Annotated in this window: 106 protein-coding genes and 6 pseudogenes (1 of these 112 cut by a window edge); 63 read left to right on the forward strand and 49 right to left on the reverse strand. The window is 49.1% G+C overall.

Features of this window, described 5'->3' with window-relative positions:
• The first annotated feature begins 193 nt into the window (after nucleotides 1-193).
• Nucleotides 194-586: a hypothetical protein gene (locus LC084_RS01905; RefSeq protein ID WP_226568871.1), complete on the forward strand. Its 393-nt coding sequence runs from the start codon at nucleotides 194-196 to the stop codon at nucleotides 584-586.
• A 106-nt stretch (nucleotides 587-692) separates the two neighbouring features.
• On the opposite strand, the gene LC084_RS01910 is transcribed toward LC084_RS01905, so the two are convergent.
• The 3 genes from LC084_RS01910 to LC084_RS01920 form a co-directional block, all read right to left on the reverse strand.
• Nucleotides 693-1,016 (reverse strand): hypothetical protein, encoded by a 324-nt coding sequence (locus LC084_RS01910; RefSeq protein ID WP_226568873.1) that lies wholly within the window; start codon nucleotides 1,014-1,016, stop codon nucleotides 693-695.
• A gap of 95 nt (nucleotides 1,017-1,111) precedes the next feature.
• On the reverse strand, nucleotides 1,112-2,386 hold the full coding sequence (gene arcA / locus LC084_RS01915; RefSeq protein WP_226568875.1) for an arginine deiminase: 1,275 nt from the start codon (nucleotides 2,384-2,386) through the stop codon (nucleotides 1,112-1,114).
• 14 nt (nucleotides 2,387-2,400) lie between these two features.
• Nucleotides 2,401-3,918, reverse strand: a complete 1,518-nt coding sequence (locus tag LC084_RS01920; protein ID WP_226568877.1) for an amino acid permease — start codon at nucleotides 3,916-3,918, stop codon at nucleotides 2,401-2,403.
• A gap of 983 nt (nucleotides 3,919-4,901) precedes the next feature.
• Here LC084_RS01920 and LC084_RS01925 point away from each other — a divergent pair.
• Entirely contained in the window at nucleotides 4,902-6,200 is a 1,299-nt protein-coding gene (locus tag LC084_RS01925; RefSeq protein WP_226568879.1) for an MFS transporter, read from the forward strand.
• Nucleotides 6,201-6,224: 24 nt separating this feature from the next.
• On the opposite strand, the gene LC084_RS01930 is transcribed toward LC084_RS01925, so the two are convergent.
• Nucleotides 6,225-7,502 (reverse strand): DUF2254 domain-containing protein, encoded by a 1,278-nt coding sequence (locus LC084_RS01930; protein WP_226571107.1) that lies wholly within the window; start codon nucleotides 7,500-7,502, stop codon nucleotides 6,225-6,227.
• A gap of 226 nt (nucleotides 7,503-7,728) precedes the next feature.
• Here LC084_RS01930 and LC084_RS01935 point away from each other — a divergent pair, with 226 nt between their 5' ends.
• The 4 genes from LC084_RS01935 (at nucleotide 7,729) to ybiX (ending at nucleotide 13,476) form a co-directional block, all read left to right on the forward strand.
• Nucleotides 7,729-9,171 carry an MFS transporter gene (locus LC084_RS01935; protein WP_226568881.1) on the forward strand — a complete coding sequence of 481 codons (1,443 nt, stop codon included), beginning with the start codon at nucleotides 7,729-7,731 and terminating at the stop codon, nucleotides 9,169-9,171.
• A 185-nt stretch (nucleotides 9,172-9,356) separates the two neighbouring features.
• Nucleotides 9,357-9,914 carry a sugar O-acetyltransferase gene (locus LC084_RS01940; protein ID WP_226568883.1) on the forward strand — a complete coding sequence of 186 codons (558 nt, stop codon included), beginning with the start codon at nucleotides 9,357-9,359 and terminating at the stop codon, nucleotides 9,912-9,914.
• Between the two features lie 552 nt (nucleotides 9,915-10,466).
• A complete protein-coding gene (locus LC084_RS01945; RefSeq protein ID WP_226568885.1) occupies nucleotides 10,467-12,752 on the forward strand; it encodes a catecholate siderophore receptor Fiu in 2,286 nt (761 codons plus the stop codon).
• Nucleotides 12,753-12,798: 46 nt separating this feature from the next.
• Complete coding sequence (gene ybiX, locus LC084_RS01950; protein ID WP_226568887.1) at nucleotides 12,799-13,476, forward strand: PKHD-type hydroxylase YbiX; 678 nt, start codon at nucleotides 12,799-12,801, stop codon at nucleotides 13,474-13,476.
• Between the two features lie 84 nt (nucleotides 13,477-13,560).
• On the opposite strand, the gene LC084_RS01955 is transcribed toward ybiX, so the two are convergent.
• Nucleotides 13,561-15,867 (reverse strand): FepA family TonB-dependent siderophore receptor, encoded by a 2,307-nt coding sequence (locus LC084_RS01955; protein WP_226568889.1) that lies wholly within the window; start codon nucleotides 15,865-15,867, stop codon nucleotides 13,561-13,563.
• A 345-nt stretch (nucleotides 15,868-16,212) separates the two neighbouring features.
• Between LC084_RS01955 and LC084_RS01960 the strand changes: the two genes are divergently transcribed.
• A complete protein-coding gene (locus LC084_RS01960; protein ID WP_226568890.1) occupies nucleotides 16,213-16,509 on the forward strand; it encodes a hypothetical protein in 297 nt (98 codons plus the stop codon).
• A 55-nt stretch (nucleotides 16,510-16,564) separates the two neighbouring features.
• On the opposite strand, the pseudogene LC084_RS01965 reads toward LC084_RS01960, so the two are convergent.
• Nucleotides 16,565-17,101 (reverse strand): annotated as a pseudogene (locus tag LC084_RS01965) (NAD-dependent dehydratase); the annotation flags it as partial.
• Between LC084_RS01965 and LC084_RS01970 the strand changes: the two are divergent.
• Together LC084_RS01970 and LC084_RS01975 are read left to right on the forward strand one after the other, a co-directional pair.
• Nucleotides 17,094-17,666, forward strand: a pseudogene (locus tag LC084_RS01970) (LysR substrate-binding domain-containing protein); the annotation flags it as partial. The pseudogenes LC084_RS01965 and LC084_RS01970 overlap by 8 nt on opposite strands.
• Nucleotides 17,667-17,681: 15 nt before the next feature.
• Complete coding sequence (locus LC084_RS01975; protein WP_226568893.1) at nucleotides 17,682-18,872, forward strand: sulfurtransferase; 1,191 nt, start codon at nucleotides 17,682-17,684, stop codon at nucleotides 18,870-18,872.
• Nucleotides 18,873-18,881: 9 nt separating this feature from the next.
• Here LC084_RS01975 and LC084_RS01980 read toward each other — a convergent pair whose 3' ends face one another.
• Nucleotides 18,882-19,325, reverse strand: a complete 444-nt coding sequence (locus LC084_RS01980) for a hypothetical protein (RefSeq protein ID WP_226568895.1) — start codon at nucleotides 19,323-19,325, stop codon at nucleotides 18,882-18,884.
• A 248-nt stretch (nucleotides 19,326-19,573) separates the two neighbouring features.
• Here LC084_RS01980 and LC084_RS01985 point away from each other — a divergent pair, with 248 nt between their 5' ends.
• From LC084_RS01985 to LC084_RS02045, 13 genes are all read left to right on the forward strand, one after another.
• A complete protein-coding gene (locus LC084_RS01985) occupies nucleotides 19,574-21,319 on the forward strand; it encodes an ATP-binding protein (protein WP_226568897.1) in 1,746 nt (581 codons plus the stop codon).
• The gene (locus LC084_RS01990) at nucleotides 21,309-22,691 is read left to right on the forward strand and encodes a sigma-54-dependent transcriptional regulator (RefSeq protein ID WP_226568899.1); all 1,383 of its coding nucleotides are present in this window, start codon (nucleotides 21,309-21,311) and stop codon (nucleotides 22,689-22,691) included. Before LC084_RS01985 ends, LC084_RS01990 begins: the two co-directional genes overlap by 11 nt.
• A 73-nt stretch (nucleotides 22,692-22,764) precedes the next feature.
• Entirely contained in the window at nucleotides 22,765-23,046 is a 282-nt protein-coding gene (locus LC084_RS01995) for a DUF134 domain-containing protein (RefSeq protein ID WP_226568901.1), read from the forward strand.
• Nucleotides 23,047-23,172: 126 nt separating this feature from the next.
• Entirely contained in the window at nucleotides 23,173-23,688 is a 516-nt protein-coding gene (locus LC084_RS02000; RefSeq protein ID WP_226568903.1) for a NifB/NifX family molybdenum-iron cluster-binding protein, read from the forward strand.
• 345 nt (nucleotides 23,689-24,033) lie between these two features.
• Nucleotides 24,034-24,861 carry a nitrogenase iron protein gene (gene nifH, locus LC084_RS02005; RefSeq protein WP_226568905.1) on the forward strand — a complete coding sequence of 276 codons (828 nt, stop codon included), beginning with the start codon at nucleotides 24,034-24,036 and terminating at the stop codon, nucleotides 24,859-24,861.
• 129 nt (nucleotides 24,862-24,990) lie between these two features.
• Entirely contained in the window at nucleotides 24,991-26,562 is a 1,572-nt protein-coding gene (anfD, locus tag LC084_RS02010; protein WP_226568907.1) for a nitrogenase iron-iron protein, alpha chain, read from the forward strand.
• Nucleotides 26,559-26,903, forward strand: a complete 345-nt coding sequence (gene anfG, locus LC084_RS02015; RefSeq protein ID WP_036109871.1) for a Fe-only nitrogenase subunit delta — start codon at nucleotides 26,559-26,561, stop codon at nucleotides 26,901-26,903. Before anfD ends, anfG begins: the two co-directional genes overlap by 4 nt.
• Before the next feature lie 14 nt (nucleotides 26,904-26,917).
• On the forward strand, nucleotides 26,918-28,306 hold the full coding sequence (gene anfK / locus LC084_RS02020; protein ID WP_226568910.1) for a Fe-only nitrogenase subunit beta: 1,389 nt from the start codon (nucleotides 26,918-26,920) through the stop codon (nucleotides 28,304-28,306).
• Between the two features lie 77 nt (nucleotides 28,307-28,383).
• Nucleotides 28,384-28,818 (forward strand): hypothetical protein, encoded by a 435-nt coding sequence (locus tag LC084_RS02025; protein ID WP_226568912.1) that lies wholly within the window; start codon nucleotides 28,384-28,386, stop codon nucleotides 28,816-28,818.
• Nucleotides 28,815-29,318 (forward strand): pyridoxamine 5'-phosphate oxidase family protein, encoded by a 504-nt coding sequence (locus tag LC084_RS02030; RefSeq protein ID WP_226568914.1) that lies wholly within the window; start codon nucleotides 28,815-28,817, stop codon nucleotides 29,316-29,318. Before LC084_RS02025 ends, LC084_RS02030 begins: the two co-directional genes overlap by 4 nt.
• A gap of 18 nt (nucleotides 29,319-29,336) precedes the next feature.
• The gene (locus tag LC084_RS02035; protein WP_226568916.1) at nucleotides 29,337-29,954 is read left to right on the forward strand and encodes a Fe-only nitrogenase accessory AnfO family protein; all 618 of its coding nucleotides are present in this window, start codon (nucleotides 29,337-29,339) and stop codon (nucleotides 29,952-29,954) included.
• 188 nt (nucleotides 29,955-30,142) lie between these two features.
• Nucleotides 30,143-31,792 (forward strand): sigma 54-interacting transcriptional regulator, encoded by a 1,650-nt coding sequence (locus LC084_RS02040; RefSeq protein WP_226568918.1) that lies wholly within the window; start codon nucleotides 30,143-30,145, stop codon nucleotides 31,790-31,792.
• Nucleotides 31,793-31,975: 183 nt separating this feature from the next.
• Nucleotides 31,976-32,515 (forward strand): DUF3828 domain-containing protein, encoded by a 540-nt coding sequence (locus tag LC084_RS02045; protein ID WP_226568920.1) that lies wholly within the window; start codon nucleotides 31,976-31,978, stop codon nucleotides 32,513-32,515.
• Between the two features lie 285 nt (nucleotides 32,516-32,800).
• Here LC084_RS02045 and LC084_RS02050 read toward each other — a convergent pair whose 3' ends face one another.
• A complete protein-coding gene (locus LC084_RS02050; RefSeq protein WP_226568921.1) occupies nucleotides 32,801-34,087 on the reverse strand; it encodes an MFS transporter in 1,287 nt (428 codons plus the stop codon).
• Between the two features lie 89 nt (nucleotides 34,088-34,176).
• Complete coding sequence (locus tag LC084_RS02055; RefSeq protein WP_226568922.1) at nucleotides 34,177-35,010, reverse strand: fumarylacetoacetate hydrolase family protein; 834 nt, start codon at nucleotides 35,008-35,010, stop codon at nucleotides 34,177-34,179.
• Nucleotides 35,011-35,603: 593 nt separating this feature from the next.
• Here LC084_RS02055 and LC084_RS02060 point away from each other — a divergent pair.
• Nucleotides 35,604-37,178: a methyl-accepting chemotaxis protein gene (locus tag LC084_RS02060; protein WP_226568924.1), complete on the forward strand. Its 1,575-nt coding sequence runs from the start codon at nucleotides 35,604-35,606 to the stop codon at nucleotides 37,176-37,178.
• Between the two features lie 42 nt (nucleotides 37,179-37,220).
• Here LC084_RS02060 and LC084_RS02065 read toward each other — a convergent pair.
• Nucleotides 37,221-37,367: pseudogene (locus LC084_RS02065) on the reverse strand (VOC family protein); the annotation flags it as partial.
• 138 nt (nucleotides 37,368-37,505) lie between these two features.
• Complete coding sequence (locus tag LC084_RS02070; RefSeq protein ID WP_226571108.1) at nucleotides 37,506-38,609, reverse strand: mechanosensitive ion channel family protein; 1,104 nt, start codon at nucleotides 38,607-38,609, stop codon at nucleotides 37,506-37,508.
• Between the two features lie 367 nt (nucleotides 38,610-38,976).
• On the opposite strand from LC084_RS02070, the gene LC084_RS02075 reads away from it, so the two are divergent.
• Nucleotides 38,977-39,480 carry a DUF1543 domain-containing protein gene (locus LC084_RS02075; RefSeq protein WP_226568926.1) on the forward strand — a complete coding sequence of 168 codons (504 nt, stop codon included), beginning with the start codon at nucleotides 38,977-38,979 and terminating at the stop codon, nucleotides 39,478-39,480.
• A 90-nt stretch (nucleotides 39,481-39,570) separates the two neighbouring features.
• Here LC084_RS02075 and LC084_RS02080 read toward each other — a convergent pair whose 3' ends face one another.
• Nucleotides 39,571-40,023 (reverse strand): acyltransferase, encoded by a 453-nt coding sequence (locus tag LC084_RS02080; protein WP_226568928.1) that lies wholly within the window; start codon nucleotides 40,021-40,023, stop codon nucleotides 39,571-39,573.
• 57 nt (nucleotides 40,024-40,080) lie between these two features.
• A complete protein-coding gene (locus tag LC084_RS02085; RefSeq protein WP_226568930.1) occupies nucleotides 40,081-40,335 on the reverse strand; it encodes a YrhK family protein in 255 nt (84 codons plus the stop codon).
• 689 nt (nucleotides 40,336-41,024) lie between these two features.
• Here LC084_RS02085 and LC084_RS23270 point away from each other — a divergent pair.
• Together LC084_RS23270 and LC084_RS02095 are read left to right on the forward strand one after the other, a co-directional pair.
• Nucleotides 41,025-41,174, forward strand: a pseudogene (locus LC084_RS23270) (DUF5431 family protein); the annotation flags it as partial.
• On the forward strand, nucleotides 41,122-41,241 hold the full coding sequence (locus tag LC084_RS02095; RefSeq protein WP_226571109.1) for a type I toxin-antitoxin system Hok family toxin: 120 nt from the start codon (nucleotides 41,122-41,124) through the stop codon (nucleotides 41,239-41,241). The pseudogene LC084_RS23270 and the gene LC084_RS02095, both read left to right, overlap by 53 nt.
• Before the next feature lie 322 nt (nucleotides 41,242-41,563).
• Here LC084_RS02095 and LC084_RS02100 read toward each other — a convergent pair whose 3' ends face one another.
• Complete coding sequence (locus LC084_RS02100; protein WP_226568932.1) at nucleotides 41,564-42,046, reverse strand: glutathione peroxidase; 483 nt, start codon at nucleotides 42,044-42,046, stop codon at nucleotides 41,564-41,566.
• 283 nt (nucleotides 42,047-42,329) lie between these two features.
• Here LC084_RS02100 and LC084_RS02105 point away from each other — a divergent pair, with 283 nt between their 5' ends.
• Nucleotides 42,330-42,659 (forward strand): YnfA family protein, encoded by a 330-nt coding sequence (locus LC084_RS02105; protein ID WP_226568934.1) that lies wholly within the window; start codon nucleotides 42,330-42,332, stop codon nucleotides 42,657-42,659.
• Between the two features lie 69 nt (nucleotides 42,660-42,728).
• Nucleotides 42,729-43,184, forward strand: a complete 456-nt coding sequence (locus LC084_RS02110) for a GNAT family N-acetyltransferase (protein WP_226568936.1) — start codon at nucleotides 42,729-42,731, stop codon at nucleotides 43,182-43,184.
• Nucleotides 43,185-43,316: 132 nt separating this feature from the next.
• Here the strand turns inward: LC084_RS02110 and LC084_RS02115 are convergent.
• Nucleotides 43,317-43,420: pseudogene (locus LC084_RS02115) on the reverse strand (RidA family protein); the annotation flags it as partial.
• A 227-nt stretch (nucleotides 43,421-43,647) separates the two neighbouring features.
• Here LC084_RS02115 and LC084_RS02120 point away from each other — a divergent pair.
• Complete coding sequence (locus LC084_RS02120; RefSeq protein WP_226568938.1) at nucleotides 43,648-43,920, forward strand: hypothetical protein; 273 nt, start codon at nucleotides 43,648-43,650, stop codon at nucleotides 43,918-43,920.
• A gap of 216 nt (nucleotides 43,921-44,136) precedes the next feature.
• Here LC084_RS02120 and LC084_RS02125 read toward each other — a convergent pair whose 3' ends face one another.
• Nucleotides 44,137-44,568, reverse strand: a complete 432-nt coding sequence (locus tag LC084_RS02125) for a bifunctional diaminohydroxyphosphoribosylaminopyrimidine deaminase/5-amino-6-(5-phosphoribosylamino)uracil reductase RibD (protein WP_226568939.1) — start codon at nucleotides 44,566-44,568, stop codon at nucleotides 44,137-44,139.
• A 229-nt stretch (nucleotides 44,569-44,797) separates the two neighbouring features.
• Between LC084_RS02125 and LC084_RS02130 the strand changes: the two genes are divergently transcribed.
• The gene (locus LC084_RS02130) at nucleotides 44,798-45,358 is read left to right on the forward strand and encodes a nucleotidyltransferase family protein (RefSeq protein WP_226568941.1); all 561 of its coding nucleotides are present in this window, start codon (nucleotides 44,798-44,800) and stop codon (nucleotides 45,356-45,358) included.
• A gap of 355 nt (nucleotides 45,359-45,713) precedes the next feature.
• Here LC084_RS02130 and LC084_RS02135 read toward each other — a convergent pair.
• Nucleotides 45,714-45,878: pseudogene (locus tag LC084_RS02135) on the reverse strand (cell envelope integrity TolA C-terminal domain-containing protein); the annotation flags it as partial.
• Between the two features lie 155 nt (nucleotides 45,879-46,033).
• Nucleotides 46,034-46,486, reverse strand: coding sequence for a hypothetical protein (locus LC084_RS02140; RefSeq protein WP_226568943.1), 453 nt, complete (start codon nucleotides 46,484-46,486; stop codon nucleotides 46,034-46,036).
• A gap of 601 nt (nucleotides 46,487-47,087) precedes the next feature.
• Here LC084_RS02140 and LC084_RS02145 point away from each other — a divergent pair.
• The 10 genes from LC084_RS02145 to yajD all read left to right on the forward strand — a co-directional run bounded on the left by LC084_RS02145 (nucleotide 47,088) and on the right by yajD (nucleotide 54,477).
• Complete coding sequence (locus LC084_RS02145) at nucleotides 47,088-47,756, forward strand: class I SAM-dependent methyltransferase (RefSeq protein ID WP_226568945.1); 669 nt, start codon at nucleotides 47,088-47,090, stop codon at nucleotides 47,754-47,756.
• 104 nt (nucleotides 47,757-47,860) lie between these two features.
• Nucleotides 47,861-48,463, forward strand: coding sequence for a cysteine hydrolase family protein (locus LC084_RS02150; RefSeq protein WP_226568947.1), 603 nt, complete (start codon nucleotides 47,861-47,863; stop codon nucleotides 48,461-48,463).
• 232 nt (nucleotides 48,464-48,695) lie between these two features.
• Nucleotides 48,696-49,547, forward strand: a complete 852-nt coding sequence (locus tag LC084_RS02155; RefSeq protein ID WP_226568949.1) for a MurR/RpiR family transcriptional regulator — start codon at nucleotides 48,696-48,698, stop codon at nucleotides 49,545-49,547.
• 251 nt (nucleotides 49,548-49,798) lie between these two features.
• Nucleotides 49,799-50,635 carry a transporter substrate-binding domain-containing protein gene (locus LC084_RS02160; protein ID WP_226568951.1) on the forward strand — a complete coding sequence of 279 codons (837 nt, stop codon included), beginning with the start codon at nucleotides 49,799-49,801 and terminating at the stop codon, nucleotides 50,633-50,635.
• Between the two features lie 2 nt (nucleotides 50,636-50,637).
• The gene (locus LC084_RS02165) at nucleotides 50,638-51,270 is read left to right on the forward strand and encodes a DUF1989 domain-containing protein (protein WP_226568953.1); all 633 of its coding nucleotides are present in this window, start codon (nucleotides 50,638-50,640) and stop codon (nucleotides 51,268-51,270) included.
• On the forward strand, nucleotides 51,254-51,904 hold the full coding sequence (locus LC084_RS02170; RefSeq protein ID WP_226568955.1) for an urea carboxylase-associated family protein: 651 nt from the start codon (nucleotides 51,254-51,256) through the stop codon (nucleotides 51,902-51,904). Before LC084_RS02165 ends, LC084_RS02170 begins: the two co-directional genes overlap by 17 nt.
• A 2-nt stretch (nucleotides 51,905-51,906) precedes the next feature.
• Nucleotides 51,907-52,557, forward strand: a complete 651-nt coding sequence (locus tag LC084_RS02175) for an amino acid ABC transporter permease (protein ID WP_226568957.1) — start codon at nucleotides 51,907-51,909, stop codon at nucleotides 52,555-52,557.
• Entirely contained in the window at nucleotides 52,557-53,222 is a 666-nt protein-coding gene (locus LC084_RS02180; protein WP_226571110.1) for an amino acid ABC transporter permease, read from the forward strand. Before LC084_RS02175 ends, LC084_RS02180 begins: the two co-directional genes overlap by 1 nt.
• 13 nt (nucleotides 53,223-53,235) lie before the next feature.
• Nucleotides 53,236-53,907 (forward strand): DUF1989 domain-containing protein, encoded by a 672-nt coding sequence (locus LC084_RS02185; protein ID WP_226568959.1) that lies wholly within the window; start codon nucleotides 53,236-53,238, stop codon nucleotides 53,905-53,907.
• Nucleotides 53,908-54,129: 222 nt separating this feature from the next.
• On the forward strand, nucleotides 54,130-54,477 hold the full coding sequence (gene yajD / locus LC084_RS02190; protein WP_226568961.1) for an HNH nuclease YajD: 348 nt from the start codon (nucleotides 54,130-54,132) through the stop codon (nucleotides 54,475-54,477).
• A 147-nt stretch (nucleotides 54,478-54,624) separates the two neighbouring features.
• Here yajD and LC084_RS02195 read toward each other — a convergent pair whose 3' ends face one another.
• Nucleotides 54,625-56,073, reverse strand: coding sequence for an aminotransferase-like domain-containing protein (locus LC084_RS02195; protein ID WP_226568963.1), 1,449 nt, complete (start codon nucleotides 56,071-56,073; stop codon nucleotides 54,625-54,627).
• 180 nt (nucleotides 56,074-56,253) lie between these two features.
• Between LC084_RS02195 and LC084_RS02200 the strand changes: the two genes are divergently transcribed.
• Complete coding sequence (locus tag LC084_RS02200) at nucleotides 56,254-56,445, forward strand: DUF1127 domain-containing protein (RefSeq protein ID WP_226568964.1); 192 nt, start codon at nucleotides 56,254-56,256, stop codon at nucleotides 56,443-56,445.
• 67 nt (nucleotides 56,446-56,512) lie between these two features.
• On the opposite strand, the gene LC084_RS02205 is transcribed toward LC084_RS02200, so the two are convergent.
• The 13 genes from LC084_RS02205 to LC084_RS02265 all read right to left on the reverse strand — a co-directional run bounded on the left by LC084_RS02205 (nucleotide 56,513) and on the right by LC084_RS02265 (nucleotide 68,899).
• The gene (locus LC084_RS02205; RefSeq protein WP_226568966.1) at nucleotides 56,513-57,838 is read right to left on the reverse strand and encodes a 6-phospho-alpha-glucosidase; all 1,326 of its coding nucleotides are present in this window, start codon (nucleotides 57,836-57,838) and stop codon (nucleotides 56,513-56,515) included.
• An 11-nt stretch (nucleotides 57,839-57,849) separates the two neighbouring features.
• Entirely contained in the window at nucleotides 57,850-59,457 is a 1,608-nt protein-coding gene (locus LC084_RS02210; protein WP_226568968.1) for a PTS transporter subunit EIIC, read from the reverse strand.
• 134 nt (nucleotides 59,458-59,591) lie between these two features.
• Nucleotides 59,592-60,326 (reverse strand): GntR family transcriptional regulator, encoded by a 735-nt coding sequence (locus tag LC084_RS02215; RefSeq protein WP_226568970.1) that lies wholly within the window; start codon nucleotides 60,324-60,326, stop codon nucleotides 59,592-59,594.
• A 292-nt stretch (nucleotides 60,327-60,618) separates the two neighbouring features.
• Complete coding sequence (locus LC084_RS02220) at nucleotides 60,619-60,807, reverse strand: hypothetical protein (protein WP_226568972.1); 189 nt, start codon at nucleotides 60,805-60,807, stop codon at nucleotides 60,619-60,621.
• A gap of 77 nt (nucleotides 60,808-60,884) precedes the next feature.
• The gene (locus LC084_RS02225; RefSeq protein WP_226568973.1) at nucleotides 60,885-61,094 is read right to left on the reverse strand and encodes a YdgH/BhsA/McbA-like domain containing protein; all 210 of its coding nucleotides are present in this window, start codon (nucleotides 61,092-61,094) and stop codon (nucleotides 60,885-60,887) included.
• A 187-nt stretch (nucleotides 61,095-61,281) separates the two neighbouring features.
• Nucleotides 61,282-62,073 (reverse strand): histidinol-phosphatase, encoded by a 792-nt coding sequence (gene hisN / locus LC084_RS02230; protein WP_226568975.1) that lies wholly within the window; start codon nucleotides 62,071-62,073, stop codon nucleotides 61,282-61,284.
• 102 nt (nucleotides 62,074-62,175) lie between these two features.
• A complete protein-coding gene (locus LC084_RS02235) occupies nucleotides 62,176-62,658 on the reverse strand; it encodes a hypothetical protein (RefSeq protein ID WP_226568977.1) in 483 nt (160 codons plus the stop codon).
• On the reverse strand, nucleotides 62,655-63,434 hold the full coding sequence (locus LC084_RS02240; protein WP_226568979.1) for a winged helix-turn-helix domain-containing protein: 780 nt from the start codon (nucleotides 63,432-63,434) through the stop codon (nucleotides 62,655-62,657). Before LC084_RS02240 ends, LC084_RS02235 begins: the two co-directional genes overlap by 4 nt.
• A gap of 31 nt (nucleotides 63,435-63,465) precedes the next feature.
• Nucleotides 63,466-64,437, reverse strand: coding sequence for a Csu type fimbrial protein (locus LC084_RS02245; protein WP_226568981.1), 972 nt, complete (start codon nucleotides 64,435-64,437; stop codon nucleotides 63,466-63,468).
• Nucleotides 64,428-66,728 (reverse strand): fimbria/pilus outer membrane usher protein, encoded by a 2,301-nt coding sequence (locus LC084_RS02250; RefSeq protein WP_226568983.1) that lies wholly within the window; start codon nucleotides 66,726-66,728, stop codon nucleotides 64,428-64,430. The genes LC084_RS02245 and LC084_RS02250 overlap by 10 nt, the downstream gene beginning before the upstream one ends.
• Nucleotides 66,661-67,428, reverse strand: a complete 768-nt coding sequence (locus LC084_RS02255) for a fimbrial biogenesis chaperone (RefSeq protein WP_226568985.1) — start codon at nucleotides 67,426-67,428, stop codon at nucleotides 66,661-66,663. The genes LC084_RS02250 and LC084_RS02255 overlap by 68 nt, the downstream gene beginning before the upstream one ends.
• Before the next feature lie 3 nt (nucleotides 67,429-67,431).
• The gene (locus tag LC084_RS02260) at nucleotides 67,432-67,917 is read right to left on the reverse strand and encodes a Csu type fimbrial protein (protein WP_226568987.1); all 486 of its coding nucleotides are present in this window, start codon (nucleotides 67,915-67,917) and stop codon (nucleotides 67,432-67,434) included.
• Nucleotides 67,918-68,242: 325 nt separating this feature from the next.
• Complete coding sequence (locus LC084_RS02265; RefSeq protein WP_226568988.1) at nucleotides 68,243-68,899, reverse strand: EAL domain-containing protein; 657 nt, start codon at nucleotides 68,897-68,899, stop codon at nucleotides 68,243-68,245.
• A 459-nt stretch (nucleotides 68,900-69,358) separates the two neighbouring features.
• On the opposite strand from LC084_RS02265, the gene LC084_RS02270 reads away from it, so the two are divergent.
• On the forward strand, nucleotides 69,359-70,651 hold the full coding sequence (locus LC084_RS02270; RefSeq protein ID WP_404808346.1) for a citrate synthase: 1,293 nt from the start codon (nucleotides 69,359-69,361) through the stop codon (nucleotides 70,649-70,651).
• Nucleotides 70,652-71,174: 523 nt separating this feature from the next.
• Nucleotides 71,175-72,773 (forward strand): APC family permease, encoded by a 1,599-nt coding sequence (locus LC084_RS02275; RefSeq protein ID WP_226568992.1) that lies wholly within the window; start codon nucleotides 71,175-71,177, stop codon nucleotides 72,771-72,773.
• Nucleotides 72,774-73,402: 629 nt separating this feature from the next.
• Here the strand turns inward: LC084_RS02275 and LC084_RS02280 are convergent.
• Nucleotides 73,403-74,689, reverse strand: a complete 1,287-nt coding sequence (locus LC084_RS02280; protein ID WP_226568994.1) for an MFS transporter — start codon at nucleotides 74,687-74,689, stop codon at nucleotides 73,403-73,405.
• Nucleotides 74,682-75,836, reverse strand: a complete 1,155-nt coding sequence (locus LC084_RS02285) for a mandelate racemase/muconate lactonizing enzyme family protein (protein WP_226568996.1) — start codon at nucleotides 75,834-75,836, stop codon at nucleotides 74,682-74,684. Before LC084_RS02285 ends, LC084_RS02280 begins: the two co-directional genes overlap by 8 nt.
• Before the next feature lie 505 nt (nucleotides 75,837-76,341).
• Between LC084_RS02285 and LC084_RS02290 the strand changes: the two genes are divergently transcribed.
• The 5 genes from LC084_RS02290 to LC084_RS02310 all read left to right on the forward strand — a co-directional run bounded on the left by LC084_RS02290 (nucleotide 76,342) and on the right by LC084_RS02310 (nucleotide 82,089).
• Nucleotides 76,342-78,396: a putative bifunctional diguanylate cyclase/phosphodiesterase gene (locus LC084_RS02290; protein WP_226568997.1), complete on the forward strand. Its 2,055-nt coding sequence runs from the start codon at nucleotides 76,342-76,344 to the stop codon at nucleotides 78,394-78,396.
• A 74-nt stretch (nucleotides 78,397-78,470) separates the two neighbouring features.
• Nucleotides 78,471-79,022: a GNAT family N-acetyltransferase gene (locus LC084_RS02295; RefSeq protein WP_226568999.1), complete on the forward strand. Its 552-nt coding sequence runs from the start codon at nucleotides 78,471-78,473 to the stop codon at nucleotides 79,020-79,022.
• 856 nt (nucleotides 79,023-79,878) lie between these two features.
• On the forward strand, nucleotides 79,879-80,580 hold the full coding sequence (locus LC084_RS02300; RefSeq protein WP_226569001.1) for a hypothetical protein: 702 nt from the start codon (nucleotides 79,879-79,881) through the stop codon (nucleotides 80,578-80,580).
• A gap of 238 nt (nucleotides 80,581-80,818) precedes the next feature.
• The gene (locus tag LC084_RS02305) at nucleotides 80,819-81,610 is read left to right on the forward strand and encodes a winged helix-turn-helix domain-containing protein (RefSeq protein ID WP_226569003.1); all 792 of its coding nucleotides are present in this window, start codon (nucleotides 80,819-80,821) and stop codon (nucleotides 81,608-81,610) included.
• Nucleotides 81,607-82,089, forward strand: a complete 483-nt coding sequence (locus LC084_RS02310) for a hypothetical protein (RefSeq protein WP_226569005.1) — start codon at nucleotides 81,607-81,609, stop codon at nucleotides 82,087-82,089. Before LC084_RS02305 ends, LC084_RS02310 begins: the two co-directional genes overlap by 4 nt.
• A 69-nt stretch (nucleotides 82,090-82,158) precedes the next feature.
• On the opposite strand, the gene flhA is transcribed toward LC084_RS02310, so the two are convergent.
• The 6 genes from flhA to hypA form a co-directional block, all read right to left on the reverse strand.
• Nucleotides 82,159-84,246, reverse strand: coding sequence for a formate hydrogenlyase transcriptional activator FlhA (gene flhA / locus LC084_RS02315; RefSeq protein ID WP_226569006.1), 2,088 nt, complete (start codon nucleotides 84,244-84,246; stop codon nucleotides 82,159-82,161).
• Between the two features lie 110 nt (nucleotides 84,247-84,356).
• The gene (hypE, locus tag LC084_RS02320; protein ID WP_226569008.1) at nucleotides 84,357-85,367 is read right to left on the reverse strand and encodes a hydrogenase expression/formation protein HypE; all 1,011 of its coding nucleotides are present in this window, start codon (nucleotides 85,365-85,367) and stop codon (nucleotides 84,357-84,359) included.
• On the reverse strand, nucleotides 85,364-86,485 hold the full coding sequence (hypD, locus tag LC084_RS02325) for a hydrogenase formation protein HypD (RefSeq protein ID WP_226569010.1): 1,122 nt from the start codon (nucleotides 86,483-86,485) through the stop codon (nucleotides 85,364-85,366). Before hypD ends, hypE begins: the two co-directional genes overlap by 4 nt.
• Before the next feature lies 1 nt (nucleotide 86,486).
• The gene (locus LC084_RS02330) at nucleotides 86,487-86,762 is read right to left on the reverse strand and encodes a HypC/HybG/HupF family hydrogenase formation chaperone (RefSeq protein ID WP_226569012.1); all 276 of its coding nucleotides are present in this window, start codon (nucleotides 86,760-86,762) and stop codon (nucleotides 86,487-86,489) included.
• The gene (gene hypB, locus LC084_RS02335) at nucleotides 86,753-87,637 is read right to left on the reverse strand and encodes a hydrogenase nickel incorporation protein HypB (RefSeq protein ID WP_226569014.1); all 885 of its coding nucleotides are present in this window, start codon (nucleotides 87,635-87,637) and stop codon (nucleotides 86,753-86,755) included. Before hypB ends, LC084_RS02330 begins: the two co-directional genes overlap by 10 nt.
• A gap of 9 nt (nucleotides 87,638-87,646) precedes the next feature.
• Complete coding sequence (gene hypA / locus LC084_RS02340; protein WP_226569016.1) at nucleotides 87,647-87,991, reverse strand: hydrogenase maturation nickel metallochaperone HypA; 345 nt, start codon at nucleotides 87,989-87,991, stop codon at nucleotides 87,647-87,649.
• A 225-nt stretch (nucleotides 87,992-88,216) separates the two neighbouring features.
• Here hypA and hycA point away from each other — a divergent pair, with 225 nt between their 5' ends.
• The 15 genes from hycA to LC084_RS02415 all read left to right on the forward strand — a co-directional run bounded on the left by hycA (nucleotide 88,217) and on the right by LC084_RS02415 (nucleotide 105,605).
• Nucleotides 88,217-88,684, forward strand: a complete 468-nt coding sequence (gene hycA / locus LC084_RS02345; RefSeq protein ID WP_226569018.1) for a formate hydrogenlyase regulator HycA — start codon at nucleotides 88,217-88,219, stop codon at nucleotides 88,682-88,684.
• 87 nt (nucleotides 88,685-88,771) lie between these two features.
• Complete coding sequence (locus tag LC084_RS02350) at nucleotides 88,772-89,380, forward strand: 4Fe-4S dicluster domain-containing protein (protein WP_226569020.1); 609 nt, start codon at nucleotides 88,772-88,774, stop codon at nucleotides 89,378-89,380.
• The gene (hycC, locus tag LC084_RS02355) at nucleotides 89,377-91,206 is read left to right on the forward strand and encodes a formate hydrogenlyase subunit 3 (RefSeq protein WP_226569021.1); all 1,830 of its coding nucleotides are present in this window, start codon (nucleotides 89,377-89,379) and stop codon (nucleotides 91,204-91,206) included. The genes LC084_RS02350 and hycC overlap by 4 nt, the downstream gene beginning before the upstream one ends.
• Before the next feature lie 2 nt (nucleotides 91,207-91,208).
• On the forward strand, nucleotides 91,209-92,135 hold the full coding sequence (locus tag LC084_RS02360) for a respiratory chain complex I subunit 1 family protein (protein WP_226569023.1): 927 nt from the start codon (nucleotides 91,209-91,211) through the stop codon (nucleotides 92,133-92,135).
• Nucleotides 92,136-92,152: 17 nt separating this feature from the next.
• Nucleotides 92,153-93,862, forward strand: coding sequence for a hydrogenase large subunit (locus LC084_RS02365; RefSeq protein WP_036109681.1), 1,710 nt, complete (start codon nucleotides 92,153-92,155; stop codon nucleotides 93,860-93,862).
• Between the two features lie 41 nt (nucleotides 93,863-93,903).
• Nucleotides 93,904-94,446, forward strand: coding sequence for a formate hydrogenlyase complex iron-sulfur subunit (locus LC084_RS02370; protein WP_226571111.1), 543 nt, complete (start codon nucleotides 93,904-93,906; stop codon nucleotides 94,444-94,446).
• Entirely contained in the window at nucleotides 94,446-95,210 is a 765-nt protein-coding gene (locus LC084_RS02375) for an NADH-quinone oxidoreductase subunit B family protein (RefSeq protein ID WP_226569025.1), read from the forward strand. The genes LC084_RS02370 and LC084_RS02375 overlap by 1 nt, the downstream gene beginning before the upstream one ends.
• The gene (locus LC084_RS02380) at nucleotides 95,210-95,620 is read left to right on the forward strand and encodes a formate hydrogenlyase maturation HycH family protein (protein ID WP_226569027.1); all 411 of its coding nucleotides are present in this window, start codon (nucleotides 95,210-95,212) and stop codon (nucleotides 95,618-95,620) included. The genes LC084_RS02375 and LC084_RS02380 overlap by 1 nt, the downstream gene beginning before the upstream one ends.
• Entirely contained in the window at nucleotides 95,613-96,080 is a 468-nt protein-coding gene (hycI, locus tag LC084_RS02385) for a hydrogenase maturation peptidase HycI (protein ID WP_226569029.1), read from the forward strand. Before LC084_RS02380 ends, hycI begins: the two co-directional genes overlap by 8 nt.
• Nucleotides 96,081-96,242: 162 nt before the next feature.
• A complete protein-coding gene (gene hydN, locus LC084_RS02390; protein ID WP_226569030.1) occupies nucleotides 96,243-96,788 on the forward strand; it encodes an electron transport protein HydN in 546 nt (181 codons plus the stop codon).
• 37 nt (nucleotides 96,789-96,825) lie between these two features.
• Nucleotides 96,826-98,973, forward strand: coding sequence for a formate dehydrogenase subunit alpha (gene fdhF, locus LC084_RS02395; protein ID WP_226569032.1), 2,148 nt, complete (start codon nucleotides 96,826-96,828; stop codon nucleotides 98,971-98,973).
• Nucleotides 98,974-99,019: 46 nt separating this feature from the next.
• The gene (gene hypF, locus LC084_RS02400; protein ID WP_226569034.1) at nucleotides 99,020-101,251 is read left to right on the forward strand and encodes a carbamoyltransferase HypF; all 2,232 of its coding nucleotides are present in this window, start codon (nucleotides 99,020-99,022) and stop codon (nucleotides 101,249-101,251) included.
• A gap of 13 nt (nucleotides 101,252-101,264) precedes the next feature.
• Nucleotides 101,265-102,290, forward strand: coding sequence for a HoxN/HupN/NixA family nickel/cobalt transporter (locus LC084_RS02405; RefSeq protein WP_226569035.1), 1,026 nt, complete (start codon nucleotides 101,265-101,267; stop codon nucleotides 102,288-102,290).
• 563 nt (nucleotides 102,291-102,853) lie between these two features.
• Complete coding sequence (locus tag LC084_RS02410) at nucleotides 102,854-103,771, forward strand: bestrophin family protein (RefSeq protein WP_226569037.1); 918 nt, start codon at nucleotides 102,854-102,856, stop codon at nucleotides 103,769-103,771.
• A gap of 151 nt (nucleotides 103,772-103,922) precedes the next feature.
• Nucleotides 103,923-105,605 (forward strand): methyl-accepting chemotaxis protein, encoded by a 1,683-nt coding sequence (locus LC084_RS02415; protein ID WP_226569039.1) that lies wholly within the window; start codon nucleotides 103,923-103,925, stop codon nucleotides 105,603-105,605.
• A 409-nt stretch (nucleotides 105,606-106,014) separates the two neighbouring features.
• Here the strand turns inward: LC084_RS02415 and LC084_RS02420 are convergent, their stop codons facing one another.
• The 9 genes from LC084_RS02420 to fepB form a co-directional block, all read right to left on the reverse strand.
• The gene (locus LC084_RS02420; protein WP_226569040.1) at nucleotides 106,015-107,142 is read right to left on the reverse strand and encodes a M20 family metallopeptidase; all 1,128 of its coding nucleotides are present in this window, start codon (nucleotides 107,140-107,142) and stop codon (nucleotides 106,015-106,017) included.
• A 17-nt stretch (nucleotides 107,143-107,159) separates the two neighbouring features.
• Entirely contained in the window at nucleotides 107,160-107,621 is a 462-nt protein-coding gene (locus LC084_RS02425; protein ID WP_226569042.1) for a YjiG family protein, read from the reverse strand.
• 1 nt (nucleotide 107,622) lies between these two features.
• Complete coding sequence (locus tag LC084_RS02430; protein ID WP_226569044.1) at nucleotides 107,623-108,345, reverse strand: nucleoside recognition domain-containing protein; 723 nt, start codon at nucleotides 108,343-108,345, stop codon at nucleotides 107,623-107,625.
• A 197-nt stretch (nucleotides 108,346-108,542) separates the two neighbouring features.
• Nucleotides 108,543-109,256 (reverse strand): exonuclease domain-containing protein, encoded by a 714-nt coding sequence (locus tag LC084_RS02435; RefSeq protein ID WP_226569047.1) that lies wholly within the window; start codon nucleotides 109,254-109,256, stop codon nucleotides 108,543-108,545.
• Nucleotides 109,253-111,121 carry a putative nucleotidyltransferase substrate binding domain-containing protein gene (locus LC084_RS02440; RefSeq protein WP_226569049.1) on the reverse strand — a complete coding sequence of 623 codons (1,869 nt, stop codon included), beginning with the start codon at nucleotides 111,119-111,121 and terminating at the stop codon, nucleotides 109,253-109,255. Before LC084_RS02440 ends, LC084_RS02435 begins: the two co-directional genes overlap by 4 nt.
• A gap of 135 nt (nucleotides 111,122-111,256) precedes the next feature.
• On the reverse strand, nucleotides 111,257-111,523 hold the full coding sequence (locus LC084_RS02445) for a hypothetical protein (RefSeq protein WP_226569051.1): 267 nt from the start codon (nucleotides 111,521-111,523) through the stop codon (nucleotides 111,257-111,259).
• Nucleotides 111,524-111,846: 323 nt separating this feature from the next.
• Nucleotides 111,847-112,014 (reverse strand): hypothetical protein, encoded by a 168-nt coding sequence (locus tag LC084_RS02450; protein WP_226569053.1) that lies wholly within the window; start codon nucleotides 112,012-112,014, stop codon nucleotides 111,847-111,849.
• A gap of 218 nt (nucleotides 112,015-112,232) precedes the next feature.
• On the reverse strand, nucleotides 112,233-114,446 hold the full coding sequence (locus tag LC084_RS02455) for a TonB-dependent siderophore receptor (RefSeq protein ID WP_226569055.1): 2,214 nt from the start codon (nucleotides 114,444-114,446) through the stop codon (nucleotides 112,233-112,235).
• Between the two features lie 335 nt (nucleotides 114,447-114,781).
• Nucleotides 114,782-115,343: the 3' portion of a Fe2+-enterobactin ABC transporter substrate-binding protein gene (gene fepB, locus LC084_RS02460; RefSeq protein WP_404808347.1), read on the reverse strand. The gene runs 356 nt beyond the window's last position; only the last 562 of its 918 coding nucleotides appear in the window; the start codon falls outside the window, past its right edge — the gene reads right to left on this strand; its stop codon occupies nucleotides 114,782-114,784.

The raw sequence follows: 115,343 nt of genomic DNA on the forward strand, positions 1-115,343 counted from the left end.
AGTCCTGGGCAATACTTTTCGCTCTTTTCAGTAATCTCTTTTCCGTTAATACCCTGATAACAAGGTCAATCGTCCATGCAGTTTTTTACATTAAGTACTATATTAATAGACGTGATTACTATCCTTTCGCCAGGGGAATGTAAGTTTTGAATGCGGAAAAATGTTAATATATTGAAATTTAAGGGCTTAATAAATGAAAAAATATATATACGTAATTTTTCTTGCTGTTTTATTTCTTGTGATATTTATATTTATGAAAATGTCTGAACCAACTTCACAGCAAGCTATCTCATTTGTGAAAAAACAGATCCTTAATGGTGCATCCGAACCTGATTCCATCAATTTTAGCCACGTTGGCTTTTTCCCCACCCCGGAACAAAAATACGGCTCCTTACGCGGGAGCGTATGCGGCATATTTAGCGAAAAACCTAATTCGAGTGCTGATTCTGTTGCAGTGAGAAAACGCTTTGTAGCTAACATTGAGGTTTCTGAACGGGGGCGTTCTGCAAAAATGTCTCAGCCGATTATCGAAACTGGGAATAATTCAAAAAAATTAGAAATACTCTGGTCTCAACAGTGTCGATAAAAGTTATGTTTTTCTTGTTGCGGAAGGCAATGTGTCTGAAGAAAAGAAAACTGCTACTGCGAAATTGGTGTTCCAGTGTTTAGGTATATAGAGTTCACTGGGACCATCACGTAAGAGCAAATTTACAGAAATGAGTCAGGTTATTTTCTACGCTCAGGAAAGAGAGTTTGATAGTGATATGAGCTTTTTGGTGCTCAAAATCGGTCTTAACCTGTGCCCTCAAAGCAGAGTTAGTGATTATGCCGTATCCAACATCCAATGAAACTTGTAACATTAATTTATTGATAGAATTAATACTGCCATTAAACTTCGTAATATCGATACGGCTGGCGGTTTGACTTGATCTGCACATAAACGGCACCACTGTGTCCCGGAAAACAAAGTAGCGCCATTGCAAGAGTCTTAGTGATAAATCTGCGACGTCAGCCATTAGGTACATAGTCACCATCACAGGTCGTAGACATATCACCCTCAAATACACATATTGCTCTCTAGTGGGATATTTTCAGATACTCCACCGAAGTGTTAATAATCGACAGGTTCGCGAATAATTGGGCAGGTCATACAATGCCCACCTCCTCTGCCACGGCCTAACTCACTGCCAACAATTTCAATAACTTCAACGCCCTCCTTACGCAGTTGGGTATTGGTCTTGGTATTACGGTCATATGCCATCACTATGCCCGGAGATAACGCCACCATATTATTGCCGCTGTCCCATTGTTGGCGTTCGGTGTCATAGTCATTGCCTTCCGTTTCCACCACACGAAGTTTTTTCAGGTTTAATGCACCGGCAACAGCATCAACAAAGTTGTCGCTGTCACGGCTCAATTTCATACCTGTAGGCCCAGCATCGGGGCGCAATGAAAACGTTTTAATTTGATTAACGATAGCCGGATACAAGGTTACGACATCGCGGTCGCAGAAAGTAAATACAGTATCCAGATGCATTGCTGCACGTAATTTAGGCATGGCTGCTATCATTACCCTTTCAACGCCTGAATGTGGATCGGCAAAAAGATTACTGGCCAACTGAGTAATAGCCTGGTGTGACGTCCTCTCACTCATACCGATCAGCACAGTTTTATTGCCTATTGGCATGACATCCCCTCCTTCAAGGGTTGCTGTTCCGTGGTGAACGGTCGGATCACCCCACCAGACCTTCACCTTGTCTTTGCCAAAATCAGGATGGAACCTGTAGATCGCAGTGGTCAGTAAGGTTTCTTCGTGGCGAGCAGGCCAATATAGAGGATTGAGTGTAACTCCACCGTAAATCCAGCATGTAGTGTCCCGCGTGTAGAGGGTATTAGGCAGTGGCGGCAGAAGATATTCGGTAATCCCAACCGCCTCACGAATTAACTTGAGTTCTTCATGGTCAGCGTATCCTTGCTGAGCTAATTCTATGGTAGAGAGGCCACCAATAAGAACCTCTGCCAACACTCTGGGCGCTAAACTGTCGAGAAAACTGCGTGTTTCATTTAATATGCCCAGAGAGACTTCATTGGGAACTATTTGCTGTTCCAGTATCCATTTTCTGGCATCTGGCTGAGTGAGTATTTCTGCAAGAAGATTATGCATCTCAACAACTTCAATGCCTCTTTCGCGCATTTTAGTTATAAAATCAAAATGATCTCTTTTCGCCCTTTCGACCCACAGAACATCATCAAACAGGAGTTCATCGCAATTACTTGGTGTGAGACGGTTATGCGCTTTACCTGGGGCACAAACCATGACTTTGTGCAATTTTCCCACTTCAGAATGCACACCCAGCGGACGACCTTTATTTACATTATCTGGCATCTCTGACTCCTCAATTAAATGGTAATAGCACCGGTTGCTAAGCTGTAAATCGCGACCACAGCTGCAATCATGACAACCACAAAAATTGCCAACTCAGTAGACGTAAAGGCTTTTGCTTTTTGCTCTCGTTTTGCCAGCAGATATAAAATCGTACCTGGACCGTAGATAATTGCTGACAAAAGTAAATATTTCATGCCTCCGGCATAGATCATCAATAAAGAATAGAAAGTCGCTACCGCGGCAATAATTAAATCTTTTTTCCTGTCCAACGAGGAGACTTCATAGCTCTCTTTTGTCCATGCGAGCTTTAGCCCGTATGCTGCGACAAGAAGATAAGGTATTAACGTTAGGGAACTGGTGAGTTCAAGTGCAAGCTGGAAGGCATATTGGCTCAGGAGTGTGAGCAGAAGGAATACCTGAATTGTGATATTTGTAAGCCAGACCGCGGAGTAAGGAACCTCATTGGCATTTTCTCTGGCAAATAAACTCGGCATGCTTTGGCTTTTTGCTGCACTGTATAACACCTCAGCTGCCAGCAGTGACCAGGAGAGGTATGCCCCAAGAACAGAGATAAGCAGTCCCAGACTGATAAAGATGGCTCCCCAGCGTCCTACCACAGCTTCAAGTACCCCGGCCATAGAAGGCTGGCGCAGTGCCGCTAAATCCGGGCGTAATAGCACACCGTACGAAAGCATGGTTATCATGACAAGAAGACAGAGTACGCCGATAAAGCCCAGAACCGTGGCTACGCCGACATGGCTGCGTTTTTGGGCATAACGAGAATAAATACTTGCGCCTTCTATACCCAAAAAGACAAACACCGTTACCAGCATCGTGCTGCGTACCTGGCTGAATAAGGATTCAGGTGATTCCACCAGTGGCAGGTGAGTTGCTGCATGACCGGCATAGCCAAACTCATCCAGATGGCTTAAATCCATGGCAGATACCGAAGGTAGTCCTTCAGGTGCTCCCGAGAAATTTTGCATAAAGGTTTCATTATTAAAAGCGAAGACTAAAACGACAATAAATAAAATGATGGGTAAAATTTTTGCAATTGTAGCAATGGTATTGATTGAAGCGGCACCTTTAACACCTCGTAAGACAAGGAAATGAAATCCCCACAATAGTGCAGAGGCGAACAACACGGCCAGTAGCGTATTACCATCACCAAATACAGGGAAGAATGCGCCCAGGGTTGATTTAATCAACACGAAATAGGATACATTCCCGATACAGGTTCCGGCCCAAAAACCAAGTGCAGATGTAAATCCAAGATAATTACCAAAACCAGCCTTTGCATAAATGAAAACGCCGGAGTCAAGATCCGGCTTGCGTTCGGCAAGTGTCTGAAAAACAAAAGCCAACATCAGCATGCCACCGCCAGCAATGCACCAGGCAATTATTGCACCTAACACACCAGTAGCTCTGCCAAATGTTGCAGGCAGTGAAAATATACCTGCACCTATCATAGATCCAACGACCAAGGCCGTTAGTGACCATTGTGATAACTTATTTTCAGTTGAGCCTTCCATATCGTTCCTTTTTCCACATGCGTTGGAGTAAATGATCGAATAAAAACTCATCAAAAGGGGTCGTTAAAAGCTTAGTCTCTGTGAATTTTTACGTAACTAATTCGCAAAAAAAAATATGTTTAAGAGAATCTCTGTCAATGGAAATTGATTGTTTTTTGTTACTAATTTATTGTTTGATATGAATAAAAATCTGAATTAACTCGGTTGAAATACAAGGAGGTATGAGTAATAACCCTATGGCTTAACCTCATAAAATTGGTTTTTAATAGCCTGTGCCATAGTTTTACTCTCTGAGTTTGTTATGTAAGTAAATTACATCGGGTGTTCAAGAATATATAAAAATCAGAGTGCTGTTTTTTAAGGTTTTACTGGAAAAGAAATCAATGTTAAATGATTTTTTATTTTTGATGGGGGAATTAAAATTTAATGGCGCATTTGTTTAATATTTAAGGTTGTTTCAGTGCTCAACGAGTGGATGTTTAACATTATTAACTCTCTCAACTATATGAGTTTTTTGAAAGGTGAGGCTTTTTCTCCAGCCTGGTCCACCCGAAGCGTAGTGCGTGAACATCGTGTATGTATGAGTATTCGCTCAGGTGTTAATTCTTAAACTTTGCTTTGTTACACCAGTCTTTCTGCCACCATACATTTGTTGGTATTCACTACGGTTACGTTTTCTGTGGCGACTCAATCCGGTTCATAAGCGTAAGCGTTTATCCAAATGGATCAATAAATTATCGGTAAAACAACACTGACATCCAATTACTTTCATGCGAAATACTAAGTAGCCTATTATTACAATATGAAACAATGTTTTTAACTGATTGTTGTATTTTTGTTGCTATAACAAATTAGTAACAATTCTGATTTCGTGATGTCACAGGGGCTGGCAGTACCAATCCGACAAGGCTTTTCCCTGCCTCCTTGCCTGGCTTTGCGCTTGCCAGCACAGCGCGGTGCGCAAATACAGAAAGGAAATACCCATGTCTTTTACACCTCTTACCTGGACGCCAGTGCAGCGTCATGTTGCTTTTGCCTGTTTTGGCGCATGGACTCTCGATGCGTTCGATTTTTTTATCCTGGTCTTTGTACTGAGTGATTTAGCCAGCTATTTCCACTCCAGTGTGGCTGAAGTCTCGCTGGCAATCATGTTAACCCTGGCTGTACGGCCAATTGGTGCGTTGCTGTTTGGTCGCCTGGCGGAGCGTTATGGGCGCAAACCGGTGCTGATGCTCAATGTCGCCATGTTCTCGCTGTTCGAATTACTCTCTGCCTGGTCTCCTACATTCGGTGCTTTTATGGCCTTCCGCCTGATTTACGGTATTGCGATGGGGGGGATTTGGGGCGTGGCATCGTCGCTGGCGATGGAAACGATTCCTGACCGTTCCCGTGGATTGATGTCTGGGATCTTTCAGGCCGGTTACCCCTGTGGCTACTTACTCTCTTCGATTATTTTTGGCCTTTTCTACAGCCTGGTTGGCTGGCGCGGTATGTTCCTGATTGGCACATTACCTGTGTTTATGCTGCCTTACATTTGGTTTAAAGTACCGGAATCCCCGGTGTGGCTGTCTGCCCGTGCACGTAAAGAAAGTACCGCACTGATACCAATATTACGCATGCACTGGAAACTTTGCCTTTATCTGGTGGTGGTGATGGCGTGCTTTAACTTCTTCAGCCACGGCACACAGGATCTTTACCCCACCTTTCTGAAAGTTCAGCATGGTTTTTCTCCCCATACTGTCAGCATTATTGCCATTTGCTATAACATTGCGGCAATGATGGGTGGGATCTTATTTGGCGCGCTTTCCGAACATATTGGCCGTAAAAAAGCCATCATTACCGCGGCATTTCTGGCGCTGCCAGTGTTACCGCTGTGGGCGTTTTCCAGTGGTTCTTTCACCATAGGCTTAGGGGCCTTTCTGATGCAGTTTATGGTTCAGGGTGCCTGGGGGGTGGTGCCAACCTGGCTGAACGAACTGGTCCCCGCCAATGCCCGTGCAGTCTTGCCCGGCTTTGTTTACCAACTGGGGAATCTGCTGGCGTCAGTTAACGCAACACTTCAGGCGCGTATTGCTGAAACGCACCAGGGCAATTACGGCTTTGCGATGGCCTGTGTTGCCGGAGTGGTCGCAGTATTGATTTGTGTGTTGGTGGCATTTGGGCGTGAAACCCAGGGGATGGTTATCACCGGTCGGGAAGAAAAAGATGGCAGGACAGGGCCAGGCTCCCGGCATTCAGCGGTTACGGATAACCAACACCCTGTGTCTTCGTCGCATCATTGATTAAATCTGGCTATCAGGTAAACGCTAACCAGGCATATGCCCGGCAAACAGTGCATCAAAAGTGCTGCGCAGTAACACCAGGTCTGGCTGTATATGCCCGGCTCGTGTGACATGGTTCATCACTTCTTCTGCATGTTTGCGGGCTACACTGGCGTAGCGTTCCGGCCAGGCATTTGCCAGCATTGCCAGTGATTTTAACAACCTCAATTGCACTTCCCGCATCGCAGCGCCATCGCGCGCTACAGGGGAAAAAATATCGTCAAACAGGTTAGCCGGGCTTAAAGGGGCAAGATGAATTTGCGGATAAAGAACCTGCGCGTGTTGGTCTGATTTTTCTGATTGTTCAGCCCACACCGACAATACCCGCACAGCACGGCCAATCACATCAATAGCGGTGCCGGGGTCATTTACCGCGGGTGACAGTGCCCGGCAGGCAATTTCAGCCATAACACACAAACAAAACCGCGGATCCTGATGAAAAGAACGGGCATCTGAAATACTTAAGGAGGATAACAGGCGCTGTTTAAACTCATCGCTACATGTTTCAGTGGTGAACATCACTGCCTGGGAAGAGTGCACAAAGCTACCGGGTTGCGCGGCCAGGTAAACATGGACCGGGCTATCAGAAAGTATTGCTGCGAGTTTCCCAATATCAATATGTTCAACATAGCCCACTTCAGATGAAAAAATGGCCTGTGTGCCTTTCGGCTGAGTGCCACTTTCTACCCATGGGAAACAGCCCAAACAAGGGGATTCCGCTCGTGCCTGAAATGCCTGCAACGCTGCTTTTTCCACCCGTGCTGTGGTTTCCCCTACTCGCCCCAGAGAAGTGAGATGCTGAATCCAGCGTAAAAGTGTCAGCACAATCAATGCAATGACAACTAACGTGACGACAAACAGAATCACTCGGCCCCGTTCGCCATAAGCCCCCATGTTCAGGGCAATAATTCCCACCAGGCTGAACAGAAAAGAGCCAATAAATGTAGCGAGGACATTTTGCGTTGTCGTGTCTTCCACCACCAGGCGGGTTGCACGAGGGGTAACATTGGTAGTGGCAGAACCATAGGCGGTAACCACAATGCTTAGGGAGAAAGTTGTGACCGCCAACATGCTGGACGCCAGAATATTCAGAATATTATCGACCGCTTTAGCGCCGACAATCCCTGAAAACGCTGGGGGGATAAATGACTTTACCGCAATGGAAATGAGCGCCGTGAGAATGGCTGCAATGGCGAATAGGGTAGCTCTGAACCAGAGCTTATGGAAAGTCTGCCTCAGAACAAACTGCCAGCGTGAAATCATCATCGTCCTCGTGCAAAGCGTGTAGGCGTATTGTGGCTACCTGAAGGGCAATCATAGTAATAATACAGTAAGTTTCCCCATGCCCGGCAGTCTTTCTGTGATAGTGAATATCTTTAAAACTGGGAATAAAAGGGGGTGACAGGGCGTTACTGGTAACCACATACTGGCAAGGAGGCTATCTTTATGTATTTGCTTATTGTCTAACGAAGTAGTGACAGGGAGCCCGATGAGAAAAGTTCTTAATGCGTTTTTACCCTTGTATGTGACGACCTTACTCATGCTGTTGGGTTCCGGGTTATTGACCACTTATGTTTCGTTGCGCCTTGCCCATGAGCAGGTGAGCGGCACACTGATTGGCGCCATTATCGCGGCTAACTATGTGGGGTTAGTGATAGGGGGAAAAGTCGGGCATAACCTGATTGCCAGAGTGGGGCATATTCGTGCTTATGTCGCCTGTGCGGGGATCATTACCGCCTCAGTGATAGGCCACGGGCTAACCAACTTCATTCCCATGTGGATTTTCCTGCGCCTGGTCATTGGTTTGTGCATGATGTGCCAGTATATGGTACTGGAGAGTTGGCTCAATGATCAGGCTGAATCTTCCCAGCGTGGTGTTATTTTTGGTTTGTACATGATTGCGACCTACCTGGGGCTCAGTGGTGGCCAGGTTATCCTTACTGTGCAAACGGGTTTTGGCATCAGCACATTGCTGATTGTGGCGTTGTGTTTTGCTCTGTGCCTGGTTCCTATTGCGCTCACTACCCGAACCAATGCAAAAGCGATGTCTCCAGCGCCTATGGAACTGGGGTATTTTGTCCGTACCATTCCCAAATTACTGGCGACTACGTTGGTGAGTGGCATGGCGATTGGCGCGTTTTACGGCCTGGCCCCGGTATTTGCCAGCGCTAAAGGTTTCACTACAGAGCAGACCGGTATGTTTATGAGCCTGACGATTTTCGCCGGCCTGGTCTCTCAATTCCCGTTAAGCTGGCTTTCAGACCGCTTTGACCGCCAGCGCCTGCTATTTATTATTGCACTGCTGTACGCCATTTTTGCTCTGGTGCCGGGTATTCTGCTATCGCTGCCTTATCAATTCTTACTGGGCATTGCCTTTGCTGTCAGTATGATGCAGTTTTCCCTTTATCCCCTTCAGGTTGCCCTGGCCAATGACCAGGTGATACCAGAGCGGCGGGTTTCACTGACCGCCTGCCTGTTAATGGCATTCGGTATTGGTGCCAGCATTGGGCCGTTGATAGTCGGTGCAGTAATGCAACCCCTTGGCAGCAATATGCTGTATATCTTTTTCGCCTGCTGTGCATTGGTCATTGCGCTGCTTAACCGCCCGGTAAAAGTGCATCCCGTACCTACAACCGAAGTGCCTTTACCTCACGTAGTTATGCCAGACAGCCTGGCAACTTCTCCAATTGGAGCCGCGCTGAACCCGGTTCTTGAAGAAGAAGATATCCAGGCTGCAATGGTCAATACGGACGAGGAAACAGAAACTTCTGAGGAAGCAGAAGAACAAGCGAGCACTTCGCCAGCCGCCGGGGAAGAAACGCAATCATGTGAAATGGAAAATCAGAATGACACCGCTCAAGCCGACAGCGCAGTTAAAACGGATGACGCAGTAAAAACTGATAAAGAGAAAAATACCGGTTCACCTGACTGAATCATGGATAAACACACTGAAAACATACAGGAAACCGCTAAACCGGTTTCCTGCTATGTTGCCCCTCTTGTTAAATCGTTCCGACCGCGCAATAAACAGTGAAAGACTCGCGCAACTGTGCCGCACGGTTTACATGACCAGGCATTGCGAGCCAGGCTGAACATATAGCAATGAGGGAAATAACGATGGGTGCTGCATTTGAGGCCATGGTGGAAGGCCGTGAATACTGGATTAACGATGCTGAGTTGGTGGAAATTCGTTATTGCACCCGCGACAGGGTGGACCAGTTTAACCAGTGTGGGGCCAGAGATGTTTCCCAAAAGAGCACGTTGATTCGGGAAATTTTCGGCAAAGTAGGGGACGATGTTCATATTGAGAAGCCGTTACGTGTCGATTATGGCTGTACAACAACGCTCGGCAATCATGTATTTATCAATTTCAATTTTACTTTACTGGATCCGGGTTACGTCACGATTGGCGACCATGTTTTTATTGGCCCGAATGTGTCGTTCTATACCGCGTTACACCCTATGGACACAAGCAAACGGGACGGCCATATTGGCACAACCTTACCCATAACCATTGGCAACCATGTATGGATAGCCGGGAACGTCACTGTATTGCCGGGCGTTACCATTGGTGATGGCGCTGTGATTGGCGCTGGGAGTGTGGTCACCAAAGATGTCCCGGCAGGTATGCTGGCTGTAGGGAACCCAGCCCGCGTTATTCGTAAAGCCGATTAAACCCCAAGTATTGGCAGTGTAATGCACCAGGACAAAGGCAGCCCTGGTGCATTACATCAATCAACCACGCCCAACGTAAGGCATCTGGTTTGCCATAATGGTCATTTCCTGTGCACCAGCGCTGCCGGGAACCTCTGCCATCATTTTTATAGTTTTTGCCACATTATCAACATTCATCAACTCTTCCGCTTTGTTGCTGCCATCTGCTTAACATTCAGATATTACCTTTGCTGGCAGATGTCCCCCCCTGGCAACTGCTCCAGGTAATCCAGGTAACGATTACGGTATTGGTTTTTTTACAGCACATTTCATTTAACCTGGCTGCATATTTTCTCCATATTTCATTCAAATGTGCTGATTATGTGAATTTACGTAATGAAATGTATTCACAAAATGGAGGAAATGTGTAAGCATGATAATCAAAATGATAATTATTATCTTTATCATTTGATGTTCGGGCTATGTAGTATGGAATGAGAACCAGGCGGCAGGTTGTTGCGCTGCCTGGTTGCCCGGTGATACCTGCATAACAATAAAAAACCTTTATTTAACATGGATAAAAATCGCAACCAGCCTTTTGGCAGCTTTAGTTCACTCACGTTGTTCACCGGGTTATGCCTTGGAGCATCAACACCTGTTGTCCATGCTGCCGATGACACGGCACAGAAAAAAGAAGATACCCTGCTGGTCCAGGCGCAAGCGCCTTCACTCTATTTACCGGGTGTATCTGCAGACCCTAAATTTACCCAACCATTGGTGGATACAACCCGAACTGTGACGGTTATCCCTGAACAGCTGATTAAAGACCAGGGGGTAACAAACCTGACCGATGCACTGAAAAATGTGCCTGGTGTAGGGGCATTTTACGCAGGGGAAAATGGCAGTTCTTCTACGGGAGATTCGGTGTATATGCGCGGTATGGATACTTCCGACAGCATTTATGTTGATGGTATTCGCGATATTGGCAGTGTGACCCGAGACACCTTTAACACTCAGCAGGTTGAAGTCATTAAAGGCCCAGCAGGCACTGATTATGGCCGTAGCGCACCTTCAGGCTCAATCAACATGATCAGTAAACAACCCCGGCTGGACTCGGGATTAGATGCATCTGTTAGTATCGGCAGCGCCTGGATGCGCCGTGGCACGCTGGATTACAACCAGGCATTCGGGGAAAACAGCGCCTTTCGCCTGAACCTGATGGGGGAGAAAACCCATGATGCAGGCCGGCACAATATAGAAAATGAGCGTTATGGTGTGGCGCCATCATTAGCCTTTGGCCTGGATACACCAACGCGCCTGTATATTAATTACCTTCATGTTCACCAGAACAATACACCCGATGGCGGAATTCCAACTGTTGGCCTGCCAGGGTATTCAGCACCTTCTTCAGCCACCAGTGCTCTGAATAGCTCTGGTAAAGTGAACACGAAAAACTACTACGGTACTGATTCTGATTTTGATAAGTCCACAACAGACAGCTTTACCCTGCGTTTCGAACATGATTTAACCGACAACACCACGATACGCAACACCACCCGCTGGTCGCGTGTGAAGCAGAAGTACCTGCTGACCGCTGTCATGGGCGGCGCGAGCAATATTACCCAGCCTGATAGTAATAATGTGGATACCTGGACCTGGTCGCGCCTGGCTAACACCAAAGATGTCAGCAACAGCATTCTCACTAACCAAACGAATTTAACATCGAAATTCCATACCGGCTTTGTTGGCCATGATGTCAGTACAGGGGTTGAGTTTACCCGTGAGAAACAGACCAACTACGGCGTGGATGCTATTTCGCCGCCAGCTGTGAATATCTACCACCCCATCAGCAGTATTTCTGTGGGTGGCCTGTCACGCAATGGCGCGAATGCGAATGGGCAGACAGACACGTTTGGTATTTACGCATTTGACACACTGGCGCTGACCGACAGCATTCAGGTTAATGGTGGCGTACGTCTTGATAACTATCACACGGACTACAACAGTGCTACAGCGTGTGGCGGAACAGGGCGGCGTGCTGTGGCCTGCCCGGCAGGTGCCTCAACTGGAACGCCGGTAACGACAGTTGATACTGCGAAATCCGGTAATTTGGTGAACTGGAAAGCAGGGGCACTTTACCGCCTGACTTCGCAGGGCAATATTTATGTCAACTATGCCATTTCCCAGCAACCGCCGGGTGGCAGCACCTTCGCTCTTGCTGCTGGTGGCAGTGGTAACAGCGCGAACCGGACAGATTTTAAACCCCAGAAAGCCAAATCCAGTGAAATCGGCACCAAGTGGGAAATCCTTGATAAGCGCCTGTTGCTGAACGCAGCACTGTTCCGCACCGACATCGAGAATGAAGTCGCCAGCAATGACGATGGCACTTATTCCCAGTTCGGTAAGAAACGGGTGGAAGGTTATGAGCTATCTGCCATTGGCAATATCACGCCTGACTGGCAGGTCAGTATGGGTTATACCCAGCAGCATGCCTCAGTGAAAGAAGGGGATACCGTGGCACAGGATGGTTCATCAGCCCTGGCTTATACACCCAAACACGCTTTCACCCTGTGGAGCCAGTACCAGGCAACGGACGCTATTTCTGTTGGGGCCGGCGCGCGTTATGTGGGGAGCTTGCGCCGGGGGAGTGATGGGGCGGTGGGAACACCGGATCACACGGAAGGTTACTGGGTGGCAGATGCCAAACTCGGGTACCGCGTAAACCGGAATCTCGACCTGCAACTCAACGTATATAACATCTTCGACAAAGATTATGTCGCTTCTATTAATAAGAGCGGCTACCGCTATCATCCGGGAGCACCTCGCACTTTCCTGCTGACAGCCAACGTGCATTTTTAACGAACTTGTGTGGGGCTGCGGCCCCACATGTTGAGAGAACACCATCATGATGTATCACATTCCTGATGTCCTGACGTCAGACGAACTGACTACCTTCAGCGCCCAGCTTTCCCAGGCTGAATGGGTCGATGGGCGGGCAACGGTTGGCAACCAGGGGGCACTGGTGAAGCAGAACCAGCAAATTAACACCCAGACTGCGTTGTATGATGCACTGCAAAATACAGTCAGGCAGGCCCTTAACCGCAACCCTCAATTCTTCTCTGCTGCATTGCCTCGAGCGTTATCATCCCCATTATTCAACCGCTACCAACAAGGTGAAACCTATGGTTTTCATGTGGATGGCGCAGTCAGGCAAAATGGTAATGCTGGCTGGATGCGTACAGATCTATCCGCCACCTTGTTTTTATGCGAGCCCGCGAGTTACGAAGGCGGGGAGCTGGTCATTAAAGATACCTACGGTGAACACCGGGTGAAATTACCCGCCGGGCACCTGGTGCTGTACCCTTCAAGTAGCCTGCATTGTGTTACCCCGGTGACATCAGGTGCCAGAGTGGCTTCATTTCTCTGGATCCAGTCAATGGTTCGGGATGAAAAGCAACGCGCCATGTTATATGAGCTGGATAATACGATTCAGAGCCTCAAAGCCCGCCATGGCGACAGCGAGGAACTTCTGTCGTTACTCAACATGTACCACAACTTATTACGTACCTGGACCGAGGTTTGAGACGAAACTGGGGATGGGAAGATAAAAAACGGCGCATACTCAGTTGTTGCGCCGTGTTGGTGGAAAATCGAGCTAATCAGGCCATCAGAATGAAGTAGTTACACCTGCATAATATGCGCGGCCTGGTTCGTTATAGGTTGAAGCCCCTTCATTTTCACGGTAGATGCGTTTATCCAGCAAGTTACTGATCCCGACATTGAACCGCAGGTTCTTGCTGTACTCGTAATTCACACCTACACCGAAAATGGCATACGCACCGACAATAGTGTCAGATAACCCACTGGCTTCTTTGCGTATTTCCGCAGTTGTACGTGGGTGCTGGCGGCCATACATTGTCCAGCTCAGTGTAGTGGACACATCTGGCGTGATTTGCCAGTCAAGCCAGGAATTCACTGTATATTTAGGGATCAGTGACAACGGGTTGCCAGTTGATTTGTACTTCGAAGTAAACATATAGGTCGCATTGGTGCGCCACTTCAGCGTGTCTTCCACTATTGGCAGAGTCAGGTTGGCTTCCAGCCCCTGAGTCAGGGCCTTGCCGCCATTTTGCCACTGGTAAATATCATAATTTGATGAATACCAGCTTCCGGCAACCGCCACTGTTCCCAGAGATGTATCTCCGGCCACAATTTTATTTTGGTAATCGTTACGGAAGTAAGTCAGCCCGGCACTGTAGTCTTTGTGTGTCCATTGCAAACCGACTTCTTTATTCACACTGATTTCAGGTTTCAGGTTGCTGTTACCCATTAAGTAACAACCATTACTTGTGCCAATATTGCAGCCATTACCGCTGCTTGCGAGCAGGTAACCTTCACTGGACTGGTAGAGGTTAGGGGCTTTAAATACACGGGCAATCCCGGCTTTCAGCATCACTTCATCGCCGAGTTCTTGCTGGAAGTTAAAGCTGGGGCTCCAGTTGCTGCCAAAGCGATCGCTGTAATCGAAACGCAGGCCAGGGATCAACGTGGTGCCATCAAACGCATCAATAGTGTCTTCCACGTACAGTCCACTTAATTCCTGGGCATTTTTGCTGCTGCGCTGGGATGGGTCACCTGATACACCATTGATGTCGATGCCGCTGGCATCCGTTGCTTCCATTGACGCCGGGTCATTAAGTTCTTCCCGGCTCCATTCACCACCCAACGTCAGTGTATGATCCACCCACAAACTAAATGGCACGGTATATTCGTTGTTGATACGCCAGGTTTTATAGCGGCTGGTGTTGAATGTATCGCTGTTGATCATCCCTTCAACTTTCCCGGTAGATCCTTCATCCAGACGGGTGTTATGGGTATCTTCATAACTCAGAATTAATTTTGATTGCCCCCAGTCCCAAATCCCGTTGTGTGTCAGGCTGTAGAGTTGGCGGTACATCCGGTTTGTTTCGTGCCCATACAAGGTTGGAACCAGAGTACTGATGTTGCTATTACTGTACTGGGTATCCCCGGCATAGATATTGCCCTGGCGGCTGTAGGAATAATTAAAATCGAGGAATTGTTGCGGGTTAATTTTCCACTGGAGCATGGTATTGATATCACGATTACGCACCCCTTCACGGCCAGCTGCGTAGGAACCATTCTCACTGGTGTTGATATCGTATGCATCAGCATCGGTTTTATTGATATTGCCGTATAAACGCATGGTTAATACATCGTCAATCAATGGCCCGCTCAGGCTGAAGTTCATGCGCTTTGTTGCGCCTTCTTTTTTGTTTTCGGGCTGATTGGTGAATAACGAAAGGGAACCATGCCAGTTATTGGTTGGGCGTTTGGTGACAATATTCACCACCCCCCCCATTGCCCCTGAGCCATAATGCGCCGCAGCCGGGCCGCGTAATACTTCAATATGATCCACCATTTCTGGTGGTACCCAGTTTGAGTCGCCACGCGTATCGCGCTCGCCAGTTCGGCTGTAACGCACAGAGCTGCGGGAGGAAACTGGCACGCCATCAATCAGAATCAGGGTATTTTCCGGGCCCATACCACGAATATCTATCTGGCGGTTATTCCCCCGGCTGCCTGTTGCACTGTTGCCAGTTAAGTTCACCCCAGGCATTTTACGGATGATTTCCGACAAATCATTGACTGGCGGTGATTTTTCTATGTCCTGTTGAGTAATTAACGAAGCGCCGGGTTGCTGTTTGAGTTTTTCTTCTGCTTTATTAACCACAATTGTATCTTCAGCAGCACTGCTTGCGTCTTTATCTGACGCACTTTTTGCCTGGGAACTCTGTTTATGAGGCAATTTTTGCGCGGGGGTATTCACCGGTGTGTTCTGCGAAGTATCGGTAACGGATGCGTTATCTGAATTTGCCTGAGACTGGCTGGTACAAACCAGTATGCCAATGGCGATTGCGAGACGTGTTTTCCTGCCACTAATAAGATGAGACATAGTGTTACACCATGTAGTTATTGAGATAAATAGAATTATTTTTTAATTGAGTGCGCATGATAATCATTATTATTTGTATTTGTAAAGAAGAAGATATATCTAAATTGCCAGAAACTGAGACTCAATAATGGGCAAGCTACTGGAGTAGAAAACAGGAACATGCTACCTGGGTGGTTATACGGGAAGCAAAATCAGAGGCGAGGCACCACTTAACCAAGGGGGAGTGAAATAATTTACTGGCACCGTAAAACTACGCTGTAGCACTGTGGCTAAAAAGTGATTTCAGTTGATTTCATGTGCAGATATGTAATTATTTTAAGAATATTCTTAAAAAAGAGCAGTGTGATGAACACTTTTGCAAGGGTATCTGCCGTATCTGGATTACTGGCGCTAGGCTTTCTTTGCCTGCCAGCTACCGCGAAAAGTAGCGTTTCCGATGACCAGGTGAAGCAGGCAATTATTGATGAATCCATTGCTGATTACCCAGGGGTCTGTGCGTGCCCGTACAACAGCGCGCGTAACGGAAGCTCGTGTGGCAGGCGTAGTGCCTGGAGTAAGCCTGGGGGGTATTCCCCCATTTGCTACAAAAAAGAAGTGACGCGTGACATGATTAAAGACTGGCGGGAAAGCCATAAGAGTTAACCCGCCAGATGTGTATAACCGGCACCGGAAAATGCAGCACGGTACCGGTTTCACGCTATTGCGGAATAATGTTGTGTTGCTTCAGGGTATCAAACAACTGAGTGAAAGAATCCAGAGTGCAACGGTAACCCGCGAAACCCGCTTTACGGCTTTTGCTCATATCCGTGAACACCTCCATTGGGCGGCCGAGGTCGGCATCAGTGTCCCACCAGGACGCCAGGCGGTGAATATCGTGCTCAGCTAAGTTGTGGCGTTGAGCTATTTCCTGCCAGGCTGTGGCTGCGTCTTGCATGCGCCCTTCAAGGGGCATCATCTGTGCCGGGTACGGAGCCGCTTCAATACCAAAATAACTGGCAATACGCGGCCACATCCAGCTCCAGCGGAAAACATCACCATTAACAGCATTGAAATCCTCATTGGCAGCCTCAGGGCTCTGAACTGCCCACTCCAACTGTTCAGCCAGTAAACTGGCATCAGTCATATCAGATATGCCATTCCACTGCGCTTGTGAGCCGGGGAAAATAAACGGCCATCCTTTCTCTTTACACAATATGGCGTAGACTGCCAGCGTCTGGCCCATATTCATGGCGTTTTCAGACCGTTTTGTAGACTTATTTGAAGAGGGTATTGATGTTGCGATACGCATCGGCCAAACCGGCGATTTACCTGCTTCTTTAGGAAGCCGCCTGTTGGGGCGGGAAAAAATGGTCTTTTGTGCCTCACCTGGCTACCTTGCACAAAACGGGCAACCCGAAAACCGTACTGAACTGCTGCAGCATAAAGCGATTTTGTATGAGCGGGTGGATGGCAGTGCCAAACCCTGGTTACTGACCACGGAAGACGGGCATGCATACTGGTGTGAAGCACCTTGCCGAATGGCACTGGGCGATGTCGATGCTCAGGTTCAGGCGGTCTGTGCTGGGCTGGGAATAGGCCAGATGCCCACCTGGTTGGTACGCCAACAGTTGATCTCCGGTGAACTACGCGTCATTTTTCCGGGTATTCAGCCCGATGGCCTGGCACTTAACCTTGTTTGGCCACGGCGTAAGCAATTGCTCCCTAAAGTGGATGCGTTGTTGGCGGAACTGAATAACCTGGATATTGGTGCATCGGTATTGGCTGAAATAGCGGGTCAAAGTGAATCTGGTAAAGAGTAAAAAAAGGGGATAACCGTGTATTGCCCATTTACCTCTGTCAGCGCCCATAGTGGGGTGATTATTGATACCCGGCACAGTGCTTTCTATAACGGCTGGCCGCAGGAAACCGGGGGAACACAAGGCCATGAACCGGGTGCGATTAACCTGGCTGCTTCCTGGCTTGCGGTCATGGGCAATAATTCACTGCGAAACTGGCTATGTAGCCAGAACATTAAGGCAGATAGCCCCGTCGCGCTTTATGGCACGCAGGCTGGCAATGAACAAGTGGCATTGCGCCTGAAACAGTGTGGCATTAACGCCCTGTATTACCTGAATGATGCATTTCAGGTTCCCGAACGGTTACACACCCAGGCGGGGTTTCACTCGCTGATTTACCCCCAGTGGCTGGTGGCCTTGCAGCATGGTAGCCCGGTTTTTGCTGCTCCTCAGGCAAACTGGGTGCTACTGGAAGCCGGTTTTGATACGGCGGGTGTGTATGCTGAAGGCCATATTCCTGGGGCTGGCTATCTTGATACCCGTGAAGTAGAAGGTGGCCCACTGTGGAATAAATTACCTGATGCACAACTCATGGAAATGCTACGCCAGCAAGGTATTGGGCCAGACACCACGGTTATTCTCTACAGCCGGGGTGATTGTGCCGCGGCACGGGTTGCCATTATTTTGCTGTATGCCGGAGTAAAAGATGTTCGCCTGCTTGATGGTGGCTGGCATAGCTGGCAACAGGCCGGGCTGCCTGTAGAAGCTGGCAGCGGGAACAAGCCAGCACCACTTCAAACTATGCCTGCCTTCACGCCAGATACTGCGCTGTTTGTTGACCAAAGCCAGGTGAGCACATGGCGGAGACAGTCGGCCGTCACCCTTGTCAGTGTGCGCAGCCTGGTGGAACACCGGGGGGAAACCAGTGGTTACACGTATATTGAAGCCGCAGGGGATATTCCGGGTGCACATTGGGGCCATGCCGGTGAAGATAATGGCTCGGTTCAGGATTTCCTTAACCCCGATGGCACTATGATACGGGCAGATGCACTGGCAGCCTTGTGGGCTGGTGAAGGTATTTTCCCGCACCAGCGAGTAGTGTTTTATTGCGGCACGGGCTGGCGGGCCAGCGCCGCATTATTTTATGCCAGGGCAATGGGGTGGGGTGATATTGCGCTGTATGATGGCGGCTGGTATGAATGGAGCCGCCAAGACTCGCAGAGCAGGTAACCCAACGGCTTACCAGCCGCGCATACCGTAACCGCCACAGCCGCCACCGTTACGCATACCATAACCCATTCCATAGCCCATGCCGTAACCTCGACCACCGTCATTATCGGCGCGTGGGCCACGGGTATAACCCGCATTCATCATTTGCGTATGCCATGCACTACGGCTGGCATACCACTGGGCATTTAACTGACCAAGCTGTTGGGTGAGCGAGGCAATTTTTGCCTGATCGGGTTTGGTCTGGTTGTACTCATCATCCAGCGCCTGTTGGGTATCAAAGACTTTCTGGCGCAGGGTGTTCATGGTCTGGAAATGCTGTTGTGCCTGAGCATCGGTAATTACGGCATTACCGGTCTGAGGCGTTTCGGTTGCCGCATTGGCCAGTGAAAAACCGCCAACCAGAGTGGCGATGACCATAGCTGCCTGCAGTTTGCGTAATGTTGTACGTTTCATGATTTATCTCCTGGTAGTCAACAGGCCTGGGCGCTCAACATGCAGCCTGGCAATATCTGTTCTGTTTCGGTTCTGATTTTCATATTGCATACCCTGTGCCAATATTTAATTTATTGTTTTTATTGAATAAAAAATAAATCATGATATTTGCATGTGAATTATTTACCCAGATCATAAAAAGAGTGGGTAAAAAAGTTACACTTGTTCGACCGGGTTAAACTCACCAGGCAGTGCCAGGGGGATACATCATGTGGAGTGACTCCAGACGAACATTTTTTGGCTTATCGCCCTGGCTGATGGTGGGGTTATCAGTCGTGCTGGGGCTTGCCGTGCTTGGGTTATCCTTGCGCAGTACGCAACAGGAGCGGGTGTACCTGCAACAAAACCTGAATAACCGGGCTGATGCCATTGTCTGGGCGCTGGAAACCGGTGCGCGAATGAGCATGAATGGCGGCCGGGATAACCGCCTGCAAACCCTGGTTGAGCAAACGGCTCACCAGCCAGGCGTTATCTTTCTGATGATGACCGATGATAACGGCACTATCCTGGCGCACAGCGATGCCAGCCGGGTAGGGCAGCAACTGCCAGAAAACCAGCGCCCCTTGCCCCAACAGCCCGATACCTGGCGCAGGCAGATAAAACTGAGTGATGGCAGGCAGGTTTTCCAGGTCTGGCAGCGGTTTAACCCCTTGCGTGGGCGCGGCATGATGGGCGGCGGCAACGGAATGATGCGCATGATGGGCGGCTACGATGACGGGGCAGGCAACGCCTTGCCACAATGGGTTGCGGTAGGTATCGACCCGGCCAGTTTTGAAACCACCTTTGCGCAAACCCGGCGTAACAATTACCTGCTGGCCCTACTAGTGATTTTGCTCGGTATGGCGGGGTTTATCTCCCTGTTTTGGGCCCACAATTACCGGCGTTCTCAGTCACTTTTGCGCGACACCAGGGCGATGGCCGACGAAGTGATTGCCAGCTTGCCTTTAGCGTTGCTCACCTGCGATACCCGGCAGCGCATCATTTCCGCTAATCGCCAGGCTATTGATTTACTGCGCTTACCGCAGCCCTGGGAAAAACACCCTTTAGCGCAGGTGGAAGGGCTGGACTGGGCTGCAATACGCACCGCCATGGCAGATAGTGGGCGCTTACTGGAGCGGGAGTATCAGCTCAACAGCGCCGGGGGGCATCAAATCCCGGTCAGTATCAGTGCTTCACCTGTGCGTGGCGATGGTGGGCAAGTTACCGGCACGGTATTTGTGCTGCGCGACCTGACAGAAGTAAAACAGCTTCAGGCGCAGGTTGAACGCCAGGCTCGCCTGAGCGCATTAGGTGAAATGGCGGCCGGTGTGGCTCATGAAATCCGCAACCCACTCAGTTCGATTAAAGGCCTGGCAACTTACCTGGGCGGTAAATTCTCTCAAGAAGCGCCAGAACATTTGGCTGCACGGACTTTATCTGAAGAGGTGGACAGGCTGAACCGGGTAGTTTCTGAACTGCTGGATTTTGCCAGGCCCGGTGAATTTTCCCTGCAACCGGGTGATATCACACCCGTTATCGAGCGGGCGCTTCGCCTGGTGCAAAGTGATGCCACGAATAAACATCTCTCACTGGTGTTTTTGCCCTGCGGGCCGCTGCCTGACGTGGAGCATAACGCCGACCGGCTGGCTCAGTGCCTGCTGAATCTGGTTATCAACGCCATCCAGGCGACCCCCGAAGGCGGCACGATTTCGGTGGCGGTACGGGTGGTGAATGCTGGCACCAAACTGGCCGTGTCAGTTGCAGACAATGGCAGTGGTATCGACAAACAACATTTAAGCGAAATTTTTACACCGTATTTCACAACCAAACCCAGCGGAACCGGGCTGGGCCTTGCCATTGTTCACCAAATTATTGAAAAACACCGGGGTGAAATCACCGTAGAAAGCGAGCCTGGCACAGGCAGTGTTTTCACCCTCTGGTTACCGATTTACCGGAGTGAAAACCATGAAAAATAACCCTGAAACCTTGCTGGTAGTGGATGACGACCCAGGGCATCGCATTATGCTGATTACCTTGCTTACCGAATGGGGCTACCAGGTTCAGGGCGCGGAAGATGGCGCAACCGCTATTCGTTTGTGCCATGAAACCCCTTTCGACCTGGTATTGATGGATATTCGCATGGCCGGGCTTAACGGCATTGAAGCCTTAACGCAAATTAAAGCCTGGAACCCGGCGATTATAGTGCTCATCATGACCGCCTGGGCTAATACTGAAACAGCCGTTTCGGCGATGAAAGCGGGCGCGTATGACTACCTCACCAAGCCGCTGGATTTTGATGAACTCAAAATGACCATTGAGCGGGCTCTGGATCATGTGGCGCTTAGTAGTGAAAACCAGCAACTGCGCGATGTACTGGCAACCCAGCTTCAGTTACAAGAAGGCATGGTGGCGCGCAGTGATGCCATGCGCCAGGTAATGAACCTGGTACAGGCAGTGGCTCCCAGTGAGGCAACGGTATTGATTGGCGGAGAATCGGGCACTGGCAAAGAGCGCATTGCCCGCCTGATTCACGACAACAGCCCCCGGCGTAATGGGCCGTTTATCGCCATTAATTGCGGTGCATTGAGTGAAAACCTGCTGGAATCTGAATTGTTCGGCCACGTTAAAGGCGCTTTTACCGGAGCAGAAAAAGCCCGTCCCGGCCGCTTTGCCGCGGCGAACAAAGGCACGTTATTTCTGGATGAAATTGGCGAAATGCCACTGCCCATGCAGGTCAAGTTACTGCGTGTTATCCAGGAACGTGAAGTGCAGCGCCTTGGCGAAGACCAGCCCCAGAAGATTGATGTGCGTCTGTTAGCGGCAACCAACCGCGATTTACAGGAAAGGGTGGCTAACGGAGAATTTCGCCAGGACCTGTGGTATCGCCTTAATGTGGTGTCGATTACCTTACCGCCATTGTGCGAACGCGTGGAAGATATCCCACTCCTGGCGGATACCTTTCTTACCCGGTTTGCCAAACGTAACGGCAAACAACTCAAAGGCTTTACCCCCCAGGCAATGGATCGCATGTTGAAATACCGCTGGCCGGGCAATATCCGTGAACTGGAAAATGCAGTAGAGCGGGCGGTGGTACTGGCGATAGGCGACTATGTGGGTTTGCAAGTGCTGCCACCCACACTCAATCCGGGTGATGACCAGGAACCCTCTCCACTGGTGTTTGATAATATGTCCCTTGAAGAGATAGAGCAGGCGGCTATTGCCCGTATGTTGGAAGTGACCGGGGGCAATAAAAGTGAGGCGGCCCGTCGCTTAGGGATTACCCGTAAAACCTTGCACCAGAAAATTTCCCGTGACACGGGGGAAAATGACCAGGGTTCTTCAGCATGAGCATGCTGTTTATCTGCTTACTCTGGCCCGGTATAGTAGCGGGCCATTACTAACCTGTTTCTGCGAGAGAACCATGGCCCGACCGAAAATACCCCGTAATATCTGCGGGCGCCCGGCAAACAGTTGTTTTAAGCCTAACGGTATCCCAATGAACAGCCTGGAACGGGTGACAATGGATGAAGACGAATTTGAGGCAATGCGCCTGGTAGACCTTAATGGCATGCAGCAACTGGAAGCGGCCGCACTTATGCAGGTGTCACGGCAAACTTTGGCAAACCTGGTGAAACGAGCGCGTGCCAAAGTGGCGGACTGCCTGGTGAACGGCAAGGCACTGGATCTTGCGGGCCGGGACTGATGTAGAACCAGAGGTCACTGTTTAACAAAACCCTCAGTAATTGGCATATGCCATTAATGGTGCTATATATGGCATATGCTATTAATGGCGTATGGCCAGCCTAGCGCTTTTACTGAGGACTCCACTATGACGATTGCTATTCCCCGCCTGAAAGGGCAGTTATCTCCCCACTTCACCAAAGCAGATTCATTCGCGCTGTACACAGACAAAGGCGAAATGCTGGATGAATTTGTTAACCCGGCTTTTGCTGAGTGCACCTGTGAAGCAAAACGCGCGCTGTTTACTACGTTGCAGAATAAACAAGTCACTTGCATTGTTGTTCGTAATATTGGCCAACATATGCTTGGCAAATTACTGGATGCTGGCATGCGCGTATTACAGGCTGCCACACGCGATATCACGGCAACACTGGCACTTTTGGCAACGGATAACGCACAGGTGTTGCAACTCACCGCCGCCGAACAGGGCCGCCCATCTCTGCACCATGGGGAACACCACGGCCAGTGTGAACATGCACAGGGTCAGCACGGCGAAGGCCATGCCTGTTGCCATGGCACACCTACACAAGCCACACATGCGCCAATAAATATCACGGGGATTGCTCCCACATGTTGTTGTGGTGGGCACCATCATCATGATTGAGGGTACGGCCTGAAGCCCTGGAAACCACCGTTTTTTATGTCCTACGGTTACTCTTATTAACCCCGTTTTACGGGGTTTTTTACTCAATAATGCAGAGTTACCTTTTGGAACTATTTCTGGCTATTCTGTACTTTCCCGAACGTTTTATTTCTCGGTTTCTTGCCTTTATTCGGGTATTTTCTGGGATTAATGTCACGTTAAAAAATAAAACTCAATAAAATCATTACCCTGAAATTTAGCTTAAGAAGCTGGCCTCGGTATTGCTATATCCATCAGGTAACGTTGTTTCAATCTGGCTCTGTAATAAACAAATTACAGAACACATTTTATTTGGAGGCGATACTGATGACACGCAAACTGGCTATTTATGGTAAAGGGGGGATTGGCAAATCCACCACCACACAAAATACAGCCGCTGCACTGGCGTATTTCCACGGTAAAAAAATATTTATTCATGGCTGCGATCCAAAAGCCGACTCTACTCGTTTAATTCTTGGGGGCAAACCACAGGAAACATTAATGGATGTACTGCGTGACCAGGGCGCAGAAAAAATCACCAATGAAATGGTGGTAAAAAAAGGCGTCTTTGATATTCGCTGCGTTGAATCCGGTGGCCCGGAACCGGGTGTAGGCTGCGCCGGGCGTGGTGTTATCACGGCAATCGACCTGATGGAAGATAACAAAGCCTATACCGACGACCTGGATTTTATCTTCTTTGATGTACTGGGCGACGTAGTTTGTGGCGGGTTCGCCATGCCAATTCGCGATGGTAAAGCACAAGAAGTTTATATTGTTGCCTCCGGTGAAATGATGGCGATTTACGCGGCAAATAATATTTGCAAAGGCCTGGTGAAATATGCCAAACAAAGTGGTGTTCGCCTGGGTGGTATTATTTGTAATAGCCGTAATGTAGATGGTGAAAAAGAATTTCTTGAAGAGTTCACTGCCGCCATTGGCACAAAAATGATTCACTTTGTTCCCCGTGACAATATTGTCCAGAAAGCGGAATTTAATAAAAAGACCGTTACCGAATTCGACCCGAATGCAAACCAGGCTCAGGAGTACCGTGAACTTGGCCGGAAAATTATCGAAAACGAAGACCTGGTTATTCCCCGGCCACTTTCCATGGACCAGTTAGAACAGATGGTCGTGAAATATGGTCTGAGCGATTAATTATCTTTTTATCTTAGCGCGTTGTTATTGGTGTTGCAGGGCAATTTCCTGTGAGGTTGCTGTGCCCTGCAACGGCTCTTTTTTGCCTCGCGCTTGCCTGATTCCACTATTTCATACAGGGGAATAACCATGCCGTACCATGAGTTTGATTGCAGCAAATGCATACCCGAACGTAAACAACATGCCGTGCAAAAAGGGGAAGGCGAGGATCTGACCTCGGCACTGCCACTGGGTTACCTGAATACCATTCCAGGTACGATTTCCGAACGTGGCTGCGCCTACTGCGGGGCGAAGCATGTTATCGGCACGCCCATGAAAGATGTGATTCACATTAGCCACGGGCCTGTTGGCTGTACTTACGATACCTGGCAAACCAAACGCTATATCAGCGATAACGATAACTTCCAGCTGAAATATACTTTTGCCACTGACATGAAAGAAAAAAATATTGTATTTGGTGCTGAAAAGGTACTGAAAAACAATATCAATGAAGCTTTTGATGCCCATCCCAATATTAAACGCATGACCATTTACCAAACCTGTGCCTCTGCACTGATTGGTGATGACATTGCTGCTATCGCTCAGGAAGTGATGGATGAACGGCCCGATGTCGATATCTTTGTCTGTAACTCCCCAGGTTTTGCCGGCCCGAGCCAGTCTGGCGGGCACCACAAAATTAATATCGCGTGGATCAACCAAAAAGTGGGCACGGTAGAGCCAACCATCACCAGTGATTACGTTCTCAACTATGTGGGTGAATACAATATTCAGGGTGACCAGGAAGTGATGACGGATTACTTCCACCGTATGGGCATTCAGGTACTGTCCACCTTTACCGGTAATGGTTCTTATGACGACCTGCGTGCCATGCACCGCGCACACTTGAACGTGTTGGAGTGTGCACGCTCTGCAGAATATATCTGTAACGAACTGCGTGTGCGTTACGGTATTCCACGCCTGGATATCGATGGTTTTGGCTTTGGCCCACTGTCGGATTCATTACGCAAAATTGGCCTGTTTTTTGGTATCGAAGACCGCGCTCAGGCCATTATTGACGCCGAAGTAGCACGCTGGAAACCTGAACTGGATTGGTACAGAGAACGCCTTAAAGGCAAAAAAGTGTGCCTGTGGCCTGGCGGCTCCAAACTGTGGCACTGGGCCCATGTTATCCATGAAGAAATGGGCGTTGAAGTGGTGTCGGTTTACACCAAATTCGGCCATCAGGGCGATATGGAAAAAGGCATTGCCCGTTGTGAAGTGGGTGCGCTGGCAATTGATGACCCCAACGAGCTTGAATCGCTGGAGGCCATGTACAAACTGAAACCCGATGTCATTTTCACCGGCAAACGCCCAGGCGAAGTGGCGAAAAAAATCCGGGTGCCTTACCTGAATGCCCATGCCTATCACAATGGCCCTTACAAAGGTTTTGAAGGTTGGGTGCGTTTTGCCCGCGACATTTACAACGCCATCTATTCACCGATCCACCAATTGGCCATGCGCGATATCAGCAAAGACGAAATCCCAACAGACCAGGGTTTTGCCACTGCCAGAATGCTGTCAGATGCCACGCTGGATGAAGCGGTGCGTAATGCCCCTGATACCCGTGAATACAGTGGCAACTTCGACAGTGTAACCCCGTTGCACGAACGAGAACTGCCTGATTTCTCCAACGACCAGGCTCCGCGCCAGGAGGCGGTATGAACCAGCAACAGCAAGTTGAACTTCTGGTGGATTACATCATGAAAAACTGCCTGTGGCAGTTCCATTCTCGCAGTTGGGACCGGGAAAAACAGAATGCGGGCATTCTGGAGAAAACGCGCCAGTTGCTGTGCGACGAACCCGTGGTGCTGGAAACACCGGCTGACCGCTGCTATTGGGTGGATGCCGTGGTACTGGCCGATGCTTACCGGTCACGTTTCGCCTGGCTGCGCGAAATGACCAAAACCGCCATCGCTGAGCTTATGACGGCACTGCACCAGCGTATGGATTATCTGACTATCACCGGTTCGCTTAACGCTGAACTGACTGACCAGCGTTACTAACGTAGGGGGTTGCAATGTCCTGTGAATTGAAAGCGAAAGACAGAACCGGGGTGATCAATCCCATCTTTACTTGCCAGCCAGCCGGTGCGCAGTATGTCAGCATCGGCGTAAAAGACTGCATTGGTATCGTCCATGGTGGTCAGGGCTGTGTCATGTTTGTGCGCTTACTTATCTCCCAACACCTGAAAGAGAGCTTTGAAATTGCCTCTTCCTCCGTGCATGAAGATGGTGCGGTTTTCGGTGCGCTGGACCGGGTTGAACAGGCGGTTGACGTGCTGCTGATGCGTTATCCCCATGTCAAAGTGATCCCAATTATCACCACGTGCTCGACCGAAGTCATTGGTGATGATGTTGACGGCGTGGTGCGCAAACTCAACGAAGGCTTACTGAAAGAAAAATATGCCGGGCGTGAAGTACACCTGATCCCGATTCATACCCCGAGCTTTGTGGGTAGCATGATTAGCGGCTACGACGTCACGGTACGTGACTTCGTGAAATATTTCGCTACCAAAAGCGAACCCAATGGCAAGCTGAACCTGATAACCGGCTGGGCAAACCCAGGCGATGTCACGGCACTGAAACACCTGTTGTCCGAAATGGAAGTCGATGCCACGGTATTGTTTGAAATTGAGGATTTTGACTCCCCCTTGATGCCTTATGGCAACACTGTGTCTCATGGCAACACAACTATCGAAGACCTGACCGGTACGGCAAATGCCTGCGGTACGCTGGCCCTTAACCGCTATGAAGGCGGTAAAGCGGCACGTTACCTGGAAGAAAAATTCGAAATACCCACCATTATTGGCCCGTCACCTATTGGCATCCGTAACACCGATACATTTTTGCAGAATGTCAAAAACCTGACAGGCAAAGCGATTCCAGAATCGCTGGTGCGTGAACGTGGTGTGGCGTTGGATGCATTGACCGACCTGGTGCACATGTTCCTTGCCGACAAAAAAGTGGCGATTTATGGCAGCCCGGATCTGGTTATCGGCCTGGCTGAATTCTGCCTGGATCTGGAAATGAAGCCCGTATTGCTGCTGTTAGGTGACGACAACGCCGGGTATGAAAAAGACCCGCGTATCGATGCCCTGCGCCAGAATGTGGTGCATGACATGGAAATCATCACCAACGCTGATTTGTGGGAGATGGAAAAACGCATCACCCAGGATGGATTAAAACTGGATTTGATCCTCGGGCATTCCAAAGGGCGCTTCACAGCCATTGATAACCAAATCCCCATGGTGCGGGTTGGCTTCCCAACCTATGACCGTGCCGGGTTGTGGCGCCACCCGGTGGTGGGTTATGCCGGTGCCATCTGGCTGGCTGAACAAATGGCGAACGCCCTGTTTACCGATATGGAATACAAGAAAAACAAAGAGTGGCTGCTTAATGTCTGGTAATAACGCGGGCTATTAACTGCGTTAATCCACCCGGCAACCAGGTTTCATCCTGGTTGCCATCACTACAGGATCCCGCAATGAAATCACTGTTGTTTGAAAGCGATGCACAGCGTTTTATGCGCAGCTATGAACATGCTCAGGGTTACCATTTCCGCGCCCGTTGCCTGGCAGAGCAAGGGCGTTCGGCCAGCCTGATATTCAATGTCGCCGCTGTTGCGGTTGAGTGCTACCTCATTGCACTGTGCGGGCTGCACGGCATTTTGCCCTTCAACCATAACTACCGCAGCCTGGTAATGAGTGCGGAAGAAAAAGTCGTACTGGGCGAAGAGCTTAAGCGCCGTATTCTGGCTCTTGATGACCTGTTTGGGCTGTGCTCCATAGATGATTATTACCACGGCGTTCCTGGCGATGATGACGCCCGGCGCATTGTGGCTGTCTGTGCCGCCCTTGACGGGCTCATTCTTGAAGAACAGCGCAGGCTGGTTAACCCACCCGGAGGGCAGCACGTATGAACATTGTGGCAAACCCGATGGCGGGCCATCCCCACGGCGAGATGCGCCGTGATGAACGAGAAATCACAGACCCACAACAGATAGACACGTTATTACGTAATGGCCGGGTGATGTATATCGCACTCAGCCAGCAGAACGTGCCTTTTATGGTGCCGGTTTTTTATGTCTGGAATGGTACTGCGCTTTATTTTCACTCGGCCCGTAGTGGTACCAAAATTCGCATTCTCAAAGAAAACAGCGCGGTCTGTTTTGCTGTTTCCCAGTATGAAGGCGTTATTGAAGATGACATTGCCTGCGATTTTGAGGCACGCCACCGTACCGTTATTGGCCTGGGTAATGCCTGTTTTGTCGATGACGACGCTGAAAAACTGGCCATGCTGCACCAACTGATGGGGCGTTTTACGGATAAAAAATTCACTTTTCCACAAGCAAACCTGAAAGCAACACAGGTTATACGCATTGATATCACCAGTATGAAAGGTAAACAGCACGGGTTTTAACCCGTAACGGGAGGCAAGATGAATATTGCCGTATTTCTCGACAAACAAGGGGTTACCTGTGGCATTTGGCAGGCGGCAACGCTCGGATTGTTTGCACCGCGTAATTCTGGCTGGCAGGCGATAGTGCAGGTGCCGTTATCGGTGAACCGGGAGATGTTGCCAGAAGATGTGCGCCACCAGGTAATGGCTGCCGCACGCGCATTACCTGGCTGCCGCCATATTGTCGCCAGTGAAATCACGGGAGCCGTGAAAGCCTGGCTCGATGGCTTGGGGTTTACCATGTGGCAATGTGCCGGACGCCCGGAAAGCTTCCTTGAACGGCTGAATAACCAGGTAATGCAACGTGCGCCAACGGTTGTCGCGCTACCAAAATCTTTTATTCAGCCAAGTGAAAAACAGGGGGAGTTTAAGGCAGATTTGATAGCCGCACTCTATGAAACTGAGGGGCATGCGTCACGGCGTATCCTGATTCCTTTTTTGTTTAAAGGGCAGTTTACCAGGCTGGAAATTACCTGTGACCACTTGCCCCGCTGGTTTTCCCGCACGCTGGCAAAGCTTGCTTATTCGTATGATGTCACCACGAAAAGTGATGGACTATTGCAGGTGGTTGTCAGCAAGTCAGGAAATCGTTCGTAAAATGTTCCTAAATGTACACATGATTGGCTGAAATGTACGAACAAGAACACTTTTTTAAATCACACCTATTCGGATTGCAAATAAATCATTATAAATCAGTTAATTAAATAATTTGGTGCGAAGGCGAATCTGGCGTTTATTTTGCACTGACCTCTGTAAGCCGAATACCAGCCAAAACAAGGAGAATTATGGCTATTGTGTTGCGGGGGGAAATGAAAATGATTAACGGAAATAAACGAGTCTTTACCCTGAACGAGAATGAGACACCTGGGCTTGCACCGTTATCATTCAGTTGCCGTTTAGGTGAATGCCGTTCTGAGTTGATGCCTTTACTCTCGGAAGTCAGCAAAGTAGTCAGTAGTGGCGGCACGTTGTCGCAAACACTCAAACTGGTTCTGGAACTATTACAGAAGCATTTGCAGGTGATTCGCGCAATGATCACGCTGTATGACGCCAGTTGTGATCAAATCTTTATCCATGAAAGTTTCGGTTTGTCGGCCGAAGAGGTGGAAAAAGGGGTGTATGCCCCCGGCGAGGGTATCACCGGGCGGGTAATTGAAACCCGCCAGCCGATTATTGTACCCAATATTGCCGATGACCCAATGTTCCTGAACCGAACAGGTAGCTGGAATAAAGCTCGCGACAGCCAGTTGTCGTTTATCTGTGTGCCGATTATTCGTGGTGTAAAAGTGATGGGTACGCTCGGTATTGAACGGGTGTACAACAATGAACAATTACGCTACCTGGACCTGGAAGTATTGCGAGTGATTGCCGCGATCATTGCTCAGGCTGTTGAACTGCACCTGCTGGAACGGGCACACCAGCGTATTCTGCGAACTCAACCTGCGCTACACCATTCGGGCAGTAACCTGTTTGATACCGGCGATATTATTGGGCGTTCCCGGCCAATGATGGCAGTTTACCGTTTGCTGGAGAAAGTCAGCCGTGCGCGCACTACGGTATTGATCCTGGGGGAAAGTGGAGTAGGGAAAGAGCGAATTGCCAGCGCTATTCACCATAACAGTTATTGTGCTAATGGGCCGTTTGTGAAGTTTAACTGCGCGTCTTTGCCGGAAAGCGTGATTGAGAGTGAGCTATTCGGCCATGAAAAAGGCGCTTTTACTGGTGCGATTTCCCGTCGTGCCGGGCGCTTTGAAGATGCCGATGGCGGCACTATTTTTCTTGATGAAGTCGGCGAGTTATCGCCTTCTGCACAGGCGAAATTATTGCGTGTTTTGCAGGAGCGCAGTTTTGAACGAGTGGGCAGTAACGAAACACTGAAAGTGAATGTACGCATCCTGGCCGCCACTCACCGCAACTTATCCGAAATGGTGGCGCAGGGTGCCTTTCGTGAAGATTTGTTTTACCGGCTTAATGTTTTCCCTATTGATATTCCGCCATTGCGTGAACGTGGCAGCGATATTCTGATCCTGGCCGATTATTTTACTAACCACTTTGCCGGGGAGCAGGGGGTGGATGTGCCGACCATTGCCACGCCAGCGCTGAATCTGTTACTCAACTATCAATGGCCCGGTAATGTGCGCGAACTGGAAAACGTGATGGAGCGCGCGGTGCTGCTGGCTGATGAAGGGATGATCCACAGTTACCATTTACCTATCAATTTGCAACCAATGAACACTATTGTGATTCAAAATGAAGGGCTGGAAGCCCGGCTTGCCAGGGTTGAATACGATTTGATTGTGGAAGCGCTGACCAAATACCAGGGGAATGTATCCCGCGCTGCAGACTTCCTCGGAATGACCAGGCGGGCGCTTGGGTTACGGTTGTCTCGCTACCAACTTAACTATAAAGATTACCGCGAGGTGGGGTTGCGGTAGATTTTGTTAACGCAGTAATTGGTGTTAACGGCAGCACGTAACAGGTGCTCGGGCGTTCCCTGAACATCCGCTGGTGGAGCCGGTGAACAGGATTATGGTAGATTGCTGTGCTGTAGTTTATTGATTAAGCTTAAATATCAAATGCCATTTTGGCATGGTACAAGTAAATGGCATGGAGATGCGATGCATAACAGAAAGTGGATGTTATCTGTATTACTGTTCTTTTTTTCTGCAGCTTCTTTAGCTACGGATGCTCCAGATTCTCCCCAAAAAATCATTTTTGATTTCTACCAGAAATATTTTTTATATCTGCACGATGAAAGTAAAAAACCACAGCCTGAGCTTACGTATTCGAAGTCTTTTAATGAATTACTGCGCCGCAATGAAAAATTATGTGAACCATATCGTGATGAGGTTTGTGGTTGGGGAACAGACGCTGACGTTTATCTTAATGCTCAGGACCATGATGATAATCTGACAATAGAAAACTCACATTTTACGCTTGCTGAAGCACCAAACAACGTGGTTACTGTATCGTTCAATCTTTTCCCATCTCAAAAAGCAGACCAAAATGGCCATAGTGTGATTTCTTTTAAAATGCTTTATGAACAATCCCATTGGGTGGTGGATGATATTATTTATGATGAATCCTCCGCACGTCAGCAGATGCAAAGCGAGAATGAATTGTTAACTGAAGAATTGAAGAATAAAGCCAGACCATGATGAGAAATCAATCATTCAGTTATCCGGGGAGTGTGCGGTTTCATTAATGTGTTCAGGTTGCTAACAATCTGGCTAAAAGTACCAAAGGCGTGAGTAAGGGGCGTTTTGCCCCTTCTTTTTAGTTAGCAGCCGAAAATCAATAAATTGATTTTCCTGGTTTTTTATTGTGTGACATCTTCTCGTTCTGTGCAGACATGAGGTTTGTCATCAGACTCAAGGGGCGTTTAGCCCCTTATTATTTGACATCTGAACTCTCTTTTATAACCGTAAGTTAGCGCCGGTTTACTAACATTGATGTTCCTGCTGGGTCTGCGTGGGAGCTTGCGCATGCTGGCTGACATGTTCCAAATCTGCTCCTGTCATATCTGGCAGAGTCAGAGAAGCAATAAATGCAATAGCATAGGATGTGATAGCCAGAATACCCATTGCTATACCCAAGTGAAGGAATGAGGCAAGGAAACCCACTGCAGCAGGCATGAGTGAACCAAACCCGCGCCCAAAACTGCCACAAAAACCGGCACCACCGCCACGCATACTGGTCGGATAGAGTTCAGAAAATGCAGGCATAGTTGACGAAGCCAGTCCTCCCTGTAACGCACCAAGAAAGTAGCCAAGTACCAGCGTAATACCCAGATTTACGGACATGAACATATAGACGCTGACAACACAGGCCTGTAAAACAAGAAACAACATAATTGTTTTCCAGCGGCCCAATTTGTCGCTTATGTACCCACAGATAAATGGTCCCATCAGCGAACCGAGAATATTCACCAACAGGTAACCTGACATCGAAGTAACAGGAAGCCCAAGGCTCATACGTAAATAAGTGGGCAACCAGGTAATCATGATGTAAGCACCACCAAAAATACCCGTCGATAAAATGGTTGCCGTAATGGTGATGCGTCGGTAGTCCCGCCCGAATATAATACTGATTGTTGAGTTTTTGGTTTTTACCCGCTCTTGTTTACCTTTAACAAATACAGCAGATTCCGGCGTTTTACGGCGAATCCACCACACTAAAATGGCGGGAATCGCCCCCAGAGTAAACATGACTCGCCAGGCTGACTCTTGGGGAATAAATGCTAAAACCAGTGGCATTACGGCCAAAGACAACGCGTTACCAACGGCATAACCACTTTGAATAGTGGATGCCACCCTGCCACGCAACGACGAGCGGATGACCTCACTTATAAGCACACCACTGACAATCATTTCTGCACCATAACCTAACCCTTGCAAAAAGCGCAGAGCAAAAAAGGCCCAGAAATCATGGCAAAATGCGGTCATAACGGTAAAAAATGTCAGCCACAGCACAGTGAGTTTCATGACTTTGATACGACCAAAGCGGTCTGCCAGCAGTCCGGCACTCCAGCCACCAATTGCACTGCCTATCAGGGATACAGAGCTTAATATTCCTGCTTCCGATTTTACCAAAAAACCAATCGACAACAATATTGGCATTGATAAAGAGAAAATAGTTGAATCAAATGCATCAAGGACATAGCCGCCCAGACTTGCCAGCCATGATCTTTTTTCCACTGAAGTTAATTCAGAATACCATCCAATTTTCATAGGGTACCTTATGCTATCGTTTTTAAATATATAAAGGTGAGTGGTTTTCTGGTGCTAAATAGTAATGTGACTTATTTATTTTCTGTGGCTTATACACCAACGCGGTTGCTTAATCTGCCAATACTCTCAATTTCCACCTCAACAAGATCACCATCTTGCAGGAAAAGTTGTGGCTGACGTTTTACCCCCACACCACCAGGTGAACCAGTAATAATGACATCGCCAGCTTTTAATGGAGTGAATGTACTAATGTACGAAATTATCTCAGGGATTTTATGTACCATATTTTTGGTATTGTCATTTTGAACGATATTTCCATTTAAAATAGTCTTTATTGCTAAGTTTTGTGGGTCAGGAATTTCATCACGGGTAACAAGAAATGGCCCAAATGATCCTGTCGCTGGCCAGTTTTTCCCAGCTGTATACCAAGTATGTTGCCAGTCACGGACTGAACCATCCATATAACAGCTATAACCGGCGATATACTCCAGAGCATCTTTTTCTGCTACGTGATAACATTCTTTACCAATAATAACGGCCAGTTCTCCCTCATAGTCAAATTCTGAGGATATCCGGGGTTTTTGAATCAGGCTGTTGTGGCCTGTTTGTGAGTCTGGGAAGCGCACAAATATTGTTGGTGCATTATTTTTTTCATTGAATTCTAATCGCTTGTCCTGGTAGTTCATACCTATGCATAATATTTTTTCAGGAGTGTCAATTACTGGCAGAAATGTGATTTCTCTTGGATGAATAGTTGCCTTGTGGTTTGAGAAATCATTTAATTCATGGAGGGCGTTTTTATCCAGAACATTTTGCAGTGAAGAATATTTTTCGCCAATTAATGGTATCAAATCGATAATGGCATTGTGGTGTACGATACCATAATGTTTTTTTTCATTATATATGAAATTAGCCAGTTTCATGCATTTCTCCAAACATGCTAACAATATAGATGAATGCTAGCATGAAGGTAATTTATTCTGGCATTAATTAAACGCTGTGGCCTATGAGTTTTTTTTATGTTGTTGTTATTTTATTTTTTAAGATATATCTAAAAATAATGTATATATTTTTGTTATGAGAAATTTAAAATCATGGTTAATATACTTTTTAAATTCTGAAATTATAAAAAAACTGTGATGTGAATTGCATTATTAGTTTTTAGTTAATATTGAAATGTTACTACAAATGTAATTGAGTAAAGTCTCTGCTGTTTTGGGCTACTGTGCAATTATTCACATATTCCCCTGCAGATAATGCGTTCTGCGCGGAAACATCTTGCTTTCCGAGAATGGAAAATCTTTCTTCACTACTTATCCCGCAGTTTCATTTCTGTGACAAGCCTCTAAAAAATTAAAGTAAAAATCTTAACATCCGATAACAACAGTGCTTGTTCATGCGGTGTCAGGTTTGCTCCGCCGAAGGAAGTGAATTTATAAAAAAACATCAACATAATTCATATCTCTGATCTGCGTTTTCATTTTTAAATCAAGTTGTTATATCACCGGGAGAACTTATGTTTAACTTTAAGAACCTGAAGGTTGGCGTTCGGCTTGGCATCTCTTTTGGCCTGGTTGTGGCGCTGTTAGGCGTGGTGGGAGTAACTTCCATCAGCAAGATCAACAATATCAAAAGCGGCATATCTTCAATTGTTGAAGACCGGTACGTCAAAGTACGGCTGGCTTTTGACGTGCGTGACGGTGTGAATGATCAAATCAAATACCTGCGCGGTATCGTTATTGATACTACCCGCCCACAAAACAATGTGAACCGCCTGAAGCAACTGGCAGAAGCCACTGAACGCACTAATGTTGCATTGAAGAAAATCGAAGCGATTCAGGTAACGGCTGTTGGTAAGAAGAAAATCGCAGGCCTGGTGGAAGCAAGCCGTAAGTTTGAACAGCAAAAAAATGAACTGCTGGACCTGGTTCGCGCCGGGAAACAGGATGATGCCAGCACCTATGTTCTGAAATTGATAACCGGAACGCAGAATACTTTTCTCGATGGCGCTATCGCTTTTGCCAATTCTCAATCTCAGCAGTTGCAACATGAAGGCGGTTCTATAATCGACGATGGTTCCACCGCGATCATGGTGACGCTGGTGTTCTCCGCTATCGCTATTATCGCTTCGGTGATCCTTGGCTTTTTACTCACGCGTTCAATAGTTCAGCCGTTGAATAAAGCCGTGACTATTGCAGGCAAAGTGGCCGCAGGCGATCTCAGCACCCATATTGAAGTGAAGAGCAAAGATGAAACTGGCGTGTTGATGCAGGCGTTGAAGAGCATGAACGATAACTTACTGACTATCGTTTCTGATGTGCGTGCTGGTTCTGACACCATAGCAGTGGCCTCCAACCAGATAACCAGTGGCAACATTGATCTCTCCTCTCGTACTGAACAGCAGGCCAGCTCGCTGGAAGAGACTGCCTCGGCTATGGAGCAAATGACATCAACAGTTAAGCAGAATGCCGAAAACGCCCACGAAGCAAACAAACTGGTTGCCAACTCGTCAGACGTGGCAAAAGAAGGTGGCGCAGTGATGGAGCAGGTGATTGATAAAATGGAGGCAATTGCGCTTTCATCGAAAAAAATCGTCGATATCATTAGCGTGATTGACTCAATTGCCTTCCAAACCAATATTCTGTCACTTAACGCAGCAGTGGAGGCTGCACGCGCTGGTGAACAGGGGCGCGGCTTTGCCGTTGTTGCCAGCGAGGTGCGTAACCTGGCTCAGCGCTCTGCCTCGGCAGCGAAAGAGATAAAAGTGCTGATTGAAGATTCTGTAGCGATAGTAGATGAAGGTAGCCGCCTGGTGTCCCACGCAGGCTCAACCATTACTGAAGTGGTCAACAGCGTGAACAGCGTGGCAAGCATAATGAGTGAAATCACGATTGCCAGCAGCGAGCAAAGTAGCGGCATCAGCGAAATCAACCAGGCGATTACGCAAATGGAAGCAGTGACCCAGCAGAATGCTGCGTTGGTGCAGGAAGCATCTACTGCCTCCCAGGCGTTGCAGGACCAGGCAGAACGTTTGAGACAATCAATGAGTGTGTTTAAAACTGGCCAATATTTGGAACTGAGCGCAATGTAGTGCTATGTGACGGTGGGGCATACACTCCACCGTCATTCATTTGGGTGTCATAACGACCCAGCGCTTCCCGGGTTGAGGTGTATCTTCAACCAGGGTAAACCCGAGCTTGTTTGTGTAGTACTCAATCGCCCGGTCATAATCGTCGACAACGATAGCCACATAGCCCATGCATCTTTTTTGCGTTCTCAAAAATCAACTCCTGTGTTGTGGAATCTGTTCATCCGAAGTCACCATACCGACGCCATGAATGAGTGTATCTGGCAAGAAGCAGTAATTTCCTGCTTTCTCGCTATCTTTTAAAACCTTGCCACACAGCCCCTGGGAAAGTCATTCAGTTGGGCCACTTACCATGGATTCCATGTGCTGTTTAGTAGAGGAATCGTTCAGTGTCGCTCTCACATGCGGGAGGCTTTGTGGGTAATTTTGCTGAATAAATTCAATCATTTTTTCCCGCACGTAACAGCGTAAATCCCAGGCTGTAGGGGAATTTTGTGCAGTCATCAATAACCTGATTGTCATGGTTTTGTCTGTGGTATCGGTTACCTGGAGTACCTGAGTCTGTTGGTCCCAGAGCTTTGTTTCACTGAGCACTTTTTCAAAATGCTTACGCAGGGGCTCTAATGGCATCGAGTAATCAACGTAAAGAAATACAGAACCTAATATTTGTGCGTTATTACGCGTCCAGTTCTGAAAGGCGTTCTCGGTAAAATAGGTAATTGGCAGCACCAGGCGGCGCAGATCCCAAATGCGCACTACAACATAAGTCAGGTTTATTTCTTCAATCCAACCCCATTCATTTTCAACCACCACCGCATCGTCAATTTTTATCGGCTGGGTGAAGGCTATTTGAATACCGGCAAACAGGTTGACCAGCGATTTTTGCAGGGCGAAGCCAATGATAATCCCTGCGACCCCGGCACCAGCAAGAATTGTCGTGCCGAATTTTCTAACGCCCGGGAAGCTGAGCAAAATCAGAGACAGGCAGAATAACACCAACAGTACGATAGCGACTTTCTTAACATATATGATTTGTGTGCGGATTTTTCTGGCACGAAGATTATTCGAAAGATTAATGTCATAGCGTATAAACAGCATATCCTGGACGACATTTGTCAGGCGAATTAAAACGGAACAAAACGATAATATAATAAATATATTGGCGGTTGAGGTTATCAAGTTAAGGGCATTTGTGGGAATGTTGATATAACGAACCCCAACATTGATTAACAGCAAAGGGAAGAACAGAAACATGGAGCCACGCAGGTGCTTCTCCAGTGATTTGAAGAGCTTTCTGTCGCGGTTTTGCCAGTAGCGGATGAAGCGCAGCAGTATAAACCGTGCCAGAAAACCTACCGCGAATGACAGCGTGACCAGCAATAAAGCCGGTACCCATGATGGAGTGTCAGATAACTCGCCAAATATCAATTGCATCATTTTCCCTTATATTCATTCAGCTAGCGGCAATCGTTGTAAGGCCTGCCGATAAAATCAGTAACCATTGCCTTCCCACTTTTCTGTGGATGGCATAATCATGTAGATAAGTTTATGAAAAATTTAATCAACTGGCTTACTACTCAGATAAATCACTTGTTCAGAAGCTGAATTTCATGGCGATAATTTCTTAAGTATTTGAATTTTAGTAAATTATTTTATTCATGGAGCATGATTCTTAAAACTGAATCGCCAACGTTCCACACCGCGGAACACATTACCAGATAGCAAATGCTCATCAGCAATTGCAGTATTAATCGCTATATAGTCAAATATATAGCGATGGTGATGTTAAACGAGGAACACAATGAATCTGTTTATGTTTTATGTTGGTGGTAACGCCGGTAAATCTAATATTGAAGTACATGACATTCAATTCGCCGTAGCTAATGACCCCAAAGATGCCTGGCCAGCACTGCGAAAGGCCTGGTTTGGCGACCGTAATAAAATTCATGTTGATGGCTATGCTCGTATTACCTGGGTTGACGGATATGCGGTTACTCTGAGTACTGAGCCACCTCAATCTGCGGAGAAGTTATTCTTCGTGAACGTCGGGGGTTACAGGGCGGATACTCTGGCAGAACTGCATGAGTTTGACTTATTTGTTGCCCTAAATGCCCAGGATGCAAGGAAGAAAGCGTTACAGGCATTGTTGTGCGGTGCTGAACAGCAACACAAAGATAACCTGAAGGATGTGGATGATTGCCTGTTACTTGAAAAGGTTGGCGAGCTATTTATTCACCTCACCCCTTGTACTTCCGGGCAACATTATCGGCCAGAATGGCAGGGATACCAGCCGATAGGTGCCTGATTTTGGGCAGGCACTCTGGCCTGATTGGGCCAGGCCTGCTTTTAGCCAATTTTTATTCCGTGCCGAGCCAACTGTTGGTGTAGGTAACACTTAAAGTAATCGTAATAGTTTTGCTGGGTTCCCGGCATAAATCCCTTTAACCAGTACAGGTTTAGTGACTACGCTACCAGCGCCAATAACCGCACCGCTGCAAATCTCTGTGGTCAGAATTGTTGCTCCGCTGCCCACCGTAACTGCATTGCCCAATACTATATTAATCCAGTTTTCAGCACAGGAATCAGGGCTACCCGTTTTGAACAGATCATTGGCGAAAGTAACACCATGGCCGATAAAGCAGTCATCACCCAGTGTGACATTTTCACAGATAAAGGTATGAGACTGAATTTTGCTCCTGTTGCCGATAACACAGCCTTTTTGGATCTCGACAAATGGCCCGACAAAAACATCGTCGCCGAGTGTACATTCATAAATATTGACAGGTGTTACAACCCTGATGTTTTCGCCCTGATTAACCGCACGAATACCACTTTCAACTATTTTCATACTTATCCCTGATGGTTAATAGAGGTTTAAGAATAGTGCATAATCTGTATGAGATATTTAGCTTCTTACATAAACCTTCTTCACATGAATAAGTTCAGCAAGGGTAATTACGGGCCTCAGCATTAATTGCATGCTGCCAACCACAAATAACCATGTTCCGTCAGTCATCAGCGCGTCATAGAAGAAGAAAATACTGCCAATCAGAAACCATAACGCTATCAGTAAATCGTTTAACGCCCCCAGTGCCCGGTAACGGCGTTTAATGATGATGTGGTCGGCACCGAAATCTATTTCTGCTTCTCGTTTGCGCATCCATCCCCCGTGGTTTATCGGTTTAACAGTTTCAATCAAATTACACTGGGATTGCGGCTATTTCTGGCTCTGGGTGTAACAGGATGTGTGATGTTCGGCGTTAACCTGACTTCGCCTCCGGTAAACAATCAATGGAACCCGCCGGTGCCGACATTTTTGTGGTACAGGGTTTGATGCTGGGGTACGTTGCCAGTAAAGGCATTAGGAACATTTTCCATGCGCCAGTTATCAATCACAAATAGCAGGGCATAGATATACCCTGCGCAGGCTGCGGCAGTTATGTGTGATTGCCTGACAACACCAGGGCATTCTGACAGGGAGTTAGTTAATTCAGTGAATTAGCGCGCATTCGAATGTAAAGTTTTGTTCAGGTTTGTGCGTTGGCTCACCTGACGAATAAGGAAGAGCAAATAAACCCGGACAATTTCAGGCAGGTGGCGTATTCCTGTTTCCGGTATTGCAAACAATATACGGCCCGTAGCCCGCACGCGTAATGCGTTGTAAAAGATAAAAAATGGAATGGGCGCTCAAAATTTGGGGTTGGTTTCTCAGCGGGAAATAAAAGGGCGCTATAAAGGCGGTGGCGCTTGAGGTTTTTGCCTTATGGCGTTTCTGCTGGTTTGTGCCGCGTTGTGAGGCAGAAAGAAGAAAGCCCCGAGTCATTTTTCAATTAACCCGAGGCCCACTGTATGCCTGAACAACATCAGTATGGCTTCTTACCGTGCATTATGCAAGGAGGCGTAACCCATGAAACTGCCGCGAAATACTCTTATCTGGTGCGTATTAATCGTGTGTATCACGTTGTTAATATTCACATGCCTGACCCGGGCTCGCTTATGTGAAATCCGGTTGAAGGACGGAAACAGAGAGGTCGCTGCCGTGCTGGCTTACGAACCTGGTAAGTAGCCACCTGTCAGGCGGGGGAAACCCCGCCTTTTCAGCGCGTGTTGCTCTGTGCTGCCACAAGCGCCTTATGAAGGGGTTGCCGGTTCGCTGGCAACCCCTTTTCCTTGATTGCTGTGTAGCCAGGCTCCTGAAGCTGCCGGAAAATTCTGTGTATTTATGTTCCCTGGCCGTGCATTTACCTGGTAGTTGCTAATTTGGTTGCAAATGAGTTGGCATCTACAACAAAACGGTGGGTTTTAGCGGCAAGTGAACATTCACCGCGCAAGGACTCCGTTGTTGTCTAAAGGGTTTTAAAAGAGAATGGCTCGAATTACCGGAACACTTAGATTTCAAGTGCTGCAAGAATTTCCGCTTCCATTTTCTCAGGGGTAGTGAACGGAGCAAAACGCTTAAGCGGTGTACCGTCCCGTCCTATCAGGAACTTAGTGAAATTCCACTTAATCCGCCCACCCAGAACGCCGGGCAATTCTGCTTTCAGATAACGAAACACTGGGTGTGTGGCAGCGCCGTTAACCTCAATTTTCTCGAACATCGGGAAGCTGACACCGTAATTAATGTGGCATGTCTGAGCGATTTCGTCAGCGCCACCCGGTTCCTGCTTGCCAAACTGGTTGCAGGGGAAACCAAGCACTACCAGCCCCCGGACGGCGTATTTCTTGTAGAGCGCTTCAAGGCCTGCGTATTGCGGCGTGAAACCACAATTGCTGGCGGTATTCACCACCAGAACGAGTTTACCTGTGTAATCGGCCATCGGGATGAGCTGGCCCTGCAGGCTGGTGGCCGTGAGTTGGTAAAAGGTGGTCATGTTGGAATCCTCTTAGCAGAATCAGTGCGACGACAACGGCCTGTTTTACCGCGATACTTACCACACGGCGGCGGAATTTCTTATACTGAACCACCAGAATTATGCAGTATGAACCTCCTTGACCATAAATAATAAACGCCAGGCTGACAACTTGCGCCAGTGTGTTCCGTCCCCAATGTTCACTACATTTCCCGTCTACGATACAGCGGGTTTTAAAATATTCAGGTAATCTGATTCATTGCAAATAAGCCGGGATCGACAGAATCGCCTTACAGGGGAAAAGATGCCAGAACTGAAGACGATGCTCATTTTCTTATTAACTGCTTTGGCAGAAATTGTTGGCTGCTATTTACCTTATTTATGGTTGCGGGAAGGGAAAAGCGCCTGGTTGTTACTGCCTGCTGCATTTAGCCTGGCGCTTTTTAGCTGGTTGCTGACGTTGCACCCGACAGCTGCAGGTAGGGTTTACGCAGCATATGGTGGTGTTTATATTTTTGTCGCCATTCTGTGGCTTTGGGTTGTAGACGGAATAAAGCCAACAAGTTGGGACTTTTTAGGCGCAGCTATCGCGTTATTGGGCATGAGTATTATTATGTTTGCCCCCAGAACCTAAGGGCCGTTCGTGCCAGGTAACCCCCTGGTGCATGTGTTGAAATCATTTTTAACTGGAGACTTGATTTAAATGCTTAGCCCCGAAATACGCCCAGCGCAGTCATCAGATGTTTCTGCTATCGAACATATTATTGACAGCGCATATTCACATTACATAGAACGTATTGGGCGCAAACCAGCACCAATGAACTGCAACTATCAGGAAATTGTTAATTCAGGTGACGTATGGGTTCTTACTAACCAGGGGGATGTTATTGGCCTTATCGTCCTGCATTGCGAATCAAATCATGTGTCTGTCGGAAGCCTGGCTATAGCTAAAATGTACCAAGGGAAGGGGCTGGGAAAGGCGTTGTTGGCCTATGCTGAATCACATGCCAGAAACGTGGGTGTGAGTGAGCTTCGGCTCTATACCAACGAAAAGATGTACGAAAACCTGCAGATCTATTCCCGGCTTGGTTGGCAAGAATATGGCAGAGCCGAACAAGATGGTTACAGGCGGGTTTTTATGAGGAAAATACTCAGTTGAGCCTTGGGTTTCACGCTCAGGCTCTATCTGGTGACCTGCTCCCCATCGATGAACAACCTTCCTGTCTCAGCCAGGTTTAGTTGACCACTACAAGGGCCGGAGAGTTGTCACTACCAAACTATAAGCAATGAATCAAAGGCTGAATACAGCCTCAATTTCTATTGAGAGATCAGGTGAGAAGAGACGGCTGACTTCTACGAGCGAGCTGGCAAGTGATCACCATAATTTCGTACAGTACACTTTACTTCACCTAACACACGGTCATTCCTTCTTACCAGATTGCCCATGCCGATGTCCTTTTTAAGGAAACAGGCCGCAATCTTACCATTCCTCTGTAAATGCTCAATGTTGATTGGCGTATTGAAGGTCCGCTTTGTGCGAGGTGTGGACTACCTAAAACAGTAGCTACAATAGATAACCTTACTAAGGTTACATTATGTTTTTTTAGGCAGAGAAAATGTAAATGAACAGCTATGTCATCTTCATTAAAGGCGATGAGTCGAAAGTAATAATAAAAACTCAAGTGACGCGTGAGATTTCTAAACAACTAAAAGCTAATGGCTTTACCAGATATCCTTATACAATAGATGCAGATAATGAAAGAGACGCCATCCAAACACTAAATAAAAAAGGTCAGGAACACTTGAATGCGCTTTCTGAATTCACGGGAAATATCTTTTTCTACTGTGCTTTTTTAGTCGTAAGTTTGGTTGTGGCATTCATTTTCTTTCGGTGAGCATTTTTATTAAATAAAAATAAAATAATAATAAATCCTTGAAGTTAGATAAATATTCCTGATTTGTAGGTCGGTATATATGACCTGTTCACCGTTGTTTAAAAGAATGTTAACTCTTGACACGGAGCGGATACCCTCCAGGATCTGAAGATCTGCTATGAGCGATAAGCTGACCAAAATTTTATAGCCAACACAGTTTTGATGTGTCCACACTGCTTAGGACCTTATCAGATAAGGTTTTAGAAAATCCTCTACTTCTCGTTTTCCAACTCCTAGCGTAAAGCTGACTCCTGCATTTCTTAAAATTCTGAGGCCTTCACCTCTGTTTCTAGGATGCGGGTCTTCCATGGCGACATAGACATGGCGTGGTTTCAATTCAGCAAGTGTCAAGGCACAAGAGGGAGTTCTTCCTTGATATGAGCAGGGTTCAAGTGTGACAAAGATTTCACATTCACTAATTGGAACCGTTAGTTTTGAGATGGCGTCTATCTCTGCATGATGATGGCCAGGATGTTGAGTGAAGCCTTCGGAAACTACCGCCCGTTTATGGACAATCACGCACCCTACAGGTGGATTTGGTCTGCAGCCGGGTAAGGCTTGACGTGATTTTTCAAGCGCTAACAACATGAATTCTAAATTTTCGCTCATCCGCATTTATGCCCGAATATGTAAATCATAGAGTTACGATTTTCAAACCATCCGGCATGAATATCCATTATTTAGATTAATTACTCAACAGCTATGACCAACCCGTCGTTAATTCATTCGCAGCCCGAGAATTACACTTTGAAGTGATTCAGTGTATGAGCATGCTGCTTAGCCATGTTACTGATAATATCTTTTTACTATGAGATAGCTCCTCAGTGTCAGGGTAGTTATGCGCTACGAAAAGTTATTACGAAGAATATTGTCAGCAGATCCTGTTCGAATGCAGGTTCTTTATGCTGTTCGCCGATTGAAGCTCAGTGATTGCTGGGTTGGGGCGGGTTTTGTGCGAGATGCAGTTTGGGATCATTTACATGGATATGGCCCAAAAAACATCCTGGGTGATGTGGATGTTGTCTGGTTTGACCCACAATACTGTAATCCAGATTATGAACTTCATCTGAAAGAACAGCTTAGTCAACAATTGCCCACGTTAGACTGGTCTGTAAAGAACCAGGCCAGAATGCATCTGCGTAATGGAGATAACCCTTATTCATCAACAGAGAATGCACTATTGTATTGGCCTGAAACAGCTACAGCTATAGGGGTTAGATTAGGAGATGAAGATTGTATTGAGGTCATAGCGCCCTTTGGGCTCAATGACCTGTTTGAACTTCGTCTAAGACCAACCCCCACTTTTGAGCGTGAAAAGCTCGACATCTTTAATCAACGTGTTAACACCAGGCGCTGGAAAGAACGTTATCCTCAGTTACAGCTTATCGTCCCCACATAAGCAGCATATTTTAAATATTCTGTTTCTCGAACCAACATCCTATTGCCAAAAGTATTGTGACATTCCATTTTTGAGTGAGGCGCAGAAGTTGGTTTGCGGAAGTTATCTAAAAGTGAATGGTCCGCTTACCCGGACGACGAAGAATTTGAATTAATTCCTGGCCCCTACGTTTCCCTGCATGTTGTGGAAACCATTTTACCGCTATAGCTTCATTTTAAGGGAAACCTGTCGGTTCCTTGGTTTCCGGTAATGCTCGGATAAATTTATAATGGCAACGTCCATTCCTGAAACCAGGCGGCCAAATAAAACCTGGCTAGCTCAAGAAAAAAGACAGCATCTCATCGCTATGTAGTGACTAATCGAGCATATCAAAGCCAGATTTTCGAAAATCCCAATATACTTCTGCGTTAGTAAAGGCCGGTAATTTGGCTTTCTGAGCTGCTGATTTTACCGCTGCACAGTATGCTTTATTGCCATTGCTGGTTGATATATTTGAAACCGTGCCATCCACAGCAAATTCTTTCTGGTCACGATGCAGTTATCTGGAAGCTTTAACCTGTTATTTATCGAATAAAATAAGTTCTTCTGACAACGACTCCCGGCATCAGTTTATCTGGCCACCCAACCGCCTGCCCAGTACACGGAAAGCGGTTGGGTGTTTAGGGTATTGCTTGTTTATTGTTCAATAAACTGCACGCCGTTTTCGGTGTTTCCCCAGCGTGGAGCCGTAAGTTGCCCGGAAAATAGCTGGACCAGGTCTGCGAGCAGGCCCCTGAGTGAGGGGAGCATCTCGGGCGTTAACGCCTGATGTGTGATGAGCTGTGAAAGCACCAGCGCGTAGTCACACAGTTGTTCACTGCCCGGCGCAAACTCCGGCTGTTGCTGTGGCGGTTGTTCCACTGTCAGCGCAGAAATCAGGTTATCGGGCACCGGGTCCAGCAGGGTGGGGCGAAGTATCTGCAAACAGGTTGTGAGCCGTTCACTTAATGCCTGTTGAAGCTGCGTGTGGTTACATTCCAGCAGAGTATCTGCCAGTTTTTCGCAGTGTGTGGCAAGTGTAATAAAATCAGTGTGATTATTAACCGTAACAGCTAATAACGGGTGAGTGTGGTTAAGGGTGGTTGCCATAGTGGCATCCTCAGTGAGAGACAAATTGTATCCACCACTGGAGAGGCTAATCTCGCTGGTGGTGGAACCGGACAGGGTTAGCCTTACCGGTCTCACTGACACCAGCGCATCTTACGATGCCCCCGTCCGGCCCACCATTGAAAAATGTGTAGCCGAACGCGCGATACAAAAAGCACGATTGTGCCATGTATCGTCAGTGAGGTGAGTCAGGAGGCTAATCCCGGCACTTGATTTTGCAAATGCCGGGCACAGATACCGTTTTGCCCGCGCACAGGCAAGAAAAGGGCTGCGGCATTGCTCGCAAATTCACAAGTAACACAATGAAAATAAAAGTAGCAGGTGTCTGTATAAAGCTGGTTGTTCAGCGCACCCACTTATTATTCGCCGTGCTTGAGATAAAACCTTAATTGTTCTTTTCCTGTTCAGAAGGTGTGCTGGCGGCTGGCAGAAGTAGCCAGCAAGAGTAAACTCGCTAATTGCGCACGGTTTTAAACGGGTTTGCTAACCAGCTGACCTCAGGCGAATACACCACCAGGCATTGTGGTATGTTGCTTATTAGCATTTATTCAGTTGAGTTAACAAAAACAGGAAACAGGCCTGCGTGAATCTCTTTGAAGAACAGTACCGTGCACTGAGAACTCAGGGGGCGAAAGCCTGGGCGGGAGAGGGTTATGTTCGTGCTAAAAAGCAGCAGGAACAAGTTTTTGCATGGCTGCAGTTAAACCATTATTTGCCACTTCCCGGAGCCAGTGCCCTGGAGCTGGGATGTGGCAATGGAGCCATGGCTGCACAATCACTTGCTGAGCGTGGTTACTCTGTTTGGGGTGTCGATTTTTCACAGACGGCAATCAAATGGGCCGAGGCGCTTTTTCAACAACAAAAATTAGCCGCTCAGTTTCTTGTGGGGGATGTGTGCCACCTTCCTCAGCTACCGAATTCCATGTTTGAGTTGATTATTGATGGCAGTTGCCTTCATTGCCTGGTTAATCAGGCCCGGCAACGCTGTTTTTCAGAAGTGCGAAGATTACTGAAACCAGCAGGCAGGTTTGTTATTAGCTCAATGTGCGGCAGCCCTCGCAACCCTGAAGATATCGCGCATTATGATCCTGAGCATTACCATTTACTCAGAAATGGGCAACCCTGGCGAACACTGAAGCCCTTTCAGGCGTTAATTGATGAAGTGCAGGGCGCAAAATTTACGGTGCTTGCCACTCAGGTAAACAAGAATCCCTGGTGGGATCACGCAACCATTGTCTGCCAGCCGGATTAAGCGTTTGTGCAGTGGTATAAACAGTATCGTTGCATATGGTGAGTTTACAGTGAGGCAAGCATGTTGTCTGAAAACCGCTATGCATGCATTGAGGTTAATGGGAGATGAAAATGAACCGGAATACCGCTTTGTTGTTGATTGATGTTCAGAATAATGTCCTGCGGGGTGTTGGTTCACCCAATAACATGGCAGAGACTGGCAAATTATTCGACGCCACAATACAACGGCTCGCCTTGGTAAAGCAGCAGGCACTTTCAGCAGGAATACCGGTTATTATCATTCAGCATGCAGGTACTAAAGGACACCGGCTTGAGACGGGCTCCGAAGGCTGGCAGATCCATCCACTTCTGGAACCAGGAAGAGGGGAGTTAGTTTTTAGTAAAGTGACCAGCGATTCATTTTATGAGACTAATTTGTTGGAGGAGTTAAATAGATTACAAATTACTAACCTGGTAGTTGGTGGGTTCCTGACTCAATATTGTGTTGACCTAACTGTTCGCCGGGCCGTTATGTTGGGCTTTGATGTGACACTTCTGTCTGACGGGCATTCAACCTGCGACGAGAACGGGTTGTCGTGCGAGCAAATTATTGCTCACCATAATAATATTCTGCCCGTTTTTACATTGAATGGGCATGGGGTTGCATTACAGTCGTCAGAGACTGTTATTGCGTCATTAGCATTGAACCAGCCGCAAGGCACAAACTAGCAGGGCCTTGCTATTAGCAAGTTTTAACTGGCCTCATTATTTTTTGACGGTGTGCCAATATAAATCACTTAATAAGTAACCCTTGTTCCTGCCAGCAGCAAAACCCTGGTGTGCTTTTTTACTTATGGCTGACTTCGGCACAATTTTTCATGTTTGCCACTGCCCCAAAATACCGGATGACAATCCGGCACGCTCTGTGCAGGATAGTTCTTTTTGTTTTCAGGGAATCACCATGAGTGCCAAAGCGGCAACATTAGAAAGCCGAATTCGCCAGTATTGGGATCAACTTTCCAGCCACGAACAACGTCTGGCAGATGTGTTGTTGGCTGCACCTGGCCAGTTAGCCATGAATACGGCGACAGAGCTGGCGCAAAGTGCCGGGGTTTCGAAAGCCACCACAACCCGCTTTTTTCACCATATTGGCTATGAAAGTTATGAAGCCGCCCGCCGCCAGGCGCGTGAAATGCAAAGTAGCGGTTCACCTTTGTATTTGCAGGCCGTGCCAAATGCATCTCCGCTTGGCAGCATCATGCAGCAGCATCTGGAAAAAGAAATTGCTAACCTGGTGAACAGTTATCGCACGTTGGATAACCAGCAACTCCATGAAGCGGTTTGCGCTATTGCGCATTCGCGCCGTGTTGTGGTGATGGGGTGGCGGCACAGCCAGACCATTGCGCAACTGATCTACCGTGATCTGGTTCATATCCACCCTGATGTTCGTTTACTGCCCCGTCCAGGTGATTCACTGGCAGAACATCTTGCTTCGCTGGGTGAACAGGATGTCGCTATTTGTGTTGGCCTGCGCCGCAGAATGCCGGTACTGGAAACGGCGATGGAAGTGCTGGCAGAGCGAAAAGTTCCTGTGCTGTACATTGCCGATGCGTTATCTGGCAAGCCCGCGCGCCATGCTTCCTGGGTTATACGCTGCCATACCGACAGTAGCCTGATGTTCGACAGCACTACCGCATTATCGGGCGTGGTTAACTTACTTTGTTCCCTGGTTGCCCGGCATCTGGGGAAAACCGCGAACGATTACCTTGCCCGCATAGAAGCCCTGCACCAGTCTCTTGATGAACTAGAGTAATGCCCCACGCTGGCGCATCCTGCGCCAGGATTTTCACTAAAATAGTGCAGCCTGTTCGGTATGAACAATTTCTATTCGCACGAATATGAAACGTGTGAAATTTATAACTTATGTAAAGAAACAAATGTTTCTCATTGTTTTTAATAATAAAAATAAAAACATTGGCTACTTATTATTCTGTTATTAAAAAACATGGCATAGAAAATGCTCCAGTGAAAAAGGTATTTCACCAACACCGGGGAGCTTCAACCATGAAAAAAACAATACTGCTTATGACCGCGCTTATCTGCACGAGTGTTCAGTTACAGGCCCATGCGGACACACTGTCAGATATCAAAAGCAGCGGCAAAATCACCGTCGGTATCGACCCGACTTTTCCACCATATGAATACACCAATGACCAGGGGCAGATTACGGGCTACAGCGTTGCCATCATGCAGTCTTTTGCTAAAAACCTGGGCGTGAAACTGGAGTTTCAGAAAACTGCCTTCAGCGGCATTCTCCCTGGCCTGATTTCCGGGGCATTTGATGCGGAAGGCTCTTCATTGAACATTACGGCAGAGCGGGCAAAAAAAGTGCTGTTCACGGTGCCTTACAGCAAAACAGTGAATGGTGTACTGGTTCGTAAAAGCGAAGCCGGAAAATTCAGTGGCAAAACCCTTAGCCCAGAAAGCCTGTCGGGCATGCGTGGTGCGGTTAAAACTGCCAGCGTCCCAGAGCAATTGTTGAAAAGTTTTAATAAAAAATTAGAAAAAGAGGGCAAGAAAACGATCACCATTATCAATGTTGATTCTCTTGACCAAACCGTCAGTACCTTGATGACAAAGCGTGCTGATTTCGTATTTGACGATATCTCTGTGTTAGCACCGGTAGTGAAAAAATACCCGGAAAAAGTGGCTCAGGTGGGTGAAGTCGGGCCATCTCAGTGGATGGGTTGGGCAACACGTAAAGATGACACCAGCCTGAACAAAGCCTTAAGCGAACATATTCTTGCTATGCAGAAAGACGGTGAACTTACCAAACTGCAGAAAACCTATTTAGGTACCACGTTCACTGTACCCGCCAGTAATTTTATTCCCCAGGAGTAATTATGTGTCAGACATGCCAGACCGTGCCCGCAGGGCACGGTAGAACTTTTGTTGTCCGTAAAGGGCAGTTTATTACCATCATTGACAGTGCCGGCCAGCAAGCTGCTGATTTTGTCGCCGTCAATGCAGACAACCTGAACGAGAAATTGTCGCCAGTTCATACCCGCCAGCATTTGCGTTCACTGTTTTTCAAGCCGGGTGATGCGCTGTGGTCAAGTGAAAACCGCCCCATGCTGCGTATTGTTGCCGACACTATTGGTGTACACGATGCAAACGTTCCGGCTTGTGATCGTACACGTTTTGATATCGATTTTGGTGTTGAAGGCCATCGCAACTGTGTCGATAACTTACTGGAAGGCATGAAAGCACACGGCGTGACTTATTTCACTCTGCCGGAGCCTTTTAACTTATTCCAGAATGGCCCGGTAACAGCAGATGGGCGGATGGAAGTGACTGACCCACACAGTAAGCCTGGGGATTACATTAAGTTTGAAGCGTTGTGCAACCTCGTCTGTGCGGTCTCTTCTTGCCCACAGGACATTATTCCAGGTAATGGCCTCGAAGTGACGCCTATTGATGTTGTTGTCAGTGATCACGCGAACGAACAGGAGGCTACCCATGCTGTTAATGCGTAATGAGTACCAGGAAGAAACTGCAGAGCGCAGCACTGCACAGTCGGTAAAGGTTGAGGCAGGCAGTGTGGGTTCAATTCGCGTGTTGCGTGGGCAGTTGCTGCGTATCACCGCGCTGGGGGATGGCGCTGTAGCATCGCTGTTTGGTTTTAGCCTCCAGGATCCTGCTGTTTGGCTTTCGGTGCACCACACCCGTGTATTCAGTAACAGCTATTTGCTGGGGTCGGGAATGCGCATGGTAACTAACCGCCGTCGCCCCATGATGGTTCTGGGAAAAGACAGCGTGAAACGCCACGATTTATTGTTACCGGCATCAACCCGTGCCTTTCTCGCAGAACGGGGGTATGAAGGGGAAGGTTGTATTGAAGCGGTGCAACATGAACTCGCCCGCCTGGGAAAAACCGTACCCAAATTACCCGACCCAATAAACTTGTTCCTGCATACCCGTTTAACGCGTGAAGGGGAAATTATCCCTGAAGAGAACCTGACTCGTGCTGGCGACAGCATTACCTGCCGGGTGGTGATGGATACACAATTTATTGTTGCTGCAACCAATACGGGGATTGAGGGTAATGATAAACCCGCACCGTTGTTGCTTTCAGTGGCTGAGAACTTACACAACTTTAGCGAGGAGTAAGTATGGGGCTGGATCAACAGGTAGTGGCCGCGCTGCCAGAACTCGGACACGGCCTGCTGATGACGCTGGTGCTGACGCTGCTGGCTTCCTTAGTCAGCGTGGTCATGGGGCAAGTTATTTGTTTTATGCGACTGCGCCATTTTTGGTTATGGCGTTTTATTGGGCGGCTTTATGTCAGCCTGATGCGTGGCACACCAGCAATTGTCCAGCTCTTTGTGGTGTTTTTTACCTTACCGCGGCTTGGTCTGGGCGGCCAACCACTGCTGGCCGCTGTGCTGGCGATTGGCTGCAACAGTGGCGCTTATGTTGCTGAAATCTTGCGAGTGAACCGCAGCCTGGTTACCCGCGGGCAACTGGAATCCGCCCGGACTTTAGGCCTGAGCCGCTTTATGACGTGGTGGTATGTGATAACCCCACAGGTGATGCGCGCAAGTTTACCGATGCTGGTGAATGAATTCACGATTTTGCTGAAAACAACCCCACTGGCGTCGGTGGTCGCTCTGACTGAACTGACTTATGCCGGGCAAATTGTGATAGCCCGAACCTACGATGCCACTCAGGTGCTGTTGCTCGTTTCCCTCGGGTACTTGCTGATTGCCATGCCGTTAATTACCGCGGCACGGCGCCTGGAAAGTAAACGGAGGGTTGCATGATGGACTGGCAGGCAATTATTACCTCGTTACCTTCGCTGGGTGAGGGGCTGGTCGTTACTCTGCAATTGTGCCTTGTTGCAGCGCTCTGTTCCTTGTTGTGGGGAACGACGATGGCGGTGCTGTTGCTCAGGGCTTCGCCGTTCTGGTTGCGTTTGCTGCACCTCTATAGCGGGTTAACGCTCGGCTTGCCGCTATTGGTGGTGATTTACCTGCTCTATTTTGTTTTACCAGAATATGACATCACGCTGTCTTCCCCGGCTGTGGGGATACTCGCGCTCACGCTTTATTACGCGCCTTATATTGCTCAGGTGGTTCGCGCAGCTATTGAGTCACTGCCAAAAGGCCAGTGGGAGGCTTGCCGGGTATTGGGGTTGAGCCGTTTTGAAACGTTGCGGGATGTGGTTTTACCACAAACCTTCCCACAGATGTTATCGCCACTGGTTGGGCTGATGATTGGCCTGATTAAAGATTCTGCGTTGCTGTCCATTATTTCCGTACAGGAATTTATGTATGCCGCAAAGCAGGCCATATCCGACACCTATGCCCCTCTGGAAATTTACCTGACCGTGGCACTTTGTTATTGGCTGCTCAATAGCATGATTGACCAACTGGCCATGAAGATTGAATTACGTCTGACCCGCTACAGACGCGGTATGACGAGTTAACCAGGAGAAAATTATGTCCGCTGAATTTCAGCATCGTAAAACCCTTACTATTCCGGCCCGTTATGGTAAGGCCGTGAGCCTCAAGAAGGGCGAAGCAGTACAGGTTATTAATACCTATGGCACACAAGTTGTGGATTGCTGGGCCTACAACGAACAGGATGTCAGTGAGTACATGTGTATGGAAGCCACCCGCGTATGGAACCAGCGCCTGAACCCGAAAGTGGGCGACAGCTTTATAACCAACCAGCGCCACCCGATATTAACCCTGGTGGCAGATACCTCGCCTGGTGTACACGATACCTTTATGGCTGCCTGTGATGCCCGCCGTTATGAACTGTTAGGCTGCACCGAGCCGCACCGCAACTGCCACGATAATCTCTTTGAAGGTATGCGCGAACTGGGTGTGGAATTGCCACACGGTAACCTGGCTTCATTTAATATCTTCATGAATATTCAGGTACAGCCAGATGGCATCACCCTGAAAACACTGCCAGTGGTAACCAAACCAGGGGACTACATTGTGTTGCGTGCCGAGATGGACTGCTATGTTGCGTTCTCCGCTTGCCCGCAAGATATTGTCAGCATTCAAGGGCAGGGCGATAACACGCCGCGCGATGCTGAATTACGCATTCTGACCGGCGGCTTCCCTCAGGTGTCTTTGCAGGGTTCCTGGGTTCCTGCATAAGTTTGTAAACAACGGGGATATTCCCATTCCGCGGCAAAAAATTAACTCGCGCACGGGGAAATCCCTGATAAATCGGCTTTCATATCCGTAGGCTATAAGATTTATTAAGTTAACGTGTTATTAAAAATAATAATAAAATCAGCAGAATAGTATCCATTATTCTGCTTTTTTCCGTTATGGGATATAGTGTGAAATTATTTCTACTCTACAGGTAATACGGCGATGGCTCTTATCCCTAAAAACTACGCACGGCTGGAAAGTGGTTACCGTGAAAAAGCACTGAAAATCTACCCGTGGGTGTGTGGGCGTTGTTCACGCGAGTTTGTGTATTCCAACCTGCGTGAATTAACGGTGCACCATATTGATCACGACCATACCAATAACCCGGAAGATGGCAGTAACTGGGAACTATTGTGCCTGTATTGCCATGATCACGAACACTCAAAGTACACGGAAGCCGAGCAGTACGGCACAAGCGTTGTGGCAGGGGAAGATGCGCAAGATGATGTTGGTGCTGCCACCTATAATCCGTTTGCCGATTTAAAATCGATGCTTAACAAGAAAAAGTAGTGCCAGCTGAGCCTGCCACTACTTACCTGGTTGGTGATTGCCAGGTTGGTGCCCACCACCCGTTGCGGAAAAATTTCCAGCAACCCATCTTTACCCCATGGGAAACGCCGGGCCGTTGCATACCCCCTTGAGTAAAGGCACGGCGCGTTAAGCTGGCGCTTTCGGTGGTGTGAGTGCGTTAGCTTCTTCCAGCGTTTCATACACCACGTTGCCAATCTGGCGCAGTGCTTCCCGGTTGGTTTCGGTTAACGGCTGGGCACAATTGATGCGCAGGCAGTTACGGTATTTACCCGATGCGGAGAACAGCGAGCCCGGGGCCACCTGAATTTTGAGTTTTGCCAGGCGGCGTGAAACACACACCATATCCACCTGTTCGGGGAGTTCAACCCATAACAGAAAGCCACCTGCCGGGCGGGTAACACAGATACCGTCCGGGAAATACTGGCGAACCCAGCAGGTCCAGGTTTCCATATTTTGCTGGTAAACCCGGCGCATACGTCGTATATGGCGGGTGTAATGCCCGTCACGAATAAACGCCGCAACGGCTAACTGTGTGGCCGGGACATTGGTGCCCATGGCGGCATATTTGGCGTGCAGCACCCGGTCAAGGTACCGGCCCGGCACAATCCAGCCCACCCGCAAACCCGGTGCCAGGGTTTTAGTAAATGAACTGCACAACAACACGCGCCCGTCTATATCAAACGATTTTATGGTACGTGGGCGTGGGTAGTCGCTTGCCAGTTCGCCATAAATATCGTCTTCGAAAATCACAATATCATGGCGTTGTGCCAGAGAAACAATGGCGCGTTTACGGTCATCCGGCATGATAAAGCCCAGAGGATTATTACAATTGGGTACCAGAATAATACCTTTGATGGGCCACTGCTCCAGTGCCAGCTCCAGAGCTTCAATACTGATTCCAAGGCTGGAATCCGTTGGAATTTCAATGGCTTTAATACCAAACCCACGTAACATTTGCATGGTGCCATAAAACGATGGTGACTCAACTGCCACAATATCACCGGGCTGGCACACCGCCAGCAGGGCGGCACTGAGCGCCCCCTGGCAACCGCTGGTAATGACGATATCATCGGCACTGGCCTGCGTACCGCTGTCTACCATCAGGCGGGTGATTTGCTCACGCAATTCAGCTTTGCCAGCCAGGTCGTCATAACTCAGCACCGCATCAATATTGTGTTGCACCTGGCGGCTTAATTCACGCCATAACGGTTTAAGTGTCGTCTGGCTCAGGTCGGGTGAGCCACTGCCTAGCGCCAAAAATGTTTTATCTTTCCGGCTTTCCAGCAGGGTCATTATTTCATCCCATTGTGTGACATCAACAGGCCGTTGCACCGGGTGGCTCATGGCGGGAACCGGTGGTTGTGCTTTACGTGGCGCAACAAAGTAGCCAGAACGTGGCTGGGGAATGATCAGTTGCAGGTTTTCCAGCACCAGGTAGGCCTGCTGAACTGTACTGATGCTGACACCATGCTCGGTACTTAACTGGCGCACCGACGGTAATTTTTCTCCACTTTTCCAGAGCCCTTGTTCAATGCGCTGAGCAAGCAGTGTTGCCAGATGTTGGTAACGAGTCATGCTGTATCCTTGGTTCATGCCATACAGAAGAGAAAATCAGTACAGATAGCGGCAAAAAACACCATGCAGATCCAGTATTGCCCTATCTGTATGGTAAAGAAAAGTAATTTTTGCATCTGTATTGCAATAGCCTTTCCCGGCGATGATAACGCTACGGCATCGAGATGGGGGAGGCAGAGCATGGAGTTTTATGAAAACCGTTCCAGGGCACCGTTTAAGGGCTTTGTACTGATTTGGCAGGCATGGAAACACTGGCGGGCACGCCGTAAAACACAACGTGTGTTATCGCATTTAAGTGATGAACAGTTAAAAGATATTGGTTTGTCGCGCAGCGACGTTGCCGACCCGTTAGACAAAACCTGGCCGCGTTAACGCAAGGAAAAGATCACACTGGCGCAAGGCTGTGTAAATGAGCCTGCGCCAGTGAGTTGTGCAGTATTTAACGTAGCTCTGGCCACCAGGCTTTGTTTTCAGCAATCAGTGCATCTAATAGGCGGCGGGCTTTTTTCGCATCCACGATGGTACGGTTTAATGTCAGCGCCTGTAGTGCTTTGGTGTAAGAGCCTTCAAACCAGGCCTCAACGGTTAAGCGTTCATAAGCGAACTGTTGTTCGATAAGGCCTTTATAAAAGACCGGAATTTTACCAACGCCATAAGGCCTTGGCCCGTGGCAACCAATTTCAGCGGTGACTTCTACCATCACATCGTCATCCAGGTTTTCCACCAGGCCCTGGTTAGGCACCATGACAATAAATTTCTTTTTCAGGTTAAAGGCAATCGCCTCTGCAAGTTCAACAATCATGTCGCCGTGAGCATCATTGTGCACAACATGAACATTACGAGTGGTGCCTTCGGCAACGGCCTGGCGGCACTCATCAAATACCCGTTTTTCACGCCCGTCCATCACTTCGTTAGCGCGGGTATAATTGGGGTCTGACTTACCGAGCTTATATTCAGGGTAGAGATAGTATTGCAGGTAGGTATTTGGCAGGTAATCCGGGAAATCACGTAACATATCTGCGACTGCGGCGTAGGTTTCCAGCCAGGATTTATCGCGCTGTTCGGCATCAACGGGTTTGAAACCGTTTTCAGCAATAAAGGATTTCAGCACCGGAACCAGATCCTGGCCTTGCTCATCATATAAGTGTGTAAACCAGCCAAAATGGTTCAGGCCAAAATAAACCGGCTCAAAGGTTGCCGGGTCTCTGCCCAGCAAGCGGCCATAGGAACGCAACAGATTGACAGGCTGGTCACAAATATTCAGCAGGCGTTTTTCGTCCGGGAAGCGCTTATTCAGTGCATCAGCAACAATAGCCGCTGGGTTAGTGTAGTTAAGGATCCAGGCGTCTGGTGAATACTGGCGTACCTGTTCAACCAGCTCAATCATGTCGCCAATGGACCGCATGCCATAAGCAAAACCTCCTGCTCCGCAGGTTTCCTGGCCAATAGCGCCCAGGCTGAGAGGGATTTTTTCATCTTTTTCCCGCATGGCATATCCACCGGTGCGCATTTGGCAGAATATAAAATCCATATCACTAAAGGCGGTTGCTTTATCGGTCGTGTAAGTAAAGTCTAATTCTGAGTAAGATTCACTGAATAATACTTTAGCGAACTCGCCTATTACTTTTTGGCGTTCTTCATTGATGTCAAACATCACCAGTTTTTTTAATGGTAAGCGAAATTTTAATTTACATAATGCTTTGAGCAGGCCGGGTGTCCAGGTGGAACCACCACCAACCAGTACAATATTAAATTCTTTTTTCATTGCGAATTCCCTTAATGAGTGGGTTGCATTAATAAATGTTGTTTTACGGCAGTGGCAACGCTTTCAACCTGTGGGCCGTAAATAACCTGAATGTCGTGTTCTGTTGCCCGAATAAAACCACTGGCACCTGTTTTTCTTAGCAGGCTTTCACTGACTTTATCTGCCAGATGCACTTTTACCCGTAGCCGGGTAAAGCAGCAGTCCACTTCGTGAATATTCTCTCTGCCACCTAACCCGGTAATAATTTGTTCACTTAATGTATCTTCTGCCGTAGTGTTGGTAGCCACCGTGGGTGTTGCATTTTCAGCTTCTCGCCCTGGCGTTTTAACATCACTGCGCAAAATAACCCATTTGAATGTGAAATAATAAACAGGAGCCCAAATGCAACCGAGCAACAGACTGAACCACCATTGTGTTGCTTTTCCACCCAGTACACCAAACACCATAAAATCAATAAATCCGCCCTGGATATTACCAATCATAATGTGGAGCAATTGCGAGCAGGCAAAAGACAACCCCGTCATAATGGCATGGAAAATAAATAATACCGGCGAAACAAAAATAAAACTAAACTCCAGTGGCTCGGTAATGCCGGTGGTAAACGATGCCAGCGCACCAGCCATCATCAGTGCCTTTACACGCTGTTTATGCTCTGGCCGGGCGCAGCGGTAGATAGCCAGCGCGGCGGCGGGTAAGCCAAACATCATCACGGGAATTTTACCCTGAGCCAGAAAGCGAGTGGCGTGGCGGGTAACGGTATCGGCGATTTCTCCCGGATGAGCCAGCGCGTAGTTAAAGATAGACAGTGCGCCGGTAATACTCTCACCATCGATGTGGAGCATACCGCCTACTGGCGTAAACCGAACCGTTTCATTAAGAATATGGTGTAGCCCGGTTGGAATCAGGATTCGTTCGGTAAAGGCATAAATAAAGGTACCAAACGGGCCTGATTCACCAATAAATTGGCCGAGGGCAATAATACCACTGGCAATAACCGGCCAAATTAGTGAGGTGATGACTCCGGCTAAGGGTAAAACAATAACAGTAATTATTGGCACAAAACGACGCCCGCCAAAGTAAGCTATGGCAGCCGGAAGTTTAATTGTATAAAAACGGTTGTGCAGCAGCACGGTTATCAGGCCACTGAGTACACCGCCTAATACACTCATCTGGTATGAGAATACCCCCAATACATGGGTGAACTCAGCGGAATACATTACTGCGGCAGACTGTGTCATTCCTTGTGTAATAAGTGCAGCGGCTGAAGTTGTTTCTGGTGTCAGCCCCTGTACTGTTAAACTATAATTAACGCCAACATGAAAAGTAATAAAGCCAATAACAGCAGCCAGAGCTGCGGTTGGTTTTTCATCTTTCGCTAAACCAATTGCAGTGGCAATACAAAATAAAAGCGGCAGGTTCGCAAATAGTGCACCGGATACTTTTCTAATAAAGCCAATGACTGTTTGCATAGCCTGAGCATGAATAATGTGCTCACCAACAATGGCCGGGTTTTGTAGGGCAGCGGCAAGACCAAGAAATATTCCGGCAGCCGCAATAACAGAAATAGGCATCATCAGCGCTTTGCCTAAATCCTGTAGAAAGGCACCTGTCCTGTTCATTCTTTTTTCCTGTAATTAATGTGCATGGCACGGGGCACTGCTCGGAAATAAGTATAAGTGGTTTATATGTATAGTTGTCTAGCCCAGTGAATAAAAAATAAGCTTAGGATCACAAACTGTTTGCTGTGAGTGGGTTAGTCGCGGGTGGCTGTCAGGGTAAAACGGTAGTGTTGCTGGTTGTAATAAATATCGGAAATTTCGAAGGGGCCAAACCCGCGCAACATGGCGACAGAGGTGGCGTGGAGAACGGGTTCTTCCCGGTTAATTCCCAACATATCGCGCACTTCTTGTGAAGGCAGTTCGGCACGGATCTCTTTCTCGGAACGTTCAACCGTAAAACCTTTACGGGCAATATAAGCATATTTGGAACGGTTGAGATCAGTTTCGCTCAGGTCCGTAAAGGGGTCAGCCAGCATCCAGGATTGTTCGAAAACAAAGGGGACATCACCCACCAGACGCAGGCGTTTCATAAACCAGATATGTGTACCTGTTGGTATCTGCAATTGGGCAGCAACAGCAGGAGGGGATTTTTGCTGCAACAGGCAAATCAGGCGATTGGTCACTACTTTGCCAGCCCCAAGGGTGGCTTCGCTGGATGAAAGGTGCCTGTCCAGGGGGAGAGAAATACGCAAGTCATTCTCTTGCTGAGCAACGAAGGTGCCTTGCCCACGGCGGCGCTCAACTTTTCCCTGGCGCACCAGGTAATCCACAGCTTTGCGTGCTGTCATGCGGGAAATAGAGAATTCAGCACACAGTGTGTTTTCCGACGGGAGCGCATCGCCAGGTTTTAACTTACCACTGGCTATCTCTTCGCTAAGATATTGCTCAAGCTGTAAATAAACCGGTGTACTGGAATATTTATCAATCATCGTTTGTGCTCCCCCGCATCATGCCGGAATGATAGCGGCATGCTGTGCATGTGACAATCGCTGTTCGTATCAGTGATAGTGCTGGCACGACAATCCCTTTCTGGCGGGGAGGGTGTTAGTGTTGAAATGCCACAAAAACAGGCAGGTATTCAATGCGTTCATTGGATAATTGGGGCAATAAAGTGCTTGTTGCTGGCGGGGGAAAATGCCGTGAATATCTGGCGATGGGGGCGTTGCAAAGGGTGTAGGCGGGGGCAGGTAGTGCCCTGCCCGAAGCCCGGTACTTACTGAATTACAGCATATTACCGGCAGTCAGGTTTTCGCTATCGAATGCGTGGCTGGCTTCAATATGGTTCTGGTGCACGGTGTTGTCGATATTTGACCCGGCTTCCGGGCGGGAGAACACGCTGTCTGCAGCCATAGCACCTGAAGAGAATGTGGCAACCAGCAGCAGGGCAGTAACAATACGTGTCTTTTTCATTTTTTATTCCTTCTGTTCGTTAACTTGCTATTGCCGCCAGCGGGGTAAGGCTGGCGGCCCGGCACAGGGCGCACGGCTTATTTGCTCAGGTCGGCAGTCATATGTACCTGGTTGCCAACGTGTGCTTCAGTGATGTTGTAAGATGCACCGGCTTGTTTTGCCTGTGCTGCGATTTGTGCTTCAGCACCATCCAGTGTGGAAGCTGTTGCGCTGACAGTCTGCGCGAAAGCACCAAAAGACATCATAGAAAGAGCGGTAACTGCAACGAAAGTTTTGATGGATTTCATGGTCGTATTCCTTAAGTTAGTTGGTCTGTATAAGGCGTTTTGCCTTGATGTGATAATAGTAATGCGACCACGGCGTGATTAAAATTAAAACAATTTGCGGATATCATTCAAAATAATTGATGCATTTAGAGCGATGAAGAAAACGCGCGAAGGAGAGGTTGCCAGCGTGGAGCTGGCAACGCAGGTGTTACCCGTTCAGGCAGCCGAGTACCTGTTGGTGCAGTTCAGGGCAGCCGGTGGCAACAATGTCACCCCCTTGTTCTGGCCTGCCGCCATCCAGCGTGGTAATAACACCGCCAGCCTGCTCAATCAGGGGAACCAGAGCGGCAATATCGTAGGGCTGAAGACCATATTCAACACAAATATCAATATGGCCTGCCGCAACCATGGCAATGGCGTAACACTCGCCGCCGTAACGGGTCATCAGAACGCGCTCTGCCAGCTCAGTAAAATGAATGCCCGGAAAACGGGGCACAGGTTCTGGTGAAGTTGTATGTAAAATTGCCTGAGACAGTGAAATACCTTTACGGGAAGTGAGTTGCCGTTCGCCATAAGGGCTGCGCCACCAGGCTGCATTACCATCGGCCCAGAACCGTTCTTGAGTGAAAGGCTGGCTCATCATTCCCATGCGCGCCCGGCCATGTTCATACAGACCAATCAGCGTTCCCCAAACAGGTAAACCGCACAAGAAAGGGCGGGTGCCGTCTACGGGGTCCAGCACCCATTGCAGCGGGCCACTTCCTGTTGCCCCAAACTCTTCACCCAGAATGCTATGTTCCGGGTAGTGTTCCGTAATAATCTGGCGAATTGCCCGTTCTGCTTCCCGGTCGGCATCGGTGACAGGATCAAACCGAAAACCCTCCTTGGGCTTGCTGCCAACGTGCAACTCCTGTGCAGAACGAAAACGCGGAACTGTCTGCTGTGCTGCGGCATCTGCCAGTTGGTGAAAAAACGCGATATCCGGTAACGCATTGGTCATGATTGCCTCCTGTAATCAAAATTCATTGTCAGTATATATCGGCAATATGAAGGCTGGCTGGTGCTGCCAGCGGAAAGTTTGACCTGGGTTGAGCCACCTGGCTTATTCAGTACAAACCAGAACAGGAGAATAAAAATTGCTGATATTCACGGCACCACCTGGCAAGCGGTTTATCCGCAATTGCTGGTGCTCACCCACTGTCGCGCCAATGACAGTGTGTTCAAATAGCCTGTCCTGGCGGTTTTCATGGTTGTAAGACGTCACACTGGTGACCCACACGTCGTAAAGGTTGTTGTGCAATGTTCGCCAGGAAATTAAAGCCTGGTGGGATACCGGCCACTGTTGATTTTGGTAAACGTAATTGCCGCTGATGCTCAGGCTGCCACTGCCTCCAGGCAGAAAGTTAGCGACAATTTCGCCGTCAAACCGTACCGGGGCACTATCTACGGTATCGTGGTAAATGAGGTTGCCGTGGCAGCTAAAATCCAGGGGGGCAGGGCGGGAATGCAACCAAATCAGGGAGCCAGACAGTATCACTGTTGTAGTGCATACGCTTATGTAAAACCAACATGGCAACCGTTTCATAATGACCACCCACGGAAGTAGTGAGTCAGGCAGGCTTTGGCACTTTGCTGTGCCAGAGAGCATTCAATAATGGCCAACTGCCCGCTATCTCCATAGACAATCGCGTCTTGTACATTCAGATAAAAAACAGTGCCTTGCTGGCAGGAAAGGTGCTCAATGGCCTGGACTGATTTGGTCAGTGCCAACATGGGTTTTTGCCAGGCATCCGGCAGTTTGGAAAAGGTATATACCGGGCAATAATTAATCCTGGTTAACAGGTATACAGGCCTGGTGGGAATGGCCGCAGGCGAGGGGGTTAACGCGACAAACAGTATAGCGAACGCAGCCACTACGAATGGAACCAGCCAGAGCACAGGCTTTGTAACCCCCCTTGTTGTGGGCGTCAGCGTTTTTTGAATCGGAAGTGCTGCTGTTTGCTGTGGAAGGGAAAATGGCTCAAGTTGCTCGCTAATAGCCAGCTCAGTGTTGAACATAAAACCCACTCTGGGCACGGTAATTATCGTGGGGAAATTCAGGCCAAAACTGCTCAGTGTTTTGCGCAAGATACTGATGTACTGGTTCAGTGAACTGCTGGAACCGCGCAGCCCTCGCTTATCCCAAATTTCATGCAGCAAAGTATCCCGTTCCACCACAATGCCCTGGTGGTGAATCAGTAACGACAATAATAAATTTGCTGTGGTAGTGAGGGTGATACTTTGTTCATCCGGGGTGCTGATATGTGTCAGTACCCCATCTTCAGGATTGTAAATTACGGTGGAATCAATCAACCAGGTCACTTTATTTCTCTGTCTGTTTTATTGGTAGCGTTTAATAACTCAGCGTAACGATGACATCATCACTGTAGGTATCTGCTGCAGGTGGCGACTGGGCGGGAACAACACCAAAAATGGTGTAATCCTGGACGTTTCCATTGCTATTAGTGGCTTCCAGGGTGTTTTCTCCCCGGCTGTTTCCCCAGGGCTGCGTGGCTGCGCTGTCCTGCCAGAGTGAATAGGCCAGACAGTCGCCACTGGCACTGCATAATTGCCGGGTGGAACCACTGGCATGAGTCCCGTTATCAAGGCCTATCGAAAACTGTGTTCCTGGTGGGCAGTGGGTACGTAATGTGGCAGTTGAATGTATGCCAGAACGGATGCTTTCAGCGCTGACCGTACCAAAATCGAGTGTGCTGACGCTTTCAATAAAGCAGCCCGTGGAGATGGTTGCGTTCGCATTACTGGAGTCATCAATGGCACTGCCGCTACTCATTCCCCCCTGGCAAGGCGTTAATGTGTTTTCCTGCGTGCTGGTATTCCAGGTTATTTTTATTCCCAGCGAATAATTAAAGTAACTGTATGCCGGAACACTATTCTGCCCTGTGGGCATCCGGGCCAGTAAATTAAAGGTACTGCTGGTTTGTTGGTTACTCCCGATGGCAAAGGTTTGTTGTATCAGGTTGCCGCTTGCGGTTGTCGCCAGCATTTGTGCGGTGTCGCTGGCATTGTAAAGGTTAAACTGTAATGAATAAGTACGGCCAAATTCATCGCCGTTGGAGGTCATGATGAATGGTGGCTCCTCCAGGCTGGACAAGCAGACTGCAAAATATTGCGTTGCGCCGTAATCTGCCTGGCAGGAATACCCCACACTGGCCTGGGTTTGGTTAATGCTGTCAGTGGCGATAGTCCCAAAAGCGATACTGGCACCATGGGTTATCCAGCAACTGGCGGCCATGGCTTTGGCTGGGAAAATCAGGCAGGCACAAAGTGCGGCTACTCTTAGTATGTGAGCCATTACTGACATTGAATATTCCCCAATTGCAGATAAGACTTCCCGGCAGGCCTGGCGGGAAGGTGGGCATGGCATTGTTGTTGGTTAGTGGTCACTTCCAGTTCTGCCGGAAGGGGTGGGCTTTCCAGCCAAATCATGCCATCACGGGCTACTGTGCTGGTGGTGTTACCCGCCTTGATGCGCAATGTGCTGCCCATTGGTAAAGGTTCGCCCTGGGGATTAACCAGGCGTGCGACAACGGAAACAGTCTCTTTCAGGCCAAAATCAACCAAAACGGCCTGGCCTGTTCCTGGTGAAACATAGCGCTCTGTGATGGGTGCCAGCACTGATGCTGGCAGGTTTAGTGGGTCGATAGCTATCTTGTTGGTGTGGTACCCAGGCAAATCAGTGAGTAATAACCAACCTTTTTCGTCCGTGTTGCCTACCAGGCGGTTTTCCTGGTACACCGGCACCGAAGGAATGCCATTGCTGGACACCAGTGCAACGCCTTGATGGCTTTGGCGCATGGCATAGAAATGACCCCTTAGCAATGTCAGGCTACCCTCACCAGTCAGCCAGGTATCGGTTTGTGTCTGTGAATGGTTAACACCCAGGTGCCATTCGCCGTAACGGTTAAGGTTGCCGATATCAGCATATTGGTATTTCTGGCTACCCAAAGACTGCCCGGCGTACCAGGACCAGCCACCCAGGTCATTATCCGCCTGGTGGCGATAGCGCCATTGCTGGCTACTACCTGTACTTTTGACAGTGAACTGGTCATGAAAGCCAAATGGGATGGACAGCGTGAGGTTGATTTGTGACGCTTTCCCGGCAATATCACGCGTCCAGGTTATATTGGTATTTACCCCACGCCCAAAGGTTTTGGACCATGAGGCATTCAGGTATTGTTCATCATTTTCGGACCAGTGCTGGCGTACCCAACCCATACCCAGTTGCCCCAGTTGCCCTAACTGGGTACTGGCCCAGACAGTGTCACTGCGTTGGGCTGCCACAACACCATTTGCACTGGCGATATCCGTAAAAGCACTGTCTCGCAGTGTGGTACTGGCAGAGAAAGCATACCCACGGCCATTCCATTGCCAACCAACACCCCATTGTTGCCCTGCTCCTTCACTGGCGTGGCTGGCGGAAAAATGTGCGCTTAATACACCAGACCAGGGGGAAGGCAACCAGTAAGCCCCCACGCCTGCATTATGTACAGATTGTTGTTGCTCAGTATGCAGGGCCAGTGTCAGTCTGTTGTTGACGCCATAGCTCCATCCCGCATCCAGCATTGGGGTTGGGGCATAATCATTGGATTTCAGGCTGTAATTTTTCCGCATCCAGCCTGCATCCAGTGTACCGCTACTCAAACCGGCTCCCAGCATCTGTGGGGCACCATATAAATCCAGTGAAACGACTTTGCGCTGGCCATTAATATCAGTAATCACAATCTCGGCCTGGCCATTACCTGTAAATGTGGGTTGTGTGGCGAGGGTGTACTGGCCAGGTGTAACTTGCTGGCTACTTTGCTTCAGCCCGTCTATGTATAAATCTACTGTCGATGGCAGTACCGCTGTGCTGCTGTACTCGGCTCGTGGAGCCGTATTCAGTTGTGGGTCCAGTTGAAAGTTACGGGCAAGATGTATACCACCGAAGCGAACCTGGCGGCTCCAACTGACGCCGGAAGTGATGGCATCCCCAAGCGTCAAAGAAACCCTGTGTTGGCGATTATCAAATTGCCATGCGGTCATTAGCCGGGTAGTACGGGCCTGGTTTTCCAGAGGTGTTTCAGCCAGGCGGCTGTTAAAACTGCTGGTCATGGTGCCGGGGAGCCAGCCTGATGATGCCAGGGTGGTTTGCGCAGAAGCATACTGGTAGCCAGTTGAATGGCTGGCATTCAGGTTATAACCCAGAGTCAGGTTGCCCAGAAATGTATCTGTATGGCGAATATCTGGCTGATGCGAATGTGGTTGTTGGGCCAGGTATTGGTGCCCAGAAAGTGCTGCCATTTGAGCTGATATAGCCAATTGCTGGTTAAGCGCATCGAATGTGGTTGTGATCCCAGGTACATCACGCATTCTAACCCACTCGCTCTGGGGCGATGCTTGTGCAGGGCGGATACCGAGAGTGGATAAATCCTGCTGCTTAAGCCATATCTCTTTACCCAGCACTTTGGCCGGAAATAATCCCGGTGCCTGGCCCTGATTGATGCTGACGGACAGCCACTGAATATTACCTCCCAAAGGTGTTGCTTCAGCGCAAGTGCGTTGCGGCTGTAACCCTGTTAAAAGGAGTAACAGTATGGCTGAGCGGGCATTCATAGGGCACTTCATTGAGTGTCAGTTTTAACGTGGTAGCCTGGTTCAGTGACGATGCAGGAAGGGAAAGCTCTCGCCAGGAACCCGGTAAGATGTAACCGACCAGCCCTGTATCATGGGCCAGCTCGCGGCTATGTTGGCCAGTGAGTAGCAAGTCACTTAGCTTGATATGGCGCATACCCAGGTTGCGTAACACCACTTGCCGGCGTGCAGGGTCCCACTGGCAGGTAACTGTTTTGCTCATATCATCGTGAGGAAGTGCGCGGCTGGCTATAAACACGGGAATGGAGTAGCGCAACAAAAAATGGATGGTATGGCGGGTATCCGTGCCCGCATTCTCGCCCGGCAGTTCATCAATTATCAGCCGAAAACTGTGTTCTTTATCTGCACTAAAAGCCTTGAGCGCAATCAGCCTGATAAGCTGTTTTTGGCCAGCGCCCAGCGAAGTAATCGCAGGGCTACTCACCAGTGTTGTTGCCGGTTCAAGAACATCTTTCCCATTTTCCTGATGCCATTGATACAGGCGAATTTGTGCCCCTTCTTGTTGGTTACCGCTGTTAGTAAGCCATACCGCAGTAGCCTGTTGTTCGGTAGCCATCTCAATATTGACGGGGGCAACCTGCAATGTGGCGGCAAACGCGTAATGCCCCAGCGCCAACATGGCAAATAGCCAGATAATGGAAAAGAGTGTCTTAGGTTTCATTTATTAATAGGTTAGATACAGATTGACATCGTCGTCATACTGGCCAGCCACTGCAGTGGCCAGGGCGTTAGCTTCGATAACACCATAAAGCGTCTGGTTTTGAACTGTGCCAGTCCCTGTGCTTTCGGGCCCGTCAGCACTGGTTATTTGCTGTGATTTACTCGCGTCACTGTAGAGTTTGTAGGCAATATTCGTGGCATCGGTCATACCGCTCGATGGATGCAGGTAGAATGTGCCGCTGGCCTGATCTGCCGAATCTGCGGTAAGTTTCCAGGGAGTACCTTTGGTGCAGGCAATATTCAGTTCGCTGCTTGCAGTTATCTCGCTGGTATCTGCAGAGCTGCGTTGCGCAAAGTCCATATCACTGGCAGAAAGTGAGCAAGATTTCATGACCTCCAGCGTAACGTGCATGCTGGTATTATCATCAGCCTGGCTGGCAAAGGAAAATGCTGCCAGTACACAGGCGTAAGCAATATTTTTAACCTTCATTTCAATAGGTTCTTATTTAAGAAAATTTGGGTTGGTAAAGTACCGGTGAATAGCTTGTGTTCTGGCTATGTTCACCGGGTTACTATTGGCGCCTGGATAGGCTCTAAGTGTTGTATAAAATAATATTTTGATTTAAAGAATAATATAAAAAAATTTAAAGTATGGTTCATTCTTATTGCTGTGCATGAAATGAACCCTGTGAAAGTAAGTCATCGGCCAGCATGTTTATTTAGTTACATAAATATGTGCATGGCGGGGAGGGCGCTCTGGGTAAAACAGTGTGGATGGTGAGAATATTCCCTGATGAAAAGGTATTTTTCCGAAATTATTGATTAAATGGATATGCGACAGGTTTCCATAGGTAACCCTGGCCATAATCGGCAATGCTGGTTTGTGCTAACAGAAAATCACTGTGATTTTCTATGCCTTCAATCAATACCTTATTGCAGAGTTGCTGGCATGTGTGAACCAGTTCACTAAGGCGGGCAGGCTGTTCACGGAAGCTCCAGAATACATATTTATCTATTTTAACTCCATGAAAATGGAATTTTTCCTTGAGAAGGAACTGGACTAAATAGGGGGTCACATCATCGGCCCATACTTGAAAATTCATTGTCTGTAACTGGGCAATGCGCTGGCGTAGTTTTCTGATTTTGCCTGGGGAGATCTGCATTATATTGTGCAGGTCAGTGAGTTCCAGTGCGATTTTTTGCCGGTAAATATTGTGGCCGGCTATAAGTTCTTCCATGGTAGAGGACAATAATATTTCGGTGTCGGTATTTATATAATAACGCTCATAGCTCGGAGTATACAGTGCATAATTTATCTGGTTAGCAAAAAGCGCTGTGCGTTTCTCACTGGAAAGTGTGGAAAAATAGACTTCCGGGTCTACATTCGGGCGCAATGTTGACAGCATTTCCCAGGCAATTATTCCCTGGTCATTGAGAAGGCGAATAGATTCAAATTTATAACCTGTGAGCATCGTTATTGCCAGTACCTGCTGATATAAATAGGAGCGGCTAAGTGTGCGCAAATTATGCTTTTCATGGTATATATAAATGCATTGACTAAGTTTTCGATATTTTTATCTAATTTTTACTATCAATTTAACTTTTCTATCTAATTATTTAATGGCGTATAGCGCACGGACCACCCGGTTACTGGCGGAGCCCGTACGGAATCGCCTTTGCGTGCGGCTACCTGAAAGTGGTAGTGTTGCTCAGACAGTGCGACTAATCTGGTGTTGACGCATTCTCGCCAGTACCCGTTGAGCAGATATAGCGCAAAAAATGTATAGCTATACCAGGCAATGTGATGTTTGACGAGTTGATATCAAAGAACTAAATAAGGGCGATATTTAATATTGCCTTAATTTGGTCAGGTGCTGATACAGAGCCGCATCGCTTATTATTGATACTTTGACAGGCAGGAAGAGATAAACATCATGACACAACAACTCACCCTTTTCTTAGACGACAATTCGTCAGTGGGGCTGGATGTGCTCCCCGGTACCCTTGGGCAATCTGCTGTAGATCTGCGCTCGCTGGCACAACAAGGGCTGTGTAGCTATGACCCCGGTTTCAGCAATACGGCCGGGTGTAAATCGGCCATTAGCTATATAGATACTGAACAAAGCATACTGCTGCATCGCGGTTATCCGGTGGATCAACTGGCTACTCAATGTGATTTTTTAGAGTTGAGTTATATCCTGCTGTACGGTGATGCACCAACAGAAGATGAATACCAGGCGTTTAGCAATACGATTACCCGGCATACTCTGGTGCATGAGCAAATGGCCAGAATGTGCAGTGGGTTTCGCCGTGATTCGCACCCAATGGCATTAATGTGTGCATTGGTCGGGGCGCTGGCCGCGTTCTACCATGAAATGGTGGATGTCTCTAATCCGGAACATCGCCGCCTGGCAGAAGTGCGCCTGCTTTCAAAAATGCCAACGCTTGCCGCTATGAGTTACAAGTACACTGTTGAGCAACCGGCCAATTACCCGCGTAACTCCCTGTCTTATGCCGGTAACTTCTTGCATATGCTGTTTGGTGTGCAGGCGGAACCTTATGTGGTAAACCCGGTGCTTGAACAGGCGATGAACCAAATTTTAATCCTCCATGCTGATCACGGGCAGTGTGCTTCTACCACAACTGTGCGTACTGCTGGGTCATCCGGTGCCAATCCATTTGCCTGTATTGCTGCAGGGCTGGCTTCTTTGTGGGGACCACAACATGGTGGTGCCAATGAAGCCTGTATGAGTATGCTGGAAGAGATCCGTGAGATAGATGAAATCCCGGCGTTTATTACGCGTGCTATGGCACAGCCTTCAGTATTCCGGCGCCTGGGTTTTGGTAACTCGCGTTATACGCACTCAGATCCTCGCGCAGCTATCTTACGCGAAACCTGCCACAAGGTACTTAAAGAACAAGGTATGGAAGATAGCCTGTTGCAGGTTGCTATGGCGCTGGAAGATATTGCCCTGAATGACAGCTACTTTATTAAGAATAAACTGTTCCCCAGCGCCGATTTTTACACTGCAGTGATTCTTAAAGCGATGGGCCTGCCGTCGACCATGTTTACAGTTGTTACCGCAGTTGGTCGTACTCTGGGTTGGGTTGCGCATTGGAATGAAATGCACGAAACCGTGGATGAGCCTTTGCAAATTTATCGCCCGCGCCAGCTCTACACTGGCCCGGCCCAGCGAGATTTTGTTTCCCGCCGTAAAGGGTAATTTGCCCAACCAGGTTTGCTCACTAACACCAATAAAGCAGGCACGCCGCTTTATTGGTGTCATTTTACTGGTGGCACAAAAGTAGTAACTCCGGCTGCTGTACTATTTTGCCAGATGAAGTCTGGGCATTGATTATGCCTTTCCCAGGCGGGTTTTCTCTGTTTATCCATCCCCACAATATTGCCCTGCATCTGTCCAGGCCCTGAATTCATGCCTGTGGCAATTACCCGTTGTTATGTATGCACACCTTTGGTGCGTAGTGTGATCCACCCTTAAAAATACTGCAGTTCACCAGGCGGGCAGATGTTTTATCTGCGCGTTTTTTCTGCTCCTGGTTTGCAAATTTCATTGCTCTGTTACTTAGCGATACCTCAAATATAAAAAGACACATTTTTTTACCCATAGATACCCATGCTGGCATGCAACCTGCTGAATGAACTCCGTTACACAACACATCACATCAACAAAGCGTTCAGATAGCCGGGCCAGTGAGTGCCGGAACTGAAAATAAGGGGTAGGTCAGATGGTGAAACATGGACTAAAAAAGGGGTTGGGATTAGTCGATCTCACCCTGCTGGGGATAGGGTCAATGATTGGCTCGGGCTGGCTTTATGCCGCGCTCACCAGTGCAGGATATGCCGGTGCACAGACAGGCTGGGCATGGATTCTGGGGGCCGTAATCGTATTACTCATTGGCCTGGTATTTGCTGAGTTATCAGCGGCTTTACCGCGCGCCGGGGGGTTTGTTCGTTACCCTAACTACTCACACGGAAATGTAGTGGGTTTTGTCATTGGTGTCAGTTCTCTGCTGGCGTATACCAGTACAGCCGGGGTTGAAGTGGAGGCGGTACGCCAGTATGCGGTTTACTGGTGGCCTGCTTTGGGGCACACCGATGGTAGCCCAACGGCGGCAGGTTTTGCGGTGCAGATTGGGCTGCTGGTGGTCTTTTTCTTGCTGAACTACTGGAGTGTGAAAGTGTTTGGCCGGGTTAACACCATTGTCACCGCTTTCAAATTCATTGTGCCATTGCTGACAATTGTCACATTATTTATGTATTTCAATGGTGCAAACCTGGATGTTCCACCGCCACCACCTGGCGGCACGCACGGTATCTTCTCCTCACTCACCGGGGCCGGGATTGTCTTTGCATACCTGGGCTTCCGCCAGGCGGTAGATTTTGCAAGTGAAGCAAAGAACCCACAGCGTGATGTCCCGCTCTCAATCATGATTGCGATTGGGTTAAGTTTCGTGATTTATTTGCTGCTGCAATATGCTTTCCTGGGGGCTGTACCTTCAGAAGCATTGAGTGCGCATGGTTGGGATGGGCTGAAACAGGTACTGCAATCACCTTATGCTGATCTGGCTCGCAGCCTGGGTATTACCTGGCTGATTAACCTTATTCTTGTTGATGCCGTTATCTCTCCGGCGGGTACGGGTAACATCTACCTTGCTGGTGCAAGCCGCGTATTGTTTGCATGGGCGCGTAATGGCCACTTATTTAAAGTGTTCGGTAAAATAGACGAAAAATCTGGTGTGCCGCGTGGTGCATTGTGGTTGTCACTGGTGTTGGCGATTGCCTGGACCTTGCCGTCCGAATTCCAGGTGTGGGGTGGGTTGATTGGTGCCGTTACCTCAGCAACAGTCTTCACCTATTTGCCTGGGCCTATTTCTGCCGGTGCTTTCCGCCGCCATTTGCCCCATTTACACCGTCCTTTCCGCCTGCCGCTGTTTAATCTGCTAAGTCCACTGGCATTTGTAGCCAGCACTTTGCTGGTTTACTGGAGTGGCTGGTCAGTTAACATTATTTTGCTGCCAATCCTGATTGTTGCCTGGGTTTTGTATGCCCTGTTTGCGAAGAAAGGGCAACATCATCAACGCGATGTTGGTAGTGCCTGGTGGTTGTTGATTTATTATATCGCCATGATGGTGATTTCCGGTCTTGGTACGTTTGGCGGTACCGGGTTAATTAGCTCACCGTGGGATATGATCCTGTCGGCTGTGGTTAGCCTGGTGTGCTACTACTGGGGCGTAAGTGCCAGCCTGGCAGTGCCTGAAATCACTGAAGAAGAAGATGAAACGCTGGTAACTGAACACATTAATCAAGAAGGTTATGCCCAGTAATTCATTCAATTAATAGCCAGTAACATTCAACGGTAATGCCGTTAGTTTCCCCGCCTGGGTGAATAATATTGCCCAGGCGGGGTTTCTTTTTTCTTGCCTGAAGGGGGAGTCGCGCAGCCTCAGGGCCGTCTCTTTTTGGCTGGATGCTGTGTAACACATTCAGAAGATTGTTGAATATGAGCCGTGTTTGCCTGCAAGAAGAATACAACAGACTTACTTAGAAAAACGGGGAAGATGTGTAAGGTCAAGAAATAGCGGGCTTATTCTAATGCAAACTTTCTATATTAATGCATTACATGAGTATGATGCCGAATACCATGGGCAGGTTTCCCTGCACAAATAAGCCAGCCGCTTGCTATGTAAAATAAAAAGAAGGTAAACAGACGTATCATCGCGTCTTGTGGAACAGAGTATACCGTTATAGTTCTACGGCAATAGCGAAATTAGATGATATTTTGTACGCTATTTATGTGATGAGATGCAGTTTATATGTAAGAAAAGGGTATTTTTAAGATTGGTAAATGGGATTAGCATCACAGTAAAAAGCTTATATTATGAAAGTTAAACAATTTTTAATTGGCGGGTTAATGCCGATTTAACCCGCCGGAGTGAAGCGTTGTTTTATTTTGTTACAATTGGCTCAGGGAATAAGCCACCTTGTTTTTATTCCTGACTAACACAAACAAGGCCAGCATCCCCACCAATGCCAGGCAACTGGCCAGAACAAATGCTGCGTGGTAACCCCCGCCATATTGAATCAAAAAACCAGTGATGACCGGGGACATAATCCCGGCAAGGTTAGCCAGCAGGTGGACAAACCCACCAGTCGTTCCAATACGTTCTGCCGGAACAATATCTTGCAATAACGACCAGCATGCCTGTGGTGTCATGTAGGCAAAAATAGTTGCCAGTGTGATGCAACTGACAGCAACAGCCAGGCTTTGCGCCCATGCCGCAGCCAGTACACTTACAGCGGCGATACCCAGGCCCATAAAAATGACCATTTTACGTGAAAACAGAAAGTTATTCGTCTTACGGTAAATGGCGTCACACACGCCGCCCCCACCAATAAAGCCCAGCGTGGCACCTAACCAGGGCAAAATGCCAATAATACTCATGCTTTTGATATCCAGATGCTGGAAGTCAGTTAAATAACTGGGCAGCCAGGAGAGAAAGAAATACTGGATATAGTTAAAGCAGAAGAAAGCAGCCGCCACACCCAGTACAGATGGGGAAAGGATGTAGTGCCAGAAGGTATGCTGTTGTGTATCGCCGCTATTCTGAACACTGGTTGCCGGGCGGTTCTCGGCGATAAACTGCGCTTCTTCTTTGCTTACTGAAGGGTGCATTTCTGGCTTATCACGAAACAGCAGTAACCAGGCACCCAGCCAGATGAACCCAAGGCAGGCAATCACGATGAAAGCGATTCGCCAGCCATACCACAGGCCGACAAACCCCACGATAGGCGCGGCAATCGCAGCCCCTAATGGCTGCCCGGCATTAGTAAAGCCAACTGCACGGCCCACTTCTGATTTGGGGAACCAGTTTGCGATAGATTTATTGGTGGTTGTCCCCATAGGGCCTTCACCAATACCAAACAGTACCCGGACGATGAGCAGATGAAAAAAGCCGCTAACCAGCGCGGTGGCTCCGCAAAATATAGACCAGATCCCAGCGGCCCATGCATACACTTTCCGTGGGCCCAGGCGGTCAGCGCCCCAACCACCAATAAAGCAAAACACGCAGTACCCAACAAAAAAACAACTGAACAGAATACCCATATGGGCATCGTCCATACTCAGGTCGTGCTTAATTAAGGGTGCCATAACTGATAATGCGGCTCTGTCGAGATAGTTGAGCATTCCGGCGAAGAACAGCAGCAGTGCTATGACAACGCGATAACGGTTTTTAAGCATGGGAACCTCCATTGAAAATGCAGGTTGCGCTGGCGATAGTGAAATCAGCCAGTACTTCCGGGTTCGGTTCAAATCCAAGTCCGGGTGAGTCAGGTAACGTCATCTCAGGTTGGATATTGAGGAAGGGGTGGAGCAATGGCGTCCACTGAACCCAGGGAACTTCAAGGCGGACATTCTCTGGCAAAAGGCTTATCAGATGTGCTGTTGCCAGAAGCCCGGCTCCATAATAAAAACAGTGAGGAATAACAGTGACTGCATGTTCCCGCCCAAGGGCAAAGACCCGTAACATGCCGCTGATTCCGCCAACTTTACAAACGCTGGGTTGTAAAATATCGACAGCACCGGTGCTTACCAGCCGGGCAAAATCTGCATCACCAGCGGCATTCTCTCCGGCAGAAAGCGGAACGCCATGGCGGCGAACAGTTGCCAGCCCTGCATAGTCATCTGGTGGCCAAACGGGTTCCTCCAGCCAGGTGAGATTGAGTTCACGTAATGCATCAGCCTGCTGGCAAGCTTCTTCCACGGACCAGGGGCAATTCACATCGACCATTAATGACACATCGGCTGGAAGGGCCCGACGGACGGCGGCAATCGCGGGGAGAGCCGTTTCATGGAGTTTGATAGCATCATAACCTTGCTGCCATACTTCACGGGCTTTTTCTGCAACCCTGGCCGGTTCATTGCCATAACTGACAAGGCTTGGGTAAACGCGAATTACAGGGCGTTTGGCTCCAAGATAGCGCCACAGAGGTTGTTCAGCTTTACGGGAAAGCAAGTCCCACAGAGCGATATCTATTGCCGATAATGCATAACGTACTGGCCCTGTCCGCCCAAAACCATGAAAGGCGTAGTCTGCGCTAGTCATCAATGCATCGAGATCTGCTCTGGTGCTCAGTGTTTTGCCAAGGAAAAAAGGCCCAACGGATTGTTCTAATGCACAGAAAGTGACAGGGTTAATTAAGTGCCCAAAGGCTTCTCCCCAGCCTGTCAAGCCATCATCGGTTTCTATACATACCAGTAAAGACTCCATCTTACTTAATGCAGGTGAAGCCGCATTATAATCCTGGTGCGCATCAGCATATTTTTCCCGTCCAGAGTCAAAAGGAATAGCAATACGCGTGAGGGTTATTTTTTCTATTTTCATCATGCCCCCTGGTTAGAGTGAATAAATAAGTAACGTATTTATTCTATGCCTAAGCCTGGCCAGACTGTTTTGTGCATCCGGTTGATATGTTTTATTTTATCTGAATGGTGTTCGGGCATTTGCCTGGTCGTTTGTGGGGATGCTCACAGATAGTCAGTGGAGCGGAATTGTTCTGGGGGAGTCTTTTGCCCAACTATCACTTCAATGAAATGAAAGTTAGCCTCTGTTTTTTTTGCCTGGGATATTTCTTATGTGTTGGTGGTTTTATTATTGGTTATGGTTATTTGTAGCTATTTTGTTACATAATTCAATTAAAACCATATTGACTATATGGCCTTGTTTTTCATTATTTTTGTTGATTAGAACTTAGGCTTTTCGCCACAATAGCTTTGCTAATTTCTGGCCATAGACAAGCACGTATTCCCGGTCCGGTGGTGCGCTGTTTTACTCTGGTATGTTTTCCCCCGGTTAATCCGATCCCTGGGCTGTGTTTACCTGAGATGTTTGTATGATGGTTACCCACTATAATTTTGTTCTTGTGGCTATTTCTTTTCTGGTTGCTGTTGTTGCGTCTTACACCGCTTTGGATATGGCGGGCAGAGTAATGGAAGTAAAAAGCCGGGCTGCCCGTTGGTGGCTGGCTGGTGGTGGAACAGCAATGGGGATTGGCATTTGGGCCATGCATTTTATTGGTATGTTGGCGATGGTTATGCCAGTCAGGCTTGCTTATAACCTGCCAATGACGCTGCTTTCTTTACTTTTGGGTATTGCGGCATCGCTTTTTGCTCTTCGCCTGGTTTGCCACTCTGTATTGCCCGTATACCGGTTAATTTTTGGCAGTATCACCATGGGAAGTGGCATTGTTGCAATGCACTATACCGGAATGATGGCCGTGGAAATCTCACCAGCCATTATTTGGGACCCGTTCTGGGTTGCCGTCTCTATTATGGTTGCCTTTATTGCGGCAGGTGCCGCTCTTTATTTAACTTTCCGTTTGCGTATGCGACGCCGGGCGGTGCATTTGTATCGGGCTGCCGCTGCTTGTGTGATGGGCGTTGGCATTGCGGGAATGCATTATACCGGAATGATGGCCGCGCATTTCCCTGAACATGGCCATGGGGCACCAGGATTGAACAGTAGTTGGATAGCACTACTTGTCACCCTGGTTAGCCTGACTATTCTGGGTATTGCACTGTTGACCTCGGTGTTTGATGCCCGCTTACATGATAAAACCAACGAACTGGTTAGCTCGTTAGCCCTGGCGAATGCTGAACTGGCGAAACGTGCGCATTACGACGGGTTAACTGGCCTGCCTAATCGCGGGTGGCTGGAAGAACAACTGGCTGTCATTCTGGACAATGCTCACCGTGAGAATGGGCGTTTTGCATTAATGTTCCTTGATTTGGATGACTTCAAACAAGTTAATGACAGGCTAGGCCACCAATCCGGGGATTTACTGCTGGTGGAGGCTGTGGCTCGTATGAAGCCCGTTTTGGCAGACCGAGGGATCCTTGCCCGGCAGGGAGGGGATGAGTTTGTTCTGTTTATGCCCATAGAACGCGCAATCGAAGCGGCCGGAATTGCCAAAAAATTGGTTGAGAGTATGGCCGCGCTTTATGTGGTAGCTGAACAATCAGTGCGGGTAAGTTTGAGTGTGGGTATTGCACTTTATCCGGAGGATGGGCGCGATGTCCGTGAGCTAATGTTTAATGCTGACACCGCGATGTATTACACCAAACAGAACGGGCGTAATAACTTTCATTTTTACCAGAAAAGGATGGGCGACCGGCAAATCCAGGAAAACCAACTGGTTGGTGAATTGCACCAGGCTCTCAGAAATCAGGAGTTTTGCCTGTATTACCAGCCTAAATTTTGTGCTCCCACGGGGGGAGTTCTTGGCTTTGAAGCCTTAATTCGCTGGCAACATCCCGAGAGGGGAATGCTGGCACCAGACAGTTTTCTGCCTTGTGCTGAGAAATTCGGTTTAATTATCCCTTTAGGGAATTGGGTGCTGGACGAGGCCTGCCGCCAATTGGCGCAGTGGCGGGCTGAAGGTGCCACTCACTGGTCTGTGGCAGTCAATTTATCTGCCTTGCAACTGGCACAACCTGGCCTTGTCGCGCAAGTGCTCACTTGCCTTGAGAAATACCAGCTACCACCAGACGTACTGACACTGGAAATAACGGAAACCTCGGCAATTAATAACCCACAAGAGAGCGCTTCTCGCCTGGCCCAATTGAAAGCCCGTGGGGTGAAGATCTCGATTGATGATTTTGGGACTGGTTACGCGAATTTACTCTATCTGAAAGCGTTACCGGCCAGTGAACTGAAAATTGATCGGGCGTTTATAAAAGATACGGACCCCAACTCACAAAACACGGCAATTGTGGCTCTGATTATTGATTTGGCCCGGTCCCTGAAGCTCAATGTCGTTGCTGAGGGAGTAGAAACAGTGGCACAAAAGAACTTTTTCACCGGGCTTGGTTGTGATGTACTGCAAGGGTATTTATTAGGGAAACCGCTACCGGCCAAATCAGTCATTCCTCTTCTCCATAAGCGGTAATTAACACTAAGAGCCTGTCCCATTAGGGCTATTTTACTTGCCATTTTGAACTGTAATTGTTATTGGGTGTTGCTATGGTGCCTTATCTGGAAACTGAACGGTTATTGTTGCAGCCACTCTGCCAGAGTGATGCTCCGCAGATACAAAAGACTTTCCCTCGTTGGGAAATTGTTCGTTATCTGGTGGCTTCGATACCCTGGCCTTATCCTGCTGATGGTGCACAAAAATTTTTGTCTGAGGTTGCCTTGCCTGCTATGGAAGCTCAACAGGCATGGATATGGTCGTTACGCTTGAAGTCTGCGCCAGATAAACTGATTGGCATAATCGGTCTTTATGATAAGGAAGATAACCACCGTGGTTTTTGGCTGGCACCTGAATATCAACACCAGGGGTTAATGGCTGAAGCCTGTGAATGTGCCAATGCCTATTGGTTTACAGAACTTAACCGCCCATTATTACGGGTTGAAAAGGCGACGGTTAACGCTCGTTCAGAGGTTATTTCAAAAGCCCAACATATGCGCAAAATAAAATCGTATACACAAAATTATGTTGGTGGTGTGTTTGCAACATCTTTATGGGAGTTAACCCGTGAAGAGTGGCTATCTTACCACTTGCCCAGCGAATAAAGCTCGCCACTAATGAGTAACAAGTTAAACTGCATGTTGTATTTATTAATGCCAGGCTATGAATAAAATGGCCTGTTGGTGTATGCAGGGTGATTTTACCCATAAGTTGTAGGGGGCTGCTGAATTATTTTTAGTGCAATTTATATCATAAGTGGTTTTTCTGCTGGGCGAGTTCATCTCTCTATTTTCTCTCTATCTCACTCTATTTTCTCTGAATACGGTTTTTCCCGAAGCCTGCCATTAATCTATTCCCGGTGGCCAGTTGTTTACACTGGTATCAACTTCACATTTAGAACCTGTCCCATTAGGGCTATTTTACTTTCCGTTTTGAATCTGGGCAGTGCTCGAAGTCCTCACGTACTCCGTGTACGCTCCGGTTTCTGCGCGCTGTCCGTGTCCAGACTGGCTGCGACAATAACGCCTACTGGGATAGGCTCTTATAGTGAAAAATCCCAAATGTTCTTAATATTTTTAAAATGTTTCTTGTTTTGGTTTGTTGGTTAAATTCCTGTTAATTTGAAGCATTAAAACGCATTAAAAATGCTACATGCATCACATAAATAGCCTTTTTAAGATTTTATATAGCGGCTTTTTTTTCAGGATTTTCTATTTTCTGATTCGTTTGCGTTAAGTTTTGTTGGTTTTTTATTCTGGTATTTTTTATTTTAATGATATTAATAAATTAAAAATAACAATTTAATGGTGTTTAATTTTACATACTGTCATATGAATGGTTTTATATTCCTGGCTGGCATTGCGGGTTTTCCGCCAGCGTGATGGGAAACAAAGCAATGCTTCAGAGCACAATCTGCCGAACTTGAATCGTGTGCATGACTGAAGCCTGTTTATTGTCTGCATGACTAACAAAAAGTTAAGGCTTAAAGGGTCTATTATGAACAACCAAATTCATATTGATGGTGAAAACTATTTCATTACACTGGCAATAACAAAAGTGATGGATGATATTCTGAAAAATAGCCAGTTGAATATTTCCCACCTAAAAATGGCTGCAGTGGTTGATGCTACCCCATTTCTGGAATTGCAGCGCTTTCAGAAATTATCACTTGATGTTTATGATTTGATTTTCTGTTCAGAGTATTTTTATAATATTGTTTGTGAATTTTCACCTGAAAATATCAATAAATTTGTTTGTGTTGATAACGATATTGCCAGCTTACGTAATAATTTGGAATCGTTAATTAAAGGGTTTAACAGGAATTACAGTACCCGGCCTTATTTTCCTGACGGTGACAGAGAGAAGTCACTTTTCACACCGTGTGAATTATCATTTATCAATGACTATTTTTCTTGCATGAGGGCAAAGCAAATTGCCCGGGTAACAGGCAATAATGTGAAATCTGTTTCGAATAAGAAACGTAATATTATGAATAAAATTCACTGCACTAAGAACAGCGATTTTTATATTACCCTGTACTTTCTCAATATGTTGCATAAAGTTGAATTGGAACTGCATGAACCCATCACCAATGTGCGTAGCACTGTTGCATGGAAACGCGTCTCTGGCCAGGAGACTGGCGCTTTTCAGTATGCGCACTAATATGCGTTAATGTCAGCCCCCCGTTAACGTTATCTCCCGGCGTAGATTTTTTGTGGCAGCCGCGTTTGATAAGCATGTGCTGGTGTAAAAATATAAGGTGTAAAAGAGAGTTGTATAACCATGTAATGGGATAATCGCATGGTTGTACAACTGCATAGTTACAGAACTATGCTATGCTTTGCCCATCCTGGTGACAGGAAGCACACGGACACTAAAGGCGGCCTTAACCTTACCCTATATGAATTATCTTATTGCTAATACGGTCATCTATGACACGGAAAGTGGTGCCTTCATATTGCAAGGTGCAGTGAATCAGGATGACGCAAAAACACTTACGCCTACAGCTAACCGTATTCTTGCCTTATTACTGTCTGCACCGGGTGAAGTTTTTAAACGTGAAGACATTCTTGATAAGGTCTGGGAATCTCAGGGGCATGCTGGTTCAAACAGCTCTCTTAACCAGTACATCAGTATTTTGCGTAAGGCCCTCTCTGAGTGGATTTCTGATACCGATATTATTGTTTCCGTCCCACGAGTCGGGTTCTATTTTAATGCAGATATTTCCGTTGTTCCCTGGGTTGAAGCCGCGGATGAAGAACCTGAAAAAGTAGACGAAATACCCGCCCATTCTTCGCGTTCGTCTCTTATTCCTCTGGTTGTTAATCTGGGGCTGATTGCCGCCATTTTGCTGGTGGTTACCCTTGCAGTGAAAAGTTACCGTGAGGTACATATCACTCCGTTGTACAGCAAAGTTTACTCGCAAGGAAAACTGGGGTTATGCCAGTTAAACACCTGGCATAAGTTAAGCCCGGATATGAAAAAAAATGCGCTGGAGATACTCAACCAGACTGCGCCAGACCTAAAAGAAAAATGCCTGAGCGAACCCGCCGTGATTTATTTCCAAATCCAAAAACAAGTTTATTTAGGCCGTGAAGGGCGGATATTTTTTGCCACTTGTTCACAGGAGAAAGGACAAAGTAACCTGCTTTATTGCGACAGTACCTATAAATATAACTGGAGTAAGAAATGATGGTGTCGCGCATTCTGGCGGGTGTGTTGGTGGTGGCAATGTGCGTGCTGGCGGCAGTCAAAATGACCAGTACCGCAGACCCGGTGCTGTTGAATTGCGAAGCCAGCCTGCATTATGAAGATGCGGCATCTGTGGTGCCACTTTCTTATGATGGCACAATTACTTTCCACGCCTCTGGGAAAAACATTGGGCAGTTCCTGTTGTCCGGGAAAGTTCGTTACCAGAATCAGCTGTATTCATTGTCACGCCAGGCTGTGTTCGACTACGACAATATTGTCCTGAACCAGTACCGCTTGAAAGTGACCAGCATGGAACGCATGGGGCATGATGACCTGCCGGAGAATGTGTTCCCGATAGTCTTTAAGCGCCTGAGCCTTGGCAATTCAATGGTGTTGTATATTAACCCGGTGAATTCCCAGTCACTGGTTATTGGCAATGTTGTGTCGCCAATTGCACTGTGCATGCACCAGGCGAAATAACGCAGGCTCAGTGCAACGGGCTGGATGCCACCGGGCAACGGAGCCCGGTGGCTGTGAAGTACGCACGTTTTACTCAATCATCTCTTTGGTTATACCTAACCGTTTCATTCGTGAAAGCAATGTGGTGCGCTTGATACCAAGGCGTTGTGCTGCTCCACGGGGCCCGGCGACCACGCCATTTGTTTCTTTCAGAACACGCAGAATTTGCTGGCCTTCATCTTCGCCCTGCAATGGCGTATCGGTATCTTCCGGTAGCTCAAAGCTGGCTCGTTCATTCAGCGTAACTTGTTCAGGCAACGACAGTTGCAGCACACTACCACGGGTTAACAGCACAGCACGTTCGATGACATTTTCCAGTTCACGCACGTTACCCGGCCAGTCCATGCGGCTTAAGGTGCGCAGTGTTTCTGCCGGAATACTGTCAATGCTGCGCCCCATACGGCGGGCTATCTTGAATGTGAACGCTTTTACCAGTAATGGAATATCTTCCCGGCGTTCACGCAGGGGAGGTAACTGAATAGGGAAGACATTAAGCCGGTAGTAGAGGTCGCTGCGAAATTCCCTGTCGGTGACCATCTGTTTCAAATCCCGGTTGGTTGCGGCAATCAACCTGACGTCGGCGTTGATGACTTTATTACTGCCAAGGCGCTCAAACTCTTTCTCTTGTAATACGCGTAATAATTTCGGCTGTAATTCCAGCGGCATATCACCCACTTCATCGAGAAACAGCGAACTTTTATCTGCCAGTTCAAAGCGGCCAATACGTTGGGTGCTGGCACCAGTAAACGCGCCACGTTCATGGCCGAACAGATCACTTTCCAGTAAACCGGCAGGCATGGCCGCGCAGTTGATTTTTACCATGCGCCGGTTATTACGCCCGCTCAGGTTATGGATAGCACGGGCTATCAGTTCCTTGCCGGTACCGGTTTCCCCAAGGATCAGAACGGTACTGTCGCTCTGTGCAACCATTTCCACTTGCTTCATGACCGATGACATCACATCACTGCGGCCAATAATTTCACCAAACTCACTGGAGACATTATTAATTTGTTCAGTCAGCGCCAGGTTTTCATCCACCAGTTTTTCTTTGAGCCGGTGAATTTCCTGGTACGCCAGCGCATTGTCTACCGCAATAGCAATACGCTCAGCAATTTGGCGCAATAACTTTATATTACTGGCAGTAAAGACTTTTTCTTCGCATTGAGCCAGCTTCAGTACGCCAACAATGTTTTGCCCGAACATCAGTGGTAACAGGCACAGTGTCTGGATTTGGTTGCCCCACATTTCAAACAGCATGCGTTCATAAGGCGCGTGTTCATCACGCTGGTTCAGGTTTACCAGCAGCATTTCCCGGCTTTTAAATACCCGTTCAGATAAGGTACCTGCTTCGTCTACTTCGCTCTGGTCGTGTACTGGTGCGGCTTTATCAACATAATGCGTAGACCAGATGCTGACCTTGTTCTTGCGCGAGTTACGCAACACCACACTGATAGAATCAATATTAAAGTAGTGATGGATCTCTTTTGCCGCTTCACTGACCAGCTCATCGAGATGCAATTTTGACAAGACAGCATTGGTAATGGCAACCAGAATACGGAAATCATCCCGTTCCCGGCACAAAATCTGGTATTCGTAACTGGAGGTCAGGCGGTGCTGAATCTGCTCAGCGGCAACACCTGCCACCTGGGTAAAGATTTGCAGGCGGCCAAACTCTTTTTCACTCCAGTTTTGTGTGTTTTGGCGGATAAATTCGCATCCACCAAAAATATGGCCTTCAGCCGCCAGGGGTAACAACCCATAGTGGCCAAACGTGCGATACAGTGGCATTTGAGCCAGTTGTGGCCAGGTCTCTTTAAATTCTTCGTACTCGCAATGCAGCGCTTCAGGGCGTGACAATATTCGGCGTAATGGGCCGTTCGCCAGCGCCGTTTCGTCTTCATACTCCAGTTGTGCGCCCTTGCCATCGGTGCCATAGAAGCTGGCGCGCTGATGGTGAGATTGCCACAGCAGAATATTCGCCTGGTCTGCCAAACCGGCCTGGCGAACCAACAGGGTGAGAGCTTCGGAAAGCGCACACAAATCAGCTTGTTGCAATAAAGTCCGGGTGATATCGAACAGACCTTGCTGCCCGAGATCGCTCATCGGTGTATATGACATAGTGCCCATCCAGTCAGGCGCGCCTTAGGGCGCACCTTGTTATTATTTTCATGTGTGACTTTAGTACATCTTAACGAATGGCAAAAAAGAAACGCCAAAAACTTATGCCATCAACAAATGCGCGGTAATGGCTCCGCGTGAGGGAGATCGAGAGTACGTTTTACACCGTATAAACCGGTGACTCGCACGCCTTTGCGTTCGACTACCTCGCCAATAATGGCAGCCTCTGCGCCAAGGGGGTGGGCACGAAGTTGCGCCAGCACACCTTCGGCTTTATCGCGTGCCACAACAATAACTAACTTGCCTTCATTGGCAAAATTGAGTGCATCCAACCCCAGTAATTCACACACACCGCGTACAGCCGGGTGTAAAGGCAGGTTGGCTTCATTAATTTCCATCCCACAGGCACTGACTGCTGCGTACTCATGCAGAACGGCATTCACGCCGCCACGGGTGGCATCGCGCATGGCTTTAATGCCCTGCAGGCCTGTTACCGCCTGAATCAGTGGGGTCAATACAGCACAGTCGCTGCGTAACTCACCATCCAGCCCAAGGGATTCACGCAAGTTAAGAATGGTTGCGCCATGGTCGCCCAGTGTGCCACTCACCAGAATCATATCCCCAGGTTTGACCTGGTTTGCGCCCCAATTAAGGTGGTGGGGTACAGCGCCGATACCGGCGGTGTTAATAAACAGCTTGTCTGCTGCCCCGCGCGGCACGACTTTGGTATCCCCGGTGACCACGGCAATACCTGCATCTTTGGCCGTTTTGGCCATACTGGTGACAACCTTTTCCAGGATGTCATAATCCAGGCCTTCTTCCAGAATAAACCCACAAGAAATCCAGCGAGGTATTCCACCACTGACTGAAACATCGTTGGCGGTACCACAGATGGCAAGTTTGCCGATGTTCCCACCGGGAAAGAATAAAGGGTCGATGACGTAGCTGTCGGTGGAAAATGCCAGGTGGTTACCACTTTTGGTTAACACATCCAGCGGTAAGCGTGCCTGATCTTCCTGGGTTGCCAGCCAGGGGTTGTCGAAGGCGTGCATAAACAGCTGGGCGATAAGTTGTTGCATTGCCTGCCCACCACTACCGTGGGCGAGGGTGACGGTTTTCATGCCACAGGTTCCTCTGCTCGATATTGATACCAGGCAGCACAGGCACCTTCTGAAGACACCATCAGCGCGCCAAACGCGCTTTGTGGGTTGCAGGTTTTGCCAAATAGTGGGCACTGATGTGGTTTACACCGGCCAGTAAGTACATCGCCACACCTGGCCCGTGGGTCGTCATTGACTGACTGGCGCACCGGGTTAAAGTGGCGTTCGGCGTCAAAACGCTGGTACTCAGGGGTTAAATGCACCCCGGAAGCATCAATAACACCCAGGCCACGCCATTCACTATCGCCATTGACCACAAATACATCGGCAATTGCCTGCTGTGCCAGTTTGTTGCCTTCATTAGGTACCACGCGGCTGTACTGGTTCTCAACGCATGCGTGATTCGCTATTTTCTGCTCAACCAGCATGGTTACGCCTTGCAGTAGATCAAGGGGTTCGAAACCAGCGACCACTAAAGGCCGATTAAATTGTTGCGTAATGAAATTATAAGCCTGAGTACCTATAACCATACTGACATGGCCAGGGGCCAGAAAAGCATCAATCTGGTTATCTGGCTGCTCCAGTAATTTTTGCAGCGTAGGGATCAGCGTGATGTGCTGGCAGAAAAAATAAAAATTACTGATGTTTTTCGCTTTTGCCTGGCGCAGGGTGATGGCCGTGGCAGGCATAGTTGTTTCAAAACCCAGCCCGAAGAACACGACTTTATGTTCCGGGTTTTGCTGGGCCAGTTTCAGTGCGTCCATTGGCGAATAGACAATACGGATATCCGCACCTGCTGTTTTGGCATCCAGCAGGGAGCCCTGGCGGCCAGGTACGCGTAGTGCATCGCCAAAGGTACAAAAGATAACACCAGGCCTTCGGGCAATATCGATACAGGTATCAATACGCCCCATAGGCAGCACACACACCGGGCAACCAGGACCGTGGATAAACTCGATATTGGGCGGCAATAACTGGTCCAGGCCAAACTTGAAAATGGCATGGGTGTGCCCGCCACAAACTTCCATGATCCGCAGTGGATGCTCTGGCGTGGCATCCAACAGCGGAGCCCGTTGTGCAAGGTGCGCCAGAAGTTTGCGTACCTGTTCCGGGTCGCGGTATTCATCGACCAGATGCATATTAACGCTCCTCGCCGTACAGCAGTGCGCCGACATCTGGCTCAACATCAAACATATTTTGTAAGGCTTCCAGCGTGTCCCTGGCTTCCTGCTCATCAATGACACTCATGGCAAACCCAACATGCACCAGCACCCATTGCCCAAGCCGCGGTTGGCCCTGTTCATCATGCTGCCCTACAAGGCTTAAATCGACATCGCGCTGGATGCCGCACACATCGACTTTTGCCTGGTTGTCATCCAGCAGGGCGCTGATTTGCCCAGGAATGCCTATACACATTGTTGTGCCTCCAGCCAGTTAAGCCAGGTCTCCATGCCGTCACCTTTCGTGGCAGACAGCGAAATGATTTCAATTTCCGGGTTAACTTCACGGGCGTAAGCGAGGCATTTCTCCACGTCAAAATCCAGGTACGGCAGTAAATCGACTTTATTGAGGATCATCAGCGAGGCGGCGGCGAACATATGCGGGTATTTCAGTGGCTTGTCTTCACCTTCGGTAACCGACAATACCGCCACTTTATGGCGCTCACCCAAATCAAAACTGGCCGGGCACACCAGGTTGCCTACATTTTCAATAAACAGAATGCCGTGGTTGTCCAGCGGCAGGCGGTGCATGGCATCGTGAATCATTTGTGCATCAAGATGGCAGCCTTTACCGGTGTTCACCTGGATTGCTGGTGTGCCGGTTTCACGGATGCGTGCGGCATCGTTAATGGTTTGCTGGTCGCCTTCGATAACCGCGCACGGCACACGCCCTTGCAGGCGTTTCAGGGTTTCTGTCAGCAGCGTTGTTTTACCAGAACCCGGGCTTGAGACCAGGTTGAGAACTAACTGTTGTTGTGTGGCAAACCAGGCCCGGTTTTGGCGAGCCAGTTGGTTGTTTTTATCCAGCACATCAATTTCAACTTCCAGCATACGGCGTTGGCTTTGGCCAGGTGCGTGGCTTCCGGCTTCACCGTGCCCATAGTGCAGGTCACCGCCTGTCAGTTCATCTGGCGTGAAATGTGTGGTTTCCGGCGCAAGTCCGGTGATACTCAGTTTATGAGAAACAGAAGCCGACGCCGCGAAAGGCGCACTGCGAAAAGGTGAGTGGGGATTATGCTCATCGCCTTCGATATAACGGTTGCCTTCACCGCAACCACAAGTGGTACACATACAGAACTCCTACTCGATTTCCAGGCGCATTATCTGCATACCGTCATCGGCCACTATCTGGAGCTTATCGCTCTGGCACTGCGGGCAACGGCGCACGCGCTGGGTTAATAACGTGACATATTGCTGGCAATCCGGGCACCAGCACTCCGCCTGTTGTTCTTCTATATGTAAAGCACAGCCTTCGGCCAGTGTGCCGCGGCACACCAGTTCGAAACAGAAGGTCAGTGCGCTGGTTTCCACGCAGGAGAACGCGCCAATCTTGAGCCAGACTGCGGTAATGCGCTGTGCGTTGTTCTGGCGAGCCTGTTGCTCCATTAATTCGATAGCGCGTTGGCAGAGTGTAATTTCGTGCATAACTTCTCCTCGTGAATCACCCTGCGCAGCCTATGCAATAAAAGTGCCACGTTTATTTTATGCAAGGTAAAGAAATGTCGTCAGCGATGACGAAGATGACGAAAATGACATGTCAAAAATCGGGTTATTATGTGATATTTTAAATAAATATATAATAATCAATGAATTAAAAATTGGCACGCTATGTGCTTATGGAGGGAACTTCCATCAAAAGAGTAACGCAACATGACCATTTGGGAACTGAGCGAAAAAGCTGAATACATTGCCGACCGGCATCGCCAGCTACAGGATCAGTGGCATACCTACTGCAATACCCTGATTCAGGCCGTCACGTTATCAAAAGCACACCTGTACCACGCCGTGGGATGCAGCCCCGACGAAGACCTCTGTTTTGTGCTGTTTGACCACTTCATTGTGCATATTGAGCCAGCTAAAGGCTTTAACTGCCACACCATCGAATATGCCTTAAGTACCCGTGATGATAACACCCGGCTACTGATTGGCACGGCTGAGCTGAGCAATGCCGGGCAGATGGATAACAGTGTGAATATTCGCGACCGCCAGCAGGTTCTGGATCACTACCTTGGCAAAATCGGCAGTGTCTACGACAGCCTGTATCAGGCAGTACATGATGATACGCCACTGAATGTTAGTGAGCTTAAACAAGAACTGGCCCGCCACGCACTGGCCTGAGCCTTTGTTTGTGTCGACATCTGTCGAAATTGACAGTTTGCGGCATGTTTTCGTCATAAATGACTATCGACCCGAGGACATAACCCGGTGAATCGTTTTGTTATCGCCGACTCCAGACTGTGCATAGGTTGCCATACCTGTGAAGCAGCCTGTTCTGAAACGCATCGTCAGCAGGGGCTGCAGTCGTTGCCGCGCCTGAAAGTGATGCGTAATAAAAATGAATCCGCTCCCCAATTGTGTCACCACTGTGAGGATGCGCCGTGCGCGACCGTGTGCCCGGTTAACGCAATTAAACGTGTTGATGGCGCTGTTCAGCTCAATGAAAACTTGTGTGTGAGCTGCAAGTTATGCGGCATTGCCTGCCCATTTGGCGCCATTGAGTTCTCCGGCAGCCGCCCGCTGGATATTCCTGCCAACGTCAATACATCTAAAGCGCCTCCGGCTCCGCCAGCTCCGGCCAAAGTCAGCAGTATGCTGGACTGGGTGCCGGGGATTCGCGCTATTGCCGTGAAATGTGATTTATGCCAGTTCGATGAGCAGGGCCCTGCCTGTGTACGTACCTGCCCGACCAAAGCATTGCGTGTTGTGGATAACGCAGATTTGGCGCTGGCCAGCAAACGTAAACGTGCGCTGACGGTGAATGCGAATTTGGGAGATCTATCTTTATTCAACACCGCAACGGAGGCGAATAAATGAATGCGTTATCGTTGATGGATGGCGCAGTGCTCGGTTTTATTATTACCGCTGTGCTGTCGCTGGTATTTGCCTTTTCCCGCGCACTGAGTGGCTTACTGGCCGGCGTGTGTGGCGCTATCAGCAGCCTGATGGCTATCCTGGCGGCTGGTGCAGTGCTGACAGGGGCTGCGCCTCAGGCTATCAGCACGTTCAGTTTTATGCACATGACATTTCAATTAACCGCATTAAGCAGTATCTGGCTGATTGCATTGTGTATCCCGTCACTGTTTGTCAGTGTGTTCAACATTGCCTGGCATCGCCACGCAGAAGTCCGCTGTAATGGCTTCTTGCTGAATTTGCTGATGGCTGCAGCGGTGCTGGCAGTGACTGCCACCAATTTCGCTATGTTGATTGTGATGGCTGAAATTATGGCGCTGTGTGCTGTGTTTCTTACCGGATGCAGCCAGTCTGGCAAGCTGTGGTTCTTACTGGGCCGCCTCGGAACGGTTCTGCTGGTGGTTTGCGCATGGCTTATCTGGGCGCGTTACGGCAGTCTGGATTTTGTCGACTTACAGCCTGCTGTTAGTGCGTTCCCGTTAACTCCGGCTATCTGGATCCTTGGTTTGCTGGGTTTTGGCCTGCTGGCTGGCATTATTCCATTACATGGTTGGGTGCCCCAGGCGCACGCTAATGCTTCTGCGCCAGCCGCGGCACTGTTCTCTGCAGTGGTTTTAAAAGTAGGCCTGTATGGCATTCTCACCTTGTCATTACTGGGTAGCCAGTTACCGCTTTGGTGGGGTGTTGTCGTTCTGTTGCTGGGTATGCTAACCGCCTTTGTTGGTGGGTTGTATGCGCTGATGGAGCACAACATTAACCGCCTGCTGGCTTACCATGCGCTGGAAAATATCGGCATTATTCTGCTGGGCCTTGGGGTTGGGCTGATTGGCTGTGCGCTGAATGACACGGTGCTGATTGCCCTTGGTCTAACCGGCGGGTTATATCACCTGATTAACCACAGCCTGTTTAAAACCACCTTGTTCCTGGGGGCCGGGGCTGTGTGGTTCCGCACAGGCTACCGTGACATTGAGAAACTCGGTGGCATGGGCAAGCGGATGCCAGCGATTTCCCTCGCTATGCTGGTGGGCCTGATGGCGATGGCTGCATTGCCACCCCTGAATGGTTTTGCCGGTGAATGGCTGATTTACCAGTCCTTCTTCCATCTGAGCAATGTTCCTTTGTTTATTGGCCGCTTCTTTGGGCCGATGATGGCAGTTGGCCTGGCCATTACCGGGGCACTGGCCGTGATGTGTATGGCAAAAGTGTATGGTGTGACCTTCCTGGGCGCGCCGAGAACTGCCGCTGCTGAACAGGCTCGTAGTGCGCCGGTATTAATGAATATCAGCGTGATTGGGCTGGCTCTGTGCTGCGTGGTGGCGGGTGTTGCTGCGCCCTGGTTGCTGCCATTACTGCAACAGGCCGTCCCATTACCTTTAGTCACCGCGCATTCCACCGTTTCTCAACCGATGATGACACTGTTGCTGGTGGCCTGCCCATTCTTGCCTTTCCTGTTGATGATGTTGCTCAAAGGTGACCGCCTGGCTGCCCGCAGTAAAGGCATGGCCTGGGTGTGCGGCTACGACCATGAGCAATCCATGGTGATTACGGCTCATGGCTTTGCTATGCCAGTGAAAGGGGCATTCGCGCCGGTACTGAAATTGCGTAACTGGTTGAACCCGGTGCGTTTATTTCCGGGCTGGCAGAGTGAATGTGTGGCGGGGGTATTCCGTCGTCTGGCCTTAATTGAACTGGCTGTACTGCTGGTTGTTGTCATTACCCGAGGAGTCTGAAGATGAATACTGTGTTACTGGCCTGTATTCAGGCGCTGGTGCTGTTTGCACTGGCTCCCCTGATTGCTGGTGTGACGCGCGTTGCCCGTGCCCGGTTGCATAACCGCCGTGGCCCTGGTCTGCTCCAGGAATACCGTGATTTGGCCAAGCTGCTGGGCCGCCAGAGCGTGGCACCTGCGGCATCGGGCTGGGTGTTCCGCCTGGCACCGTTTGTGATGTGTGGTGCGTTGTTAACAATTGCTACTGCGTTGCCAGTGGTGACAGTGGCTTCTCCCCTCGCGCCATTGGGCGACCTGATAACGCTTCTCTACTTGTTCTCCATTGTGCGCTTCTTTTTCTCAATTGCGGGTCTGGACACCGGTAGCCCGTTTACCGGCCTGGGTGCCAGCCGTGAGGCGATGCTTGGGGTTCTGGTTGAGCCTATGTTGTTGTTGGGGTTGTGGGTGGCGGCATTAGTGGCGGGTTCCACTAACGTTGGCAACATCGCGCTGGTTATTGCGCACTGGCCGGTTTCCCACAGCATTCCGCTGGTACTTGCGCTGATTGCCTGTGGCTTCGCCACCTTTATTGAAATGGGCAAATTGCCGTTCGACCTTGCAGAAGCCGAACAGGAATTGCAGGAAGGGCCGTTATCAGAATATAGCGGTGCCGGGTTTGCTGTCATGAAATGGGCAATCAGCCTTAAGCAACTGGTGGTGCTGCAAATGTTTCTTGGGGTGTTTATCCCCTGGGGGCAAATGACCCAATTCTCGTGGTCCGGCCTGGTACTGGCGGTGGTTATCGCCCTGGTCAAACTGGTTGTTGGGGTGCTGGTGATTGCGCTGTTTGAAAACAGCATGGCACGCCTGCGTTTTCTCGCCACCTCCCGGGTTACCTGGGCTGGGTTTGGCTTTGCCTTTTTAGCGTTCGTCTCCTTGTTGGTGGCGTGATTTAAGAGAGTGTGTCCATGTCAGAAGAAAAAATCGGCCAGCAGTATATTGCTGCGCTACATCAGGCTTTTCCGGGCGTTATCCTGGAAGAAGCCTGGCAGACCAAAGACCAAATAACGTTAACGGTTAAGGTCGACCGGCTGCCTGAGGTGGTGGAACATCTCTACTACCAACAGGGTGGGTGGCTGTCAGTGCTGTTTGGTAATGACGAACGCCAGTTGTGTGGTAACTACGCGGTCTACTATGTCCTGTCGATGGAGCAGGGTGTACGTTGCTGGATTACAGTCCGTGTTGAAGTAGACCCAGTGAAACTTGAGTACCCGGCAGTCACGCCACGCGTACCGGCTGCGGTATGGGGTGAGCGTGAAGTGCGCGACATGTATGGCCTGCAGCCTGTCGGGTTGCCCGATGAACGCCGCCTGGTGCTGCCTGATGACTGGCCGGATGATTTGTATCCGCTGCGCAAAGACAGCATGGATTACCGCCAGCGCCCGGCACCGACCACCGATCAGGAAACTTACCCGTTCATTAATGAACTGGGCGACAAGAAAAACAACGTGGTGCCGATTGGCCCACTGCATGTCACCTCTGATGAGCCGGGCCATTTCCGCCTGTTTGTTGATGGTGAGAACATCATTGATGCCGACTACCGGTTGTTCTATGTCCACCGTGGTATGGAAAAACTGGCTGAAACCCGCATGGGTTACAACGAAGTGACATTCCTGTCTGATCGGGTGTGTGGCATTTGCGGTTTTGCACACAGCACGGCGTACACCACCTCGGTGGAAAATGCTATGGGGATCCAGGTGCCGGAAAGGGCACAGATGATCCGCGCGATTTTGCTGGAAGTGGAGCGCCTGCACAGCCACCTGCTCAACCTGGGGCTGGCCTGCCACTTTGTGGGTTTTGACTCCGGCTTTATGCAGTTCTTCAAGGTGCGTGAGCATTCCATGAAAATGGCCGAGATCCTGACCGGTGCGCGTAAAACCTATGGCCTGAACCTGATTGGCGGTATTCGCCGCGACATGCTCAAAGACGACATGATTCAGACACGTAAACTGGCACAGCAAATGCGCCGCGACGTGCAGGATCTCGTCGATATTCTGCTTAGCACGCCGAATATTGAACAGCGTACCGTGGGGATTGGCCGCCTTGACCCACAAATCGCCCGTGACTTCAGTAACGTAGGCCCAATGGTGCGTGCCAGTGGCCATGCCCGTGATACCCGTGCCGATCACCCGTTTGTGGGTTACGGGTTGCTGCCAATGGAAGTTCACAGTGAGCAAGGCTGTGATGTCATTTCGCGCCTTAAAGTGCGCATTAACGAAGTGTTCACTGCGCTGAATATGATTGACTTTGGCCTGGATAACCTGCCGGGTGGCCCGCTGATGGTGGAAGGTTTCACGTATATTCCCCACCGCTTCGCTTTAGGTTTCGCAGAAGCGCCGCGTGGCGATGATATTCACTGGAGTATGACTGGCGATAACCAGAAATTATATCGCTGGCGTTGCCGTGCGGCGACTTACGCCAACTGGCCAACGCTGCGTTATATGCTGCGCGGTAATACCGTTTCTGATGCGCCGTTAATCATCGGCAGCCTTGACCCGTGCTACTCCTGTACGGACCGCATGACGGTAGTGGATGTGCGTAAACGTAAGAGCAAAGTAGTGCCATATAAAGAGCTCGAACGCTACAGCATTGAACGCAAAAACTCACCACTGAAATAACGTCTTTGGCGCCCGTTTATAGCGGGCGCAGAGGAGCAATGATGTTTACGTTTATCAAAAAAGCATTGAAGACCGGGGTGGTGACACAAAGCTACCCACTCAGCCCGATTGAGGTTGATAAAAATTTCCGGGGTAAGCCACAACATAACCCCCAGCAATGCATTGGCTGTGCAGCCTGCATCAATGCCTGCCCGTCTAACGCATTGAGTGTGGAAACTGACCTGGCAACTGACCAGCAAGCCTGGCAGTTTAACCTTGGGCGCTGCATCTTTTGTGGCCGCTGCGAGGAAGTTTGCCCAACGGCCGCGATTAAACTCTCCCAGGAGTACGAACTGGCTGTCTGGCGTAAAGAGGATTTCCTTCAGCAGGCGCGTTTTGACCTGTGCCATTGCCGGGAGTGCGGCAAACCTTTTGCGGTACAAAAAGAGATTGATTACGCCATCGCCCTGTTAGCCCACGAGGGCGACCCGCGTGCGGAATCTCGCCGGGAAAGTTTTGAAACCTGCCCGGATTGCAAGCGTCAACAGTGCCTTGCGCCGTCAGATAAAATTGATTTCAGCCGCCAGATGAAGGAGGCCAGTTGATGAGCAACCTGTTAGGGCCACGTGACGCCAATGGGATTCCGGTTCCGATGACAGTGGATGAATCCATTGCGCAGATGAAAACGTCATTGCTGAAAAAAATCAAACGTTCAGCCTATGTTTACCGGGTGGATTGCGGCGGTTGCAACGGCTGTGAAATTGAAATCTTCGCCTCTATTTCTCCGCTGTTCGACGCTGAACGCTTCGGGATTAAAGTGGTGCCTTCGCCACGCCACGCCGACATTCTGTTATTTACCGGTGCGGTAACCCGCGCCATGCGCTCACCGGCGCTGCGGGCCTGGGAATCAGCCCCGGACCCGAAAATTTGTATTTCTTATGGTGCCTGTGGCAACAGTGGCGGCATTTTCCATGACCTGTATTGCGTCTGGGGCGGTACTGACAAAATAGTACCGGTTGATGTCTATATTCCAGGGTGCCCTCCGACACCCGCCGCCACGCTGTATGGCTTCGCCATGGCCTTAGGGCTTCTTGAGCAGAAAATTCATGCCCGGTTGCCGGGCGAAGTGGATAACCAGCCTGCGCAGTTATTACACCCGGATATGGTTCAGCCGTTGCGCGTGCGTATTGAGCGTGAAGCTCGTCGCCTGGCAGGCTATCGCTATGGCCGCCAGATTGCCAATGATTACCTGCGTATGCTGGCACAGGGCGAAGATAAAGTGGGGAGCTGGCTGTCGAGTGAAAATGATCCGCGCCTGAGTGAAATTGTTGGCAATCTGCAAAATTTGGTGGCCGGGGAGCGTGTCTGATGAGTGAAACCGTGGTGTTCAGCCAGTTGAGCCGCAAATTTGTCGATGAAAATGACAACACGCCCGCAGATGCCCAACAAGTGGTGTATTACAGCCTGGCGATTGGTCACCATTTGGGGGTGATTGACTGCCTGAAAGCCACGTTAACTTGCCCTTATCCGGCTTACCAGGCATGGGTGGCGACACTCGAAGCGGGTAGCCAGGCGCGGCGTAAGATGGAAGGTGTGCCGCGTTACGGTGAAATCGTCATCGACAGTACCCATGTCGATATGCTGGCTTACGCGTTTGACAACGCCCGCAGCCAGCAAACGGCGGAGCAACAAAGCTGGAGTGAGCAAATGCTGGCAATGTTGCAGGCTATTCACCAGGAGCCGGCGGTGTACCTGATGGTCAGGAGACAATATGACTGATGTTTTGTTGTGTGTTGGCAACAGCATGATGGGCGATGACGGTGCCGGTCCATTGCTGGCCGAGCGTTTTCGGGCCGCAGCCCAGGGGGACTGGGTGCTGATAGATGGCGGTAGTGCGCCGGAAAATGACGTCGTGGCGATTCGGGAATTGCACCCAGACCGCCTGCTACTGGTTGATGCAACAGAAATGGGGCTCAACCCCGGTGAGATTCGGGTTATCAACCCGGACGATATTGCTGAAATGTTCATGATGACCACTCATAACATGCCCCTGAACTATTTGGTTGACCAAATCAAAGAGGATGTGGGCGAGGTGATTTTCCTTGGCATTCAGCCAGATATTGTCGGTTTTTATTACCCCATGACTGCACCAGTGATTGCTGCTGTGGATGAGGTTTATGCCCGGCTTGCCACTTGGGAAGGGCAGGGCGGCTTTGCTTTACTGGAACCAGACTGCTGATTTTTTAGCTGTCAGTATGTTGTCAAATGTCATCGTCACTTGTGTCGATGACATTTTTTTTGGTTTAAATAGAAAATTAAAATGTTTAAAAACAATTAGTTAATAGTTGGCATGAAACATGCTTAATAAGCGCGGAAACCACTATTACTGCTGGAGAAGTAGATGAACCGTTTCATCCTTGCTGATGCGAGCAAATGTATCGGGTGTCGCACATGTGAAGTGGCATGTGTGGTGTCTCACCAGGAAAACCAGGATTGCGCTGCGCTTACGCCACAAAGTTTTCAACCACGCATTCACGTTATTAAAGGCATCAATATTTCCACCGCGACCATGTGCCGCCAGTGTGAAGATGCCCCCTGTGCCAATGTTTGCCCGAATGGTGCCATCAGCCGCGATAAAGGTTTTGTTCATGTTATGCAGGAACGCTGCATTGGTTGTAAAACCTGTGTGGTTGCCTGCCCATACGGCGCGATGGATGTTGTCGTGAAACCGGTCGTGCGTAACAGCGGTGCCGGGCTGAATATTCAGGCGGAAAAAGCAGAAGCGCACAAATGTGACCTGTGCTTTCACCGTGAAAATGGCCCCGCCTGTGTTGAGGCCTGCCCGACCAACGCGATTGTCTGCGTCGACAGAAATAAGCTGGAGTCAATGAGTGCGGAAAAACGTCGCCGTGCTGCTCTGGATACCACCACATCGCTGATGTTTTAACCTCAGTGACTTTCAACTTTTAACAGGTCTGTTATAGATGAAAAAAATCACCAGTGTTTGCCCCTATTGTGGCGCAGGCTGCAAACTGAAACTCGTTGTTGAAAACAACAAAATTATCCGTGCTGAAGCGGCCGATGGGAAAACCAACCAAAGCGAATTGTGCCTGAAAGGCTATTATGGCTGGGACTTCCTGAACGATACCAAACTGCTGACGCCACGCCTTCAGCAGCCGATGATCCGCTATGAAAAAGGCGGCAAACTTCAGCCCGTTTCTTGGGAAGAAGCCATTAGCTACACCGCAAAACGGTTGAGCGACATCAAAGCTAAATATGGCCCGCGTTCAATTATGACCACCGGCTCTTCTCGTGGTACGGGTAACGAAACTAACTTTGTAATGCAGAAGTTCGCCCGTGCTGTTCTCAATACCAATAATGTCGATTGCTGTGCGCGTGTATGCCATGGCCCGTCAGTTGCTGGCTTACAAGCGGCATTAGGTAATGGGGCAATGAGTAACTCCATTGGTGACATTGAAAATTCCCGTTGCCTGCTGGTCATTGGTTACAACTGTGCGGATTCGCACCCCATCGTGGCGCGCCGGGTAATTAAAGCCAAAGAAAATGGCGCAAAAATTATTGTTTGCGACCCGCGCCGTATCGAAACCGCTCGTATTGCCGACCAGCATCTGCAAATTAAAAACGGCTGCAACATGGCACTGGTGAATGCCTTTGCTTATGTCTTGTTGGAAGAAAACCTCTACGACAAAGAGTATGTCGCGAAATACACCGAAGGTCTGGATGCTTACCGCGAAGTGGTGAAAGACTACGCGCCGGAAGCAGTTGAACACCTGACCGGGGTTAGCGCGCAACAAATTCGCCAGGCAATGCGCACTTATGCTGCCGCACCTTCTGCCACCATTATGTGGGGCATGGGCGTTACGCAATTTGGCCAGGCTGTTGATGTGGTTAAAGGCCTTGCAAGTCTTGCACTGCTGACAGGCAACCTGGGCCGCGAGAATGTTGGGGTTGGCCCGGTTCGTGGTCAGAACAACGTGCAGGGTGCTTGTGATATGGGCGTTCTGCCTAACCAATTCCCTGGCTACCAGAATGTCACCGATGCTGATGTGCGTGCCAAGTTTGCCAAAGCCTGGAATATTGACCCGGCAATCATGGATGACAAAGTCGGTACTCGTATTACCGAAGTTCCACACCTGGCGCTGGAAGGGAAAATCAAAGCTTACTACATTATGGGCGAAGACCCGCTGCAAACCGAAGCGGACCTGGGCCTGGTGCGTAAAGGGTTTGAAGCGCTCGATTTTGTTGTCGTGCAGGATATCTTCCTGACCAAAACTGCGGAAGTGGCTGATGTGCTGCTGCCTGCAACGTCATGGGGCGAGCACGGTGGTGTCTTCACTTGTGCGGATCGTGGTTTCCAGCGTTTTGAAAAAGCCATTGAACCGCAGTACAACGTGAAACGTGACTGGGAAATTATCAGCCTGCTTGCGACAGCAATGGGTTACCCCATGCACTACGAAAACAACCAGGAAATTTGGGACGAGTTGCGTGAGTTGTGCCCGCTGTTCTATGGCGCAACTTACGAAAAAATGGGTGACATGGGGCACGTACAGTGGCCGTGCACAACGCTTGACCACCCAGGCACCCAGTATCTGTACAAAGATAATAAGTTCGATACTGATACCGGCAAAGGTAAGTTGTTTGCTGCACAGTGGCGCGCACCGGCTGAAGTGCCAGATAACGACTACCCGTTGGTATTGTGTACTGTGCGTGAAGTGGGCCATTACTCTTGCCGTTCTATGACCGGTAACTGTGCGGCACTGCAAACGCTGGCGGATGAACCGGGCTTTGTACAAATCAACCCGGAAGATGCGCAGCGTCTTGGTGTGAAAGACCAGCAACTGGTTTGGGTGGCTTCCCGCCGTGGGAAAGTTATCAGCCGCGCTAATATCAACGAACGTATCAATACGGGTGCCGTGTACATGACCTACCAGTGGTGGATTGGCGCATGTAACGAACTGACTCAGGACAACCTGGATCCTATCTCCAAGACACCGGAAACCAAATATTGTGCGGTTAACGTGACGGCGATTGAAGACCAGCGCTGGGCAGAAAACTATGCACAAACTACTTACAACGATATGAAAGCACGCCTGCGCGAAGCTATCGCATAAGGCTGAAAACGCGCTGCGGGCATGGCTCGCAGCGCATGATAAGAAGATGAGCGATAACGGTATTTGCTTACGCATTCGCGGTAAAGTTCAGGGTGTTGGGTTCCGTCCCTTTGTCTGGCAACTGGCGCAACGTTTGAATCTGGCTGGCGATGTCTGTAATGACAGCGCTGGTGTGCTGGTGCGCCTGTATGGCGACAGCCACGGGTTTGTTGAGGGATTACAGAGCCATTGCCCTCCGTTGGCGCGAATTGACAGTATTGACCCGTTCCCTTTCCATTGGGCTGCACAACCCCAAGGGTTTGCCATTCGCCAGAGCGAAACACAGGGCGCAATGGTGACGCAAATAGCACCCGATGCGGCAACCTGCCCGGAATGCCTTGCTGAAATGAATAACCCGCTTGAACGCCGTTATCGCTATCCTTTTATCAACTGCACACACTGTGGCCCGCGCCTCACGATTATCCGGGCGATGCCTTATGACCGGCCAAATACCGTGATGGCGGCATTCCCGCTTTGCCCCGCTTGTGAAAGCGAGTACCAAAACCCGGCTGACCGGCGCTTCCACGCCCAACCTGTCGCCTGCCCGGAATGTGGCCCTCAGTTATCCTGGCTGCATAGCGGTGAACCTGAACAGGCCGGGGAGAACGCATTGCAACGGGCGATTGCCTGTTTATTGCGTGGTGAGATTGTGGCGATTAAAAGCCTGGGTGGGTTTCACCTGGCTTGTGATGCAACCAGCCAGCAGGCGGTGATGCGCCTGCGCCAGCGTAAACAGCGGCCAGGTAAGCCTCTGGCGGTAATGCTGCCAGATGCCGCATCACTGAGCGCCAGTGCGCAGGAACTGTTGTTAACCCCCGCAGCACCTGTTGTGCTGGTAGATAAAACCCAGGTTAACCATCTGTGTTCCGCCATCGCGCCGGGGTTGAACGAAGTTGGGGTTATGGTGCCATCCAACCCCATTCAGCATTTATTGATGCAGGGCGTGAACCGCCCACTGGTGATGACATCCGGCAACCTGAGCGGTAAGCCGCCAGTGCTGAGTAATGAAGACGCCTGTCGCGATTTGGCAGGTATCGCCGATGGTTTTCTGCTGCATAACCGCGACATCCTGCAACGCATGGATGATTCGGTAGTCGCTGCCGATGGGGCGATGCTGCGCCGGGCTCGGGGATTTGTCCCGGATGCTTTCGTGCTCCCACCTGGATTTGCACCAGTGGAACCGCTGGCAAGCCTGGGGGGCGACCTTAAAAATACGTTCTGCCTGGTGCGTGGTAACCAGGGTGTTCTCAGCCAGCACCTGGGCGATTTACATGATCCCCTGGTGGAGAAACAGTGGTGGCAGGCCTGGCATGTGATGTGCGAAGTCTATGGCTTTAAACCCCGGCATATCGTTGCCGATGCGCATACAGGTTACCGTGCTTATTCCCTCGCTTGTGAAATGGGCCTGCCGGTACAGACGGTGCTGCACCACCACGCGCACCTGGCGGCTTGCATGGGGGAGTATGGCTTGCCAGCGGATACCAAACCTGTGATAGGGCTTAGCCTGGATGGTATTGGTATGGGCAGTAATAGTGCGTTGTGGGGCGGTGAGTGTCTGCTGGTGGACTACCGCCAGTGCCAGCACCTGGGCGGGTTGCCGCCTGTTGCATTGCCCGGCGGTGACCTGGCCGCACGTCAACCCTGGCGTAATTTTCTCGCGCATTGCCTGGCTTTTGTTCCCGGTTGGCAGCGCTACCCGCAATGTGCCAGTTTACTGGCTCACCCCTGGCCGGTGCTGGAGAAGGCCATTGGCCGGGGAATTAACTCGCCGCTGGCCTCTTCTGCCGGGCGGTTATTCGATGCAGTAGCCGCTGCACTGGGTTGTGTGGCAGACCAGCAAACCTGGGAAGGGGAAGCAGCTTGTCGCCTTGAGGCGCTGGCTATGCAGTGTTCAGGCTTGCGGCACAGCATTTCCTTACCCGTGGAGAATAACACGCTGGGGCTGGCTGCTTTCTGGCCCGCTTTTCTGGCGCTGGATGCAACCATGGCAGAAAAAGCCTGGGTGTTTCATGATGCTCTGGCTCAGGGCTTTGCCCAACTGGCACTGCAACATGCCCGGGCGCAAAACATTTCTACTATCGCCTGTGCTGGCGGTGTTTTTCATAACCAGCTTTTTCGCCAGCGCCTGCAATACTGGCTTGGCGATTACCATGTGCTGTTTCCCCATGCTCTTCCGGCAGGAGACGGCGCACTTTCATGGGGGCAGGCGCTGGTTGCGGCTGCCCGGTTGCAGGGATAACCAGGAACCTATTATGTTGTCGAAAATGTCTCATCTGGATGGGCGATCCGTATCACTGATCAGTGCTTTATTGTTGGCAAATATAGGTGCGTGGTGCTGGGCGTTTATCGCTTTCAGCCACAGCCCGGCGCTGATGGCCGCCAGTTTGTTGGCCTGGTGTTATGGCTTACGCCATGCTGTCGATGCCGACCATATTGCTGCTATCGACACGGTTACTCGCAAAATGATGCAGCAAGGGAAGCGTCCACTTGGTGTGGGTGCCTGGTTTTCGCTGGGGCACTCCAGTATTGTGGTTCTTGCCACAATTACTATTGCGGCCACAGCGGCAGCTTTTCAGCATAAAATGGACTGGTTCCATGAAACCGGTAGTGTGATTGGTACAACGGTTTCTGCCGTGTTTTTGCTGGCTATGGCGCTGGTAAACCTGGTTATTTTACGTGGGATTTGGCACGCATTTGGCCGGTTGAAACGCGGTGAACCTGTAAACAACGCCGTGGACGATGCAATTGGCGGCGGCATGATGAGCTGGTTATTTAAACGGACATTCCGGTTAATTTCCCATAGCTGGCAGATGTATCTTGTTGGCTTCTTGTTTGGCCTGGGCTTTGATACCGCAACGGAAATTGGCGTACTGGGTATCTCGGCGGCATCGGCTTCCAACGGCATTTCTATTTGGTCAATTCTGGTATTTCCTGCGTTATTTGCCAGCGGTATGGCATTGATTGATACCCTGGATAATTTTGTGATGGTGGGTGCCTATGGTTGGGCATTCAACAAACCGCAACGTAAGCTCTATTACAACATGACGATTACTGGTACCTCTGTGGTTGTGGCACTGTTTATTGGTGGTATGGAAGCGCTGGGTCTGGTGATGGAAAAACTGGATTTACAGGGCGGTTTCTGGAATATCGTGAGTTTACTCAATGATAATTTAGGCAATGCGGGTTTTGTCGTTGTTGGATTATTTATTTTCTGTTGGTTGGTATCGATGCTGAATTACCGCTGGAAGGGGTACGATGCATTATCTGTTCACCACTAAAGGTGGCCTGGTTTTTAACTGAAATCACTAAATTGATTTTCCCGGTTTTGTTTACATTGTTGGATAACCTCCGGGACTACCGGGCAAAAAAAGACCTGAAGTTACCAGGTCTTTTTTTGTTTTCTGTTTTGTGCAATTAGTCTCAACAAATAAAGGTATTCCTGTATAAAAATAAGGGGATTATTCCTGTGGGGTAAAGTTTTGCGGATGTTGCGAATCTGTTGGCTGTGTGTTTCTGTTTTCTGCGATAAACCCCGATAATTACGCCAGGAAATTGTCTTAAATACGACAATGAAAGTGGAATGCAGGGTTTATACCCAAATAATAGCCTATTATTTGCTATTCCGGTTTTACTGTTTTGTATTGTGTTGCTGGCCTCTGCGCATGGCAAAAATACCCACTTAATCCCCTTTTTTATACTCATGATTTCCTCTTTTAATGGGGTGTGCTGACATAAGTCGTTTACCTTTTTGGCTAGAGTTCACACTGCCCCTGTGCTAGCGTTGTTGGGCCTGCATACAATAAACGCGTTACGCGTTATCAATGACACAGACTGACTGATTATGATTGTTCGCCCGCCTCAACACTGGTTCACGCGGCTATTTGCGTGGCACGGTTCCGTGATGTCTAAAATCTACTCACGGTTGTTATTAAACTTATTGTTATCTCTGGTATTGCTTGGGGTATATAGCTGGTATGAAAGCCTGCATGTTAAAATAACCCTCGCACCGTTCAGCTTATTGGGCATCGCAATTGCGATTTTCCTTGGGTTCCGTAACAGTGCTTCATGGGCGCGTTATTGCGAAGCGCGGCAATTATGGGGCAGTTTGCTAATTAACTGCCGTTCGTTGATGCGTGAAGCTGTCACGCTATTTCCTGACGACCCTCAGTACCCACAGCGCCTGAAAAACGACCTGCTGGCATTTTGCTATTGCCTGAATTACCAGTTGCGCCATAAACCAGTGGAAACGGTGTTACAGCGGTTTGTTGAACAACCAGAAGCCACACTAGTGAATGCTCAGCAAACACCCTGTAACCGGTTGTTGTTAATGATGGGAGAGCGGGTGGCACAGGCGCGCCGTGCCGGGAAAATTTCCGATATTCTCTACCAAAACCTTAATGCGCACCTGAACCAACTCTCAGGTATTTTGGGCGGCTGCGAACGTATTGCCAATACGCCAGTACCTTTTGCTTACTCATTGATTTTGCACCGTACTGTCTATGCTTTTTGTACCTTGTTACCTTTTGCCTTGATCAACCAGATCCACGTCTTTACCCCGCTGGTTTCGGTGTTTATCTCTTATACTTTTATTTCACTGGATACTCTGGCTGAAGAGCTTGAAGAACCTTTTGGAATGGAAGCGAATGATCTGGCTCTGGACGCAATATGCAATACCATTGAAATCGAGTTGTGCCAGATGATTGGGGATAGCAACTGCCCACCGAAAATGCACCCGGATAAACAACACCGCCTCACCTGATTCCCCTATGTTTCATCTGTAATTTGTGAGCAGTCACCAAATTACATCGTGGCGATAAAAAAATAAGTTACATGTTCTGCACCGAATGCCGATAACCCTTTCAGATGTTATGAAATCGTTATTGATCAATAACCAGTAACAAGGTGCAAATATGGGCTTTCTAAAAAATTTTACTATACGAGCCGTCATGTTGTGGGTGCTCGGCCTTTTCTGTCTGCTGTGGTGCGCTGTGGGCGCGTATAGCGTCTACTCACTGGATCAGCAGACCGAGGGTAATGCTACAGGGCAGTTACTGGCGGATCAGATGAACGCGCTGAGCCGTGGTAATGATCAATACTTCCGTTTTATTACCCGACTGACCCGTTTAATGGAAAATAAATCTGAAGGCAAAATGCCAACAGATGCGGACTTTGGGCCAATTAAGGAAGCGCTGAATAATATGGCGCATCAACTGGCGGTTTTTAAACAAGGTTCGCCAGGCCCTATGGATAAAGAGACCTCTGACAAGGTGATTGATGCCTGGCAGAAGCTGTATGAAGAAGGCGTTACGCCACAAATGGAGCTGGCGCGCTCTGGTACTGCAGAGCAATACCGTAACCATGCACACAAGGTAACGCCTGCGTTAAGCCGCGCTTTTGGCGCTGCTGCCACCAGTTATAACAAAGCCGCTGGTGCTCAGCTTGATGAAACACGCAGAGAAGTGGCTCACCTGACTTCGGTGACCAAAACCATCATCATTATTGCTGTGCTGATTGGCCTGGTGTTACTGCTGTTCACTGACCGTTATTTGGTACGCTTCCTGGTGAAGCCACTGGACAGGATCCGCGAGCATTTCCGCGTAATAGCGGAAGGGGATTTAAGCCAGCCTTTGAAGGATGAAGGGCGTAACTGTGTAGGAAAACTGGTGCCATTGCTCGGTGCAATGCAGGACAGCCTGCGGGTTGCGGTCAGTGCCATTCGTTCGGGGACTGAGAATATTTGGCGTGGGGCGACGGAAATCGCATCGGGTAATAATGATCTTTCTTCGCGCACTGAACAGCAGGCTGCCGCATTGGTGGAAACAGCGGCAAGCATGGAGCAAATCACCTCTACTGTGCAACTCAACGCGGAAAATGCCAACCATGCCAGCGCGCTGGCACAGCAGGCATCTGAAACTGCCAGTAAAGGGGGCCGTCTGGTTGGCGATGTGGTCAGTACCATGCAAGGCATTTCTCAAAGCTCCAAGAAAATTGCCGAAATTACTAATGTGATTAACAGTATTGCTTTCCAGACCAATATTTTGGCACTGAACGCCGCAGTTGAAGCTGCACGCGCCGGTGAGCAAGGGCGTGGGTTTGCTGTGGTTGCCAGTGAAGTCCGTAATCTGGCACAACGTAGTGCAGGGGCGGCCAAAGAAATTGAAGCGCTGATTAGCGATTCGGTACAGCGGGTGGATAACGGTTCTCGCCAGGTGGATGAAGCAGGTAGCACCATGGGCGATATTGTTAAAGCGGTTTCCAATGTTACGGAAATTATGAAACAGATTGCCAACGCATCTGAGGAGCAGAGTAAAGGGGTTTCTCAGGTGGGGATTGCGATTACCCAGATGGATGGTGTAACCCAGCAAAACTCCGCACTGGTTGAAGAAATTTCTGCATCAGCGGCAGAGTTGGAACGCCAAACCGAAGGGCTGCAGCGTTCTGTTGCTAAGTTCCGCCTGTCAGCAGACCAACGAGACAGCATGGACCATCAGGCAAGCCTGAACCATTCTGCACCGAAAGCGGCACTCAGTTCACCTGTGAAGAAAGCCAGCCATACAGAAGTTAGCGCTGGTGGGGATTGGGAATCGTTTTAAGAACCTGCCGGGGAGCGATGCAGCATTACACTAAGCTCCCCATTTTCGATGCAATAGATTGTTTTCAGATTGATGAAACAGAAGGAAAAAGAAAAAGCGTGGTTTTTCCTTCTGTTTAGTAAGTAGCCGAAAATCAATTAAATTGATTTTCCTGGTTTTTTTGTGTTTTTTTTGCTCTGTTTTGTGTTTTTACTCACGGAAGCGTGCGGAAAATAAAAAAATCCCGGCCATTGGCCGGGCAATTTTCACGGATTAATTATTATGTTATTCGCTGACATTGTAACCGATTTAGCCTGCTTGTCACCCAGGGCTACTTAAACTGGTAGTGGGCTAATACTTTATCATTAGTGATAATTTCAGATTAAAATAACTCATATAGATAAAATTCACTAATTGGCAGCTTTTTATGCTAATTATTGCTGTAAGGCAATCTGCTGATAATTTCGCCTAACAGAGCGATGCGTGGGGCGACAGATGCTTTCTCCAGGTATTCGTCGGGGGAATGGAAACCACCGCCTACTGGCCCCAACCCATCGACTGTAGGAATCCCCAATGCAGCGGTCAAATTGGCATCACTTCCCCCACCAACGGCTTGCCAGGTAATAGGTACCCCACAATGCTCACCTGCTTGTTCAATATGCTGCATTAATGCTTGTGTTGCATCGCCGGGCATCATGGCGGGCTTATGGGCAAGACAATGAGCAGACAATGCCACACCGTTATCTCCTGGTTGGCTACACAGGGTGAGCAGGGCATCTTTTACTCTCTCATAATCGTTGTTTTCCCAAAAACGGACATCCACTGTTGCCGTTGCATGGGCTGCAACAATATTGGGTGCATCACCCCCGCTGATAATACCCACATTCACTGTTGTGCCGAGTTCCGCATTAGCGAGCTGGTTAACACTAAGTACCGTGTGTGCCAGAGCAGTAATCGCACTGCGCCCTTTTTCTGGCTCATTCCCTGCGTGGGCCGCGACACCTTTAAACTGTAACTCCCAGGTTGCCACACCTTTACGGGCTTTGACCAGTGAACCATCGGTGCGTGCAGCTTCACAGACCAGCACCAGGCTGGCACGGCTTGCCAGTTCACTTAGCCATTGGTGGGACCAGGGGGAACCCACTTCTTCATCTGGGTTCATAGCCACGGCAATTGACAACCGTTCGCGATCAGCGTGATCAAGCCCATTGAGTGCGAAGAAAATATTCAACAACCCGGATTTCATGTCGGAGACCCCAGGGCCATACAGCCGTGTGTCATCTTCATGCATTGGGCGTTCAGCCGCGGTACCCGGCGGAAAGACGGTGTCCATATGGCCAATAAGCAGTACATCATAGTGTTCCGCGTCATGCCGGTTAGTAACCAGCAAGCCAGGCCCACAGGCATCATCGAATTCCACCATGCGTGTAAACCAGCCTGTTTCCTGCCACCAGCCACAAAGACGGGCAGCCACAGTGGCTACACCTTGTGGTGTATGAGTACCACAATCAATATTGACCAGTTGGCCGAGCAGGCGGGTGTAATGGTTCATATCCATATTCAGTATCCTTATCGTCAGAGAATGATGCGCATTAACCACATAGCGAGGAAAGCGTTAAGCAATGAGATACCAATCATCAGTGGTATGCGCGCCGCGCGGGTACCAATTACTCCAAGAATACGGCCGAGATACTGTACCTGCGAACCCATCAGATAGATGGCGGGCACCAGAATTGCGATATGTTCACCGGCCAGTATGCCGCGCTCAAACAGCCCAATAACTACACCGATGGCACCGCCCATAGACATCCAGGCACCAATCAGGACTGCGGCAGCTTCGCCAGGCAAACCGAACACTCCCATCACTGGGGCAAACACTTTGCCTATCAAAGATAAGGTGCCGGTAATTTCCAGTGCTTTAATAAGAATAAACGCCATTACGACATTTGGCAGTGTGCTGGTTGTCGCAATCGTCCAGCCTTTACGCGCACCTTCAATAAAAATATCCGTCACCATAGGACGTGGGGTTGTAGACATATCAGCTTTCCTTGCTGGTTAAAGGCGCAGTTGTGGTTTTTCGCTGCCCAATGGTCAGGCACAGGCGCAGCACATTAGCACCCACAATTTTCATGATAAACATTACGGCAATACAGCTACCAATAGATGCGGGGACCAGCAGTGAGCCGTCTGCGGCAACCAGGGCGAATAACACGGCACCTGAACCGAAAAAGTTGGTGAGCATGGCACCTGCAGAAAACTGAAACATGGCGAAAACATCGCGTTCATTTTCAGTAATTTCGCCCTGTTCGGCCAGGTTGCGGGTTAATGATGCCCCTACATCGGTACTTTGCAGGCTGCCAATCAGCGCCAGCCCGGCATTGCCCGGTAAACCCAGTAATGGGCGCAGCATAGGTGTGAGTAAACGACGCGCTGCACGCAATGCACCGTAGTGTTCAAGGACGTTTATCATACCCAGTGCGAACATGACGGCGGGTATTAACCCGAGGGCAAATAAGAAACCGTCCATCGCACCATGGCCGCCAACCCCGCGAAAGGTTGCTGTGCTGGTGGCCAGTGTGCCGTCATTCAGTTGTACGCCAGAAGTAACACGACCAAAAGCACCGTTTAATGTAGTGAAATCAAATATGCCGTACCAGCTATTGCCGCTGGCAATGCCAGAGAAAAAGACGATGGCAAAGGCCAGGGCCAGCCAGGCTCCGGGAGTAACTGCAGGTTCATTTTGGGTGGGGGAAACGGACATAGGACTCCTTCATTTTATCTCCATGTTGTGAAGCCGTTATTGTGGTCAGATAACCAGGAAACAAAATGACACAGGTCATGAATATTTTTGTTATTAACGTAATGAAAAGTAACTGTTTTTGTAGTTTTGTTCTTTGGCGGAAAATAAAGGGAAAGGCGACAGATTACCTCGGTAAAAATAGCGGGATTTACCTGTCGCTACTCAACAATATCCCCAAGCGTAGGCGGTGTTCCACGAAAACGGCAGGCAAGTTGAGCCATAGCCAGTTCAGCAGTAGCGACAGCATCGCTTAAGGCATGGTGCGCGGTGTATGAAGGTAGACCCAGGCGTTCGCGTAATGACGCCAGCCGGTAGTCTTCCCGGCCATCTTGTTGCAGGCGTTGGTGCTGTCGCCCCATCTCAAGTGTATCCAGCCAGATAACCGGAGGGTTGTCCATGCCATAGCGTGTTAGTAAGTAACGGTTAATAAAGCGGGATTCCACCATTTTCCCATGCACCACAGCAACATGCCCGGCAAGATGGTCAAATAGCTCTTCCATCGCTTCATCAATACCAGGGGCATTCTTCAACATTTCCGGCGTAATGTGGGTAAGAATTGCGGTTTGCGCTTCAATGGCAGCAGAGGAAGCCACATAGTGGTGTTCAGCCTGTTCCAGTGCGATTTGCCTTGCTATTACAGGGACAAAACCAATGCTGAGAATATGTGCCTGTTCAGCATCCATTCCAGATGTTTCAAAATCAAACGCCAGCCAGGGGTAATCGGCTAATAATGTATTGGCGGGCGGGACAGGGGTATCTACCAGGCGCTGTAACGCCGGAGATAGCCCATCAAGCTGTTGCCAGCGTTGCTGCCGCTTGTGTAATTTACGCAACCCCTGGGGCTCGCCAGACCATGGCCATAATAGTTTCATTCTTTCACAAACCTCAATTTCGCTGCATCCTGCAAACCTGAAATTATCCGAAACGCGTCTTTGAGGTGTTTGCGTTCGAAACTGCCGAAATCCTGTGGATTAATTTGGTTATCTGCTGGCTGACCCAGGCGAATTTGTTGGCACTGGTGTAACAGGCGCTGGCGGGTCAGAAAATGGAAAGTGTCAATAATATTGGTACAACTGTCTGGTGATAATAAGCCTTTATCACGGGCGGCAATAAACCGGGCTTCGGTTCGGGTTTCACTGCAACCAGCCGCCAGACCATAAATACGCGCCAGGTCGATAATCAGTGTCAGGGCGTAACGTTTGATATTCAGCGTCTTGGAATCGGAACCGCTTTTTTCCAATACCAGGTTGTTAAAAATCCCCAGAGGTGGGTTAGTTTGTACGGCATCGCGAGTGAGTGCGTGCAGGAAGCCGGGGCATTGGGCAATGCTGTCGAGCAGTGTTTGTTGTACTGTTTCACACAAGGCGGCATTACCCGCCAGCGCCCGTGTTTCCAGAAATACGGTGGCATTAAGCAGTTGGCTGTATTCGGGGTTACGCACCCATTTTTTGAAATATTCCTGCCATACATGCACGGGCTGGCACCAGCGGCGGGATACCGCCATATAGTTGCCGGTACAGAGTGGGTAACCACACATATCTAACCCGTTGCTCACGTACATCGCCATATGCATAAACCAAATAATATCGCTTTCAGTGGCGGTGTCTGCCAGCACCAACGCACTGTCCTGGTCTGACATCATATGGACTTCGTTACGGGCATGAGAGCCCGCTACCAGCCAGGCATAATCACAGGGGGGCTCACCCAGGTGTTGAATCGCCAGGTTAATTAACTTGCGGGTGCAGGCATCCATAATCATGGTCATGACTAAATGCGTACTTTCGCTGTGCAGGTTACCTTCCACCAGGGCTTCAAAGACTGCCTGGCGCTCAACAGCCAGCGCAGCCAGTTCGTCGACGGTATTGCAGTGGTTAATCTTTTCTATCAGGAAAATGGCCTGTACCCGGTGGTGCTGTACCAGATGCGATGTGGTTAACAGCCCAACAGGCCGGTTGTTATTAACCACGGGCAACCCGCGAATACCATGCTGCATCATTAATGCGACAGCCTGCATGATAAGTTCATTCGGGCCAATCGTAATGGGGGAGGGTGTCATAACGTCTTTGACTGGGCGGCTGGCATCAACACCTTTCGCGACGACACGCAAGGACATATCCCGGTCAGTAATAATGCCGACAATCTGGTCGTTTTCCATCACTACAGCAGTAGAACAGCGGTCGACACCACGCATTTGCCAGGCGGTTTGCTGGATGGTGGTATCTGCCCGTACCACAGAGATAACATCACTTGCTACATCCGAAACTTTGCGAACAAATAGCCCTTTTTCGTCGTTAGACCAGACCACATTCATGGCTGAACCCAACCGCTCATGAGCGTTAATCGAAAAATGTGTGGCGTATTCCGGGTAAGTCTTCAGCAGTGTTTTTAACAGGGAATGTGGAATTTGGTAGAGCAGGGTGTTTTGCAATGCCGTTACGTTATAGCAGTCTTCCGGGTTACCCGGTATCCCTTCGAGAAACGTAAAGCCAAACAAGTCTTCTGGCCCAAGGCGTGCCCGTAATACGCCATCACGCCAGCGCTGTTCCAGTGCGCCGGTGCGTACCACATACAACCAGCGTTCTTCTTCACTGGCATCGAAAGGCAGGGTTTCACCGGTAGCCAGGTAGCGGATACGCAAATGGCTCGCAATGGTTTTCTGCGCACTGGTGGGCAATGTATTAAGGGGTGAAACTTGCGCAATAAACTCACTGATATTGGGCAATACAATCTCTGACATAGGCGGCTTTCCTGTCGCATAACGGGTCCATGGCATTATGGAATGCTGTTTTATTTTGCGTGCGTGCGGCCAGGAAGGCAAAAAGAAAAAGTGAATAACCGGGGGAGGGCAACGTTTTTCTGACTTTTCACCCTGTCAGTGAATGGGGATATCGCCATACTGGCAGGAGATAAGTACGGCTTGCTCACCGCCACCCTGGATCCAGAAAGCGGTAACATCCCCCTGGTCGCTTTCACTTTCACGCCATGCGCGGATCCCTTTTTGATTGAGTGTGGACATTAGCGCTTCTACAGTCACGCCATCGAGCAGGGATTGTTTAATTGTTTCAAGCGGGAAAGGCAGGGCCTCTTCCGGGGAGCGGATAGCAACGGCGATAAGTTGCCGGTGTGTGGGTATTGACATAGCCAGAACCTGTTGAGGTGATTAATGGGAGCGCACTGGCACCAGAGTTGTACAATACGTACAGAGTAACGCTGTTAATTACTTAAATTTTAACGGTTTATGCCGTTAACGCAAGCTCACTTCTAAGAAGCTATAGCCAGTGTCTAATTAAAGCAAACAACCAGCGCTCCCGAATAGAGCATTATACCTCTGCTGAGCGTACCAGACAGGTTTTTTGACGAAAATTACAATCAGGGGCGTAAAACACACAGATTCGGGGAATCAAAGAGATAAAAGCAAGATTGTTACCCGGCTGGCCTGATGGCAAACCGGGTAACGAAAGTTTAGCGGCGCATATTGTCTTGTGAGTTACCGTGATGATTATCCTGCATTTGAGGACCACGGTTATCACCAGATGAATGGTGTGGGTGGTGGTGTGGGCCAGGCCAAATACAACCGCTCAGACCCAGGGCTATTGCCAGCACAGTGGCGCTTAACATCAGTTTTTTCATTTTATACATCCTGTTGTGTTCTGCATTACGGCAGAATATGCATAACGTATATGGCGTGAGAGCGGCATACACAGCTCAACCTTCACGGCATATAACGCGTTACTTTACTGGGATTTCTTGGCAAATGGGCGAGGAGTAATCTGAACTTGAGGCACAAAGAGCCGGGAAGGTGGCTATTCATTAAAAAACGGCGTCTGAGAACCAGACGCCGTTGGGGGTTAGAATTGGGTATTCATACTCATAAAGAAAGTACGCCCGGATTCGTTATAAGTTGCCGCACCTGCGCCATACATATAAGAGTTGGTGTTGCTGTTACCGGTAGTTTGTGCGTTACCGGAACGCCAATGGCGTTTATCAAACAGGTTATCCACCCCGGCAGTAAAGCTCAGGTTTTTGTTAACATCCCAGGTGCCGCTCAGGCCGATGATGCTGTAGGGGCTAACTTCCGTTTTTTCACTGCCTGACACTGATTCGCCCTGGTAGTCATACAGTTTCGGTTTCTGACGCCCGTACCAGGTGAAGGTACTTTGCAGGGAAACATCGCTGCGTACTTGCCAGCTCAGCGTTGAGTTAAGCGTAAATTGCGGAATAATCGACAGGCGGTCACCCGTTTCTTTGTTTTTACTCTGCAGCATCCAGGTCAGGTTATTGTTCCATGCCACCGTATCGGTAACGGGAACATTCACTGTTCCTTCCAGCCCTTCAACCACGGCTTTCGGTACGTTTTCCCACTGGTAGATATTGGTTGAGCCCGTGCTGCCAACAGCAGAGTAACCGGCTTCAATCTTATTGCGGTAATCGTTACGGAACCAGGTTAACCCAGCCTGGTAGCCCATATGTTTAAACTCTAAACCAATTTCTTTGTTGATACTGGTTTCGGCTTTGAGGTCCGCATTCCCTTGCAGGTAGCAGGCGGAGGAGTTGTCCATGCAACCCTGGCCTTTACTGTAGAGAATGTAGTTCGGGTTTGTCTGGTACAGGCTTGGTGCTTTATACGCACGGGCAATGCCCAGTTTCAGCGTGAAGTCGTCGCTCAGTGCCTGAGACAGATTCAGTGACGGGCTCCAGTTATTCCCCACAATGGTGTGATGATCAAAGCGCAATGCCGGGGTTAACATGGTGCTGTCTGTCAGCTCCATATTATCTTCGGCGAACAGCGAGAAGATTTCTGCGCTGGCATAAGGGCTGCGGTTTGTGCTGGAGACTCCGTCGAGGCTGCCACCTGCCAATGCCTGAGTATTCGAGGCATTATCTTTCATTCGCTGCTGGTTCCATTCAGTACCCAGAGTCAGTGTCTGGTTGACTAACAGGTTCAGCGGAATGTTCACTTCACTGTGCAGCAGGATATCGCTCAGGTCGATATCGACAAATTTGTTACTTGAGAACAGCCCTTCAGCGCCGCCCGCCAGCCCTTCACTCAGGCGTGAGTTACGGGTGCGTTCATACTGCCCCCAGGTGTTGGTCGAAACACCGTTATCCCAGGCACCGGCCCAGGTCAGGGAATACGTCTGGCGGTACAGGCGGTTGGTTTCTTTCCCATAGTTCTCTTTTACCAAGGCACTGGTATTGGTGTTCTGGGTGTCTCCCGCATACAGGTTGCCCTGGCGGCTGTAACCGGATTCGAAAGTCAGTGACTGCATAGGGGCGAACTGCCAGCGCAACTGACCATTAATGTCTTTATCGATGACGCCTTCACGCCCGGCGGGGTAAGTGCCGGCAAAGGTACCGGTACGGCTCTCTTCGTGGCCCTGGTTGATGTCCCATGCATCAGCCTGGGTTTTTGCCATATTTCCCCATAAGCGGAAGCTGACGTCACCGCCGACTGGCCCGGTCAGGCTGAAGTTAGTGCGTTTTGTGGCACCTTCTTTTTTGTGTTCAGGAACATTGAAATAGGTATTCCAGGAACCATGCCATTCATTGGCGCTGGGTTTGGTGATGATGTTGACCACACCACCTGCCGCCCCATTTCCATAACGCGCAGCAGCCGGGCCACGAATCACTTCGATGCGTTCAATCATTTCTGCAGGAACCCAGTTAGAATCACCGCGCGTATCACGCTCTCCGCGCCAGCCAAGGCGCACGGAGTTGCGGCTGGTAACCGGTTTACCATCTATCAGAATGAGGGTGTTTTCTGGCCCCATGCCGCGGATATCAATCTGGCGGTTGTTACCACGTTGGCCACTGGTTGAGTTACCGGTCAGGTTCACGCCCGGCATGGTGCGGATAATTTCGGACACATCGCGTGCGGCGGGGTGTTTTTTGATTTCTTCAGCTGTAATGGTTGACACACCAGGAGCCTGAAGATTTTGCTCTGCTGCACTGACCACAATGGTGTCTTCTTGTGTCGTACTGTCGGCTGCCGAAGCCGGCAGTGCAAGACCATAAATTCCCAGATGCACCAGCGTAGCCAGTGTATAGCGTTTTTTAATCATGTTGAGTTCCTGCTCGTCTTGTTGCCGCTACAGGCTCCGTCCCACGGAAAACGGGCAACAAAATGCGTGAAAGTGCGCAGAGCGGCTTGTCTGGCAAACTCCGGCAGCCAGCAAGACGCCTTATTTTTTATAAGTGCTACAGGCACTGCGGTTAGCAGCGAGCAATACGCTATTGCAAATAGAAATAATTATCAATAATGTTTTCATTATTTTTACTATATTGTGCTTTTTTTGAGTGTTTATTGTTCTGAATCAAATAACTGCCGGTGGGGGTAACCCCTCCGCCCACGGGAAATGCAGACGTGGGGGAGGGGCGGGCGGTGTGTTATTGGGGATTAGTGGGCAGGGAATAACGTCGCTAATGTGTCCAGTAAGTGGCTGGCACTGTAATAATCCAGGCGGAAGTTATCCCCACCCAGCGCATATACGCGATTGGCTTCAACGGCCGGAAGATGAGCCAGTAGCGGGTTGTTTTTCACTGAAGTTACGTCTTTTTGATTGGCGGCAAACAGCAGAAATGTTTGGCCGGATAACCCGACAACCAGGTTTTCACCTTGTAACGGAATAATATCCTGGCGTTTACCTCGCTGGCTCACCATACGCTGCCCCTGGCCCGGTTCACTTAAGGTGAACCCAAGTTGCGATAGTAATTGCCCCTGAGCAGAGACAGTAGTCCAGACATTGGCAAGAGAAGCATGGGCATTCCACACCATGGCGTTCACTGGCTGAGGCGGTAATTTAATTGCCGATTTTACCTTTGCAAGGTGCGTATTGAACTGGGCAATACGTTCTGCTGCTTGTTTTTCGTGCCCGGTGAGTTGCCCAAGTTCAGTCAGTAATTCCTGCCAGCTTTGGTCACCATAGTTGATGACTATTGTTGGTGCTATTTTTGACAGC

It is taken from the genome of Mangrovibacter yixingensis, assembly GCF_020523985.1.
GTDB lineage: Bacteria > Pseudomonadota > Gammaproteobacteria > Enterobacterales > Enterobacteriaceae > Mangrovibacter > Mangrovibacter yixingensis.

Coding starts and splice junctions, on each gene's coding strand:
- LC084_RS02025 (WP_226568912.1), top strand. CDS start 28,384: ATGAAATCACTGTTGTTTGAAAGCGATGCACAGCGTTTTATGCGCAGC.
- hycC (WP_226569021.1), top strand. CDS start 89,377: ATGAATGCGTTATCGTTGATGGATGGCGCAGTGCTCGGTTTTATTATT.
- LC084_RS02300 (WP_226569001.1), top strand. CDS start 79,879: ATGACTAACAAAAAGTTAAGGCTTAAAGGGTCTATTATGAACAACCAA.
- hypD (WP_226569010.1), bottom strand. CDS start 86,485: ATGCATCTGGTCGATGAATACCGCGACCCGGAACAGGTACGCAAACTT.
- LC084_RS02070 (WP_226571108.1), bottom strand. CDS start 38,609: ATGCAATTGATATTTGGCGAGTTATCTGACACTCCATCATGGGTACCG.
- LC084_RS02140 (WP_226568943.1), bottom strand. CDS start 46,486: ATGGCAACCACCCTTAACCACACTCACCCGTTATTAGCTGTTACGGTT.
- LC084_RS02080 (WP_226568928.1), bottom strand. CDS start 40,023: ATGAAAATAGTTGAAAGTGGTATTCGTGCGGTTAATCAGGGCGAAAAC.
- LC084_RS02275 (WP_226568992.1), top strand. CDS start 71,175: ATGGTGAAACATGGACTAAAAAAGGGGTTGGGATTAGTCGATCTCACC.
- LC084_RS02055 (WP_226568922.1), bottom strand. CDS start 35,010: ATGAAACTGGCTAATTTCATATATAATGAAAAAAAACATTATGGTATC.
- LC084_RS02425 (WP_226569042.1), bottom strand. CDS start 107,621: ATGTCTACAACCCCACGTCCTATGGTGACGGATATTTTTATTGAAGGT.
- LC084_RS02000 (WP_226568903.1), top strand. CDS start 23,173: ATGACGATTGCTATTCCCCGCCTGAAAGGGCAGTTATCTCCCCACTTC.
- anfK (WP_226568910.1), top strand. CDS start 26,918: ATGTCCTGTGAATTGAAAGCGAAAGACAGAACCGGGGTGATCAATCCC.
- LC084_RS02370 (WP_226571111.1), top strand. CDS start 93,904: ATGTTTACGTTTATCAAAAAAGCATTGAAGACCGGGGTGGTGACACAA.
- anfD (WP_226568907.1), top strand. CDS start 24,991: ATGCCGTACCATGAGTTTGATTGCAGCAAATGCATACCCGAACGTAAA.
- hycA (WP_226569018.1), top strand. CDS start 88,217: ATGACCATTTGGGAACTGAGCGAAAAAGCTGAATACATTGCCGACCGG.
- LC084_RS01925 (WP_226568879.1), top strand. CDS start 4,902: ATGTCTTTTACACCTCTTACCTGGACGCCAGTGCAGCGTCATGTTGCT.
- LC084_RS02200 (WP_226568964.1), top strand. CDS start 56,254: ATGGAGTTTTATGAAAACCGTTCCAGGGCACCGTTTAAGGGCTTTGTA.
- LC084_RS02205 (WP_226568966.1), bottom strand. CDS start 57,838: ATGAAAAAAGAATTTAATATTGTACTGGTTGGTGGTGGTTCCACCTGG.
- flhA (WP_226569006.1), bottom strand. CDS start 84,246: ATGTCATATACACCGATGAGCGATCTCGGGCAGCAAGGTCTGTTCGAT.
- LC084_RS01930 (WP_226571107.1), bottom strand. CDS start 7,502: ATGATTTCACGCTGGCAGTTTGTTCTGAGGCAGACTTTCCATAAGCTC.
- LC084_RS02450 (WP_226569053.1), bottom strand. CDS start 112,014: ATGAAAAAACTGATGTTAAGCGCCACTGTGCTGGCAATAGCCCTGGGT.
- LC084_RS02380 (WP_226569027.1), top strand. CDS start 95,210: ATGAGTGAAACCGTGGTGTTCAGCCAGTTGAGCCGCAAATTTGTCGAT.
- LC084_RS01905 (WP_226568871.1), top strand. CDS start 194: ATGAAAAAATATATATACGTAATTTTTCTTGCTGTTTTATTTCTTGTG.
- LC084_RS02220 (WP_226568972.1), bottom strand. CDS start 60,807: ATGAAAAAGACACGTATTGTTACTGCCCTGCTGCTGGTTGCCACATTC.
- LC084_RS02170 (WP_226568955.1), top strand. CDS start 51,254: ATGCTGTTAATGCGTAATGAGTACCAGGAAGAAACTGCAGAGCGCAGC.
- LC084_RS02265 (WP_226568988.1), bottom strand. CDS start 68,899: ATGCTCACAGGTTATAAATTTGAATCTATTCGCCTTCTCAATGACCAG.
- LC084_RS02100 (WP_226568932.1), bottom strand. CDS start 42,046: ATGACCACCTTTTACCAACTCACGGCCACCAGCCTGCAGGGCCAGCTC.
- hycI (WP_226569029.1), top strand. CDS start 95,613: ATGACTGATGTTTTGTTGTGTGTTGGCAACAGCATGATGGGCGATGAC.
- LC084_RS02410 (WP_226569037.1), top strand. CDS start 102,854: ATGATTGTTCGCCCGCCTCAACACTGGTTCACGCGGCTATTTGCGTGG.
- LC084_RS02120 (WP_226568938.1), top strand. CDS start 43,648: ATGAACAGCTATGTCATCTTCATTAAAGGCGATGAGTCGAAAGTAATA.
- hypE (WP_226569008.1), bottom strand. CDS start 85,367: ATGAAAACCGTCACCCTCGCCCACGGTAGTGGTGGGCAGGCAATGCAA.
- LC084_RS01910 (WP_226568873.1), bottom strand. CDS start 1,016: ATGGCTGACGTCGCAGATTTATCACTAAGACTCTTGCAATGGCGCTAC.
- yajD (WP_226568961.1), top strand. CDS start 54,130: ATGGCTCTTATCCCTAAAAACTACGCACGGCTGGAAAGTGGTTACCGT.
- hisN (WP_226568975.1), bottom strand. CDS start 62,073: ATGACCAATGCGTTACCGGATATCGCGTTTTTTCACCAACTGGCAGAT.
- LC084_RS02445 (WP_226569051.1), bottom strand. CDS start 111,523: ATGTCAATACCCACACACCGGCAACTTATCGCCGTTGCTATCCGCTCC.
- LC084_RS02085 (WP_226568930.1), bottom strand. CDS start 40,335: ATGCGCAAACGAGAAGCAGAAATAGATTTCGGTGCCGACCACATCATC.
- LC084_RS01945 (WP_226568885.1), top strand. CDS start 10,467: ATGGATAAAAATCGCAACCAGCCTTTTGGCAGCTTTAGTTCACTCACG.
- LC084_RS01990 (WP_226568899.1), top strand. CDS start 21,309: ATGAAAAATAACCCTGAAACCTTGCTGGTAGTGGATGACGACCCAGGG.
- hypF (WP_226569034.1), top strand. CDS start 99,020: ATGAGCGATAACGGTATTTGCTTACGCATTCGCGGTAAAGTTCAGGGT.
- ybiX (WP_226568887.1), top strand. CDS start 12,799: ATGATGTATCACATTCCTGATGTCCTGACGTCAGACGAACTGACTACC.
- LC084_RS01995 (WP_226568901.1), top strand. CDS start 22,765: ATGGCCCGACCGAAAATACCCCGTAATATCTGCGGGCGCCCGGCAAAC.
- LC084_RS01955 (WP_226568889.1), bottom strand. CDS start 15,867: ATGTCTCATCTTATTAGTGGCAGGAAAACACGTCTCGCAATCGCCATT.
- LC084_RS02430 (WP_226569044.1), bottom strand. CDS start 108,345: ATGTCCGTTTCCCCCACCCAAAATGAACCTGCAGTTACTCCCGGAGCC.
- LC084_RS02440 (WP_226569049.1), bottom strand. CDS start 111,121: ATGTCAGAGATTGTATTGCCCAATATCAGTGAGTTTATTGCGCAAGTT.
- LC084_RS02040 (WP_226568918.1), top strand. CDS start 30,143: ATGGCTATTGTGTTGCGGGGGGAAATGAAAATGATTAACGGAAATAAA.
- LC084_RS02455 (WP_226569055.1), bottom strand. CDS start 114,446: ATGATTAAAAAACGCTATACACTGGCTACGCTGGTGCATCTGGGAATT.
- fdhF (WP_226569032.1), top strand. CDS start 96,826: ATGAAAAAAATCACCAGTGTTTGCCCCTATTGTGGCGCAGGCTGCAAA.
- LC084_RS02255 (WP_226568985.1), bottom strand. CDS start 67,428: ATGAAACCTAAGACACTCTTTTCCATTATCTGGCTATTTGCCATGTTG.
- LC084_RS02435 (WP_226569047.1), bottom strand. CDS start 109,256: ATGAAACTATTATGGCCATGGTCTGGCGAGCCCCAGGGGTTGCGTAAA.
- LC084_RS02215 (WP_226568970.1), bottom strand. CDS start 60,326: ATGATTGATAAATATTCCAGTACACCGGTTTATTTACAGCTTGAGCAA.
- LC084_RS02225 (WP_226568973.1), bottom strand. CDS start 61,094: ATGAAATCCATCAAAACTTTCGTTGCAGTTACCGCTCTTTCTATGATG.
- LC084_RS02155 (WP_226568949.1), top strand. CDS start 48,696: ATGAGTGCCAAAGCGGCAACATTAGAAAGCCGAATTCGCCAGTATTGG.
- hypA (WP_226569016.1), bottom strand. CDS start 87,991: ATGCACGAAATTACACTCTGCCAACGCGCTATCGAATTAATGGAGCAA.
- LC084_RS02290 (WP_226568997.1), top strand. CDS start 76,342: ATGATGGTTACCCACTATAATTTTGTTCTTGTGGCTATTTCTTTTCTG.
- LC084_RS02130 (WP_226568941.1), top strand. CDS start 44,798: ATGCGCTACGAAAAGTTATTACGAAGAATATTGTCAGCAGATCCTGTT.
- LC084_RS01920 (WP_226568877.1), bottom strand. CDS start 3,918: ATGGAAGGCTCAACTGAAAATAAGTTATCACAATGGTCACTAACGGCC.
- hydN (WP_226569030.1), top strand. CDS start 96,243: ATGAACCGTTTCATCCTTGCTGATGCGAGCAAATGTATCGGGTGTCGC.
- LC084_RS02185 (WP_226568959.1), top strand. CDS start 53,236: ATGTCCGCTGAATTTCAGCATCGTAAAACCCTTACTATTCCGGCCCGT.
- LC084_RS02035 (WP_226568916.1), top strand. CDS start 29,337: ATGAATATTGCCGTATTTCTCGACAAACAAGGGGTTACCTGTGGCATT.
- LC084_RS02420 (WP_226569040.1), bottom strand. CDS start 107,142: ATGGATATGAACCATTACACCCGCCTGCTCGGCCAACTGGTCAATATT.
- LC084_RS02250 (WP_226568983.1), bottom strand. CDS start 66,728: ATGAATGCCCGCTCAGCCATACTGTTACTCCTTTTAACAGGGTTACAG.
- LC084_RS02030 (WP_226568914.1), top strand. CDS start 28,815: ATGAACATTGTGGCAAACCCGATGGCGGGCCATCCCCACGGCGAGATG.
- LC084_RS01935 (WP_226568881.1), top strand. CDS start 7,729: ATGAGAAAAGTTCTTAATGCGTTTTTACCCTTGTATGTGACGACCTTA.
- LC084_RS02210 (WP_226568968.1), bottom strand. CDS start 59,457: ATGAACAGGACAGGTGCCTTTCTACAGGATTTAGGCAAAGCGCTGATG.
- hypB (WP_226569014.1), bottom strand. CDS start 87,637: ATGTGTACCACTTGTGGTTGCGGTGAAGGCAACCGTTATATCGAAGGC.
- arcA (WP_226568875.1), bottom strand. CDS start 2,386: ATGCCAGATAATGTAAATAAAGGTCGTCCGCTGGGTGTGCATTCTGAA.
- LC084_RS02375 (WP_226569025.1), top strand. CDS start 94,446: ATGAGCAACCTGTTAGGGCCACGTGACGCCAATGGGATTCCGGTTCCG.
- LC084_RS01980 (WP_226568895.1), bottom strand. CDS start 19,325: ATGAAACGTACAACATTACGCAAACTGCAGGCAGCTATGGTCATCGCC.
- LC084_RS02405 (WP_226569035.1), top strand. CDS start 101,265: ATGTTGTCGAAAATGTCTCATCTGGATGGGCGATCCGTATCACTGATC.
- LC084_RS02360 (WP_226569023.1), top strand. CDS start 91,209: ATGAATACTGTGTTACTGGCCTGTATTCAGGCGCTGGTGCTGTTTGCA.
- LC084_RS02165 (WP_226568953.1), top strand. CDS start 50,638: ATGTGTCAGACATGCCAGACCGTGCCCGCAGGGCACGGTAGAACTTTT.
- LC084_RS02260 (WP_226568987.1), bottom strand. CDS start 67,917: ATGAAGGTTAAAAATATTGCTTACGCCTGTGTACTGGCAGCATTTTCC.
- LC084_RS02285 (WP_226568996.1), bottom strand. CDS start 75,836: ATGATGAAAATAGAAAAAATAACCCTCACGCGTATTGCTATTCCTTTT.
- LC084_RS02415 (WP_226569039.1), top strand. CDS start 103,923: ATGGGCTTTCTAAAAAATTTTACTATACGAGCCGTCATGTTGTGGGTG.
- LC084_RS02125 (WP_226568939.1), bottom strand. CDS start 44,568: ATGAGCGAAAATTTAGAATTCATGTTGTTAGCGCTTGAAAAATCACGT.
- LC084_RS02305 (WP_226569003.1), top strand. CDS start 80,819: ATGAATTATCTTATTGCTAATACGGTCATCTATGACACGGAAAGTGGT.
- LC084_RS02235 (WP_226568977.1), bottom strand. CDS start 62,658: ATGAAACGGTTGCCATGTTGGTTTTACATAAGCGTATGCACTACAACA.
- nifH (WP_226568905.1), top strand. CDS start 24,034: ATGACACGCAAACTGGCTATTTATGGTAAAGGGGGGATTGGCAAATCC.
- LC084_RS02330 (WP_226569012.1), bottom strand. CDS start 86,762: ATGTGTATAGGCATTCCTGGGCAAATCAGCGCCCTGCTGGATGACAAC.
- LC084_RS02175 (WP_226568957.1), top strand. CDS start 51,907: ATGGGGCTGGATCAACAGGTAGTGGCCGCGCTGCCAGAACTCGGACAC.
- LC084_RS01940 (WP_226568883.1), top strand. CDS start 9,357: ATGGGTGCTGCATTTGAGGCCATGGTGGAAGGCCGTGAATACTGGATT.
- LC084_RS02295 (WP_226568999.1), top strand. CDS start 78,471: ATGGTGCCTTATCTGGAAACTGAACGGTTATTGTTGCAGCCACTCTGC.
- LC084_RS02195 (WP_226568963.1), bottom strand. CDS start 56,073: ATGACTCGTTACCAACATCTGGCAACACTGCTTGCTCAGCGCATTGAA.
- LC084_RS02180 (WP_226571110.1), top strand. CDS start 52,557: ATGGACTGGCAGGCAATTATTACCTCGTTACCTTCGCTGGGTGAGGGG.
- LC084_RS01985 (WP_226568897.1), top strand. CDS start 19,574: ATGTGGAGTGACTCCAGACGAACATTTTTTGGCTTATCGCCCTGGCTG.
- LC084_RS02105 (WP_226568934.1), top strand. CDS start 42,330: ATGCCAGAACTGAAGACGATGCTCATTTTCTTATTAACTGCTTTGGCA.
- LC084_RS01960 (WP_226568890.1), top strand. CDS start 16,213: ATGAACACTTTTGCAAGGGTATCTGCCGTATCTGGATTACTGGCGCTA.
- LC084_RS02245 (WP_226568981.1), bottom strand. CDS start 64,437: ATGTCAGTAATGGCTCACATACTAAGAGTAGCCGCACTTTGTGCCTGC.
- LC084_RS02075 (WP_226568926.1), top strand. CDS start 38,977: ATGAATCTGTTTATGTTTTATGTTGGTGGTAACGCCGGTAAATCTAAT.
- LC084_RS02160 (WP_226568951.1), top strand. CDS start 49,799: ATGAAAAAAACAATACTGCTTATGACCGCGCTTATCTGCACGAGTGTT.
- LC084_RS02045 (WP_226568920.1), top strand. CDS start 31,976: ATGCATAACAGAAAGTGGATGTTATCTGTATTACTGTTCTTTTTTTCT.
- LC084_RS02060 (WP_226568924.1), top strand. CDS start 35,604: ATGTTTAACTTTAAGAACCTGAAGGTTGGCGTTCGGCTTGGCATCTCT.
- LC084_RS02280 (WP_226568994.1), bottom strand. CDS start 74,689: ATGCTTAAAAACCGTTATCGCGTTGTCATAGCACTGCTGCTGTTCTTC.
- LC084_RS02365 (WP_036109681.1), top strand. CDS start 92,153: ATGTCAGAAGAAAAAATCGGCCAGCAGTATATTGCTGCGCTACATCAG.
- LC084_RS02050 (WP_226568921.1), bottom strand. CDS start 34,087: ATGAAAATTGGATGGTATTCTGAATTAACTTCAGTGGAAAAAAGATCA.
- LC084_RS02110 (WP_226568936.1), top strand. CDS start 42,729: ATGCTTAGCCCCGAAATACGCCCAGCGCAGTCATCAGATGTTTCTGCT.
- LC084_RS02150 (WP_226568947.1), top strand. CDS start 47,861: ATGAAAATGAACCGGAATACCGCTTTGTTGTTGATTGATGTTCAGAAT.
- anfG (WP_036109871.1), top strand. CDS start 26,559: ATGAACCAGCAACAGCAAGTTGAACTTCTGGTGGATTACATCATGAAA.
- LC084_RS02310 (WP_226569005.1), top strand. CDS start 81,607: ATGATGGTGTCGCGCATTCTGGCGGGTGTGTTGGTGGTGGCAATGTGC.